109 protein-coding genes, 1 tRNA gene and 1 pseudogene (2 of these 111 running past the window's edge) are annotated in these 114681 nt (G+C 62.6%); 34 read left to right on the top strand and 77 right to left on the bottom strand.

Features of this window, described 5'->3' with window-relative positions; translation table 11 throughout:
- From IFT76_RS08250 to IFT76_RS08190, 13 genes are all read right to left on the bottom strand, one after another.
- A protein-coding gene (locus IFT76_RS08250) for a TatD family hydrolase (protein ID WP_192057867.1) crosses the window boundary here: on the bottom strand, positions 1–316 show its 5' portion. The gene continues 476 nt to the left of window position 1, outside the view; 316 of the gene's 792 nt are visible here — the first part of the coding sequence; the start codon lies at positions 314–316; the stop codon falls past the left edge of the window.
- Positions 317–329: 13 nt separating this feature from the next.
- Complete coding sequence (locus IFT76_RS08245; protein ID WP_043185228.1) at positions 330–686, bottom strand: PilZ domain-containing protein; 357 nt, start codon at positions 684–686, stop codon at positions 330–332.
- 226 nt (positions 687–912) lie between these two features.
- The gene (locus tag IFT76_RS08240) at positions 913–1899 is read right to left on the bottom strand and encodes a DNA polymerase III subunit delta' (RefSeq protein ID WP_185794290.1); all 987 of its coding nucleotides are present in this window, start codon (positions 1897–1899) and stop codon (positions 913–915) included.
- Positions 1892–2524, bottom strand: coding sequence for a dTMP kinase (gene tmk, locus IFT76_RS08235; protein ID WP_192057866.1), 633 nt, complete (start codon positions 2522–2524; stop codon positions 1892–1894). Before tmk ends, IFT76_RS08240 begins: the two co-directional genes overlap by 8 nt.
- A gap of 17 nt (positions 2525–2541) precedes the next feature.
- The gene (gene mltG, locus IFT76_RS08230) at positions 2542–3648 is read right to left on the bottom strand and encodes an endolytic transglycosylase MltG (RefSeq protein WP_192057865.1); all 1107 of its coding nucleotides are present in this window, start codon (positions 3646–3648) and stop codon (positions 2542–2544) included.
- Between the two features lie 3 nt (positions 3649–3651).
- Positions 3652–4467 (bottom strand): aminodeoxychorismate lyase, encoded by an 816-nt coding sequence (pabC, locus tag IFT76_RS08225; protein WP_192057864.1) that lies wholly within the window; start codon positions 4465–4467, stop codon positions 3652–3654.
- Positions 4467–5711, bottom strand: a complete 1245-nt coding sequence (fabF, locus tag IFT76_RS08220) for a beta-ketoacyl-ACP synthase II (protein ID WP_192057863.1) — start codon at positions 5709–5711, stop codon at positions 4467–4469. Before fabF ends, pabC begins: the two co-directional genes overlap by 1 nt.
- A 109-nt stretch (positions 5712–5820) precedes the next feature.
- Positions 5821–6057 (bottom strand): acyl carrier protein, encoded by a 237-nt coding sequence (acpP, locus tag IFT76_RS08215; protein WP_043185221.1) that lies wholly within the window; start codon positions 6055–6057, stop codon positions 5821–5823.
- 197 nt (positions 6058–6254) lie between these two features.
- Complete coding sequence (fabG, locus tag IFT76_RS08210) at positions 6255–6995, bottom strand: 3-oxoacyl-ACP reductase FabG (protein WP_122476491.1); 741 nt, start codon at positions 6993–6995, stop codon at positions 6255–6257.
- Between the two features lie 15 nt (positions 6996–7010).
- Positions 7011–7949: an ACP S-malonyltransferase gene (gene fabD, locus IFT76_RS08205; protein ID WP_192052824.1), complete on the bottom strand. Its 939-nt coding sequence runs from the start codon at positions 7947–7949 to the stop codon at positions 7011–7013.
- A 129-nt stretch (positions 7950–8078) separates the two neighbouring features.
- On the bottom strand, positions 8079–9089 hold the full coding sequence (gene plsX, locus IFT76_RS08200) for a phosphate acyltransferase PlsX (RefSeq protein ID WP_185794285.1): 1011 nt from the start codon (positions 9087–9089) through the stop codon (positions 8079–8081).
- 3 nt (positions 9090–9092) lie between these two features.
- Positions 9093–9275, bottom strand: coding sequence for a 50S ribosomal protein L32 (gene rpmF, locus IFT76_RS08195; RefSeq protein WP_003179396.1), 183 nt, complete (start codon positions 9273–9275; stop codon positions 9093–9095).
- Positions 9276–9288: 13 nt separating this feature from the next.
- On the bottom strand, positions 9289–9816 hold the full coding sequence (locus IFT76_RS08190) for a YceD family protein (protein WP_122476496.1): 528 nt from the start codon (positions 9814–9816) through the stop codon (positions 9289–9291).
- A gap of 94 nt (positions 9817–9910) precedes the next feature.
- Here IFT76_RS08190 and IFT76_RS08185 point away from each other — a divergent pair, with 94 nt between their 5' ends.
- Complete coding sequence (locus IFT76_RS08185; protein WP_122476498.1) at positions 9911–10489, top strand: Maf family protein; 579 nt, start codon at positions 9911–9913, stop codon at positions 10487–10489.
- A 120-nt stretch (positions 10490–10609) separates the two neighbouring features.
- On the opposite strand, the gene IFT76_RS08180 is transcribed toward IFT76_RS08185, so the two are convergent.
- From IFT76_RS08180 to rluC, 3 genes are read right to left on the bottom strand one after another with little or no spacing between them, the layout of a single operon-like run.
- On the bottom strand, positions 10610–11608 hold the full coding sequence (locus IFT76_RS08180; protein WP_192057862.1) for a S49 family peptidase: 999 nt from the start codon (positions 11606–11608) through the stop codon (positions 10610–10612).
- Between the two features lie 14 nt (positions 11609–11622).
- Positions 11623–12291, bottom strand: a complete 669-nt coding sequence (locus tag IFT76_RS08175) for an HAD-IA family hydrolase (RefSeq protein WP_192057861.1) — start codon at positions 12289–12291, stop codon at positions 11623–11625.
- Positions 12281–13237 carry a 23S rRNA pseudouridine(955/2504/2580) synthase RluC gene (rluC, locus tag IFT76_RS08170; protein ID WP_122476782.1) on the bottom strand — a complete coding sequence of 319 codons (957 nt, stop codon included), beginning with the start codon at positions 13235–13237 and terminating at the stop codon, positions 12281–12283. The genes IFT76_RS08175 and rluC overlap by 11 nt, the downstream gene beginning before the upstream one ends.
- Positions 13238–13971: 734 nt before the next feature.
- Between rluC and rne the strand changes: the two genes are divergently transcribed.
- The 4 genes from rne to IFT76_RS08150 all read left to right on the top strand — a co-directional run bounded on the left by rne (position 13972) and on the right by IFT76_RS08150 (position 21769).
- A complete protein-coding gene (gene rne, locus IFT76_RS08165; protein ID WP_446731095.1) occupies positions 13972–17376 on the top strand; it encodes a ribonuclease E in 3405 nt (1134 codons plus the stop codon).
- Between the two features lie 143 nt (positions 17377–17519).
- Positions 17520–17596, top strand: a tRNA-Met gene (locus tag IFT76_RS08160).
- 235 nt (positions 17597–17831) lie between these two features.
- The gene (gene mprF, locus IFT76_RS08155) at positions 17832–20489 is read left to right on the top strand and encodes a bifunctional lysylphosphatidylglycerol flippase/synthetase MprF (RefSeq protein ID WP_192057860.1); all 2658 of its coding nucleotides are present in this window, start codon (positions 17832–17834) and stop codon (positions 20487–20489) included.
- On the top strand, positions 20489–21769 hold the full coding sequence (locus IFT76_RS08150; RefSeq protein WP_192057859.1) for a virulence factor family protein: 1281 nt from the start codon (positions 20489–20491) through the stop codon (positions 21767–21769). The genes mprF and IFT76_RS08150 overlap by 1 nt, the downstream gene beginning before the upstream one ends.
- Before the next feature lie 71 nt (positions 21770–21840).
- Here IFT76_RS08150 and IFT76_RS08145 read toward each other — a convergent pair whose 3' ends face one another.
- Positions 21841–23739 (bottom strand): potassium transporter Kup, encoded by a 1899-nt coding sequence (locus IFT76_RS08145; RefSeq protein WP_192057858.1) that lies wholly within the window; start codon positions 23737–23739, stop codon positions 21841–21843.
- A 196-nt stretch (positions 23740–23935) separates the two neighbouring features.
- On the opposite strand from IFT76_RS08145, the gene rimO reads away from it, so the two are divergent.
- From rimO to tsaA, 4 genes are all read left to right on the top strand, one after another.
- Positions 23936–25273, top strand: coding sequence for a 30S ribosomal protein S12 methylthiotransferase RimO (gene rimO / locus IFT76_RS08140; protein ID WP_122476509.1), 1338 nt, complete (start codon positions 23936–23938; stop codon positions 25271–25273).
- A 152-nt stretch (positions 25274–25425) separates the two neighbouring features.
- On the top strand, positions 25426–26136 hold the full coding sequence (locus tag IFT76_RS08135; RefSeq protein ID WP_192057857.1) for an rRNA pseudouridine synthase: 711 nt from the start codon (positions 25426–25428) through the stop codon (positions 26134–26136).
- Between the two features lie 55 nt (positions 26137–26191).
- Positions 26192–26653: a DUF1456 family protein gene (locus tag IFT76_RS08130; protein WP_122476512.1), complete on the top strand. Its 462-nt coding sequence runs from the start codon at positions 26192–26194 to the stop codon at positions 26651–26653.
- Positions 26654–26658: 5 nt separating this feature from the next.
- Positions 26659–27351: a tRNA (N6-threonylcarbamoyladenosine(37)-N6)-methyltransferase TrmO gene (tsaA, locus tag IFT76_RS08125; RefSeq protein ID WP_192057856.1), complete on the top strand. Its 693-nt coding sequence runs from the start codon at positions 26659–26661 to the stop codon at positions 27349–27351.
- A 63-nt stretch (positions 27352–27414) separates the two neighbouring features.
- Here the strand turns inward: tsaA and fpr are convergent, their stop codons facing one another.
- Positions 27415–28194 carry a ferredoxin-NADP reductase gene (gene fpr, locus IFT76_RS08120; RefSeq protein ID WP_122476516.1) on the bottom strand — a complete coding sequence of 260 codons (780 nt, stop codon included), beginning with the start codon at positions 28192–28194 and terminating at the stop codon, positions 27415–27417.
- Positions 28195–28312: 118 nt separating this feature from the next.
- On the opposite strand from fpr, the gene IFT76_RS08115 reads away from it, so the two are divergent.
- Positions 28313–29239, top strand: coding sequence for a LysR family transcriptional regulator (locus tag IFT76_RS08115; RefSeq protein ID WP_122476517.1), 927 nt, complete (start codon positions 28313–28315; stop codon positions 29237–29239).
- 12 nt (positions 29240–29251) lie between these two features.
- Here the strand turns inward: IFT76_RS08115 and IFT76_RS08110 are convergent, their stop codons facing one another.
- From IFT76_RS08110 to IFT76_RS08100, 3 genes are all read right to left on the bottom strand, one after another.
- A complete protein-coding gene (locus IFT76_RS08110; RefSeq protein ID WP_122476519.1) occupies positions 29252–29614 on the bottom strand; it encodes a diacylglycerol kinase in 363 nt (120 codons plus the stop codon).
- A 71-nt stretch (positions 29615–29685) separates the two neighbouring features.
- Positions 29686–30336: a response regulator transcription factor ErdR gene (erdR, locus tag IFT76_RS08105; protein WP_122476520.1), complete on the bottom strand. Its 651-nt coding sequence runs from the start codon at positions 30334–30336 to the stop codon at positions 29686–29688.
- Positions 30337–30460: 124 nt separating this feature from the next.
- Positions 30461–31171, bottom strand: a complete 711-nt coding sequence (locus IFT76_RS08100; RefSeq protein ID WP_122476522.1) for a tRNA-uridine aminocarboxypropyltransferase — start codon at positions 31169–31171, stop codon at positions 30461–30463.
- Between the two features lie 181 nt (positions 31172–31352).
- Here IFT76_RS08100 and IFT76_RS08095 point away from each other — a divergent pair, with 181 nt between their 5' ends.
- Positions 31353–31757, top strand: a complete 405-nt coding sequence (locus IFT76_RS08095; protein WP_122476523.1) for a PA3611 family quorum-sensing-regulated virulence factor — start codon at positions 31353–31355, stop codon at positions 31755–31757.
- A 60-nt stretch (positions 31758–31817) separates the two neighbouring features.
- Here the strand turns inward: IFT76_RS08095 and recX are convergent, their stop codons facing one another.
- The 3 genes from recX to IFT76_RS08080 all read right to left on the bottom strand — a co-directional run bounded on the left by recX (position 31818) and on the right by IFT76_RS08080 (position 33947).
- The gene (gene recX, locus IFT76_RS08090; protein WP_122476525.1) at positions 31818–32285 is read right to left on the bottom strand and encodes a recombination regulator RecX; all 468 of its coding nucleotides are present in this window, start codon (positions 32283–32285) and stop codon (positions 31818–31820) included.
- 8 nt (positions 32286–32293) lie between these two features.
- On the bottom strand, positions 32294–33361 hold the full coding sequence (recA, locus tag IFT76_RS08085; protein ID WP_122476527.1) for a recombinase RecA: 1068 nt from the start codon (positions 33359–33361) through the stop codon (positions 32294–32296).
- Positions 33362–33446: 85 nt separating this feature from the next.
- The gene (locus IFT76_RS08080; protein ID WP_122476529.1) at positions 33447–33947 is read right to left on the bottom strand and encodes a CinA family protein; all 501 of its coding nucleotides are present in this window, start codon (positions 33945–33947) and stop codon (positions 33447–33449) included.
- A 204-nt stretch (positions 33948–34151) separates the two neighbouring features.
- Between IFT76_RS08080 and mutS the strand changes: the two genes are divergently transcribed.
- Both mutS and fdxA read left to right on the top strand, forming a co-directional pair.
- Positions 34152–36719 carry a DNA mismatch repair protein MutS gene (gene mutS, locus IFT76_RS08075; RefSeq protein ID WP_192057855.1) on the top strand — a complete coding sequence of 856 codons (2568 nt, stop codon included), beginning with the start codon at positions 34152–34154 and terminating at the stop codon, positions 36717–36719.
- 138 nt (positions 36720–36857) lie between these two features.
- Positions 36858–37181, top strand: a complete 324-nt coding sequence (fdxA, locus tag IFT76_RS08070) for a ferredoxin FdxA (protein ID WP_122476533.1) — start codon at positions 36858–36860, stop codon at positions 37179–37181.
- A 508-nt stretch (positions 37182–37689) separates the two neighbouring features.
- Here fdxA and rpoS read toward each other — a convergent pair.
- From rpoS to IFT76_RS08030, 8 genes are all read right to left on the bottom strand, one after another.
- The gene (gene rpoS / locus IFT76_RS08065) at positions 37690–38694 is read right to left on the bottom strand and encodes an RNA polymerase sigma factor RpoS (RefSeq protein ID WP_192057854.1); all 1005 of its coding nucleotides are present in this window, start codon (positions 38692–38694) and stop codon (positions 37690–37692) included.
- Between the two features lie 107 nt (positions 38695–38801).
- Positions 38802–39656: a peptidoglycan DD-metalloendopeptidase family protein gene (locus IFT76_RS08060; protein ID WP_122476536.1), complete on the bottom strand. Its 855-nt coding sequence runs from the start codon at positions 39654–39656 to the stop codon at positions 38802–38804.
- A gap of 150 nt (positions 39657–39806) precedes the next feature.
- Complete coding sequence (locus tag IFT76_RS08055) at positions 39807–40442, bottom strand: protein-L-isoaspartate(D-aspartate) O-methyltransferase (RefSeq protein WP_185794556.1); 636 nt, start codon at positions 40440–40442, stop codon at positions 39807–39809.
- Positions 40443–40477: 35 nt separating this feature from the next.
- Positions 40478–41227 (bottom strand): 5'/3'-nucleotidase SurE, encoded by a 750-nt coding sequence (gene surE / locus IFT76_RS08050; protein ID WP_122476538.1) that lies wholly within the window; start codon positions 41225–41227, stop codon positions 40478–40480.
- A complete protein-coding gene (gene truD / locus IFT76_RS08045) occupies positions 41215–42273 on the bottom strand; it encodes a tRNA pseudouridine(13) synthase TruD (RefSeq protein ID WP_122476540.1) in 1059 nt (352 codons plus the stop codon). The genes surE and truD overlap by 13 nt, the downstream gene beginning before the upstream one ends.
- The gene (ispF, locus tag IFT76_RS08040; RefSeq protein WP_122476541.1) at positions 42270–42743 is read right to left on the bottom strand and encodes a 2-C-methyl-D-erythritol 2,4-cyclodiphosphate synthase; all 474 of its coding nucleotides are present in this window, start codon (positions 42741–42743) and stop codon (positions 42270–42272) included. Before ispF ends, truD begins: the two co-directional genes overlap by 4 nt.
- Positions 42744–42864: 121 nt before the next feature.
- Positions 42865–43707, bottom strand: coding sequence for an S-formylglutathione hydrolase (gene fghA, locus IFT76_RS08035; RefSeq protein WP_122476543.1), 843 nt, complete (start codon positions 43705–43707; stop codon positions 42865–42867).
- Between the two features lie 8 nt (positions 43708–43715).
- Positions 43716–44828 carry an S-(hydroxymethyl)glutathione dehydrogenase/class III alcohol dehydrogenase gene (locus tag IFT76_RS08030; protein ID WP_185794273.1) on the bottom strand — a complete coding sequence of 371 codons (1113 nt, stop codon included), beginning with the start codon at positions 44826–44828 and terminating at the stop codon, positions 43716–43718.
- 107 nt (positions 44829–44935) lie between these two features.
- On the opposite strand from IFT76_RS08030, the gene IFT76_RS08025 reads away from it, so the two are divergent.
- Positions 44936–45829: a LysR family transcriptional regulator gene (locus IFT76_RS08025; RefSeq protein WP_342214299.1), complete on the top strand. Its 894-nt coding sequence runs from the start codon at positions 44936–44938 to the stop codon at positions 45827–45829.
- Between the two features lie 37 nt (positions 45830–45866).
- Here the strand turns inward: IFT76_RS08025 and ispD are convergent, their stop codons facing one another.
- The 23 genes from ispD to rpsB all read right to left on the bottom strand — a co-directional run bounded on the left by ispD (position 45867) and on the right by rpsB (position 71730).
- Positions 45867–46574, bottom strand: a complete 708-nt coding sequence (gene ispD, locus IFT76_RS08020; RefSeq protein WP_185794271.1) for a 2-C-methyl-D-erythritol 4-phosphate cytidylyltransferase — start codon at positions 46572–46574, stop codon at positions 45867–45869.
- A complete protein-coding gene (gene ftsB, locus IFT76_RS08015; protein ID WP_043185120.1) occupies positions 46571–46849 on the bottom strand; it encodes a cell division protein FtsB in 279 nt (92 codons plus the stop codon). Before ftsB ends, ispD begins: the two co-directional genes overlap by 4 nt.
- Before the next feature lie 98 nt (positions 46850–46947).
- Positions 46948–48237: a phosphopyruvate hydratase gene (eno, locus tag IFT76_RS08010; protein WP_185794270.1), complete on the bottom strand. Its 1290-nt coding sequence runs from the start codon at positions 48235–48237 to the stop codon at positions 46948–46950.
- Positions 48238–48390: 153 nt separating this feature from the next.
- A complete protein-coding gene (gene kdsA / locus IFT76_RS08005; protein ID WP_122476550.1) occupies positions 48391–49236 on the bottom strand; it encodes a 3-deoxy-8-phosphooctulonate synthase in 846 nt (281 codons plus the stop codon).
- A 5-nt stretch (positions 49237–49241) separates the two neighbouring features.
- A complete protein-coding gene (locus IFT76_RS08000; RefSeq protein WP_122476552.1) occupies positions 49242–50873 on the bottom strand; it encodes a CTP synthase in 1632 nt (543 codons plus the stop codon).
- A 169-nt stretch (positions 50874–51042) separates the two neighbouring features.
- On the bottom strand, positions 51043–52347 hold the full coding sequence (tilS, locus tag IFT76_RS07995) for a tRNA lysidine(34) synthetase TilS (RefSeq protein ID WP_192057853.1): 1305 nt from the start codon (positions 52345–52347) through the stop codon (positions 51043–51045).
- Between the two features lie 96 nt (positions 52348–52443).
- Positions 52444–53391, bottom strand: a complete 948-nt coding sequence (locus IFT76_RS07990) for an acetyl-CoA carboxylase carboxyltransferase subunit alpha (protein ID WP_122476555.1) — start codon at positions 53389–53391, stop codon at positions 52444–52446.
- Positions 53392–53518: 127 nt separating this feature from the next.
- Positions 53519–57040: a DNA polymerase III subunit alpha gene (dnaE, locus tag IFT76_RS07985; RefSeq protein ID WP_122476557.1), complete on the bottom strand. Its 3522-nt coding sequence runs from the start codon at positions 57038–57040 to the stop codon at positions 53519–53521.
- A gap of 71 nt (positions 57041–57111) precedes the next feature.
- Positions 57112–57741, bottom strand: coding sequence for a ribonuclease HII (gene rnhB, locus IFT76_RS07980; protein ID WP_163007437.1), 630 nt, complete (start codon positions 57739–57741; stop codon positions 57112–57114).
- 22 nt (positions 57742–57763) lie between these two features.
- Positions 57764–58909, bottom strand: a complete 1146-nt coding sequence (gene lpxB, locus IFT76_RS07975; RefSeq protein WP_185794265.1) for a lipid-A-disaccharide synthase — start codon at positions 58907–58909, stop codon at positions 57764–57766.
- Entirely contained in the window at positions 58909–59685 is a 777-nt protein-coding gene (gene lpxA / locus IFT76_RS07970) for an acyl-ACP--UDP-N-acetylglucosamine O-acyltransferase (protein WP_122476561.1), read from the bottom strand. Before lpxA ends, lpxB begins: the two co-directional genes overlap by 1 nt.
- Complete coding sequence (gene fabZ / locus IFT76_RS07965; protein ID WP_043185101.1) at positions 59682–60122, bottom strand: 3-hydroxyacyl-ACP dehydratase FabZ; 441 nt, start codon at positions 60120–60122, stop codon at positions 59682–59684. The genes lpxA and fabZ overlap by 4 nt, the downstream gene beginning before the upstream one ends.
- A 111-nt stretch (positions 60123–60233) precedes the next feature.
- Entirely contained in the window at positions 60234–61289 is a 1056-nt protein-coding gene (gene lpxD, locus IFT76_RS07960) for a UDP-3-O-(3-hydroxymyristoyl)glucosamine N-acyltransferase (RefSeq protein WP_192057852.1), read from the bottom strand.
- 1 nt (position 61290) lies between these two features.
- Positions 61291–61806 (bottom strand): OmpH family outer membrane protein, encoded by a 516-nt coding sequence (locus IFT76_RS07955; protein ID WP_043185097.1) that lies wholly within the window; start codon positions 61804–61806, stop codon positions 61291–61293.
- A gap of 44 nt (positions 61807–61850) precedes the next feature.
- Positions 61851–64220 carry an outer membrane protein assembly factor BamA gene (gene bamA, locus IFT76_RS07950; protein WP_192057851.1) on the bottom strand — a complete coding sequence of 790 codons (2370 nt, stop codon included), beginning with the start codon at positions 64218–64220 and terminating at the stop codon, positions 61851–61853.
- 73 nt (positions 64221–64293) lie between these two features.
- Complete coding sequence (gene rseP, locus IFT76_RS07945) at positions 64294–65643, bottom strand: sigma E protease regulator RseP (protein WP_122476566.1); 1350 nt, start codon at positions 65641–65643, stop codon at positions 64294–64296.
- A 30-nt stretch (positions 65644–65673) separates the two neighbouring features.
- On the bottom strand, positions 65674–66864 hold the full coding sequence (gene ispC / locus IFT76_RS07940) for a 1-deoxy-D-xylulose-5-phosphate reductoisomerase (RefSeq protein ID WP_192057850.1): 1191 nt from the start codon (positions 66862–66864) through the stop codon (positions 65674–65676).
- Complete coding sequence (locus tag IFT76_RS07935) at positions 66861–67676, bottom strand: phosphatidate cytidylyltransferase (protein ID WP_192052794.1); 816 nt, start codon at positions 67674–67676, stop codon at positions 66861–66863. Before IFT76_RS07935 ends, ispC begins: the two co-directional genes overlap by 4 nt.
- On the bottom strand, positions 67676–68431 hold the full coding sequence (uppS, locus tag IFT76_RS07930; RefSeq protein WP_122476571.1) for a polyprenyl diphosphate synthase: 756 nt from the start codon (positions 68429–68431) through the stop codon (positions 67676–67678). The genes IFT76_RS07935 and uppS overlap by 1 nt, the downstream gene beginning before the upstream one ends.
- 16 nt (positions 68432–68447) lie before the next feature.
- Positions 68448–69005, bottom strand: a complete 558-nt coding sequence (gene frr, locus IFT76_RS07925) for a ribosome recycling factor (RefSeq protein WP_122476572.1) — start codon at positions 69003–69005, stop codon at positions 68448–68450.
- Positions 69002–69745, bottom strand: a complete 744-nt coding sequence (gene pyrH / locus IFT76_RS07920) for a UMP kinase (RefSeq protein ID WP_049862287.1) — start codon at positions 69743–69745, stop codon at positions 69002–69004. The genes frr and pyrH overlap by 4 nt, the downstream gene beginning before the upstream one ends.
- Before the next feature lie 192 nt (positions 69746–69937).
- Positions 69938–70810, bottom strand: coding sequence for a translation elongation factor Ts (tsf, locus tag IFT76_RS07915; protein ID WP_122476588.1), 873 nt, complete (start codon positions 70808–70810; stop codon positions 69938–69940).
- Positions 70811–70989: 179 nt separating this feature from the next.
- On the bottom strand, positions 70990–71730 hold the full coding sequence (gene rpsB, locus IFT76_RS07910) for a 30S ribosomal protein S2 (protein WP_049862289.1): 741 nt from the start codon (positions 71728–71730) through the stop codon (positions 70990–70992).
- Positions 71731–72076: 346 nt separating this feature from the next.
- On the opposite strand from rpsB, the gene map reads away from it, so the two are divergent.
- From map to IFT76_RS07890, 4 genes are all read left to right on the top strand, one after another.
- Positions 72077–72859 carry a type I methionyl aminopeptidase gene (gene map / locus IFT76_RS07905; RefSeq protein WP_122476589.1) on the top strand — a complete coding sequence of 261 codons (783 nt, stop codon included), beginning with the start codon at positions 72077–72079 and terminating at the stop codon, positions 72857–72859.
- A gap of 53 nt (positions 72860–72912) precedes the next feature.
- Positions 72913–75615, top strand: coding sequence for a [protein-PII] uridylyltransferase (locus IFT76_RS07900; RefSeq protein ID WP_192057849.1), 2703 nt, complete (start codon positions 72913–72915; stop codon positions 75613–75615).
- A gap of 1 nt (position 75616) precedes the next feature.
- Positions 75617–76813 carry a succinyldiaminopimelate transaminase gene (gene dapC / locus IFT76_RS07895; protein ID WP_192057848.1) on the top strand — a complete coding sequence of 399 codons (1197 nt, stop codon included), beginning with the start codon at positions 75617–75619 and terminating at the stop codon, positions 76811–76813.
- Positions 76814–76879: 66 nt separating this feature from the next.
- A complete protein-coding gene (locus IFT76_RS07890) occupies positions 76880–77614 on the top strand; it encodes a M12 family metallopeptidase (RefSeq protein WP_192057847.1) in 735 nt (244 codons plus the stop codon).
- Here IFT76_RS07890 and IFT76_RS07885 read toward each other — a convergent pair.
- The 8 genes from IFT76_RS07885 to IFT76_RS07850 form a co-directional block, all read right to left on the bottom strand.
- A complete protein-coding gene (locus tag IFT76_RS07885) occupies positions 77611–77940 on the bottom strand; it encodes a hypothetical protein (RefSeq protein ID WP_192057846.1) in 330 nt (109 codons plus the stop codon). The two genes, IFT76_RS07890 and IFT76_RS07885, sit on opposite strands and share 4 nt — an antisense overlap.
- Positions 77941–78047: 107 nt before the next feature.
- Positions 78048–79187, bottom strand: coding sequence for a TIGR03364 family FAD-dependent oxidoreductase (locus IFT76_RS07880; protein WP_192057845.1), 1140 nt, complete (start codon positions 79185–79187; stop codon positions 78048–78050).
- 13 nt (positions 79188–79200) lie between these two features.
- Entirely contained in the window at positions 79201–80211 is a 1011-nt protein-coding gene (locus tag IFT76_RS07875) for a putative 2-aminoethylphosphonate ABC transporter substrate-binding protein (RefSeq protein ID WP_122476599.1), read from the bottom strand.
- Positions 80212–80266: 55 nt separating this feature from the next.
- On the bottom strand, positions 80267–81094 hold the full coding sequence (phnX, locus tag IFT76_RS07870) for a phosphonoacetaldehyde hydrolase (RefSeq protein WP_192057844.1): 828 nt from the start codon (positions 81092–81094) through the stop codon (positions 80267–80269).
- Positions 81095–81110: 16 nt separating this feature from the next.
- Positions 81111–82835, bottom strand: a complete 1725-nt coding sequence (locus tag IFT76_RS07865) for a putative 2-aminoethylphosphonate ABC transporter permease subunit (protein ID WP_192057843.1) — start codon at positions 82833–82835, stop codon at positions 81111–81113.
- A 1-nt stretch (position 82836) separates the two neighbouring features.
- On the bottom strand, positions 82837–83913 hold the full coding sequence (locus tag IFT76_RS07860; RefSeq protein ID WP_192057842.1) for a putative 2-aminoethylphosphonate ABC transporter ATP-binding protein: 1077 nt from the start codon (positions 83911–83913) through the stop codon (positions 82837–82839).
- A 152-nt stretch (positions 83914–84065) separates the two neighbouring features.
- A complete protein-coding gene (locus IFT76_RS07855) occupies positions 84066–84935 on the bottom strand; it encodes a LysR substrate-binding domain-containing protein (protein WP_192057841.1) in 870 nt (289 codons plus the stop codon).
- Between the two features lie 131 nt (positions 84936–85066).
- Positions 85067–86713, bottom strand: a complete 1647-nt coding sequence (locus IFT76_RS07850) for a Na+/H+ antiporter (protein WP_192057840.1) — start codon at positions 86711–86713, stop codon at positions 85067–85069.
- A 225-nt stretch (positions 86714–86938) separates the two neighbouring features.
- Between IFT76_RS07850 and IFT76_RS07845 the strand changes: the two genes are divergently transcribed.
- Positions 86939–87949, top strand: coding sequence for a GlxA family transcriptional regulator (locus IFT76_RS07845; RefSeq protein WP_192057839.1), 1011 nt, complete (start codon positions 86939–86941; stop codon positions 87947–87949).
- Positions 87950–88024: 75 nt separating this feature from the next.
- Here the strand turns inward: IFT76_RS07845 and IFT76_RS07840 are convergent, their stop codons facing one another.
- The 6 genes and pseudogenes from IFT76_RS07840 to IFT76_RS07815 form a co-directional block, all read right to left on the bottom strand.
- Positions 88025–89515, bottom strand: coding sequence for an aldehyde dehydrogenase (locus IFT76_RS07840; RefSeq protein ID WP_192057838.1), 1491 nt, complete (start codon positions 89513–89515; stop codon positions 88025–88027).
- Position 89516: 1 nt separating this feature from the next.
- Positions 89517–90419: a dihydrodipicolinate synthase family protein gene (locus tag IFT76_RS07835; RefSeq protein WP_192057837.1), complete on the bottom strand. Its 903-nt coding sequence runs from the start codon at positions 90417–90419 to the stop codon at positions 89517–89519.
- 51 nt (positions 90420–90470) lie between these two features.
- Complete coding sequence (locus IFT76_RS07830; protein WP_192058283.1) at positions 90471–91790, bottom strand: FAD-dependent oxidoreductase; 1320 nt, start codon at positions 91788–91790, stop codon at positions 90471–90473.
- A gap of 225 nt (positions 91791–92015) precedes the next feature.
- Positions 92016–93041, bottom strand: coding sequence for a glycine betaine/L-proline ABC transporter substrate-binding protein ProX (gene proX, locus IFT76_RS07825; RefSeq protein ID WP_192057836.1), 1026 nt, complete (start codon positions 93039–93041; stop codon positions 92016–92018).
- Positions 93042–93082: 41 nt separating this feature from the next.
- Positions 93083–94036: a glycine betaine/L-proline ABC transporter permease ProW gene (gene proW, locus IFT76_RS07820; RefSeq protein WP_122476616.1), complete on the bottom strand. Its 954-nt coding sequence runs from the start codon at positions 94034–94036 to the stop codon at positions 93083–93085.
- Positions 94037–94074: 38 nt separating this feature from the next.
- Positions 94075–95109, bottom strand: a pseudogene (locus IFT76_RS07815) (quaternary amine ABC transporter ATP-binding protein).
- A 362-nt stretch (positions 95110–95471) separates the two neighbouring features.
- Here IFT76_RS07815 and IFT76_RS07810 point away from each other — a divergent pair.
- The 7 genes from IFT76_RS07810 (at position 95472) to IFT76_RS07780 (ending at position 102614) form a co-directional block, all read left to right on the top strand.
- Positions 95472–96431 carry a LysR family transcriptional regulator gene (locus IFT76_RS07810; RefSeq protein WP_192052768.1) on the top strand — a complete coding sequence of 320 codons (960 nt, stop codon included), beginning with the start codon at positions 95472–95474 and terminating at the stop codon, positions 96429–96431.
- 138 nt (positions 96432–96569) lie between these two features.
- Complete coding sequence (locus tag IFT76_RS07805) at positions 96570–97931, top strand: MmgE/PrpD family protein (RefSeq protein ID WP_192052766.1); 1362 nt, start codon at positions 96570–96572, stop codon at positions 97929–97931.
- 188 nt (positions 97932–98119) lie between these two features.
- Positions 98120–99355 (top strand): aromatic ring-hydroxylating oxygenase subunit alpha, encoded by a 1236-nt coding sequence (locus tag IFT76_RS07800; RefSeq protein WP_192052764.1) that lies wholly within the window; start codon positions 98120–98122, stop codon positions 99353–99355.
- Positions 99356–99537: 182 nt separating this feature from the next.
- Positions 99538–99885, top strand: a complete 348-nt coding sequence (locus IFT76_RS07795; protein ID WP_185794249.1) for an ArsC family reductase — start codon at positions 99538–99540, stop codon at positions 99883–99885.
- A gap of 35 nt (positions 99886–99920) precedes the next feature.
- A complete protein-coding gene (gene dapD / locus IFT76_RS07790; protein ID WP_122476625.1) occupies positions 99921–100955 on the top strand; it encodes a 2,3,4,5-tetrahydropyridine-2,6-dicarboxylate N-succinyltransferase in 1035 nt (344 codons plus the stop codon).
- A 55-nt stretch (positions 100956–101010) separates the two neighbouring features.
- Positions 101011–102216, top strand: coding sequence for an aminotransferase class V-fold PLP-dependent enzyme (locus IFT76_RS07785; RefSeq protein ID WP_192057835.1), 1206 nt, complete (start codon positions 101011–101013; stop codon positions 102214–102216).
- The gene (locus tag IFT76_RS07780) at positions 102213–102614 is read left to right on the top strand and encodes a SufE family protein (RefSeq protein ID WP_192057834.1); all 402 of its coding nucleotides are present in this window, start codon (positions 102213–102215) and stop codon (positions 102612–102614) included. The genes IFT76_RS07785 and IFT76_RS07780 overlap by 4 nt, the downstream gene beginning before the upstream one ends.
- Before the next feature lie 147 nt (positions 102615–102761).
- Here the strand turns inward: IFT76_RS07780 and tcdA are convergent, their stop codons facing one another.
- Positions 102762–103574, bottom strand: coding sequence for a tRNA cyclic N6-threonylcarbamoyladenosine(37) synthase TcdA (gene tcdA / locus IFT76_RS07775; RefSeq protein WP_192057833.1), 813 nt, complete (start codon positions 103572–103574; stop codon positions 102762–102764).
- A gap of 633 nt (positions 103575–104207) precedes the next feature.
- On the opposite strand from tcdA, the gene IFT76_RS07770 reads away from it, so the two are divergent.
- The 3 genes from IFT76_RS07770 (at position 104208) to IFT76_RS07760 (ending at position 105483) form a co-directional block, all read left to right on the top strand.
- A complete protein-coding gene (locus tag IFT76_RS07770; RefSeq protein ID WP_043185061.1) occupies positions 104208–104573 on the top strand; it encodes a YajD family HNH nuclease in 366 nt (121 codons plus the stop codon).
- Between the two features lie 8 nt (positions 104574–104581).
- Positions 104582–105052, top strand: a complete 471-nt coding sequence (locus IFT76_RS07765) for an RNA methyltransferase (RefSeq protein WP_049862310.1) — start codon at positions 104582–104584, stop codon at positions 105050–105052.
- 65 nt (positions 105053–105117) lie between these two features.
- Positions 105118–105483, top strand: a complete 366-nt coding sequence (locus tag IFT76_RS07760) for a YgaP family membrane protein (protein WP_122476633.1) — start codon at positions 105118–105120, stop codon at positions 105481–105483.
- Between the two features lie 84 nt (positions 105484–105567).
- On the opposite strand, the gene IFT76_RS07755 is transcribed toward IFT76_RS07760, so the two are convergent.
- On the bottom strand, positions 105568–106017 hold the full coding sequence (locus IFT76_RS07755; protein ID WP_122476635.1) for a YcgN family cysteine cluster protein: 450 nt from the start codon (positions 106015–106017) through the stop codon (positions 105568–105570).
- Between the two features lie 187 nt (positions 106018–106204).
- Here IFT76_RS07755 and IFT76_RS07750 point away from each other — a divergent pair, with 187 nt between their 5' ends.
- A complete protein-coding gene (locus IFT76_RS07750) occupies positions 106205–106798 on the top strand; it encodes a nitroreductase family protein (protein WP_122476637.1) in 594 nt (197 codons plus the stop codon).
- A gap of 54 nt (positions 106799–106852) precedes the next feature.
- Here the strand turns inward: IFT76_RS07750 and IFT76_RS07745 are convergent, their stop codons facing one another.
- The 3 genes from IFT76_RS07745 to rnd all read right to left on the bottom strand — a co-directional run bounded on the left by IFT76_RS07745 (position 106853) and on the right by rnd (position 109290).
- A complete protein-coding gene (locus IFT76_RS07745; RefSeq protein ID WP_192057832.1) occupies positions 106853–107788 on the bottom strand; it encodes a D-2-hydroxyacid dehydrogenase in 936 nt (311 codons plus the stop codon).
- Positions 107789–107866: 78 nt separating this feature from the next.
- Positions 107867–108160, bottom strand: coding sequence for a YcgL domain-containing protein (locus tag IFT76_RS07740; protein WP_122476641.1), 294 nt, complete (start codon positions 108158–108160; stop codon positions 107867–107869).
- Positions 108157–109290, bottom strand: coding sequence for a ribonuclease D (gene rnd / locus IFT76_RS07735; RefSeq protein WP_192052755.1), 1134 nt, complete (start codon positions 109288–109290; stop codon positions 108157–108159). The genes IFT76_RS07740 and rnd overlap by 4 nt, the downstream gene beginning before the upstream one ends.
- Before the next feature lie 205 nt (positions 109291–109495).
- Here rnd and IFT76_RS07730 point away from each other — a divergent pair, with 205 nt between their 5' ends.
- Positions 109496–109720: a hypothetical protein gene (locus IFT76_RS07730; protein WP_192057831.1), complete on the top strand. Its 225-nt coding sequence runs from the start codon at positions 109496–109498 to the stop codon at positions 109718–109720.
- A 54-nt stretch (positions 109721–109774) separates the two neighbouring features.
- Here IFT76_RS07730 and IFT76_RS07725 read toward each other — a convergent pair whose 3' ends face one another.
- From IFT76_RS07725 to IFT76_RS07715, 3 genes are all read right to left on the bottom strand, one after another.
- Entirely contained in the window at positions 109775–110383 is a 609-nt protein-coding gene (locus IFT76_RS07725; protein WP_244647915.1) for a hypothetical protein, read from the bottom strand.
- A 55-nt stretch (positions 110384–110438) separates the two neighbouring features.
- Complete coding sequence (locus IFT76_RS07720) at positions 110439–111257, bottom strand: hypothetical protein (RefSeq protein WP_192057830.1); 819 nt, start codon at positions 111255–111257, stop codon at positions 110439–110441.
- Between the two features lie 219 nt (positions 111258–111476).
- On the bottom strand, positions 111477–111875 hold the full coding sequence (locus IFT76_RS07715) for a nuclear transport factor 2 family protein (protein WP_192052753.1): 399 nt from the start codon (positions 111873–111875) through the stop codon (positions 111477–111479).
- Between the two features lie 185 nt (positions 111876–112060).
- On the opposite strand from IFT76_RS07715, the gene IFT76_RS07710 reads away from it, so the two are divergent.
- The 3 genes in view from IFT76_RS07710 to IFT76_RS07700 are tightly spaced (at most 3 nt apart) and all read left to right on the top strand, a layout consistent with a single transcriptional unit that may run on beyond the window.
- Positions 112061–113254 (top strand): ABC transporter substrate-binding protein, encoded by a 1194-nt coding sequence (locus tag IFT76_RS07710; protein WP_192057829.1) that lies wholly within the window; start codon positions 112061–112063, stop codon positions 113252–113254.
- A gap of 3 nt (positions 113255–113257) precedes the next feature.
- A complete protein-coding gene (locus IFT76_RS07705; protein WP_192057828.1) occupies positions 113258–114127 on the top strand; it encodes a branched-chain amino acid ABC transporter permease in 870 nt (289 codons plus the stop codon).
- Positions 114124–114681, top strand: the beginning of a protein-coding gene (locus IFT76_RS07700; RefSeq protein ID WP_192057827.1) for a branched-chain amino acid ABC transporter ATP-binding protein/permease. 1935 nt of this gene lie beyond the right edge of the window; 558 of the gene's 2493 nt are visible here — the first part of the coding sequence; it begins with the start codon at positions 114124–114126; its stop codon lies beyond the right edge, outside the window. Before IFT76_RS07705 ends, IFT76_RS07700 begins: the two co-directional genes overlap by 4 nt.

The following is a 114681-nucleotide window of genomic DNA, read 5'->3' as shown; positions in this document are numbered from 1 at the left end:
CCTCGGGTTCGTAGTGGTAGTCCAGGCCGGTTTCACCGATCGCCACCACGCATGGCGCGTCGAGCTCGGCCATCAGCCAGTCCAGCGCGGGCGGCTTGCCGGGAGCGAGGTCGAGGGGATGAATGCCGACCGAGCAATCGACGTCGTCGTAGCGGCCGGCCAGGGCCTTGACCGTGGCGGCGTTCTCGGCGCTGACGCCGATGCACAGGAAATGCCCTACACCGCAGGTACGCGCGGCCTCCAAGGCGGTGTCCAGGCAGCCGTCGTGTTCGGCAAGGTCGAGGCGGTCGAGGTGACAGTGGGAATCTACGAGCATGGGGGTATGGGGACTACATCGTGTGAGTGGGACGGTCGGACTTCAGGGCGCCGGCCAGATAGGTTTCGATCTTGTTGCGCGCAGTATTGTCGCCGTCGTTGAACTGCACGCCCACGCCCGCAGCGCGGTTACCCTGGGCGCCCTTGGGGGTGATCCAGGCGACGCGACCGGCCACGGGAATCTTCTCCGGCTCATCCATCAGGTTGAGCAGCATGAACAGCTCATCGCCCAGCTTGTAGCTCTTGCTGGTCGGAATGAACAAGCCGCCGTTTTTGATGAACGGCATGTAAGCCGCGTACAGGACGGCTTTGTCCTTGATGGTCAGGGACAGAATACCGTTGCGCGGTCCGGGACTGACGGGTTGATTCATTCGTGCTCCGTTACTGATAGTGAATTTTCGCAGCAGTCAAACCGCGTCCGCCGCATCCGGCGTCACCGCGTCGCACCGACCCAACCACGTCCGCCGTCGACGCGGCTTGCGCCGCTGCTACAACCGGCGCATCCCTGTAGCAGCGGCGCGAGCCGCGTCCGGTATCACCACGGTACATCAGACAAACCGCAACCAACATCGGCAGCGTTCGATCACAATGCACCCATCACGTCTGCCCCGGCAAGGCCATCCAGGACACCAGCAGCGCCTCGATGAGCAATACCCGGTTCAGGTTGGCCTTGGCCAGCACTTTCTGGCGCTGCATCAACACCCAATCCTGAATGGCCAGCACCTTGCTCTGGGTACTCTTGTCAGCCAGATATTGCAGCACCTTGCGCATGTCGCTCAAGCCCAGCCCCTGCTCGTCCGTCGTCAGGCGATAGCGCAGCAACAGGTTCGACCACTCACAGAACCAGTCGAACAGCAGCAGCAATGGCACCGCGCTCCAGGCTTCGGCCAACTGGCTGGGCGTCTGCTGCCCTTTCAGCAGCTTCTTCACCCCTTCGACCACCAGCGCCCGCTGCTCGACGATACCGGCAGCCTGCAACCTCACCGCTGCCAGCGGCGAGCCTGCGGCCAATGCGAGCAGATCGGTGCGCGCAGCCCCGTCCACTTCCGGCAGCGCCGTGGCCAGCCACTGCAGGCTGACGGCCTGAGTAGGCAACGGGCACGCCTGCTGCACGCAACGGCTCTTGACCGTAGGCAGCAGTCGACTGGGCTGATGGCTGACCAACAGCAAGACGGTATTGCCCGAAGGCTCCTCGAGACTTTTCAACAATGCGTTGGCCGCATTGACGTTCATCGCTTCGGCAGGCTCGATCAGCACGACCTTGCGCCCGCCCATTTGCGCGGTCTGCACCACGAAGGCGACCAACTCGCGCACCTGGTCGACCTTGATCGCCTTGTCCGCTTCCTCAGGTTCGAGGATGAAATTGTCCGGATGGCTGCCGGCCTGCAGCAACAGACACGACTTGCAGGCCCCACAGGCGTGCTGCGCGGCCGGACGCTGGCACAGCAACAGTGCCATCAGGCGCTCGGCCAGGGCACGCTTGCCGATGCCCTGCGGCCCGTGCAGCAGGTAGGCGTGAGCATGCTGAGTGCGCCCGGCCAGCTTCTGCCAGAGGTCATCCTGCCAGGGGTAGGCGTCAGCCACGCGGCAAACCTCGCAGCTCGGGCAGCAACGCATCCAGCGCCTGCTGGACCTGCGCCAGGCTCTGCCCGGCATCGACCACCCGATAGCGCGCAGGCGCTGCAGCGGCGCGCGCCAGGTAGGCGCCACGCACGGCCTCGAAGAACGCCCGGCCTTCCTGTTCGAAACGATCGAGGCGACCCCGCGCGCTGGCCCGCGCCAAGCCGACTTCCACGGGCAGGTCGAACACCAGCGTCAGGTCCGGGCGCAACGTGCCCTGGACGAAGGTTTCGAGCTGGGCGATGCGTTCCTGGGACAACCCACGGCCGCCGCCCTGATAGGCGTAGGTGGCATCGGTGAACCGATCGCACAACACCACCGCGCCACGCGCCAGCGCCGGGCGAATCACCTGGGCCAGGTGTTGCGCGCGCGCGGCGAACATCAGCAGCAGTTCGGTATCCACGCACATGGTTTCATCGCTGGGTGCCAGCAGCAGTTCGCGGATACGTTCGGCCAGGGGCGTGCCGCCCGGCTCGCGGGTCAGCACCACGTCCAGTCCGCTGGCGCGCAGACGCTCGGCCAGGTACTCGCGATTGGTACTCTTGCCCGCGCCTTCCGGCCCTTCCAGAGTGATGAATAAACCGGTCACAGGGTGTCCTTGCAAAGTCATGGAGCAGGTGCCTCGACGGCGTCCGGCTTCTCTTGTGGCTCGCGCGTACCGGTCTCTGTCGGCGCCGCGGCAGGCGCGGGGCTCGAGCGATAATCGGCGCGGCGTTTGAGTTGGTACTCGCGCACGGCGTTGTTGTGGGCATCCAGATCGTCGGAAAAGACATGGCTGCCGTCGCCGCGCGCGACGAAATACAGGCTGCTGCCGAGGACCGGGTTGAGCGCCGCATGAATCGCCTCGCGGCCCACCATGGCAATGGGCGTGGGCGGCATTCCGGCGATCATGTAGGTGTTGTAGGCCGTCGGCTCGCGCAGGTCGGCGCGGGTCAGCTTGCCGTTGTAGCGCTCGCCCATGCCATAGATGACGGTCGGGTCGGTCTGCAACAACATGCCCGTCTTGAGACGACGTACGAAGACCCCGGCGATCTCGCCGCGCTCCTGGGGCACACCGGTTTCCTTTTCCACCAGCGAGGCCATGATCAGCGCCTGGTAAGGCTCGCTGTAGGGCGCGCTGGCGGCGCGCTCGCTCCATTCGCTGGCCAGCACTTCTTCAAGACGGGCGTAGGCCTGCTGCAGCAGCTCGACATCGCTCATGCCACGCACGTACTTGTAGGTGTCAGGGAAGAATCGACCTTCGGGGAACGCCTTGGGGTGGCCGATGCGCGCCATGACCTCACTGTCGCTGAGCCCGCCCAGGGTCTGCTCGAGCTTGTCCTGACGCGCCAGTGCCGCGCGCACCTGACGGAAATTCCAGCCTTCGACCAGGGTCAGGCTGTACTGCACCACCTCGCCGCGCTGCCAGACGTTGAACAGGTCGTTGACGGTCATGCCGGGCGTCATGCGGTATTCGCCGGTGTGCAGAGGCTGTCCGGCACGGTTGAAGCGCCAGTACAGGCGCAACCAGAATGCATCGCGCAGGGTGCCCGCCGCCTGCATGCGCAGGATCGTGCCGCCGGGGGTTGCGCGGTTGGGCACGTCGAGCAGCTGTTCTTGAGCCACGGCCAGCGGCTGGTTCAAGGCACTGTCGACTTTCCAGGCCGCCACGCCCGTCGCCAGTGCGGCAACAACGATGAGCGTTTCCAGCAACAGCAGAAATTTACGCTTCACAAATCAGGCATCCAATAGCGCGTGGGCAATGCCTTGCAGTTTACGGGTGAGCGGTCCCGGCGACCACCTCAGCGACGTGAAAGCGCGCACCGGCCACACGCCGTAGACACTGTTGCAGACGAATACTTCGTCGGCCCGTGCCAGGTCCGCTGGCCACAGGTCACCCACGGACACCTGCAGACCCAGCGTCGCGGCTTGCTCCAGCAGTTCGGCGCGCATCACTCCGGCCACGCCGCAGCGATGCAGCGCGGGCGTGTGCAACACCCCGTCGACCACCAGGAACAGATTGCTGTAGACCCCTTCGACGAGGCGCCCGGACACGTCCAGCATCAAACCTTCGGCAAAAGCCGGGTCGCTCCATTCGGCGCGGGCCAGTACCTGCTCCAGGCGATTGAGGTGCTTGAGTCCGGCCAGCAAGGGTTGCTCGGCGAGCCGCGTGCTGCACGGGTAGAGTTCCACACCCTGCGCGCGGTGCGTCTGCGGATAGGCAGGGCTGGGAGAACCTTGCAGAATGCGCCGCGCCGCGGCCTGCGGATCAGCGGCATAACCGCGCGCACTGTCACCGCGAGTGACGATCAACTTGAGCACGCCCTGACCCAGTGCCGCCGCATAGCGCACGACCTCGTCGCGCAACACCGCCAGTTCGGCCACGATCGCCAGACGCTGGCAGCCCAGCGCAACGCGCGTCAGGTGACGGTCCAGCAGCACCGCCTGGCCATTGCGTACGGCAATGGTTTCGAACACACCATCACCGTAGGCCAGGCCCCGACTCTTCAGGCCCAGCGCATCGCCTGGCTGCCCGTCGAGCCAGGCCTGCATCAACCGGGAAAGCGCCGGAACACCAGGGAACCGTTGGTTCCACCGAAACCGAACGAGTTGCTCAGCACCACGTCGATCGGCATGCTGCGCGCGGTGTGCGGCACGAAGTCCAGGTCGCAGCCCTCGTCCGGCTCGTCCAGGTTGATGGTCGGCGGCGCCATCTGGCTGTTGATGGCCAGCACACTGAAGATGGCTTCGACGGCACCGGCAGCACCCAGCAGGTGACCGGTCATCGACTTGGTCGAGCTTACCGCCAGCTTGTACGCGTGGTCGCCGAACACGGTCTTGATGGCGCTGACTTCGGCCAGATCGCCCGCCGAGGTCGAGGTGCCATGAGCATTGATGTACTGCACCTGGTCGGGCGTGATGCCGGCATCGCGCAGCGCATTGGTCATGCAGCGTGCCGCACCGGCGCCATCTTCAGGCGGCGAAGTCATGTGGAACGCATCGCCGCTGGTGCCGAAACCGATCAGCTCGGCATAGATGGTCGCACCACGCGCCTGGGCGTGCTCGAGTTCTTCGAGCACCAGCGCGCCTGCGCCATCGGACAGGACGAAACCGTCGCGGCCCCTGTCCCACGGACGGCTGGCCCGGGTCGGCTCGTCATTGCGCGTGGACAAGGCACGCGCCGCGCCGAAGCCGCCCATGCCCAGCCCGCAGGCGGCCATTTCCGCACCGCCGGCGATCATCACGTCAGCCTCGCCATAGACGATGTTGCGCGCGGCCATGCCAATGCAATGGGTGCCGGTGGTGCAGGCGGTGGCGATTGCGTAGTTGGGCCCCTGCGCACCGAGGTGAATCGACAGGAAACCGGAAATCATGTTGATGATGGAGCCAGGCACGAAGAACGGCGATATCCGCCGTGGCCCGCTGTCGTGCAGGATGCGGCAGGTTTCTTCGATATTGGTCAGGCCACCGATGCCCGAGCCCATGGCCACGCCGATACGCTCGCGATTGGCGTCGGTGACTTCAAGGCCCGCGTTGCGTACTGCCTGGAAACCCGCGGCCAAGCCATACTGAATGAACAAGTCGAGCTTGCGTGCCTCCTTGACCGAGAGGTATTGCTCGACATCGAACCCCTTCACCGAGCCGCCGAAACGGGTCGAATAGGCCGACAGATCCGTATGTTCGATGGGACCTATGCCACTGCGGCCGGCCAGGATGCCCTGCCAGCTGCTCGGCACGTCGGTGCCCAGCGGTGACAGCATGCCCATACCTGTGACCACGACGCGTCTACGCGACACAGCACTCTCCTTATTCTGGAAACATCACCGCGCGGCCGTCTAAAGAAAAAACCGCACGCCAACGAAGGCAGTGCGGTTTTCCATGACAAGCAACGGCGATTACAAAACGTTACGCCTGGTGGGCGGTGACGTAATCGATGGCAGCTTGAACAGTGGTGATTTTCTCGGCTTCTTCGTCAGGAATCTCGGTTTCGAATTCCTCTTCCAGAGCCATCACCAGCTCAACGGTGTCCAGGGAATCGGCACCCAGATCTTCAACGAAGGAAGAAGTGTTGTTGACCTCCTCCGCTTTGACGCCCAGTTGCTCGGCGACGATCTTCTTGACGCGTTCTTCGATGGTGCTCATACCTTGTTTTCACTCCTAATGGACATATGTCAGGCGGCTGGCCGGTACGTAAGTTTATAGAAGAAGCTCGGCTTTTCAAACTGAAAGCGTCACTGCGACCCCACGTAAGCCTGCCACCTAGAATTCGGATGCAGCTTTATAACGGATTTTGGATGCCGGGTAAGACATTTTTTTGAAGCAATCCGTCACATTTTCATTTACATGTACATGCCGCCGTTCACCGGGATTGTAGCCCCTGTGACGTAGGCTGCACCGTCGGAAGCCAGAAAACCGACCACTTTGGCGATTTCGTCGGCCTGACCCAGGCGACCCAGCGGAATCTGGCCCTGCAGCGCTTCGCGCTGTGCTTCGGGCAGTTCGCGGGTCATGTCGGTGTCGATGAAACCGGGCGCCACCGAGTTCACGGTGATTGCGCGCGAGCCGACTTCACGTGCCAGGGCACGACTGAAACCCTCGAGACCGGCCTTGGCCGCGGCGTAGTTTACTTGGCCGACGTTGCCCATTGCACCTACAACCGAACCAATGCTGATGATCCGGCCCCATCGCGCTTTGGTCATGCCACGCAATACGGCCTTGGACAGGCGGAACAGGCTGTTGAGGTTGGTATCGACCACATCGTGCCATTCGTCGTCTTTCATGCGCAGCATCAGGTTGTCGCGGGTGATGCCGGCGTTGTTGACCAGAATCGCCGGGGCGCCGAACTGCTCCTGGATCTTGGCCAGGGTGGCAGCCACCGACTCGTCACTGCACACGTTCAGCTCCAGGCCGGTGCCTTCGATGCCGTGCTCCTTGAGCGTGGCAGCAATGCGTGCGGCGCCGCTTTCGGAGGTAGCAGTGCCGATGACGGTGGCGCCCATGCGACCCAGTTCCAGGGCAATCGCCTGGCCAATGCCACGGCTTGCGCCAGTGACCAGTGCAACTTTACCTTGCAGGCTCATGCAAGTTCTCCTTGATCAGGCTTGCGCCGCGCGGGTGGCGGCGAAGGCTTCGGGGGTGTTCAGGTTGTCGGTGCTCACGCCCTCGGCGCAGCGCTTGTTGAGGCCGGCCAGGACCTTGCCCGGCCCGCACTCGACCAGACGCGGCGCACCTTGGGCAGCCAGGTACTGCACGGTTTCAACCCAACGTACTGGCTTGTACAACTGCTCGAGCAGGTCGCGCTTGAGGGTGTCGAGATCGGCCGGCACGGCGGCGCTGACATTCTGCACGACCGGAATTTGCGGCGACTGCCAGTCGATGGCATTGACCGACTCGGCGAAACGCTCGGCAGCCGGTTTCATCAAGGCACAGTGCGACGGCACGCTGACCGGCAACGGCATGGCGCGCTTGGCGCCCTTGGCCTTGCACAGTTCGATGGCACGGGCAACGGCTTGCGCCGAACCGGCAATCACCACCTGGCCCGGAGAGTTGAAATTGACCGCGCTGACCACGTCGCCCTGGGCCGCTTCGGCGCAGGCTGCCAGCACATCGGCGTCTTCCAGGCCAAGAATGGCCGCCATGGCCCCCTGCCCGGCGGGAACCGCTTCCTGCATCAACTGGCCGCGACGCTCCACCAGCTTGACCGCATCGGCCAGGGACAGGCAGCCTGCGGCCACCAGCGCACTGTATTCGCCCAGGCTGTGGCCGGCGACATAGGCCGGACGCTCGCCGCCCTCGGCCAACCACAGGCGCCAAAGCGCGATGGAAGCGGCAAGAATGGCGGGTTGCGTCTTGTCGGTCTGGTTGAGGCTTTCGACCGGGCCCTGTTGAACCAGCGCCCAGAGGTCATAGCCCAAGGCGTCGGACGCCTCCTTGAAGGTGTCCATGACCAAGGGGTACTGCGCACCCAGCTCGGCCAGCATGCCGAGCGACTGGGAGCCTTGCCCCGGGAAAACGAATGCGAGGGATGCAGACATTGAACAAGCCCTTGTATGATCTTGTTGCCGGAAAATTCGACGCCGGAAGCGTGTCCGGCGCACTGAACTGACAGTTGGATAACGTACACCTGCCAGTGGTCACATTTAAGCACCTCTGGCCGCGCACGCCTAAAGCAGCCTCTGCGCCAGCTGCCCATGCAGGCGTCGCGGCAGGTTTTCGCGAATCTCGTCGCGCGCCCGATCTATCGCACACTGCAGCCCTTCCACGCCAGCGGCGCCATGGCTCTTGACCACGATGCCCTGCAGGCCGAGCAGACTTGCGCCGTTGTAGCGCGCAGGGGCCAGGTCGGCCTGCAGTCGCTTGAGCAACGGCAGAGCCAGCACGCCCGCGGCGCGCGCCATCAGGCTGCTGCGAAACAGCGCCTGCACGCGCTCGGCGAACATGCCGGCCAGGCCTTCGTTGGATTTGAGCAGGATATTGCCGACGAAGCCGTCGCACACCACCACATCGGCCTCGCCTCGAAACACGCCGTCGCCTTCGATGTAGCCGGTATAGTTCAGGCCCTGCGCCTTGCGCAACAGGCTGGCGGCAAGCTTGACCTGCTGGTTGCCCTTGATGTCCTCGGTGCCCACGTTGAGCAGCGCAACCCGCGGCCGCTCGACGCCCAGTGCCTGGGCCGCGACCGAGCCCATCACGGCGAACTGATACAGGTGCTCGGCACTGCAGTCGACATTGGCGCCCAGGTCCAGCAGCTGGCAGTACCCTCCCCGTGTCGGGATGGCGGCCATCATGGCCGGGCGGTCGATGCCCGGCAGGGTCTTCAGCAAGTGCCTGGACAAGGCCATCAGGGCCCCGGTGTTGCCGGCGCTGACCACCGCCTGGACCTGCTCGTCGCGCAGCAGCTCGAGCGCCACACGCATCGACGAATCCGGCTTGCCGCGCAACGCCTGGGACGGGCGCTCGTCCATGCCGACCACTTCACCGGCGGCAGCGATGTGCAGGCGTGAGCGATCCATTGCCGGCTGGCTGGCAATCAGTTCTTCGAGGAGTTGAGGGTGACCGACGAGGGTCAGGTGCAGCGAGGGCGTAGCTGACAGGCAGGCAAGGCTGGCCTGAACAATGCTGCGGGGACCGAAGTCCCCGCCCATTGCATCAATCGCGATGGACTGAGCGGACAAGATTTACTCGTCAGCGCCCTTGTCGATCACTTTACGGCCACGGTATACGCCTTCTGGCGATACGTGGTGACGCAGGTGCACTTCACCGGTGGTCTTTTCGACCGACAGGGTGCTTGCCTCGAGTGCGTCGTGCGAACGGCGCATGTCACGGGCAGAGCGGGATTTTTTGTTCTGCTGAACAGCCATAATTGATTAACTCCTAAACGTTTGGGTCACGCTTTAACTGCGCCAATACACTGAACGGGTTGGACCGCGTTACCTCGTCCTCGCTCGGATCGGGATCATCTGCTCCCGCCGGCTGCTGGCATTCTTCCGGATGATGAGCAGGCACGATAGGCAAGGCGAGCAACAGCTCCTCCTCGACCAGCGCCTGCAGATCCAATGGATCTTCGCCCAGTTCCAGCACGTCATAACCTTTCGGTAACGACTGGGTGTTCGCACCCTCCTTCACCACGGCATAACTGCATTCGCTGTGGATCGGCAGGGTTACCAGCTCAAGACAACGCTGGCAAACCATCTTGACCTCGACGTCCAGGCAGCTGTGGATGACCACGGCCTTGCGTTCGTCTCGCTCGAAAATGAATTTGGCCTGCACCGTACCGACGGTGTCGGAAAGCGGGTCGCAGAGTCTCTCCAAATCGGCCAAGAGCAGCGAACCTTCTAGGGTTACGCCACGATCTGCCAATTTGCGCGGGTCAACGTGAGGTGGAATCGGGTCATTCAACATAGGCGCAGCATTCTAGGGACGACCCCCTCACCTGTCAAAGGAAATTCAGGCCCAAGTGCATGATAGAGTGGCCGTTCATCCACAGGAGCCTGCCATGCCCGCTTTGCTACTCGCTTCCAGCTCCCCCTACCGCCGCGAACTGCTGGCGCGGCTGCGCCTGCCGTTCACCTGCGCATCGCCCGACATCGACGAAAGTCACCTGCCAGACGAGCCGGCCTGCGCCCTGGTCAAACGCCTCGCCGAGCAGAAAGCCCGGGCGCTGGCCGCGCTGCATCCCGGGCATTTGATCATTGGTTCGGACCAGGTTGCGGTGCTCGCAGACAGGGTTCTGGGCAAGCCTGGCGGCTTCGCACAGGCGCGCGAGCAATTGCTGGCGGCCAGCGGCCGGTCCGTCACGTTTCTGACCGGGCTGGCGCTATTGAATGTCGTAAGCGGCGAGTGCCAGGTCGATGTGGTGCCGTTCACGGTGCACATGCGCCCGCTATCGGCCGCTGCCATCGAACGCTATCTGTTGGCAGAGCAGCCTTATGACTGCGCCGGCAGCTTCAAGGCCGAAGGGCTGGGTGTGACCCTGTTCCAGAGCACCGAAGGTGCGGACGCCACCAGCCTGGTGGGCCTGCCGCTGATTCGCCTGGTGGACATGCTGCTTGCAGAGGGTGTGCAACTGCCTTGAGCCTTGCGGGGGTGATTACTGCCGCTTTCGCGGGCAGAGCCCGCTCCCACAAGCGCAGGAGCGGCCTTCTGTGGGAGCGGGCTCTGCCCGCGAAAAGGCCATCGACAGCGCTGCAACGACTCAGCGCAGGCTCGGCCCCTGGAATCCCATCCACATCGCGATCTGATCGGCAACGCTGGCACCGAACTTTTTCGAGAAGCGGTCGAGCGGCGATTCCTTCACGGTGAAGTCGACCATGTCCTTGGCGCCGATCACGTCGCGGGCAACCATGCTGCTACTGCCCAGCGCGTCGACCAGACCCAGTTGCAGTGCCTGCTCGCCCGACCAGATCAGCCCGGAAAACAATTCGGGATGCTCTTTGTCTTTGAGTCGGTCACCACGGCCGGCCTTGACGCTGTCGATGAACTGCCGGTGGGTGGTCGCCAGCACGCCCTTCCAGAACTCGGTCTCATCGGCACGCTGCGGCTGGAACGGATCCAGGAATGCCTTGTGCTCGCCCGAGGTATAGGCACGGCGCTCGACGCCCAGCTTTTCCATGGTGCCGACGAAGCCGTAGCCGGCCGCCGTCACGCCAATGGAACCGACCAGGCTGGACTTGTCGGCGTAGATCTGATCCGCGGCGCTGGCGATGTAATACGCGCCGGACGCGCCCAGGTCGGCAATGACCGCGTAAACCTTGATGTCCGGGTGCTCACCGCGCAAGCGACGGATCTCGTCGAAGACGTAGCCGGACTGCACCGGACTGCCGCCAGGGCTGTTGATGCGCAAGATCACGCCCTTGACCTTGGTGTCTTCGAATGCACTGCGCAGGCTGCCGACGATATTGTCCGCGCTCGCGGCTTCCTTGTCGGCAATCACACCGCGCACGTCGATCACCGCGGTATAGCCGGACGCACTGCTGCTCGTGGCCTTTTCCATATCCAGCAGCGGCGAGAAGAGAAAGATCGCGCCGAACAGATAGATGAACGTCAGCAGCTTGAAGAAAATGCCCCAGCGGCGAGCGCGGCGCTGTTCCTGCACACTGGCCAGCAGGGTTTTTTCGAGCAGTCGCCAGCTTTTTTCGTCGCCTACAGGCGCGCTGTCTTCTTCACTGCGTGGAGCTTTCCATTGATCAGACATTCTCTACCCCTTGGTCAGGCTGATACGCGACGACTGTCGAGCCACGCGGGCAATTGATCGAACGATTCGATGCACAGCTGCGGCTCGTATTGCCGCAGCACATGCAGCGGCAGGGCGCCGTAACCGACGGCCACGCTGTGCATACCGGCATTGCGCGCCATCAATAGATCGAACGAGGCATCGCCGACCATCAACGAGCGCTCAGGCCCTGCCCCGCAATGGCTCATGATCTGCTCAAGCATCAGAGGATGGGGCTTGCCACGGGTTTCATCGGCAGCACGGGTGATGTCGAAAAAGTCTTCCCAGCCGTGCGCCTTGAGCACGCGATCCAGCCCACGGCGCGCCTTGCCGGTTGCCACGGCAAGGCGATAGCCCTGCTCGCGAAACCCGAGCAAGGCTTCGCGTACACCGGGAAACAGCGCAGACGGCGTGGCGTCCAGGGCCATGTAGGCATCGGCGTAATGCGCGCGCATGGCCAACACCTGCGCCTCGTCGAGCTGGGGATACAGCACGCCGATGGCTTCGGACAGGGCCAGGCCGATGATGCCCTTGACCGCTTCGTCACTGCACGGCGGGTAGCCGGACAGTGCTGCGGCGGCGTGCATGGCCTCGACGATCCGGCCAATGGAGTCGCACAGGGTGCCGTCCCAATCGAAGATCAACAGCGAGTAATCAGCTTGCACTCAGGCGCTCCACGGTCCGGGCCCAGACTTCGTCGACCGGCGCCTCGACTTTCAACTCACCGCCATCTGGCAGCGGCACCGTCAAGGCATAGGCGTGCAGGAACAGACGCTTGCCACCCAGCTCGCGAATCTCTTTGGAGAAGTTTTCGTCGCCGTACTTGGTGTCGCCGGCAATCTCGTGCCCGGCATGCAGGGCGTGTACGCGGATCTGATGGGTGCGCCCGGTGATCGGGCGCGCCTCGACGATGGTCGCGAAGTCGCCGAAGCGGCGCAGCACCTTGAACAGGGTCAGCGCTTCCTTGCCTTCTTCGTTGATCTCGACCATGCGCTCGCCCGAACGCAGGTTGCTCTTGAGCAGGGGCGCATTGACCTGCTTCTTGGCGGTCGCCCAATGCCCGCGCACCAACGCCATGTAGCGCTTGTCGACACCGTCGCCACGCAGCGCCGCGTGCAGGTGGCGCAGCATGGAGCGTTTCTTGGCGATCATCAGCAGCCCGGACGTGTCGCGATCCAGGCGATGCACCAGTTCGAGCTCCTTGGTGTCAGGGCGCAACTGGCGAAACGCTTCGATCACGCCGAAGCTCAGGCCGCTGCCGCCATGCACGGCAATGCCTGCCGGCTTGTTCAGCACGATCAAGGCCTTGTCTTCGTAGACAATGGCATCTTCGAGCCGCTGCAGCAGCCCTTGCGCAACCGGCACGGGCGCGTCGCGCTCGGGCAGGCGCACCGGCGGCACGCGTACGATGTCGCCGGCCTGCAGCTTGTATTCCGGCTTGATGCGCCCCTTGTTCACCCGCACTTCGCCCTTGCGCAGGATGCGATAGATCAAGGTTTTCGGAACGCCCTTGAGCGCCGTGATGAGAAAGTTGTCTATGCGTTGGCCGGCAAGTTCCGGCGCAACCTCGATCAGCTGAACGCCGGAGGTTGGGGGAGTAGTAGTCGTCATGGCCGCGATCATAACAATTTTTTATGGATTTGAAGCACTTAATGATTGCTGCTATAGTCGCGAACGCCGCCATAAGCGGCTGGGCAGCGGACAAGCGGTTATGAACCGGCCCTGACCAACGCAATTCTCGAGGACGCGAGGCCGTCCTACGGGGCTTTTACCAGTTACGGAGTGTTTGAGGGCAACGCCGCGCAGGTGCGAGAAAACCGATGAAAGCCCAGGAACCCCGGCATACCGGACACCTTCCTGCCTTTTGTTCGACGCCACTTACGCTTTGCAGTCGTCCTTACCCAGTTCAGGTACAAGCTTCGGAAACCCAATGCCTTAGTCATACAGGGCGAACTTTACGAATTGAAGTTCGCGATATTGCCAACCCGTTGCGGATTCAGCGCGCGGCAGCACCCGAATTATCAGGGATACGTGTAGGGTGGAGATGCACAACCGTCGGACCGTGTAGTACCGCGTCACGGCAGGAAGCAGCCTCAGGCACTTCTGCCATGCCGGTCTTGAACAAGACGCTCAAGGGCGTCCACGCCAGACGATTGATTCCTCCTCCTGACTGAGTGCTTTTGACACCACAGCAAGCAGGACGCGTCGTCGCGGTTCCGCCCCTGTTGGGCAGAAATCGCTGGACACTGCAGTGGCCTAGGCCCTGTTGACGCACCTGACACCGACCGTGAGAAGTCGTGTGTGCCGAACGCCGTTTCCGGCAGCCCGGAAACCGACGGTACTACATGAAAAGAATGCTGATCAACGCAACTCAACCCGAAGAGTTGCGTGTTGCCCTTGTAGACGGCCAGCGCCTCTACGACCTGGACATCGAGTCAGGCGCCCGCGAGCAGAAGAAGGCCAACATCTATAAAGGCCGCATCACTCGCATCGAACCCAGCCTTGAAGCCGCCTTCGTCGACTTCGGCTCGGAACGCCACGGCTTCCTGCCCCTCAAGGAAATCTCCCGCGAGTACTTCAAGAAAAACCCCGAAGGCCGCGTCAACATCAAGGAAGTCCTGAGCGAAGGCCAGGAAGTCATCGTCCAGGTCGAGAAGGAAGAGCGCGGCAACAAGGGCGCTGCCCTGACCACGTTCATCAGCCTTGCCGGTCGCTACCTGGTACTGATGCCCAACAATCCGCGCGCCGGTGGCATTTCCCGTCGCATCGAGGGTGAAGAGCGCAACGAACTGCGCGAAGCACTCAATGGCCTGGTCGCTCCTGCCGACATGGGCCTGATCGTTCGCACGGCCGGCCTTGGCCGCAGCAGCGAAGAAATGCAGTGGGACCTGGACTACCTGCTGCAGCTGTGGACCGCGATCAAGGAAGCCTCGCTGGACCGCTCCGCACCTTTCCTGATCTACCAGGAAAGCAACGTCATCATCCGCGCGATCCGCGACTACCTGCGCCAGGACATCGGCGAAGTGCTGATCGACAGCGTCGAAGCCCAGGACGAAGCCCTGACCTTCATCCGCCAGGTGATGCCGCAGTACGCCAGCAAGATCAAGCTGTACGAAGACAGCGTGCCGCTGTTCAACCGTTTCCAGATCGAGAGCCAGATCGAAACCGCTTTCCAGCGTGTGGTCGAGTTGCCTTCCGGCGGCTCGATCGTCATCGATCCTACCGAGGCACTGGTGTCCATCGACATCAACTCGGCGCGCGCCACCAAAGGCAGCGACATCGAAGAAACCGCCCTGCAGACCAACCTCGAAGCCGCTGAAGAGATCGCTCGCCAGTTGCGCCTGCGCGACATCGGCGGCCTGATCGTCATCGACTTCATCGACATGACGCCGGCCAAGAACCAGCGCGCCGTGGAAGACAAGGTCCGCGAGTCGCTGGAAGCCGACCGCGCTCGTGTACAAGTGGGCCGCATTTCCCGCTTCGGCCTGCTGGAAATGTCCCGTCAGCGCCTGCGTCCCTCGCTGGGCGAGAGCAGCGGCATCGTCTGCCCGCGCTGCAGCGGCACCGGCATCATTCGCGACGTCGAATCGCTGTCGCTGGCCATCCTGCGCCTGATCGAAGAAGAAGCCCTGAAGGACCGCACTGCCGAAGTCCGCGCCCAGGTGCCGATTCCGGTTGCAGCGTTCCTGCTCAACGAAAAACGCAACTCCATCACCAAGATCGAACTGCGCACTCGTGCGCGCATCGTGATCCTGCCGAACGATCACCTGGAAACGCCGCACTTCGAAGTTCAGCGTCTGCGTGACGACAGCCCGGAAGCGCAGAACAGCCAATCCAGCTACGAAATCGCCGCTGCCGAAGTGGAAGAAGTGCTGCCGGTTGCCGCCACGCGCACCCTGGTCCGCCAGGAAGCCGCAGTGAAAACCGCGCCGACCCGCGCCGCCGCGCCGGTCGTAGCCGAAGAAGCTGCCCCCGTGGCTGCGGCAGCGCCTGCCCCCACTCCTGCTCCGCAGATCGCTGAACCCAGCCTGTTCAAGGGCTTGGTCAAGTCGCTGGTAAGCCTCTTCGCCACCAAGGAAGCGCCTGCTGCACCTGTGGTCGTCGAGAAACCCGCTGCCACCACCACCGAGCGCCCGGCGCGCGAAGAGCGTCGCAACGGTCGCCAGCAGAGCCGCAACCGCAGCAGCGGTCGCCGCGACGAAGAACGCAAGCCACGCGAGGATCGCGCACCGCGTGAAGATCGCGCTGCCCGTGAAGACGCACCTGCCGCCCGTGAAGAGCGCCCTGCCCGCGCACCGCGTGAGGAACGCCAGCCGCGCGCACCACGTGAAGACCGTCGCCCACGCAATGGTGGCGACGACGCTCCACGCGTCCGTGAACTGCGTGAGCCGCTGGACGCTCCAGCCGCACGCGAAGAACGCCCGGCCCGCGAAGAGCGCGCGCCACGTGAAGAACGTGTCGTCCGCGAGGAACGTGCTCCGCGCGAAGAACGTGCGCCCCGCGAAGAGCGTCCGGCCCGCGAAGAACGTGCACCGCGCGAAGAGCGTCCGGCCCGTGAAGAACGCCAGCCCCGCGCTGCGCGCGAGGAGCGTGTCGATCATCCGGAAAACCCGGCGGAGACCGAAGTCGACAATGCCGAAGAGGCACTGACCAACGAGGAACTGCTGCAGGACGACAACCAGGACAGCAACGACGGCGATCGTCCGCGTCGCCGCTCCCGTGGTCAGCGTCGTCGCAGCAACCGCCGCGAACGTCAACGCGATGCCAACGGCGACGTGATCGAGGGCTCGGAAGAGTCGAACGAATCGACCATCGAAGGCGAGTCGAACGGTGCAGCCCTGGCCGCCGGCGTTGCCGTCACCGCAGCGGTTGCGGAAAGCGCCATCAGTGCTTCCGCCGAAGCCCAGGCCCACGAGCAGGCCGAACAGGCCAATCGCAGCGTGCAGCCTGCCACCGTCGAAGACACCGCCGTCGAAAGCGAAACCCTGGCTGCACCGGAGATCGTCGCCACCGCGCCGACCGCCGAAGCGGCTGTTGAAGTGCCGGTAGACACTGCAGCAATTGCTCCGGCCCAGGCCCACAGCGAGCCCGAAGTCGAACGGCCCGCCACGGTCTCGGCGCCCGACAGCTGGGCTGCGCCTGCCAACGAAAGCGCCGCACCGGTGGTCGAGCAGCAGCCCGTCACCGAAGCAGCCAAGCCTGCCGAGGCCGTCGAAGCCGTCGAGCCTGCGCAGGAGCACGTCGCCGAGCCGGTGGAACTGACGCCTCCGTTCGACGCCACGCCAACGCCGATCAGCCAACCTGGCGCCGACGTCGAAGTGGACGCACCGGTGGTGGTCGATCCGGCACAGGTCAGCGAGCCGACGCCTCAGCCTCGCGCTGCCGAGCTTGCCGCAGACGCACCGTGGTTGCCTGCCGAGCCTGCCTTGCACCACATCAGCGAACCGGCTGGCGCGGAACCAGTAGCCGCCGAGCCTGTAGTGGTCGAACCGGCTGCCGCCCTGCCGGTCGTCGAGCCGGTGCAGGCAAGCGAGCCTGCAGCGTTCGTGGAGCCCGAGCCTGCTCAGGAAGTCGAACCGGCGCCGGCCCTGCCAAGCAATGGTCGTGCACCCAACGACCCACGTGAAGTGCGTCGTCGCAAGCGCGAAGCCGAGGAAGCAGCGAAAGTCGCTGCCTCGAAGCCCGACACTGAGGTATCCAGCGCCGCTGTCGCGCAAGATACCCAGGACGAGCCCAAGCCACTGGTGTAATCAGCCCGTGTGAATCAGCCCCCGTCGCGCAAGCGCCGGGGGCTTTTTCTTGCCGTTGGTGCAGGAATTCGGCCTGATTCGAACCTTAATGCATTTTAAGCGTTGACAGCCTTTCAACTATCTGTAGAATGCGCCTCCACAGACGCGGGATGGAGCAGTCTGGTAGCTCGTCGGGCTCATAACCCGAAGGTCGTCGGTTCAAATCCGGCTCCCGCAACCAAACATCGGAAGGGCCACTCTATAAACGGGTGGCCTTTTTCGTATGCGCTCGATAAAGCCCTCCGCCACGGCAACACGCCCTGCAACCCAGCAATGTGAAAGTTGCTTTACAGTTCGCCACGCGTCGGTCACCGGTCGTGCGCAGGCGCTAGAATGGCGCGAATTATTTTTTCCACAGGGATTGGTACTTTGACGGGATCCCGGCATCCTGTTGCGCACAATCCAAGAGGTGATTGATGCGCTCTGACTTGCCCGATTCAACCGCTGTGGAACTCCCCCCCGCCGCTGCCGCTGCCAGTCCGATCAAGCCTGCGCGTGCCCGCTGGCTCGATCTGCTGAGCCGCTACCGGCAACCGGTGGGGCTGGCCGTTACCTTGTTGCTGTTCGCCATCGCGCTATTGGCCTGTCGGCACCTGCTCAGCGAGCTGGACATCTACGCCTTGCACGACTCGGTCCTGGCCACTCCGCCTGCCGCTTTGGGCGGGGCGCTGCTGGCCATGGTCTGCGGGTTCATCATCCTGCTGGGCTACGAATGGTCGGCCAGCCGCTATGCCAACGTCACCCTCCCCGCACGCACCCTGGCCCTGGGGGGGTTCACCTCGTTCGCCATCGGCAATGCCATTGGCCTGTCGATGCTGTCCGGCGGTTCGGTGCGTTATCGGCTGTACTCGCGATTGGGCGTGGGCGCCGGCGAAGTTGCGCGCATGACCCTGTTCGCCAGCCTTTCGCTGGGTTGCGCCCTGCCGCCGCTCGCTGCGGTGGCCACCCTCAGCAGCCTGCCCGCCGCTTCCATGGCCCTGGGGCTGTCACAGGGGCTGCTGGGGATGATTGCCGCAGTCGTGCTGGTACTGACCGCGCTGCTGGTACTGGGCGTCTATCGACGGCGCCTGGCCGAGCAGCCGCTGCCTCACAATCTGTTGGTGCGAGCGGGACGTCGCACGCTGCGACTGCCCAGCGCACGCCTGACACTGCTGCAACTGGTCATCACCGCGCTGGACGTGGTGGCCGCAGCCACCGTGCTGTATCTGTTGCTGCCCGAAGCGCCGCCGTTCGGCGCTTTCGTGCTGATCTACCTGCTGGCGCTTGCCGCAGGCGTACTCAGCCACGTGCCTGGCGGAGTCGGCGTGTTCGAAGCGATCCTGCTGGCGGCGTTCGCCGATACCCTGGGCGCCGCGCCGCTCGCCGCGGCCCTGCTGCTGTACCGCCTGATCTATGTGGTGTTGCCGATGCTGGTGGCGTGCGTGGTGCTGCTGGCCAACGAAGCACGCCGCCTGTTTTTCGCTCAGCAGGCGATTCGCGTGGCTTCCGGGCTGGCCGCGCCGATATTGGCGGTGCTGGTGTTCCTCTCCGGCGTGGTGCTGCTGTTTTCCGGTGCCACGCCTGAGATCGACACCCGCCTGCAGGACCTGGGCTTCCTCATTCCCCATCGCCTCATCGATGCCTCGCACCTGGGCGCAAGCCTGGTGGGTGTGCTGTGCCTGCTGCTGGCCCAAGGGTTGCGCCGACGCCTGTCGGCGGCCTGGGTATTGACCATGGTGCTGCTGCTGGCGGGCGCCGTGCTATCGCTGCTCAAGGGCTTCGACTGGGAAGAAGCGTCGTTGCTGTGCATGACCGCACTGCTGCTCGCCGTGTTCAAGCGCTCGTTCTACCGACCCAGTCGCCTGCTCGAGCTGCCGTTTTCGCCGCTGTACCTGATCGCCAGCGTGTGCGTGGTGGGCGCCTCGATCTGGTTGCTGTTCTTTGCTTACCAGGATGTGCCCTACAGCACCAAGCTGTGGTGGCAGTTCGCGCTGGATGCCGATGCTCCCCGCGGCCTTCGCTCGGCCCTGGGCAGCGCGGTACTGTTGATCGTGGTCGCCCTGACCTGGCTGCTGCGCACCGCCCGCCCGGTGATCCACCTGCCCACACCCGATGAACTGCAGCGCGCTGCAACCATCCTCAAGGCGTCGCACCAGCCCGATGGTGGCCTGGCCCTGACCGGCGACAAGGCGCTGCTGTTCCACCCCAAGGACAAGGCGTTTCTGATGTACGCCCGCCGCGGGCGCAGCCTGGTGGCGCTGTACGACCCCATCGGCCCGACCCAGCCGCGTGCCGAAATGATCTGGCAGTTTCGCGACCTGTGCGACTTTCACCACGCCCGCCCGGTGTTCTATCAGGTCAGGGCAGAAAACCTGCCGTTCTACATGGACATCGGCCTGACCGCGATCAAGCTGGGTGAAGAGGCTCGGGTCGACTTGCACGCTTTCGATCTGGAAGCCAAGGGCAAGGAGATGAAGGATCTGCGCTACACCTGGAACCGCGGCGGCCGCGACGGCCTGTCCCTGGAGATCTACGAGCCCGGCCAGGCACCGCTGGACGAGCTCAAGGTCATTTCCGACGCCTGGCTCAGTGGCAAGAACGTGCGCGAGAAGGGGTTTTCCCTGGGTCGCTTCAGCCCGGAATACCTGAACCATTTTCGTATCGCGATCGTCCATTTCGAGGGCAAGCCGGTGGCGTTCGCCAACCTGCTGGAAACCGACAGCAGGGAGCTGGCCAGCCTGGACCTGATGCGCGCGCATCCCCAGGCGCCCAAATTGACCATGGAATTCATGATGGTAGGCTTGATCCAGCACTACAAGAAACACGGTTACGCTCGCTTCAGCCTGGGCATGGTGCCGCTGTCGGGCCTGCAGCCTCGGCGCGGCGCACCCCTGACCCAGCGCCTGGGTTCGATGGTCTTCAACCGTGGCGAGCAGCTGTACAACTTCCAGGGCTTGCGTCGCTTCAAGGACAAGTTCCAACCGACCTGGGAGCCTCGTTACATGGCCGTGCCGGCAGGCCTTGACCCGCTGGTCGCACTGGCCGATACCGCCGCCCTCATTGCAGGTGGCCTGACAGGATTGGTGAAACGCTGATGATTCGACGTAACTGGCGCAAGTTGTTCGCCTTGATCGTGGTACTGCTGCTGGCGGTAGCCGGTTATTACTGGTGGGCCACCCGCCCTGTTCCTGCAGCGCAGCTCAGCGCCCAACGCCTGAACAACGGCAGCGATGCCCGCGAAGTCGTCCCCGGCACTCGGACCAAGTCGCGAGTGGCGATTGCACTGCCTGCTGCCGAAGCCTTGACCGACAAGCAACTGCTGGACCTGAGCCGGGATGCCTCGGCGCACATCGTCCAGGTGATCCTGCCGGAAAACGACTGCGGCCTGCAGCAGGCCGCCCTGGACGCTGCCATCAAGCGTCTCGACGGCGCACCGGACCTGGTGGCTGGCATAGGTCCGGGTGCGTCGCTGGCCTGGCGCTGGTTGGCCACCCAGGACAATGACAAGGCTCAGGCAGTGTCGGTGGACCTGAGCGTGGAGAAACCGGACGGCTGTCTGCCGGAACTGCCGAAGAAGGCCGAGCATGGCCAGTGGATGGTTGCCTGGAATGACAACCCCGACGATGCCAGTGCGGCGTTCGTGCGTGACCAGCCCAATGCGCAGACTGTCATCAGCGACTACGACGTGAAGCTGCCGCAGGTGCTGAAGAACCAGATCACCGCCATCCTGGTCGGCACCGAGGGCACCCATCTGGCCATCCCGGTAGTCGAGGTGCCCGCCGCGCAGAGCAACGAGACCGTCAGCCTGTTCCTGTCGGGCGACGGCGGCTGGCGCGACCTCGACAAGGCGGTTGCCGGCGACATGGCGACGATGGGCTACCCGACCGTGGGTATCGACACCCTGCGCTACTACTGGGAACACAAGACGCCCGAGCAGAGTGCCGACGACCTGGTCGAGCTGATGCACTTCTACCGGCAGAAGTGGGGCGCAAAACGCTTCGTGCTGACCGGTTATTCGTTCGGTGCCGACGTGCTTCCGGCCATCTATAACCGCCTGCCCGCCGAGGCACAGGACAGCGTCAGCGCTATCATCCTGTTGGCGTTCGCCCGCAGTGGCAGCTTCGAGATCGAAGTCGAGGGTTGGCTCGGCAACGCTGGCAAGGAGGCCCCCACCGGGCCAGAAATGGCCAAGCTGCCGGCCGCCAAGGTGGTGTGCGTGTATGGCGAAGAAGAGGCCGACGAAAGCGGCTGTACCGAGGCGACTGCAGTGGGCGAGAAGCTCAAGCTGCCGGGGGGCCACCATTTCGACGAGAATTACCCGGCGCTGGCCAAGCGCCTGGTGCTGCAGATCGACAAGCGTACCGGCTCGAACTGACCGGACTGCAAAAGCAAAGCCCCGGACCTGCGCAGGTACCGGGGCTTTTTTTTGTGCGGCCTACACCGAACCTACATCTCCACCTGCGTACCGAGTTCGATCACCCGGTTCACCGGCAGCTTGAAGAAGCGCAGGTTGCCATTGGCATTCTTCAGCATGAAGGCGAACAACTGCTCGCGCCAGCGCGCCATGCCGGCCAGCTTAGAGGCGATCACTGTCTCGCGGCTGAGGAAATAGGTGGTGCGCATCGGGCTGAAGTCCAGCTCCGGCAGATCGCACAGGGCCAGGGCGCCGGGCACGTCCGGTTCGTCCATGAAGCCGTAATGCAGAATGACCCGGAAGAACCCTTCGCCATAGCTCTGCACCTCGAACCGCCGTGCAATGGGCACCCTCGGTGTGTCTTCGTTGACCACCGTCAACAGCACCACCTGCTCATGCAACACCTGGTTGTGCAGCAGGTTGTGCAACAACGCATGGGGCACGGCATCGGAACGTGCAGTAAGGAACACCGCCGTGCCCTGGACGCGATGCGGCGGCTGTACGCTGATGCTGCCGATGAAGATCGGCAGCGGCAACCCGCCCTCGTCGATCCGTTCGACCAGCAGTTGCTTGCCGCGCTTCCAGGTGGTCATGAGGATGAACAACACGGTTCCCGCCAGCACCGGGAACGCACCGCCCTGAATGATCTTCGGCACGTTGGCGGCGAAGAACAGGCCATCGACCAGAAGGCAACCCAGCAGGACCGGCACCGCCAGCACCGGCGGCCACTTCCACAGCAGCAGCATCACGGCAGACACCAGGATGGTGGTCATCAACATGGTTCCGGTGACCGCCACGCCATAGGCCGACGCCAGCGCACCGGAGGATTCGAAACCGATCACCAGCAGCACCACGCCAACCATCAACGCCCAGTTCACCGCGCCGATATAGATCTGCCCCTGCTCGCTGCTCGACGTGTGCTGGATGTGCATGCGCGGGATGTAGCCCAGCTGGATGGCCTGCTGGGTCAGGGAGAACGCGCCGGAGATCACCGCCTGCGATGCGATCACGGTGGCCAGGGTGGACAGTGCCACCAGCGGCACCAGGGCCCAGCCTGGCGCCAGCAGGAAGAACGGATTGCGCGCCGCCTCGGGGTTTTCCAGCAGCAGGCCACCCTGGCCGAAGTAGTTCAGCACCAGGGCTGGCAGCACCAGAATGAACCAGGCACGGGCAATCGGTTTGCGGCCAAAATGCCCCATGTCGGCATACAACGCCTCGGCACCGGTCAGCGCGAGCACCACGGCGCCGAGGATCGCCACACCCATGCCGGGGTGAACAATGAAGAAGCGCACTGCCCAGACCGGATTGAACGCCTTGAGCACTTCGGGGTGCTGGTATACCCCGTAGGCACCCAGCAGCCCCAGCACCAGGAACCACACCACCATCACCGGCCCGAACAGCTTGCCGATGCGTTGTGTACCGTGCTTCTGGATCAGGAACAGCGCCACCAGTACCACCAGCGCCATCGGCACCACCCAACGTTCCAGGCCATCGAACGCCAGTTCCATGCCCTCGATGGCCGAAAGCACCGACACCGCCGGGGTGATCATGCTGTCGCCGTAGAACAGCGCGGCACCGGCCAGCCCGCACACCACCATCAAGGCACGCAGCCTGGGCAGCGAGGCGGTGGCACGGGTTGCCAACGCCGTCAGGGCCATGATGCCGCCCTCGCCCTGGTTGTCGGCGCGCAACACGAACAGCATGTACTTGATCGAGACGACCCAGATCAGCGACCAGAAAATCAGCGAGAGGATGCCCAGCACCCCGTCGTGGGAAATGGGCACGCCATAGACCCCGGAAAAGACTTCCTTGAGCGTGTACAACGGGCTGGTGCCGATGTCGCCATAAACGACACCGACCGCTGCCACCAGCATGCCGATCGGTCGGGCTGCCGAATGTCCGCCATTGCCGTTACTGCTTGCCTGAACCATCGACCACTCCCGCACCCGTGATTTGTAACGCCATGTGGCGAGATGCGGCGAAGCATAGCGCAGCACTCGTCGCAATTCCTCGCATAATGCTGGTCAAGCGACCCGGCCATCGCTAGAATTGCGCACTTTTTGATCAGAGGCGTACCCAGCGCCCACCTGTGCGGCCCACGAGGCCCTATCGATACCGAGGTTAGCCATGTCCACCACTCCTTCGTCGGCCGCTCCAAAGGTCGGCTTCGTCTCGCTGGGTTGCCCCAAGGCCCTGGTCGATTCCGAGCGAATCCTGACTCAGTTGCGCATGGAAGGTTACCAGGTGGTGTCCACCTACGAGGACGCCGACGTGGTGGTCGTCAACACCTGTGGTTTCATCGACACCGCCAAGGCCGAGTCCCTGGAAGTGATCGGCGAAGCGCTCAAGGAGAACGGCAAGGTCATCGTCACCGGCTGCATGGGCGTGGAAGAGAATGCCATTCGCAAGGTGCACCCCAGCGTGCTGTCGGTCACCGGCCCGCAGCAGTACGAGCAGGTGGTCAACGCGGTGCACCAGGTGGTGCCGCCTCGGCATGACCACAACCCGCTGATCGACCTGGTACCGCCCCAGGGCATCAAGCTGACGCCGCGTCACTACGCCTACCTGAAAATCTCCGAAGGCTGCAACCACAGCTGCAGCTTCTGCATCATCCCCTCGATGCGCGGCAAGCTGGTCAGCCGTCCGGTGGGCGATGTGCTGAGCGAGGCCGAGCGCCTGGTCAAGGCCGGGGTCAAGGAAGTGCTGGTCATCTCCCAGGACACCAGTGCCTATGGGGTAGACGTCAAGTACAAGACCGACTTCTGGAACGGTCGCCCGGTCAAGACACGCATGCTCGAATTGTGCGAAGCCCTGAGCACCCTGGGCGTCTGGGTGCGCCTGCACTACGTGTACCCCTACCCCAACGTCGACGACATCATCCCGCTGATGGCCGCCGGCAAGATCCTCCCGTACCTGGACATCCCCTTCCAGCACGCCAGCCCGAAAGTGCTCAAGGCCATGAAACGCCCGGCCTTCGAAGACAAGACCCTGGCGCGGATCAAGAAGTGGCGCGAGCAGTGCCCGGACCTGATCATCCGTTCGACCTTCATCGTCGGCTTCCCCGGCGAGACCGAGGAAGATTTCCAGTACCTGCTGGACTGGCTGAGCGAGGCGCAACTGGACCGCGTTGGCTGCTTCCAGTATTCGCCGGTCGAGGGCGCGCCTGCCAACCTGCTGGACGCTGCCATCGTCCCCGACGACGTGAAACAGGACCGTTGGGACCGCTTCATGGCGCACCAGCAGGCCATCAGTGCCGCACGCCTGCAGATGCGCATCGGCAAGCGCGTGGAAGTGCTGATCGATGAGGTCGAGGAACAGGGTGCGGTGGGCCGTTGCTTCTTCGACGCCCCGGAAATCGACGGCAACGTGTTCATCGACGATGCCACCCACCTCAAGCCGGGCGACAAGGTCTGGTGCACCATCGTCGATGCCGACGAATACGATCTGTGGGCCGAACTGGCCTGATTCGAGCTGCCCTGGCTCGACAGGCAAGACGGCGGCGACCGGCCCGGTTCGCCGCCACGCCAGCCGCAGGCGCCAGACGCCGGGCAATCTGCGCGGGCTTAACCGCCTCCAGGCAGTTACACTAGCGCCCTTTCCTTGCTACGGCCGCAGTCATGTCTGAACCCACTCGTCTCTCCAAACGCCTCATCGAACTGGTCGGGTGTTCCCGCCGCGAGGCCGAACTCTTCATCGAAGGCGGCTGGGTGTCCGTTGACGGCGTGGTGGTCGACGAACCGCAGTTTAAGGTGGACGCACAGAAGGTCGAGCTCGATCCCCAGGCCAAGGCCGAAGCACCGGAGCCGGTGACCCTGTTGCTGCACCAGGCGCCGGGACAGAGCGCCGAAGAGGCGCTGGCTACGCTCAACGCCCAGACTCTGTCCAGCGAGCACGGCTTTGGCAAGCGTCCGCTCAAGGGCCACTTCCTGCGCCTGAGCTGCGCGGCCGAGCTGCCTGCCAATGCCAGCGGTCTGCAGATCTTTACCCAGGACTGGAAGACCCTGCGCAAGCTGACCGCCGATGCGGCCAAGATCGAACAGGAATACGTGGTGGAAATCACCGGCGAGATGAGCCCCCACGGCCTCAACCGCCTCAATCATGGCGCGATGTACAAGGGCAAGGCGCTGCCGGCGGTGAAAGCCAGCTGGCAGAACGAGACACGCCTGCGCTTCGCCTTGAAGAACCCGGCACCCGGGGTGCTGCAGCAACTGTGCGCCAGTGTCGGTCTGACGATCGTCTCGATCCGCCGCATTCGCGTGGGCGGTGTGTCGATGGGCAAGCTGCCCCTGGGCCAGTGGCGCTACCTGACGACCAAGGAAAAATTCTGAACCCTCTCTTTTTCCGGCGCTGCCTGGGCAGCGTCGTTCAACCAGGATACACACCATGATCCACAACGATGTACTGCGCAGCGTGCGCTACATGCTCGACATCAGCGACGGCAAGGTTGCCGACATCACCGCTTTGGGCGGACTGGAAATCAGCAAGGCCGACGTCATCAGCTACACCAAGAAGGACGAAGAAGAAGGCTTCGTGCATTGTCCGGATGCTGTCCTGGCGCATTTTCTCGATGGCCTGGTGATCTATCGCCGCGGTCGCGACGAGAGCCGCCCCGCCCAGGCGGTCGAGCTGCCGGTCACCAACAACATTGTCCTGAAGAAACTGCGCGTGGCCTTCGAACTCAAGGAAGACGACATGCACGCCGTGCTCAAGTCGGTCGACTTTCCGGTGTCCAAACCTGAACTGAGCGCCTTGTTTCGCAAGTTTGGCCACAACAACTACCGTGCGTGCGGCGACCAGTTGCTGCGCAACTTCCTCAAGGGCCTGACCCTGCGAGTCCGCGGCTGAGCCCCATGGTCTATAGCGTCGAACCGATCGGTTTTATCCGCTCCTGCTTCAAGGAAAAATTCGCCATTCCGCGCCAGCCGCAACTGGCGCCGGCCGCGCGCGGCGTGCTGGAGCTGCTGCCACCGTTCGATCAGGGCGAGGCCGTGCAGGGCCTGGAACAGGTCAGCCATGTATGGCTGCTGTTCCTGTTCCATGAGGCCCTGGAAGACAAGCCGCGTTTGAAGGTCCGTCCGCCGCGCCTGGGCGGCAACAAGTCGATCGGCGTTTTCGCCACGCGGGCCACCCATCGGCCCAATGGCATCGGTCAATCGGTGGTCCGCCTGGACAAGGTCGAAGGCGCGCGCCTGCACCTCTCCGGCATCGATTTGCTCGACGGCACGCCGGTGCTGGACATCAAACCCTACGTGCCCTATGCCGACAACGTGCCTGCTGCCGTCAACGCCATCGCCAGCGCCGCGCCCGAGCCCATTGCCGTGCAGTGGCTGGACGCGGGACTGGCGCAAGCCAGGACGCATGCCATGCGCCTGGGTGAGCCGTTGGTGGCGTTGATCGAGCAATGCCTGGCCCAGGATCCGCGCCCGGCCTACCAGAAGCCTGCCCCCGAGCGCGAATACGGCGCCCGGTTCTGGGATGTGGACGTGCGCTGGCACTACCCGAGCCCAGACCGCATTTGCGTGCTGGAAGTGGTGCTCTCCTGAGCCTGCGCGTCGCCCACAAAAAAACCGCCCGAGGGCGGTTTTTTCATGGTGCCGGCTAGCCGCTTACTTCTCGACGAAGGCGCGCTCGATCAGGTAGTCACCCGGCTCGCGCATGCGCGGCGAGACGGTCAGGCCGAAGCTGTTGAGCACTTCGCTGGTTTCGTCGAGCATGCTCGGGCTGCCGCACAGCATGGCACGGTCGTCCTGCGGGTTGATCGGCGGCAGGCCGATGTCGCTGAACAGCTTGCCACTGCGCATCAGATCGGTCAGGCGGCCTTCGTTCTCGAACGGCTCACGCGTCACGGTGGGGTAGTAGATCAGCTTGTCGCGCAGTGCCTCGCCGAAGAATTCGTTCTGCGGCAGGTGCTCGGTGATGAACTCGCGGTAGGCGACCTCGTTCACGTAGCGCACGCCATGGCAAAGAATGACCTTTTCGAAACGCTCGTAGGTTTCCGGATCCTGGATGACGCTCATGAACGGCGCCAGGCCGGTGCCGGTGCTCAGCAGGTACAGGTGCTTGCCCGGCTTGAGGTCATCGAGAACCAGCGTGCCGGTGGGCTTCTTGCTGATGATGATCTCGTCGCCTTCCTTCAGGTGCTGCAGCTGCGAGGTCAGCGGGCCATCGGGCACCTTGATGCTGAAGAACTCCAGATGCTCTTCCCAGTTCGGGCTGGCGATCGAATAGGCGCGCATAAGCGGGCGGCCGGTGGGTTGTTGCAGGCCGATCATCACGAACTGCCCGTTCTCGAAGCGCAGGCCCGGATCGCGGGTGCACTTGAAGCTGAACAGGGTGTCATTCCAGTGATGAACACTGAGTACACGTTCGTGGTTCATGTTGCTCATGTACGGGGCTCCTAGAAAAAGCGTACGCCTGACAGGGGCGCGATTGCGCAATAGTTTACGGGGCTCAACAATATCTGTTAAATGGATTATTAAGATATGGGTAATCGGTTATATAGATATGCGATTCACACTTCGTCAATTGCAGGTATTCGTCGCCGTGGCCCAGCAGGAAAGCGTGTCACGCGCCGCCAACCTGCTGTCGCTGTCGCAGTCGGCGACCAGCACCTCGATCACCGAGCTCGAACGGCAATCGAGCTGTCAGTTGTTCGATCGCGCCGGCAAGCGCCTGAGTCTCAACGCCCTGGGTCATCAACTGCTGCCCCAGGCCGTGGCCCTGCTCGACCAGGCCAAGGAAATCGAAGACCTGCTCAACGGCAAGTCAGGATTCGGTTCATTGGCAGTAGGCGCGACTTTGACCATCGGCAACTATCTGGCCACTCTGCTGATCGGCCGTTTCATGCAGGTGCACCCGGAAAGCCAGGTCAAGCTGCATGTCCAGAACACTGCGAACATCGTTCAGCAGGTGGCGCACTATGAAATCGACCTGGGGCTGATCGAGGGCGACTGCAGCCATCCAGACATCGAGGTGCAACCCTGGGTAGAAGACGAGTTGGTGGTGTTCTGTGCGCCACGGCATCCATTGGCTTCGGTGCCCAGTGCCAGCCTGGCCTTGCTGACCCAGGAAGCGTGGATTCTGCGCGAACAGGGCTCGGGCACGCGCCTGACATTCGACCAGGCCATGCGTCACCATCGCCTGGCACTCAACATCCGTCTGGAACTGGAACACACCGAAGCGATCAAGCGCGCCGTGGAGTCCGGGCTGGGCATTGGGTGCATTTCCCGGCTGGCACTGCGCGATGCCTTTCGGCGCGGCAGCCTGGTGCCGGTGCACACGCCCGAGCTGGATCTGGCGCGGCAGTTCTATTTCATTTGGCACAAACGCAAGTACCAGACCTCGGCCATGCGCGAGTTCCTCGACCTGTGCCGCGCATTCACCGCCGGCGCGCAACGCAGTGACGAGATCGTCCTGCCCGACATCGCCTGAGCCAGGCATCGGTCAAAGCAGAATCACCGCCCACACCAGCACGATCATGCTCAAGGCAACGAACTGAGCTGCGCTGCCCATGTCCTTGGCATTCTTCGACAATGGGTGACGCTCCAGCGAGATGCGATCGATAGCCGCCTCGATCGCCGAGTTGAGCAATTCAACGATCAACGCCAGCAGGCACACCGCGATGAGCACCGCGCGCTCCACGCGGCTGACCTGCAACAAAAAGCTCAGCGGCACCAGCACGACGTTGAGCAGCACCAACTGGCGAAACGCCGCTTCGCCGGTGAAGGCTGCACGCAGACCATCGAAGGAGTAACCCGTAGCATTGAGAATACGTTTGAGGCCGGTCTGGCCCTTGAAAGGTGACATGCGCGACGATCCAGGAAAGGAAGACGGCCGACGATGAAACGTTCGGCGTGAAAAAGGCGTGACGGTGCAGGTCAGTTGGCGGAGGTTGACTCCAGTTGTTGCAACAGCAAGGCAGCCTGGGTGCGAGTGCGCACGCCGAGCTTGCGAAAGATCGCTGTTACATGGGCCTTGATGGTGGCTTCCGACACGCTCAACTCATAGGCGATCTGCTTGTTCAACAAACCTTCGCACACCATGGTCAGTACCCTGAACTGTTGGGGCGTCAGGCTGGCAAGCCCTTCGCTGGCGGCCTTGGCTTCCGCCGAAACGCTGACCGCCTCGAATGCCTGCGGCGGCCACCAGACTTCCCCGTCCAGCACCTCGCGTACGGCCGCTTGAATGGTTTCGAGCGAACTGGACTTTGGAATGAAGCCACTGGCGCCGAATTCACGCGAGCGCACCATGACCCAGGCGTCTTCCTGAGCCGAAACCATCACCACGGGTATGTGCGGATACTGGCCGCGCAGCAATACCAATCCGGAAAAACCGTAGGCGCCGGGCATATTCAGGTCCAGCAGCACCAGGTCCCAGTCGGCCTTTTCGTCGAGGCGCCCTTCGAGCTCGGCAATACTCGCCACCTCTACCAGACGCACTTCTGCGCCCAGACCCATGGTCAAGGCTTGATGCAGCGCGCTGCGAAACAGCGGATGGTCGTCGGCGATCAGGATTTCGTAAGTGGCCATCGATCACAGGATTCCAGGAAATGAAGCCGTTCGGACAGTATCCGCCCGATTCGGCGCCAAGAATGCCGACCCCGGCCATGGTGGTCAAGCGACTCCATGGCCAGAGCCCGCGTCGCCGCCAGGATTATAGATAGTCGGCCAGAAACCGATGCGCCGCATCGGTCTCGTCCACTGGCTCCTGGAATTTCGCTGCCAGGTAATGCGCACTGAACACATCGAGGTAGGCATCCAGTACGCGCGCCGCCTGCTCGTCGCCGGCCAGCTCCAGACACAGCGCCGCCACCTCGGCGGTGCAGAAGTGATCGTCGCGCTTGGAGCGGCGCAAGGTGTAGCGCGACAGTTGTTCGGGCGCCAGGCTCAACACCGGCAGCGAGGCCAGGTACGGACTCTTGCGGAACATCTTTCGCGCTTCGGTCCAGGTAGCGTCCAACAGTATGAACAAAGGCCGTCGACCGAGCTGCGGCGCCACGCTGCTGGTTACCCGCTGCGGCTCGACGAACTCTCCGGGAAAGACCAGATAGGGCTGCCACTGCGGATCCGCCAAAAGTGCAAGCAACCGCGGGTCGACGGCTACGCGCGACCACATGAAGGCGTGGGTGTCGGCGATCACGTCGGCAATCAGCCAGCCGGTGTTGCTCGGCTTCATGGGTTCCACGTCATGCATCAGCAGGCACATGGCCGACCGTGCGTCGACGTTGGGACGCCACGCGCACAGGCAGTACTGCGGAATGACTCGGCAACGCGGGCATCGAGGCGCGCGTGAACCCCGTGCGGTAAATGGCTGGGTACTGCGCGCCAGGCGCTCGGCGCGCAGACGGGAAACGGCATGGCTCATTGCGGATCACGGTAGAGTCTGGGGGCGCGGATTCTAACAGAGCTGGCTCCGGAACGATGTCGATGGTGAGCCGACGTGCCGCGCCGTATAATCGGCTACCCTCAGAGGTGGGTGAACGCCTGCGCCATTGGCGGGTCTTACGCCCACTTGTCTTGCCCGGCTTTTTGCCCAGGAGTGTTTCATGCTGCGCTTTATCGCCCCGTCCCTCGCCTTGCTGCTTGCCTTGCCGCTGGCCGCCCACGCTGCATCGCTGAAGGAACTGGAGCTGTCGAAAAACCTGCAGAAAGTGGCTCAGCAAAGCAGTGTGGGTACACCGCGCGCAATCAATGAAGACATCCTTGATCAGGGTTTCACCGTCGAAGGCAACCAACTGGTCAATCACCTGAGCGTTCGCGAAAGCCAGGCCTACGAGATGCGCCGCGACCCCAAAACCGTTTACCTGCAACTGGGCGCAAGCGTATGTCGCAACAAGGGTTTTCGTGATCTGATGGCACAGGGCGCCGTGATGCGCTATGACTTCACCGAATACAAGACCAATCGCGCCATCGGCAGCCAGTCCTACACTGCCAAGGACTGCGGCAAGTAATACTCCAGGAAATGTGGCGGTGCTACTCGACGAACACCGCTGCCTCATCGGCAGAAGGGATCAGTCCAGATCCTTGCCGTTGAGCAGGCGAGAAATCAGCTCCATCGGGTAGCCCCGATAGGCCAGAAAACGCGTCTGCTGGGCGCGCTCCTTGAGTTCAACGGGAAGCCTGGCAGCGAATTTGCGCTCCCAGAGCTCGCGTAGCTGCACCGCCCAATCGAATCCGCTTTGACGAAGTGCCTGCTCGACATCGGCGCGCTGCAAACCGCGTTGGGTCAGGTCTTCGCGTATTCGTGCGGGCCCGTAGCCGGAGTTGGCCCGATAGCGAATGAAGCTTTCCAGGTAGCGTGCTTCCGACAACAAGCCTTCGTCGGTCAGACGATCAAGCTCGGTATCGATCATTTCGGGAGGAGCGCCGCGCTGACGCAATTTGCGCGTCAGCTCGACTCGACCATGCTCGCGACGTGCGAGCAGGTCCATGGCAGACCGTCGCACGGCGACGGGTGTATCCAATACGACAGGTGGCATGAGGCTGATCAGAAATCGGCTTCAGCTTCAGCCGTATCGGCTGCCGGTGCAGTCGCGGAAGCCTTGTCGGCTGCAGCCTTGTCGGTACCGCCGGTCAGCAGCTTGTCGCGGATCTGCTTTTCCAGGGTGGCCTTGATCTCGGGGTTGTCTTGCAGGAACTTGGCCGAGTTGGCCTTGCCCTGACCGATCTTGCTGCCTTGATAGCTGTACCAGGCGCCCGATTTCTCCAACAGGCCGTTGGCCACACCCAGGTCGACGATTTCACCGTTGAGGTAGATGCCCTTGCCGTACAGGATCTGGAATTCAGCCTGACGGAATGGCGGTGCCACCTTGTTCTTGACGACCTTGACGCGGGTTTCGCTGCCCACCACTTCGTCGCCTTCCTTGACCGCGCCGGTCCGGCGAATGTCCAGACGAACCGATGCGTAGAACTTCAGCGCGTTACCACCGGTGGTGGTTTCCGGGCTGCCGAACATCACACCGATCTTCATGCGGATCTGGTTGATGAAGATGACCAGGCAGTTGGCGTTCTTGATGTTACCGGTGATCTTGCGCAGTGCCTGCGACATCAGGCGTGCCTGCAGACCCACGTGCATGTCGCCCATCTCGCCTTCGATCTCGGCCTTGGGCACCAGTGCAGCGACGGAGTCGACGATGATGACGTCAACCGCATTGGAGCGCACCAGCATGTCGGTGATTTCCAGCGCCTGCTCACCGGTGTCCGGCTGGGATACCAGCAGGTCATCGACATTGACGCCCAGCTTGCCGGCGTACTCGGGATCCAGCGCGTGCTCGGCGTCGACGAAGGCGCAGGTTGCACCGGCCTTCTGGGCCTGGGCGATGACCGACAGCGTCAACGTGGTTTTACCCGACGATTCCGGACCATAGATCTCGACGATCCGGCCTTTTGGCAGACCACCGATACCCAGCGCGATATCCAGGCCGAGCGAACCGGTAGAGATGGCCGGGATCGCTTGGCGCTCGTGGTCACCCATGCGCATGACAGCGCCTTTACCGAATTGACGTTCGATCTGACCCAGGGCCGCAGCCAAGGCACGCTTCTTGTTGTCGTCCATTGAAGTCCTCACGTAATCAATAAGGCCTGACGGCCATAACACCTGTATAAGTAGCCAGTATTATTCCACACACCATGCCACTCGCCTACCCCTGAAATGGTTTTTCTCCAGTGGCAAGGTGTAACAAACCCTGCAGGGCTGCCACGACGGTTTGCCGGCGCACGGCCTCGCGGTCGCCGGCAAACTGCTCGCGTCGACAAAACGTCTGCGCACCGTCGGCCCAGGCCAGCCATACCGTGCCGACAGGCTTTTCAGCGGAGCCGCCGCCGGGGCCGGCAACGCCGCTGACCGCCACCGCAAAGCGCGCTTTGCTGTGCCCCTGAGCACCGCGCACCATGGCTTCGACCACCTCGCGGCTGACCGCACCGACCTGTTCGAACAGCTCGCTCGGAACCTGCAGCTGAGCGGTTTTCTGCGCATTGGAATAAGTGACGTAGCCGGCCTCGAACCAGGCCGAACTGCCGGCGATGCGAGTGATCGCCTCGGCGATACCGCCTCCCGTGCAGGACTCCGCCGTGGTGGCTTGGGCGCCCAGGGCGAGCAGGCGCTGGCCGAGTTCGGCAGAGAGTGAGGTCGAGGCGTCCATAACAGCTCCTTGATCAGGCGGCCGATGAGGCTACGCCCTCCTGCCATGCAGGTCAAAGTCGCCATGGCATGCCTGGGTATGACCGGCCCGAAGGGCAATCGTGCCACCGCGTAACCGGTGCCAACGTCCTACATGGTGAAAAAAATCCCTGTACTATTGGCGCCTGCCTTACGTCCCCAAGACACCCGCGAGCTAAGTCCTTGAATGTCCGATTTTTCTAACCACACCCCGATGATGCAGCAGTACTGGAAGCTGAAGAATCAGCATCCCGACCAGTTGATGTTCTACCGCATGGGCGACTTCTACGAAATCTTCTACGAGGATGCGAAGAAGGCTGCCAAATTGCTCGACATCACCCTGACCGCCCGTGGACAGTCGGCGGGGCAGTCGATCCCCATGTGCGGTATTCCTTACCATGCAGCCGAGGGCTACCTGGCCAAACTGGTCAAGCTGGGCGAGTCGGTGGTGATCTGCGAGCAGATCGGCGACCCGGCCACCAGCAAGGGGCCGGTCGATCGGCAAGTGGTACGGATCATCACGCCCGGCACGGTCAGTGACGAAGCACTGCTCGACGAGCGCCGCGACAACCTGATCGCGGCCGTGCTGGGCGACGAGCGCCTGTTTGGCCTGGCGGTGCTGGACATCACCAGCGGCAACTTCATGGTCATGGAGTTGGCGGGATGGGAAAACCTGCTGGCGGAGCTCGAGCGGATCAACCCGGTCGAACTGCTGATTCCCGATGACTGGCCGCAAGGGTTGCCGGCGGAAAAGCGCAAGGGCTCGCGCCGCCGGGCGCCTTGGGACTTCGAACGGGACACTGCGCACAAGAGCCTGTGCCAGCAGTTCGCAACCCAGGACCTCAAGGGCTTCGGCTGCGAGAAGCTGACGCTGGCCATCGGCGCCGCGGGCTGCCTGCTCGGCTACGCCAAGGAAACCCAGCGCACCGCCCTGCCCCATCTGCGCAGCCTGCGTCACGAACGGTTGGACGACACGGTGGTGCTGGACGGCGCCAGTCGCCGCAACCTGGAGCTGGACACCAACCTTGCCGGCGGACGCGACAACACCCTGCAATCGGTCATCGACCGCTGCCAGACCGCCATGGGCAGCCGCCTGCTGACCCGCTGGCTCAATCGACCACTGCGTGACCTCAAGGTGTTGGAGGCGCGTCAGGGCTCCATCGGCTGCCTGCTCGAGGGCTACCGCTTCGAAAGCCTGCAACCGCAGCTCAAGGAAATCGGTGACATCGAGCGGATTCTCGCAAGGATCGGGCTGCGCAATGCCCGACCGCGGGACCTGGCGCGACTGCGCGATGCGCTGGCCGCCCTGCCCGAACTGCAGGTGGCAATGGCCGAACTCGAAGCGCCGCACCTGGCGCAGCTGGCGGCCATTGCCGGGACCTACCCGGAACTGGCCGATCTGCTGGCCAAGGCCATCGTCGACAATCCGCCCGCCGTCATCCGCGACGGCGGCGTACTGAAAACCGGCTACGACAGCGAGCTGGACGAATTGCTGTCGCTGAGCGAGAACGCCGGCCAGTTCCTGATCGACCTGGAAGCCCGGGAAAAAGCCCGTACGGGCCTGTCCCACTTGAAAGTGGGTTACAACCGCGTCCACGGCTACTTCATCGAACTGCCCAGCAAACAGGCCGAACAAGCCCCCGCGGACTACATCCGGCGGCAGACGCTCAAAGGTGCCGAGCGCTTCATCACCCCTGAACTCAAGGCCTTCGAAGACAAGGCGCTGTCGGCCAAGAGCCGTGCCCTGGCCCGTGAGAAATCGCTGTACGAAGCGTTGCTGGAAAACCTCATCGGTCATCTGCCGCCCCTGCAGGACACCGCCGCAGCACTGGCCGAACTGGACGTGCTGAGCAACCTCGCCGAGCGAGCGCTGAACCTGGACCTCAATTGCCCCCGCTTCGTCGACGAGCCGTGCCTGCGTATCGACCAGGGTCGCCATCCGGTCGTGGAACAAGTGCTCACCACACCTTTCGTGGCCAACGACCTGAGCCTGGACGACAGCACCCGCATGCTGGTGATCACCGGTCCGAACATGGGCGGTAAATCCACCTACATGCGCCAGACTGCCTTGATCGTGTTGCTGGCGCACATCGGCAGTTTTGTGCCGGCGGCCAGTTGCGAGTTGTCGCTGGTGGACCGCATTTTCACCCGAATCGGCTCCAGTGATGACCTGGCTGGCGGCCGCTCGACGTTCATGGTGGAGATGAGCGAAACCGCGAACATCCTGCACAATGCCACCGAGCGCAGCCTGGTGCTGATGGACGAAGTGGGCCGCGGCACCAGCACGTTCGATGGCTTGTCGCTGGCCTGGGCTGCCGCCGAATGCCTGGCCGGACTGCGCGCCTACACCTTGTTCGCCACTCACTACTTCGAGCTGACCGTGTTGCCGGAAAGCCAGCCACTGGTGGCCAACGTGCACCTGAGCGCCACCGAACACAACGAACGCATCGTTTTTCTGCACCATGTGCTGGCCGGCCCTGCCAGCCAGAGCTACGGGTTGGCGGTCGCGCAATTGGCCGGGGTACCGGCCGCAGTCATCCTGCGCGCCAAGGAACACCTGAGCCGTCTGGAAACCACCAGCCTGCCCCATGAGGCGCCAACGCCCATGCCCGGCAAGACAGCGAAGCCCCATCAGGCTGACCTGTTTGCCAGCCTGCCGCACCCGGTGCTGGAACAGATTGCCAAGACCGACATCGATGGACTGACCCCGCGGCAAGCGATCGAATTGCTCTATGCACTGAAGAACCGGGTCTAACGCTTATTCCTACAAGCTGATAGAATCCCGCGCGGTTTGGGAATGCCAATGGCTTTTAGCCTGGTCTGCGGCTGACCTGCCCAAACCAAGCGGCCCTGTGAAGGGCTTCGCTGCCGCCGCCTGAGGAGAGAAATAGAAATGACCTTCGTCGTCACCGACAACTGCATCAAGTGCAAATACACCGACTGCGTGGAAGTCTGTCCGGTGGACTGCTTCTACGAAGGCCCGAACTTCCTGGTGATTCACCCGGATGAGTGCATCGACTGCGCACTGTGCGAGCCTGAATGCCCGGCCCAAGCCATCTTCTCCGAAGATGAAGTGCCCGAGGACATGCAGGAATTCATCCAGCTGAACGTGGACTTGGCCGAAGTCTGGCCGAACATTACCGAGAAGAAGGATGCGCTGCCCGAGGCTGAAGCGTTCGACGGCGTGAAAGGCAAGATCAAGGACCTGGAGCGCTAGGGCACGCTCGTTGCCTCGTGCCAGCTGATAGCGACCGTCACGCCTGCCGCGCAGGCGTGCGTGACACCGGACGGCGCTGCTGGCCACTCGCTCTCGACTTCAAAAAAAAGTCAAAAAAAAGGGGCGGTAATGAGCCGCCCACCTTTCCCTGTCCCTTTTATCCCTGTCATCGTCCTGATGAATCGCGTCACTGCGATATCCCTTTTGGGCGCTCGATCCTGAGCACCTGTGCCGTCCCTGAACACGCCTTGATATTAACGCATTCTGTGCGCAGGACAACCGCGAATAATTCCCATCATAAACTGACTTGGGTGTCAGCTTATTCGATAATGTGTTCAAGAACGTGCAGTTAGATAGACAAGAGTTCCAACTTACAAAACTTTGACTGGATAAATAGCCAAAGGCTTACACAAGGTCACAGTGAACACTGACAACATCGCACCGCGACTAGGCCAACAATAAAAACGCCCCTTGAAAAAGGGGCGTTCAAGTCGTGCGGTAACGGCGGCTATTGAAACAATGACTCGCTGGACAGCCCATTCTTTTCGAGTATCTCGCGTAGTCGCTTGAGGCCTTCCACCTGGATCTGTCGCACGCGCTCGCGGGTCAAGCCGATTTCCAGGCCAACGTCTTCCAGCGTGCTGCTCTCGTGGCCCCGCAGGCCAAAACGGCGTACCACCACCTCGCGCTGCTTGTCGGTCAGCTCGGACAGCCACTGGTCTATGCTCTGCGAGAGGTCGTCGTCCTGCAGCAGCTGCAAGGGGTCGGTGGGCCGGTCATCGGTCAGAGTGTCGAGCAAGGTCTTGTCCGAATCCGGCCCGAGCGAGACATCCACCGAGGATACCCGCTCGTTGAGCCCAAGCATGCGCTTGACCTCGCCCACGGGCTTCTCGAGCAGGTTGGCGATTTCTTCTGGGGACGGTTCGTGATCGAGCTTTTGGGTCAGTTCGCGCGCGGCGCGCAGGTAGACGTTGAGCTCCTTGACCACGTGAATGGGCAGGCGAATGGTCCGGGTCTGATTCATGATCGCCCGTTCGATGGTCTGTCGGATCCACCAGGTGGCATAGGTTGAGAACCGGAAACCGCGCTCGGGATCGAATTTCTCGACCGCACGAATCAGCCCCAGGTTGCCCTCCTCAATGAGGTCGAGCAAGGACAGGCCGCGATTGACATACCGGCGGGCGATCTTCACCACCAGGCGCAGGTTGCTCTCGATCATGCGTTTGCGACCGGCCGGGCAGCCGCTCTGGGAAAGTCGTGCGAAGTGCACCTCTTCTTCGGGAGAAAGCAGAGGCGAAAAACCGATTTCATTCAAATACAGCTGGGTCGCATCGAGCGCCCGCGTGTAGTCGATGTATTTGTGCTGTTTGAGCGATGTGGAATTGCGTGCCTTGGTGCGAACCGCAGGTGCAGCAGGTTCTTCGTTCGACATCACATCCAATACGACGTCGGGTTCCATAAGGAGCACCTCATCGTCGATGTCAAACTCCGGCGCTTCTTTGCTGAGAGCCATTGTTATAGTCCTTTGCTGAGTTCGACCTCAAGCTCCAGCGGCGCCAATCTCCATGGCAGCGCGTGAGCCCGTCCCCACTACGTGGAGGAACAGGCTGGTAGTGCAAATCAACGACGTGGCAGGAATTGCAGCGGATCTACGGGCTTGCCTTGACGGCGAATCTCGAAGTGCAGCTTCACCCGGTCCGTCCCCGTTGAACCCATTTCGGCAATTGTCTGACCGACCTTGACCTGCTGACCCTCCCGAACCAACAACCTGCGGTTATGACCGTAGGCACTGACGTAGGTATCGCTGTGTTTGATGATGACCAATTCGCCGTAGCCCCTCAAACCACTCCCGGCGTAGACCACCGCACCATCAGACGCAGCAAAAACAGGCTGTCCCAAATCACCGGCGATATCAATTCCTTTATTCAAACTGCCGTTTGAAGCGAATTTCCCGATCAAAACACCGTTTGCCGGCCATGCCCAGCCGCCTTGGGTGCGCTCGCCCGCGGGTACCGGGGTAGGCGAAGGGACGGGAATGGCGACGCTGCTGGTGGCGGTCGGTGCCGGGGTGAGCGGACGGCGGGTGACTGTGGTGCGGCTCGAGGAAGACGCAGAGGCGCCGCTCTGGGTGGTCACCACGGTGGTGGCTGGCGCGCCCGAGTTGCCGTCGAAGCGGATCACCTGGCCTGGGCGGATGGTATAGGGCACGGGAATATTGTTGCGCGCAGCCAGGGCCTTGTAGTCCCAACCGTAGCGAAAGGCGATGGAGAACAGCGTGTCGCCTCGCCTGACTGCGTATTGGCCTGTGGTCACCGGCTGGCGCTGCGCCGCTTTGGCCGCGTTGTTGCGATCGACCACGCTGACCTGGCTGGAGGTGCTGGAACAGCCGGACAGAAAGGCTGCGATCGCAACCCCGAGCATCAGGAGCTTGACGCTCGAACTACCTGCACGCTGCCCAATGATTGTGAGGCTCACCCGCCGCTCCTTTGTTGTGGTGACAAGAAAATATCCAACTTCACTACTCGACTTCAAGGCGCATGGGTGCAAGCTGCGGCCGTACCTGCGCCACGACCCGCTGTCAGACAGACGGCGCCGCGCAGAATTCACTCTGCGAACTCACGCCGGTCAAGCCAACGGACCATTGAGCAACGGCACGAAGCGCACGGCTTCCAGAACATGCCGGGAGAACCCGTGCTCTTCGCGCACGATCAACATCAGTTGCTGGACGTCGCCGGAGCCCACCGGAATCACCAGTCGCCCACCGGGCGCGAGCTGATCGAGCAGGGCCTGGGGCACATCGGTCGCCACTGCGGTAACGATGATGCCGTTGTAGGGTGCCAGGGCCGGCCAGCCTTCCCAGCCATCGCCCCAGCGAAAGACCACGTTGCGCCGCTCGAGCGTCTGCAGGCGTTCCTTGGCGCGATCCTGCAGGACCTTGATCCGCTCGACCGAGAACACCCGCTCGACCAGCTGCGACAGCACGGCGGTCTGGTAGCCCGAGCCGGTGCCGATCTCCATGACCTTGTCCAGTGGCCCCGCCGCCAGCAGCAGCTCGCTCATGCGTGCAACCATGTAGGGCTGGGAAATGGTCTGGTTGTGGCCGATCGGCAGTGCGGTGTCTTCGTAGGCGCGGTGCGCCAGTGCTTCGTCGACGAACAGATGGCGCGGTGTGCGACGCAGTACCTCGAGCACCTGGGTATTGGCCAGGCCTTCGTCGCACAGGCGCTGAATCAAGCGTTCGCGCGTGCGCTGCGAAGTCATGCCGATGCCATGGTGCTGATTGTCTCTCTGGCGCATCAGCCAAGCTCCTCCAGCCAACCTTGAACGTGGCCGAAGGCCTCGTTGAAGGTGCGATCCAGTTGCAGTGGCGTGACCGACACGTAGCCCTGCATGACGGCATGGAAATCGGTGCCCGGGCCGCCATCTTCGGCGTCGCCGGCCACGGCGATCCAGTAGCCCGGCTTGCCCCGCGGGTCGACCATGCGGATCGGCGCCGCAGCCCGTGCCCGATGGCCCAGGCGAGTCAGCACCATGCCGCGGATACGCTCGATCGGCAGGTTGGGGATGTTCACGTTGAGCACGGTACGAGGCGGCAGGTTCAACCGGTCTCGGGCCTCGATCAACTTGCGCGCGTAGTAGGCTGCCGTCGGCAGGTGCTCGGGCTGGCGAGACAACAACGAGAACGCAAACGAGGTATGCCCCAGAAAACGCCCCTCGAGGGCAGCAGCCACCGTGCCCGAATACAGCACGTCGTCGCCCAGGTTGGCCCCCAGGTTTATACCTGAAACCACCAGGTCGGGCTCGAAAGGCAGCAGGCCGTTCAGGCCCAGGTGCACGCAGTCGGTGGGTGTGCCGTTGACGCTGATGAAGCCGTTGGGCAAGGTCTGCGGATGCAGCGGCCGGTCCAGCGTGAGCGAACTGCTGGCGCCGCTACGGTCCTGATCGGGGGCGATCACCGTGCACTGGGCATAGTCCTGCAACACGTCGTGAAGCGCGGCCAGGCCGGGGGCGGTGACCCCATCATCGTTGGAAATCAGAATACGCATGGACTTTCCGTCTGCCCTGTCGGCACCAGATCGACGAGTTCGCGCACCACGACAGTGGCGAAGCAACCGGCCGGCAGGACGAAGTGCAACTGCAGGATGTCAGGCTCGGGATAATGCCACGTCAGCTCGCCGATGGGCAGCCGCAGGATGCGTCGCTCCTGTGCCAGGCCCGCTTTTGCAAGCCAGGCACACAGCGCCGGGTGCTGGTCGCCGATGGCATTTTCCAGCTCGGCGCAGCGACCGGCGGCGACCGATGCGCCCTCGCCCCACAGCGCTCCGGTAGGGTGCAGGTCGAGGATGTCCAGGCGTGGATCACTGCATTCGGCTTCACCGGCGGGAAAGAAGCTGCGGCTGTCGGTGAACGCCAGCAGATCACCGATCCGGGCGCGGTTCCAGGTACCGTCGGCGACGCGCGCGGCAAGTATCTGGTTGAACAGGAAACTGCGCGCCGTGGAGAGCAGCCGCGAACGCACATTGCGCTGCTCGGGCAGCGCCTGGCGTTCGGCATACTGCTGAGCGTCGAACACATTGCCGCCCTGGAAACCGAAGCGCTGGGTGCCGAAATAATTCGGTACGCCGGTCTGCTGGATTTCTCCAAGGCGCGCATCGAGCGCGGCCCGGTCGGCCTTGAGCGCAGTCAGGCGCACGGTGAAGCCGTTGGCCGAGTGCGCACCGCGTTGCAGTTTGCGCGAGTGCCGGGCCTGCTTGAGGATGGCCAGGGTGTCGCCCTGCGCCGCGCTCAGGTCCGGATCGGCCTTGCCTGGCAGATGCAGGCTGAACCACTGCCGGGTCAGCGCCTGGCGGTCCTTGAGGCCTGCATAGCTGACCGTGCGCAACGGCACGCCAGCGGCCTTGGCCAGGCGGCGGGCTGCCTCTTCGGTATTGAGGTTGCGTTTCTCGACCCAGAGCCAGAGGTGCTCGCCCTGGCCGGCCAAGGGAATGTCCAGCACTTCGTCGACCTGGAAGTCTTCGGCGCTGGCCTTGAGTACGGCGCTGCCCAGGCTGTCGCCCGTGGCCCGCGGACCCAGCAATTCGAATTCGGTCATGCGCGCAGCAACAAGGCGACCGCATGCACGGCGATACCTTCCTCGCGCCCGGCGAACCCGAGCTTTTCGGTAGTGGTCGCCTTGACGTTGACTTGATCCAGCTCCACGCCCAGGTCGGCGGCGATCCGTTCACGCATAGTTTCTATGTGGGGCGCCATTTTCGGCGCCTGGGCGACGATGGTGGCGTCGACATTGCCGACTTTCCAGCCTTTGCTCGCCACGACCGCGAGCACGTGGCGCAACAGCACGCGGCTGTCCGCGCCCTTGAACTGCGGATCGGTGTCGGGAAAATGCTTGCCGATGTCGCCCAAGGCAGCTGCGCCGAGCAAGGCATCGCTCAAGGCATGCAGTACGACGTCGCCGTCGGAATGGGCCAGCAGGCCGAACTTGTGTGGGATTCGCACGCCACCCAGGGTAATGAAGTCACCCTCGGCGAAACGGTGCACGTCGTAGCCGTGGCCAATACGCATAGAAAAAAACGCCCCGATTGAGTCAGGGCGTGATTCTACCTGCTTTGGCGCAGGTTGGGCGGATCAAAACATCTGCAGGTGACTGTGCTGGCGCCTTCGCGGGCAGAGGGCGCCAGCGCAGTCACTTCAAGGCCTTGGCATGATGGCGCAAATGGTCATCGATGAAGCTGGCGATGAAGTAATAGCTGTGGTCATAGCCCGGTTGCATGCGCAGGGTCAGTTCATAGCCGGCCGACTTGGCCGCCTGACTCAGAGCCTGGGGCTTGAGCTGGCTCTCGAGGAAATCATCACGATCGCCTTGATCCACCAGCAGCGGCAGATGTTCCGCCGCATCGGCGATCAGCACGCTGGCATCCCATTCGCGCCAACGCGAGCGCTCCTCGCCCAGGTAATGGGAAAACGCTTTCTGGCCCCAGGGGCAATCCATCGGATTGCTGATGGGCGAGAACGCCGAGATCGACCGATACCGCCCCGGATTGCGCAGCGCGCAGACCAGCGCTCCGTGGCCACCCATGGAATGGCCACTGATGGAGCGCTTGTCCGACGCGGGGAAATGCGCTTCCACGATGGCTGGCAATTCATGCACCACATAGTCATGCATGCGGTAATGCTGCGCCCACGGCTGCTCGGTGGCGTTCAGATAAAACCCGGCACCCAGACCGAAATCCCATGCCTGGTCCGGATCATCCGGCACTCCCGCCCCGCGTGGGCTGGTGTCGGGCGCAACGATGATCAAGCCCAACTCGGCGGCCAGCTCCAGGCCGCCGGCCTTCTGCATGAAGTTCTCGTCGGTACAGGTCAGCCCCGACAGCCAGTACAGCACCGGCAACTTGCCGCCCTGCTCCGCTTGCGGCGGCAGGTACACGGCGAAGGTCATGTCGCAACCCAGCTCCTTGGAGCGGTGCTTGTAGCGTTTGTGCCAGCCGCCGAAGCTCTTCTGGCAGGACAGGTTTTCCAGGCTCATGGCAGACCTCAGAAGTGGATGACCGAACGAATGCTCTTGCCTTCATGCATCAGGTCGAACGCTTTGTTGATGTCTTCCAGGCCCATGGTGTGGGTGATGAAGGTATCCAGCGGGATCTCGCCGGTCTCGGCCATTTCGACGTAGCTGGGCAACTCGGTACGCCCGCGCACGCCACCGAATGCCGAACCGCGCCAGACCCGTCCGGTGACCAGCTGGAACGGGCGCGTGGCGATTTCCTGGCCAGCGCCGGCCACGCCGATGATCACCGACTCACCCCAACCCTTGTGGCAGCATTCGAGGGCTGCACGCATCAGTTGCACGTTGCCGATGCACTCGAACGAGAAGTCCACGCCGCCATCGGTAAGGTCGACGATGACTTCCTGGATCGGCCGGTCATATTCCTTGGGATTGATGCAGTCGGTTGCACCCAGCTGGCGGGCGATCTCGAATTTGCTTGGGTTGATGTCGACGGCGATGATGCGACCGGCCTTGGCCTTGACCGCACCGATGATGGCCGACAGACCGATACCGCCCAGGCCGAACACGGCCACGGTATCGCCCGGCTTGACCTTGGCCGTGTTGAGCACGGCGCCGATACCGGTGGTGACGCCACAACCCAACAGGCAGACCTTTTCCAGCGGCGCCTGCTTGTCGATCTTCGCTACCGAGATCTCCGGCAACACGGTGTACTCGGAGAACGTCGAGGTGCCCATGTAATGGAACAGTTCCTTGCCGTTGTACGAGAACCGCGTAGTGCCGTCCGGCATCAAGCCCTTGCCTTGGGTGGCGCGAATGGCCTGGCACAGGTTGGTCTTGCCCGATTTGCAGAACTTGCACTGGCGGCATTCGGGCGTGTACAGCGGAATGACGTGATCGCCCACCGCAACCGAAGTGACCCCCTCACCCACCGCTTCGACGATGGCGCCGCCTTCGTGGCCCAGTACCGACGGGAAGATGCCTTCAGGATCCGCACCCGACAGGGTGTAGGCATCGGTATGGCAGACCCCGGAAGCGACCACGCGCAACAGGACTTCGCCTGCCTTGGGCATGGCCACGTCGATCTCGACGATTTCCAATGGCTTGTTGGCTTCGAATGCAACCGCGGCGCGGGACTTGATCATCAATGCTTGCTCCTGAAATGAACGGGACTGCCAACAGTGTAATTCATGGGCGGATGCGGAATAATCGCCCCTTGCGCAAAACATTGATGCCGTACAGGGATAATCGAGTGAATGATAACCGCTGGGAGGGTATCGACGAGTTCGTCGCAGTGGCCGAGTGCGCGCACTTCACCGCCGCAGCGCAGCGGCTGGGCGTGTCGTCGTCCCACGTCAGTCGCCAGATCGCCCGATTGGAAGAACGCCTGCAGACCCGCCTGCTCTATCGCAGCACGCGACGGGTAGCGCTGACCGAGGCAGGGCAGACATTCCTCCAGCATTGCCAACGCCTGCAGGACGGTCGCGACGAAGCCTGGCGAGCCATGAGCGACCTGACCGGTGAACCCAAGGGGCTGCTGCGTCTGACCTGCGCCGTGGCCTATGGCGAGCGCTTCATCGTGCCGCTGGTCACGCGCTTCATGGGGCTGTACCCGCAACTGCGCGTGGAGATCGAGCTGAGCAACCGCACCCTCGACCTGCTTCACGAAGGCCTGGACCTGGCCATCCGCCTGGGACGCTTGCAGGACTCGCGACTGGTGGCAACCAGGCTGGCGCCGCGGCGGATGTTCCTGTGCGCTTCACCGCACTACCTGGCGCGCTATGGCCGGCCCCACAGTGTGTCGGAATTGACGCGGCACAACTGCCTGGTGGGCAGTTCGGATATCTGGCCGCTGCAGGTCGATGGCAAGGAACAGGCGCAACGCGTGCAGGGCAACTGGCGCTGCAACAGTGGCCAGGCGGTCCTCGACGCGGCGTTGCAGGGCGTCGGGCTGTGTCAGCTGCCTGATTACTACGTGCTGGAACACTTGCGCAGCGGCGCACTGGTGTCGCTGCTGGAGGCCCACCAGCCGCCCAACACGGCGGTGTGGGGGCTTTATCCGCAACAACGGCACTTGTCGCCGAAGATCAGGAAGCTGGTCGATTATCTCAGAGAAGGGTTGGCCGAGAGGCCCGAGTATCTGTAGGAGCGGTCATCGGCCGCGAACGACGCCACCGCCCCCCTCAGCCACGCATCGCCCAACGCTGGCGCAGCCACTCCAGATCTTCAGGCCGGGTCACCTTGAGGTTGTCCGCCCGGCCCTCCACCAGCTTCGGCGCGAAACCGGCCCACTCGATGGCCGAGGCCTCGTCGGTAATCGCCACTCCGGCCACAAGGCTATCGGCCAGAGCCCGATGCAGGGCGCCCAGACGAAACATCTGTGGCGTGAACGCCTGCCAGATCGTGCTGCGATCCACCGTATGCTGAACCCGCCCAGTCGCATCGGCACGCTTGAGCGTGTCGCGCGCGGGCACGGCCAACAGACCGCCGACGCTGTCATCAGCCAGCTCGGCAAGCAGTTTGTCGAGGTCGGTGCGAGAAAGGTTGGGCCGCGCCGCATCGTGCACCAGCACCCAATCACTGCCGTCGGCGCCCTGGGCGTGTAAATGCAGCAAGGCGTTGAGCACCGAGTCGGCACGCTCGCGACCACCGGCAACGCGCTGGATCAGCTCGTTGCTGGCACTGGGCAGGTCGGGCCAGAACGGGTCATCGGCGGCGATGCTGACGAGCACGCCCTTGAGCTGTGGATGGCCGAGGAAACAGTCGATGCTGTGTTCCAGGATCGTGCGACCGCCCAAGGTCAGGTACTGCTTGGGGCGGTCCGCTGCCATGCGCGCACCTACGCCCGCAGCGGGAATCACTGCCCAGAAGGCTGGCAGCGAGGTATTCATTGGGCCAACTGGTAGAGGGTTTCACCCTCCTTGACCATGCCCAGTTCATGGCGAGCGCGTTCTTCGACGGTCTCCATGCCCTTTTTCAATTCGAGTACTTCGGCGTCCATCACGCGATTGCGCTCCAGCAGCCGTTCGTTCTCGGCATGCTGTTCGGCGATCTGCTGTTTCAGCTCGGCTACCTGCTTGAGACTTCCGTTTCCGACCCACAGGCGATACTGCAAACCACCCAGGAGCAGAAGCAAGACAAGAAACAACCAATAAGGACTGCGCATCACGTTACCCAGTGGTAAAAAACTTCAACTCTGCGACCAGATAGCACGAAGCCTGGCATCCGCCAGGCTCCGCATGTCGTCTTTCTACCATCTATTGCTTAGCCGCGAAACTCGTCGCGACCACGATAGATCGCCTTGGAACCCAACTGCTCTTCGATACGCAGCAGTTGGTTGTACTTGGAAACACGGTCCGAGCGGCACAGCGAGCCGGTCTTGATCTGGCCTGCAGCGGTGCCCACGGCCAGGTCGGCAATGGTCGAATCTTCGGTTTCACCGGAACGGTGCGAGATCACCGCGGTGTAGCCGGCAGCCTTGGCCATCTGGATGGCTTCCAGGGTTTCGGTCAAGGTACCGATCTGGTTGAACTTGATCAGGATGGAGTTGGCGATCTTCTTGTCGATGCCTTCCTTGAGGATCTTGGTATTGGTCACGAACAGGTCGTCACCCACCAGCTGGACTTTTTCGCCGATCTTGTCGGTGAGAATCTTCCAGCCAGCCCAGTCGGATTCGTCCAGGCCGTCTTCGATCGAGATGATCGGGTAGCGCTCGGTCAGGCCCTTGAGGTATTCGGCGAAACCTTCGGCGTCGAACTTGTGGCCTTCACCGGCCAGGTCGTAGGTACCGTTTTCGAAGAACTCGCTGGCGGCGCAGTCCAGGGCCAGGGTCACGTCGGTGCCCAGTTTGTAGCCGGCTTTCTCGACGGCTTCGGCAATGGCGCTCAAGGCATCTTCGTTGGACGCCAGGTCCGGCGCGAAACCACCTTCGTCACCTACGGCAGTGCTCAGACCGCGAGCCTTCAATACCGCCTTGAGGTGGTGGAAGATCTCGGTGCCCATGCGCAGGGCGTCGGAAAAGGTCTTGGCGCCAACCGGCTGGACCATGAATTCCTGAATGTCGACGTTGTTGTCGGCGTGCTCGCCACCGTTGATGATGTTCATCATCGGCACGGGCATGGAGTAGACGCCCGGCGTGCCGTTGAGGTTGGCGATGTGCGCGTACAGCGGCAGGTCCTGATCCTGCGCGGCGGCCTTGGCAGCGGCCAGGGACACGGCGAGGATGGCGTTGGCGCCCAGCGAAGCCTTGTTCTCGGTACCGTCCAGGGCAATCATGGCGTGATCCAGACCCTTCTGGTCGACCGGATCCTTGCCCAGCAGCGCATCGCGAATGGGGCCATTGATGTTGGCCACCGCCTTCAGAACACCCTTGCCCATATAGCGGCTCTTGTCGCCGTCACGCAGCTCCAGCGCTTCGCGCGAGCCGGTGGAAGCGCCCGACGGTGCACAGGCGCTGCCGATGATGCCGTTTTCCAGAAGCACGTCGGCTTCTACGGTAGGGTTGCCACGGGAGTCGAGAACTTCACGACCTTTGATGTCGACGATTTTTGCCATTGTTATGAACACTCCAAAGTAGACGAGACGACGCAGCTTGGGCTTTAGCAACCCCCTCGCGGGCAGAGACCCGCTCCCACTGGGCTCGATGTGGGAGCGGGTCTCTGCCCGCGAAAGAGTCACCGCAACAAATCGGGCACTACTTTACCGCAATCAGGCCGTTTCGATCGCCGGGAAACCTTTGACCAATTCATCCAGCGCCTTGAGCTGGGCAAGAAACGGTTCCAGCTTGTCCAGGCGCAGCGCGCAGGGGCCATCGCACTTGGCGTTGTCCGGGTCCGGGTGGGCTTCCAGGAACAGACCGGCCAGGCCCTGGCTCAGGCCAGCCTTGGCCAGGTCGGTGACCTGGGCGCGACGGCCACCGGCCGAGTCGCTGCGACCGCCCGGCATCTGCAAGGCGTGGGTCACGTCGAAGAACACCGGGTACTCGAACGACTTCATGATGCCGAAGCCGAGCATGTCCACTACCAGGTTGTTGTAGCCGAAGCTCGAACCGCGCTCGCAGAGGATCAACTGGTCGTTACCGGCTTCCTCGCACTTGGTCAGGATGTGTTTCATTTCCTGCGGCGCAAGGAACTGGGCTTTCTTGATGTTGATGACCGCGCCGGTCTTGGCCATGGCCACCACCAGGTCGGTCTGGCGCGACAAGAAGGCGGGCAGCTGAATGATGTCGCAGACTTCGGCGACCACGGCAGCTTGTTCAGGCTCGTGCACGTCGGTGATCAGCGGCACGTTGAAGGTCTTCTTGATCTCTTCGAAGATGCGCATGCCCTCCTCCAGGCCGGGGCCGCGGTAGGAGGTCACCGAAGAACGGTTGGCCTTGTCGAAGCTGGCCTTGAACACGTAGGGGATGCCGAGCTTGTCGGTCACACGCACGTATTCTTCACAGACCTTGAGGGCCATGTCGCGTGATTCCAGCACGTTCATGCCACCGAACAACACGAACGGCTTGTCGTTGGCGATCTCTATATCGCCAACGCGGATGATCTTCTGCGCCATGGTGATCAGGCCTTCTTCTGATGTTGAGCCAATGCGGCCTTGACGAAGCCGGTGAACAACGGATGACCGTCACGCGGCGTCGAGGTGAACTCGGGGTGGAACTGGCAGGCCACGAACCATGGATGGTCCTTGGACTCGACCACTTCGACCAGCGCGCCGTCACCCGAGCGCCCGGAGACGACCAGCCCGGCTTCGACCAGTTGCGGCAGCAGGTTGTTGTTCACTTCGTAGCGATGACGATGACGCTCGACGATCACGTCGCGGGCGTAGCAGTCGTGGACCTTGGAGCCGCCGACCAGCTGGCAGTCCTGCGCGCCCAGACGCATGGTGCCGCCCAGGTCGGAAGCTTCGGTGCGGGTTTCCACGGCGCCGGTGGCGTCTTCCCACTCGGTGATCAGACCGACGACCGGATGGCCGCTGGCGCGATCGAATTCGGTGGAGTTGGCGTCTTTCCAGCCCATGACGTTACGGGCGAACTCGATGACCGCCACCTGCATGCCCAGGCAGATACCCAAGTACGGCACCTTGTTCTCGCGAGCGTACTGCACGGCGGTGATCTTGCCTTCCACGCCACGCAGGCCAAAGCCGCCGGGGACCAGAATGGCGTCGACGCCTTCGAGCAGGGCGGTGCCCTGGTTCTCGATGTCTTCGGAATCGATGTAGCGCAGGTTGACCTTGGTGCGGTTGCTGATGCCGGCATGGCTCATCGCTTCGATCAGCGACTTGTAGGCATCGAGCAGCTCCATGTACTTGCCGACCATGGCGATGGTCACTTCGTGTTCGGGGTTCAGCTTGGCATCGACCACCGCTTCCCATTCGGACAGGTCGGCGCCGCCGCACTGCAGGCCGAAGCGCTCGACGACGAAGTCATCCAGGCCCTGGGAGTGCAGGATGCCAGGGATCTTGTAGATGGTGTCGGCGTCTTCCAGGGCAATCACCGCACGCTCTTCGACGTTGGTGAACTGAGCGATCTTGCGGCGCGACGACGTGTCGATCGGGTGATCGGAACGGCACACCAGCACGTCAGGCTGCAAGCCGATGGAGCGCAGTTCCTTGACCGAATGCTGGGTCGGCTTGGTCTTGGTCTCACCCGCGGTGGCGATGTAGGGGACCAGCGTCAGGTGCATCAGCATGGCGCGCTTGGCACCGACCTCGAAACGCAGCTGGCGGATCGCTTCCAGGAACGGCTGGGATTCGATGTCGCCAACGGTGCCGCCGATTTCGACCATGGCCACGTCGGCATCGCCGGCGCCCTTGATGATGCGCCGCTTGATCTCGTCGGTGATGTGCGGGATGACCTGGATGGTCGCGCCCAGGTAATCACCACGGCGCTCCTTGCGCAGCACGTGCTCGTACACCCGGCCGGTGGTGAAGTTGTTGTTCTGGGTCATGGTCGTGCGGATGAACCGCTCGTAGTGCCCCAGGTCCAGGTCGGTTTCGGCGCCGTCGTGGGTGACGAACACTTCACCGTGCTGGAACGGGCTCATGGTGCCCGGGTCGACGTTGATGTACGGGTCCAGCTTGAGCATGGTGACTTTGAGCCCCCGCGCCTCCAGGATGGCCGCCAATGAAGCCGAGGCAATGCCTTTCCCCAATGAAGAAACAACACCGCCCGTGACGAAGATGTAGCGCGTCATGAAAAACCCTAGAAGTCTGCGTTAAAGCGGCAGAAGCCGCCGGGGAAAGCGAAGGAAGGCCGAAGCCCCCGACGGCCAAAAACGGTTTGGCAATCGGCAACGTCCGTGAATCCGGTGGGTTCACAGAAGTTGTATCAAGAAGGGAGCGTAGTCTACCGGATTCCCCCTTTCATCTCAAACTCTGCTCGCCGGTTGTCGGCGACCAGAGCAGTCGTCCTTCGATGGCAGACAGCGGCAGGTTGGCCACGGCAACCAAGCGGTCGTGGATGAACAGCAGCGGCAAACGATCGCGCACGAACCCTGGCAGCCGGCTTTCATTGAGCAAGCGCTTGAGGTCACGCTCGCCGCGAACGGGCAGGCGCAGGCGCTCGCCGCCCTGGCGGTAGCGGATCTGCGCGTGCCCCGGCAACGGGCCGCCCTGCCAATGCACCTCGCCGTTGCCGACCAACTGCAAGGCTTGTCGGGTGTCTGGCCAATCCTGAGACGCGGGCTGGGCCTGCGACCATTGGCCACTGACCCACCAGATCCGCCCGTGGGCCCTGTGCAGCTCGCCGTCGGCCAGGCGCCAGACGGGCGTAGCGGCGGGATCCGCGTCGCGCAGGGACGTCCAGCCAACCCAGTGCTGGGTATCGGGCAAGCGCGTCAGGGGCGCAAGCCAGTATTGCAGGGCATTGCGCTGACGGCTTTCGGACAGGGTACGAAGCGGCGCCAGGGTCAGGCTGGGCAATGCCAGCCAGCAAGGTTCGCCAGCCGTGTGCGCAGGCGCAAGGTCCGCAGCGGCCAGTTCATCCAGCAGCTGCGCCGCCTCGCTCAGGTGCGCGGCGGCCCTGGCGATACTGCCGGCAGCCTGGGGCCAGCGCGCCGTGATCACGGGCAGGACCTCGCCACGCAGATAGTTGCGAGAGAAACGCGTGTCGGTGTTCGAGGGGTCTTCGATCCACTGCAGGCCATGGTTGCGAGCGTAGGCCAGCAAATCGGCGCGAGGCTCGTCGAGCAACGGCCTCACCAGTATCCCCTGCCCTTGCGGTCGCTGCCTGGGCATTGCCGCAAGCCCTCGCACACCGGCGCCGCGCAGCAGACGAAACAGTACGGTTTCGGCCTGATCGTCCTGATGCTGGGCTGCGAACAGCACATCAGCGGCGCCGAGCAGCGCATCGAAAGCGCGATAGCGCGCCTGGCGTGCGGCTTGCTCCAGGCTGGCACCGTCCTGCACTCGAACCTTGATCACCTGCAAGGGCACATCGAGCTGATCGCAGAGTGCCTGGCAATGGGCAGGCCAGGTGTCGGCAACCGCTTGCAGGCCGTGATGGATATGAATGGCGGTCAGCGCTGGACGGTTGGGCACGCTGGCCAACAGGTGCAGCAGGACGGTGGAATCGAGGCCACCGGAGAGGGCGAGGTGCCAGGCGGGGGCTTGCAGATAAGGCTGCAGCCTGTTGCTCAGGCGCTGGGCCAGGGCAGAGGGTTCACGCATGGGGCGACCCCTTTTCAGTCCATGGTTCGGGATCGGCGGTGCGCTCTTCGCGGGCAGAGGGCTCAGCCCGCGAAGGGCGCGCTGCGGTCTGAACCCTTACAACCCGTAGCTCATCAACCGGTCATAGCGGCGGCCGAGCAAGGTCTCGGTGTCGAAACCCTTGAGCATGTCCAGCTGGCTGGTCAGCTCGGCGCGAATAAGGGCCGAGGCAGCGGCCGGATCGCGATGGGCGCCACCCAGGGGCTCATCGATCACCTTGTCGACGATGCCCAGGTGATTCAAGCGTTCGGCGGTGATGCCCATGGCTTCCGCAGCGTCCGGCGCCTTCTCGGCAGTCTTCCACAGAATCGACGCGCAGCCTTCGGGCGAAATCACCGCATAGGTCGAATACTGCAACATGTTCAGCTGGTCGCAGACGCCGATGGCCAGCGCACCACCGGAACCCCCTTCGCCGATGACGGTGGCGATGATCGGCGTCTTCAGCCGCGCCATCACCCGCAGGTTCCAGGCGATCGCTTCGCTCTGGTTGCGCTCTTCGGCATCGATGCCCGGATAGGCGCCCGGTGTGTCGATGAAGGTGAGGATCGGCATCTTGAAGCGCTCGGCCATTTCCATCAGGCGGCAGGCCTTGCGATAGCCTTCAGGGCGCGGCATGCCGAAGTTGCGACGGACCTTCTCGCGCACTTCACGGCCTTTCTGGTGGCCAATGATCATCACCGGCTGGTCGTCGAGGCGGGCGACACCACCGACGATGGCGGCGTCGTCGGAGAAATGCCGATCACCGTGCAGTTCATCGAATTCGGTAAAGATGTGCTGGATGTAGTCCAGGGTGTACGGGCGGCGCGGGTGACGCGCCAGCCGGGCAATCTGCCAACTGGTCAGGTTGCCGAAGATGCTTTCGGTCAGCGTGCGGCTTTTGTCTTGCAGACGAGAGATCTCGTCGCCGATGTTCAACGAATTGTCGTTGCCTACCAGGCGCAGCTCTTCGATCTTGGCTTGCAGGTCAGCGATCGGCTGTTCGAAATCAAGAAAATTCGGGTTCATAGGCATCCGTCTTGGGTCGACGGCCAAGCGGCCGGCCGGTTGATCCGTTTGGCGCCATACCTTAAAGGAAACGGCGCGTTCAGGTCGAGTTTATTAATTGTGGTCGAACCCGCCCCGCAGGGCCAGTTCAACGATATTGCAGAAAGACGTTCTCGCGGCCGAACTGGTCACGCAGCGCTTGAATCAAGCTGTCGGCCGGGTCGATCCGCCAGCCTTCGCCAAACTGCAGCGTGGCCTTGGCATCGCTGCTGGTGTATTCCATGGTGATCGGGCAGGCGCCACGGTGCTGGCGACACAATTCGCCGAGCCAGCCCAGCCGGTCGCCGCCCAGCCCGTCGGCGTGCACTTTGAGGCGCAGGCTTTCGGCCAGGTTGGTGCGCGCATCCTCCATGCTCATCACGCGCTTGACGCGCAGGCGCAGCCCCCCGGAGAAATCGTCGTTGCTGACCTCCCCTTCCACCACCACCATCGCATCGGTCTGCAGCAGCGACTGAGCGGACATGAAGGCATCGGCGAACAACGACGCCTCGATACGTGCCGAACGGTCGTCGAGGGTAATGAAACCCATCTTGTCGCCCTTCTTGTTCTTCATCACCCGCAGGGCGATGACCATGCCCGCCACCGTCTGGGTTTCGCGCGAAGGCTTGAGGTCGATGATGCGCTGGCGTGCGAAGCGGCGGATCTCGCCTTCGTATTCGTCGATCGGGTGCCCGGTCAGGTACAACCCGAGGGTTTCCTTCTCGCCGCGCAGCCGCTCCTTGAGCGTGAGTTCCTTGGCCTTGCGGTGGCTGGCATAGACATCGGCGTCGGCTTCGACGAACACCCCGCCAAACAGGTCGTCGTGGCCGCTGTCGTGGGTGCGTGCGGTCTGTTCCGCCGCCTTGATCGCCCCTTCCATGGCTGACAGCAAGACTGCGCGGTTGCGATCGATGTTGGCCTGGTAGGCCTTGGTTTCATCATGGAAATGCGGGCCCAGCCGGTCGATCGCGCCACTGCGGATCAGGCCGTCGAGGGTGCGCTTGTTGATGCGCTTGAGGTCGACGCGCTCGCAGAAGTCGAACAGGTCCTTGAACGGGCCGGCCTGACGCGCCTCGATGATCGCCTCCACCGGGCCTTCGCCGACACCCTTGATCGCGCCCAGCCCATAGACGATGCGACCGTCGTCGTTGACCGTGAACTTGAACTCGGAATTGTTCACGTCCGGCGCGTCCAGGCGCAGCTTCATGGTGCGCACTTCTTCGATCAGGGTCACGACCTTGTCGGTGTTGTGCATGTCTGCCGAGAGCACCGCAGCCATGAACGGCGCCGGGTAGTGGGTCTTGAGCCAGGCGGTCTGGTAAGACACCAACCCATAGGCGGCAGAGTGGGACTTGTTGAAACCGTAGCCGGCGAATTTTTCCACCAGGTCAAAAATGTTCCCGGCCAGGTCCGGGTCGATATTGTTGCTCGCGCAGCCTTCGATGAAGCCACCGCGCTGCTTGGCCATCTCCTCGGGCTTCTTCTTGCCCATGGCGCGGCGCAGCATGTCGGCGCCACCCAAGGTGTAGCCCGCCATGACCTGGGCGATCTGCATCACCTGCTCTTGATACAGGATGATGCCGTAGGTCGGCGCCAGCACCGGCTTCAGGCCTTCGTACTGGTAATCCGAATGCGGATAGGCCAGTTCGGCGCGGCCGTGCTTGCGGTTGATGAAGTCGTCCACCATGCCCGACTGCAGCGGCCCCGGTCGAAACAGGGCCACCAGGGCGATGAGGTCTTCCAGGCAGTCGGGCTTGAGCTTCTTGATCAGCTCTTTCATGCCGCGCGACTCGAGCTGGAACACCGCCGTGGTCTCGGCCTTCTGCAGCAGCTGGTAGGTCGGTTTGTCGTCGAGCGGAATGAACGCGATGTCCAGCGGCGCTTCGTTGACCTTGGCACGGTCGCGGTTGATGGTCTTCAACGCCCAGTCGATGATGGTCAGGGTGCGCAGGCCGAGGAAGTCGAACTTGACCAGGCCGGCGGCTTCCACGTCATCCTTGTCGAACTGGGTCACCAGGCCGTCGCCGGCCTCGTCGCAGTAGATCGGCGCGAAGTCGGTCAGTTTGGTCGGCGCGATCACCACACCACCGGCGTGCTTGCCGACGTTACGCACCACGCCCTCGAGCTTGCGCGCCATGTCCCAGATTTCCGCGGCTTCTTCGTCGACCTTGATGAAATCGCGGAGAATTTCTTCCTGTTCGTAGGCTTTTTCCAAGGTCATGCCGACTTCGAACGGAATCATCTTGGACAGCCGGTCGGCCAGGCCATAGGACTTGCCCTGCACCCGCGCCACGTCGCGCACCACCGCCTTGGCCGCCATGGAACCGAAGGTGATGATCTGGCTCACCGCATTGCGGCCATATTTGTCGGCCACGTAGTCGATGACCCGGTCGCGGCCATCCATGCAGAAGTCGACGTCGAAGTCGGGCATGGAGACCCGCTCGGGGTTGAGAAAGCGCTCGAACAGCAGGTCGTATTCCAGCGGATCGAGGTCGGTGATCTTCTGCACGTAGGCCACCAGCGAACCTGCGCCCGAACCGCGGCCCGGACCGACCGGCACGCCGTTGCTCTTGGCCCACTGGATGAAGTCCATCACGATCAGGAAGTAGCCGGGAAAGCCCATCTGGATGATGATGTCGAGCTCGAAATTCAGCCGGTCGACATAGACCTGGCGGCGCGCCTCGTAATCCTCGGTGGTGTCCCTGGGCAACAGCACGGCAAGGCGTTCTTCCAGGCCGTCGAACGAGACCTTGCGGAAATATTCGTCAATGGTCATGCCATCGGGAATCGGATAGTCGGGCAGGAAGTGCTTGCCCAGCTTGACGTCGATGTTGCAACGCCTGGCGATCTCGACCGTGTTTTCCAGCGCCTCGGGCAAGTCGCTGAACAGCTCGGCCATTTCCTCGGCGCTCTTGAGGTACTGCTGGTCGCTGTAGTTCTTGTTGCGGCGCGGGTCGTCCAGCGCCCGGCCTTCACCGATGCACACGCGGGTTTCGTGGGCTTCGAAGTCTTCCTGCTTGATGAAGCGCACGTCGTTGGTGGCCACCAGTGGCGCGCCCAGACGGTCGGCCAGGGCCACAGCCGCGTGCAGGTATTCTTCGTCGTTGGTGCGATTGGTCCGCTGCACCTCGACATAGAACCGCTCGGGGAAAATCGCCATCCATTCGCGCAACAGGTTGTCGGCATCGCCCGGGTAACCGCCCAGCAGCGCCATGCCGATCTCGCCCTCCTTGCCCGCCGACAGGCAGATCACCCCTTCACTGGCTTCGGCCACCCACTGCCGTTCGACGATCACCTGGCCATTGCGCTGGCCCTCGATGAAGCCACGGGAAATCAGTTCGGTAATGTTGCGATAGCCGACTGCGTTCATCGCCAGCAGGCTGATGCGGCTCAACTGTCCATCGGGGTCGCGGTTGGCCAGCCACAGGTCGGCACCGCAGATCGGCTTGATGCCGGCGCCCATGGCCGCCTTGTAGAACTTCACCAGCGAACACATGTTGTTCTGGTCGGTCACCGCCACCGCCGGCATGTTCATGCCGGCCAGCGCCTTGACCAGCGGCTTGATCCGCACCAGGCCGTCGACCAGCGAGTATTCGGTGTGCAGGCGAAGATGAACGAAGGAAACCGACATGTTGATCCTATGGGTTGCGGTAGAACGACAAGGCCCGGATTGTACCGGGCCTTGATCAAAACATCAGCCTGCTAGACCCAGGCGGGCGCTTGATCGCTGCTTTCACGCGCCTGCCATGCGGCACGAACCGGTGCGAACGATCGCCGGTGAATAGGCGTCGGGCCCAGTCGGGCCAAGGCTTCCAGGTGCACCGGTGTAGGGTAGCCCTTGTGCCCGCCCATGCCATAGCCGGGGTAGATCAATTCGAACGCGGACATTTCCCGGTCGCGGCTGACCTTGGCCAGGATCGAAGCGGCGGCGATCGCCGGGACCTTGGCATCACCCTGGATCACCGGAGCGCTGGGCACGTCCAGCTGCGGGCAGCGATTGCCGTCGATCAGTGCAAGCCTTGGCGTGATGCTCAGGCCCTGCACCGCCCGCTGCATGGCGAGCATGGTTGCGTGCAGAATGTTCAGGCGGTCGATCTCTTCGACTTCGGCGCGCGCGATGCACCAGGCCAGGGCTTTCTCGCAGATCTCTTCGTAAAGCAGTTCACGACGCGCTTCGGTGAGCTTTTTCGAATCGTTGAGCCCGAGGATCGGCCGTCGCGGATCGAGAATCACCGCTGCCGTCACCACCGCGCCGCACAGCGGCCCGCGGCCGACTTCGTCGACACCGGCAACCAGCTCTTCGACCAGATCGAAATCCAGCCCCATCTGCAGTTGCCTGCCTGTCTGTGGAGGCTTAGCCATCGTTCCTGCCTATCAGTTGCAACACGGCCTCGGCCGCCTGGTTGGACGCATCACGGCGCAGCGTGCGGTGAATAGCATCGAAGCCGCTGGTCTGTTCTTCACCGCTCGCCAGCAGGGGCAGCAGCCGGTCGGCCAGGGCCTGGGGCGTGGCCTCATCCTGCAGCAGCTCGGGGACCAGCATGCGCTGGGCCAGCAGGTTGGGCAACGACACGTAGGGGCTTTTGACCATGCGCTTGAGAATCCAGTACGTCAGGGGCGCCAGCCGGTAGGCGACCACCATCGGGCGCTTGTACAACAAGGCTTCGAGGGTGGCCGTGCCGGAGGCGATGAGTACCGCATCACAGGCGGCCAGCGCGGTGTGCGAGTCACCGTCGAGCAAGGTCACCGGCAACGTCCGCCCGACGAGCATCTGCTCCAGTTGCGCGCGGCGCTGTGGGTTGGCGCAGGGAATGACGAAACGCATCTGCGGGTGCGCCTGCAACAGCAACTGGGCGCTGTCGAGGAACAACTCGCCCAGGCGCCCGACTTCGCCGCCGCGGCTGCCCGGCATCAGCGCCACGACCGGAAAATCACCCGCCAGGCCCAGCTGTGCGCGGGCCTGACCGCGATCGGCGTGCAGCGCAATGGTGTCGGCCAAGGGATGGCCAACGAAGCGCACCGGCACGCCCTGCTCTTCGTAGAACCTGGCCTCGAAGGGCAGTAGCGTCAGCATCAGGTCGCAGCCCTGGCGAATCTTCAGCACCCGCTTCTGCCGCCACGCCCACACCGAAGGGCTGACGTAGTGCACGGTCTTGATCCCGGCCTGGCGCAGCTTGAGCTCGATGTTGAGGGTAAAGTCAGGAGCGTCGATACCGATGAACACGTCCGGCTTGCACGCGATCAGCTCGGCAACCAGCTGCTTGCGCCGGGCCAGCAGTTCGCGCAGGCGACCCAGCACCTCGACCAGGCCCATGACCGACAGACGCTCCATGGGGAAGCGACTGACCAGCCCTTGGGCTTCCATCAGCGGACCACCGACGCCGATGAACTGGATATGCGGATGGCGTGCCTTGAGCGCGCGCATCAGCCCCGAACCCAGGATATCGCCGCTGGCTTCACCTGCCACCAATGCCACGGTCAGCGCTGCGGGGTGAGACATCAGCGGGTGATGCCGCGGGTCGAGGACTGGATCGACTTGAGGAAGACGTCGACCTCGGGGTACAGACGCGCTGGCTCGGCCAGATCGAGCAATGCCTGCTCGACGGTCAAGCCTCGGCGATAGACCGTCTTGTAGGCACGGCGCAGGGCGTGGATGGCGTCGTCGCTGAAGCCGCGGCGGCGCATGCCTTCGAAATTCATGCTGCGGGCTTCGGCCGGGTTGCCGAACACCGTGACATAGGCCGGCACGTCCTTGCCGATGGCCGTGCCCATGCCTGAAAAGCTGTGGGCACCGATGTGGCAATACTGGTGCACCAGGGTAAAGCCGGAAAGGATCGCCCAGTCGTGCACGTGCACATGGCCGGCCAGTGCCGTGTTGTTGACCAGGATGCAGTGGTTGCCGATCACGCTGTCGTGCCCGATGTGGGCGTACGCCATGATCAGGTTGTGATCGCCCAGCGTGGTTTCGGCGCGGTCCTGCACGGTGCCACGGTGAATGGTCACACCTTCACGGATGACGTTGTGGTCACCGATGACCAGGCGGGTTTCTTCGCCCTTGTACTTGAGGTCCGGCGTGTCTTCCCCAATGGAGGAAAACTGGTAGATGCGGTTGTGCCTGCCGATGCGGGTCGGCCCCTTGAGGATGACATGGGGACCGATCACGGTGCCCTCGCCGATTTCCACGCCCGCACCAACGATCGACCAAGGGCCGACTTCGACGCCATCTGCCAGAACGGCGGACGGGTCGATGATGGCGCGAGGGTCAATCAAACTCATAGCTTGCGTTCCGCACAGATGATCTCGGCCGAGCAGACCGGCTTGCCGTCGACCGAAGCCTTGCAGTCGAACTTCCAGATCTGCCGCTTGCAGCTGATGAACTTGGCTTCCAGGATCAGTTGGTCGCCGGGCAGCACGGGCTGGCGGAAACGCAGCTTGTCCGAACCCACGAAGTAGTAGAGCGTACCGTCGGCCGGTTTGACATCGAGCATCTTGAAACCCAGGATGCCGGCGGCCTGGGCCATGGCTTCGATGATCAACACGCCCGGCATGATCGGGTGCGCGGGAAAGTGACCATTGAAGAACGGCTCGTTGATGCTGACATTCTTGTAGGCGCGAATGCTCTGGCTTTCGACGTCCAGCTCCACTACGCGATCCACCAGCAGAAAGGGATAGCGGTGCGGCAGGTATTCGCGAATCTCGTTGATGTCCATCATTTCGGGGGGAAGCCTGTAGTAAAGATAGGGAGCGCGCGGCTGACGCGCGACACTCCTATTGCAAATCAAGGGGCAGTCTAGCGGCTGGGCACACTTGATATGGAAAGGGTATCAGCCATCAGATGACGCTTTACCGCCTTGGGTCACTGCCTCGACACGCTTTTCCACCTGCTTGAGGCGGCGCGCCATGTCGTCCAACTGCCGCAGTCGCGCGGCGCTCTTGCGCCACTCGGCCGCTGGCTGCATCGCCGTACCCGAGGAATAGGCACCGGGTTCGGTGATCGAATGGGTCACCATGGTCATGCCGGTGATGAATACCCCATCGCAGATCTCGATGTGCCCGACCAGGCCTACACCGCCTGCGAGCATGCAATTCTTGCCGATCTTGCTGCTTCCCGAAATGCCGACACAGGCGGCCATGGCGGTGTTGTCGCCAATCTGCACGTTGTGGGCAATCTGGATCTGATTGTCGAGCTTCACACCGTTGCCGATCAGGGTATCGGCCAACGCGCCGCGGTCCACGGCAGTGTTCACGCCGATCTCGCAGTCGTCACCGATGCTGACCCCGCCGATCTGGGCGATCTTCTGCCAGACGCCCTTCTCGTTGGCGAAACCAAAGCCCTCGCCACCCAGCACCGCACCGGACTGTATGACCACGCGCTTGCCGATGCGCACGTCGTGATAGAGGGTCACGCGCGGCGCCAACCAGCCACCTTCACCGATCTCGCAGCGCGCACCGATGAAGCAATGCGCGCCGACGGTCACCCCGGCAGCGATCCTGGCACCGCTTTCGATCACGGCGAACGGCCCGACACTGGCGGCGGCATCGACCTGGGCGTCGTCTGCAATGACGGCCGTCGGATGAACACCGGCGCTGGCGTGGGGCTTGGGATCGAACAGGTGGGAGATGCGCGCATAGGCAAGGTAGGGATCGGGAACGATCAGTGCATCGCCCTGAAAACCTTCGGCATCGGCGGCCTTGAGCAGTACGGCGCCGGCATGGCTGTCGGGGAGAAACTTGCGGTACTGCGGGTTGGCTAGAAAGCTCAGCTGAGCTGGGCCGGCCTCCTGCAAGGTGGCCAGCCCAGTGATGATCTTCTCCGGGTCGCCACTGACCGTGGCCCCCAGGAACTCGGCCAACTGGCCGAGCTTCATGGTCGCTGTCATATCAGCGCGACTGATTCATGCGCTCGATGACCTGGCGAGTGATGTCGAACTGAGGTTTGACATCAATCACCGCACCGCGCTCCAGCACCAGGTCGAAGGCACCTTTCTTGATGACTTCTTCAACGGCGCCGTCGAGCTTGGGCTTGAGCTGCTTGAGCATTTCGCGGTCGGCAACGGCCTTGGCTTCGTTCAGCTCCTTGGACTGGAACTGGAAGTCGCGCGCTTTCTGCTTGAATTCAAGCTCCAGACGTTCGCGCTCGGGCTGGGCCATCTTGTCGCCACCGGCAACCAGACGGTCCTGAATGCTCTTGGCGCTGCTTTCCAGGGTTTTCAGCTTGCTCAACTGCGGGCCGAATTTCTTCTCGGCGTCTACCGCGTATTTCTTGGCGGCGTCGGACTCGAGCAAGGCCATCTGATAGTTCAGAACGGCGATTTTCATGTCGGCGAAGGCCGGAGCAGCACCCAACGAGGCGGCGAGCGTCGCTGCCAGAACAACCATTTGAGTCAACTTGCGCACGATAAACTCCTACAAAATCCGTTGTTGTTGCCAAGGAACAGACCTTAGAAGGTCTGGCCCAGAGAGAATTGGAAGACTTGGGTTTCGGCATTGTCAGGCTTCTTGACCGGCATCGCCAGGCTGAAGCTCAGTGGGCCCAGGGCGGTGATCCAGGTCACGCCCAAGCCGGCGGAGACGGCCATGTTGGCGATGTCGATGTCGTTGCAACGAACCTTTTCACCAGCTTCCGTGGTCGTGTCATTACAGTTGGTGTCGAACACGTTACCTACGTCAACGAACAAGGAAGTCCGCAGCGAGCGCTGGTCCTTAACGAACGGCAGCGGAAACAGAACTTCTGCACCACCAGTAATCTGCACGTTGCCACCGAATGCCAAAGGATCTTGATCCGGATCCTCAAGAGTGCCTGGACGCTTGCCTCTGCTCGGTGTACTACGCGGACCTAGCGTACTGTCTTTGAAACCGCGTACCGAGTTGAAGCCACCGGCGTAGTAATTCTCGTAGAACGGCAAGCCGTCGGTAGAGCCATAGCCGTCACCGTAACCCAGCTCGGTGTGGAAGCGCATGGTGTAGTTTTCAGTGATCGGCACGAATGCCTGGTTGCGGTAGTCGACCTTGAAGAACGATAGATCGCTGCCCGGAATGGTCACTTCGCCGGTCAAGCTTTGCGAAGCGCCACGGGTTGGCAGCACGCCCTTGTTCAAGGTAGACGAAGACCAACCTGCCGAAGCCTTGAAGTTGGTGAAGTTCTCGCCTTCCTTCTCGATGAAATCGAAGATCTCTTCAACGGTGTATTTACCAGTCTTGATCTTGTCATTCTGCACGCTCAAGCCGAAGGTCAAACGCGAGGTTTCGCTGATCGGGTAGCCGAAGTTCATACCGGCACCCAGACTGTCCACGGCATAGCTGGCTACGTCGACGTCGAGGTCGTCGTAGTCGGTGGAGCGGTAGAAAGCGTTGTAGCCCAGGCTGACGCCGTCCGGCGTGTAGTAAGGGTCGGTGTAGCTGAAGTTGTAGCGGCTCTGGTACTCGCTGCGGGTCAGGCCGATGGACACACGGTTACCGGTACCCAGGAAGTTGTTCTGGCTGATCGAACCACCGAGGATCAGGCCCGCGCTCTGGGCGAAGCCGACGCTGGCGGTGATCGAACCGGAGGCTTGCTCTTCCACGGCGTAGTTGACGTCGACCTGGTCGTCGGTGCCCGGTACGGCCGGCGTCTCGACGTTCACTTCCTTGAAGAAGCCAAGGCGCTCGAGGCGGGTCTTGGATTGGTCGATCAGGTAGGTCGAGGCCCAGCCGCCTTCCATCTGGCGCATTTCGCGACGCAGCACTTCGTCTTCCGACTTGGTGTTGCCACGGAAGTTGATGCGGTTGACGTAGGCACGCTTGCCCGGATCGACCACGAAGGTGATATCGACCGTGTGGTCCTCGTCGTGCGGCTGAGGCACGCCGTTGACGTTGGCAAAGGTGTAGCCGTCGTTACCCAGGCGGCGGGTGATCAGCTCGGACGTGGAGGTCATGACCTTGCGCGAGAACACCTGGCCCTTCTTCACCAGCATCAGTTGCTGGACCTGATCTTCGGGGACCTTGAGGTCGCCGCTGAGCTTGACGTCGCGAACCGTGTACTTTTCGCCTTCGTTGACGTTGACGGTGATGTAGACGTGCTTCTTGTCCGGGGTGATCGACACCTGGGTGGAGGCGATGTCCATGTTGATGTAGCCGCGGTCCAGGTAGTAGGAACGCAGACGCTCCAGGTCACCGGACAGCTTTTCCCGTGCGTACTTGTCATCGTTGCGGAAGAACGACAGCCAGTTGGACGTCTTGAGTTCAAACAGGTCGGTCAGGTCTTCTTCGGGGAATACCGAGTTGCCCACCACGTTGATGTGCTGGATGGCCGCAACCGTACCTTCGTTGATGTTGATCTTCAGGGCCACGCGGTTGCGTGGCTGGGTGACCACTTCGGTATCGACCGACGCCGAATAGCGACCCTGAGCCACGTACTGCCGCTGCAGCTCGTTGCGCACGCCTTCGAGGGTGGCACGCTGGAAGATCTCGCCTTCGGCCAGGCCGGACTGCTTGAGGCCCTTCATCAGGTCTTCGGTGGAGATGGCCTTGTTGCCTTCGATGTCGATACTGGCCACCGAGGGTCGTTCGACCACGGTGATCACCAGGACGTTACCGTCCCGGCCCAGCTGGATATCCTGGAAGAACCCGGTTTTAAAGAGTGCACGGGTCGATTCCACCAGGCGACCGTCGTCGGCCTGGTCACCTACGTTCAACGGCAACGCGCCAAACACGCTGCCGGCGGAAACCCGCTGCAGCCCGTTGACACGGATATCGGAGATGGTGAAGGACGCGGCGTGAACTTCAGCGATCATCAGTACGGCAAGAACCGCAGTTAGCAGCAGACGTTTCATGAAGTCCTTTCTTATTCCAACTGGCAATAAACAAACTGCCGCAGAAGCGGCAGGTTCGCAAACGAGCGAAGCGTTACAGTCGACCCAGATCGTTTATCAGGGCAAGCAGCATGACCCCAACCACCAGACTGATGCCGATCTGGATTCCCCAACCCTGTACCCGATCGGAGACTGGGCGACCACGCACCCACTCGATCAGGTAGAACAACAGATGCCCCCCATCCAGTACTGGAATGGGCAGCAAATTGAGAACTCCGAGGCTTATGCTCAGGTAGGCGAGGAAATTCAGGAAATCCCCAAAACCCGACTGGGCCGAAGCGCCCGCCACTTTAGCAATGGTTATCGGTCCACTCAAGTTTTTTACCGAGAGCTCGCCGAACAGCATTTTCTTCAGGGAATCAAGGGTCAGCACGCTCATGGTCCAGGTACGCCTGGCGCCCTCGACCACGGCATCGAGCGGCCCGTAGCTGACTTCGCGCAGCATCTGCGGTGGCCACTCGACCGGTTTCACCCCGGCGCCGAGGTACCCGGCGGCCTTGCCTTCACCTTTGGAAACCAGGTTGACCGGGACATCCAGTGGCGCGTTGTCGCGCTCCACGCGCAGCACGATTCGGCTGTCCGGACGTTCGCGGACCAGGTCCACGACCTGCTGCCAATCGCCCAGGGGCTGGCCGTCCAGCGCCAGCAGACGGTCCCCGGTACGCAAACCGGCGGCCTGCGCCGGACCGTTGGGATCCAGCTCGGCGAGTATCGGCGCCAGCGCCGGACGCCACGGCCGAATGCCCAGCGAGCGAATCGGATCAGGCTCGTCGGAACCTTGCAACCACTGGTTAAGGGCCAGCGAGCGAGTGGCTTCATTGCTGGAGCCAGGTTCGCGCACGGTCAACTGCAAGGCACCGGTTTCGCCCAGGCGCCGTACCATTTGCAGGTTCACCGCAGCCCAACCGGCGGTGCTTTCGCCATCCACCGCAACGATTTCCTCACCTGCCATCAGACCGGCGGTTGCCGCAATGCTGCCCGGCTCGACCGAACCGACCACTGGCTTGAGCTGCTGGGTGCCCAGCATCGCCAGCAGCCAGAAGAACACCAGGGCCAGCAGAAAGTTGGCCGCAGGCCCGGCGGCGACGATGGCGATGCGCTGACGCACGCTCTTGCGATTGAACGACTGCTCGACCTGATCGGCCGGCACGTCGCCCTCGCGCTCGTCGAGCATCTTGACGTAGCCACCCAGCGGAATTGCCGCTACCACGAACTCCGTGCCCTGGCGGTCATGCCAGCGCAACAGAGGCGTGCCGAAGCCCACGGAAAAACGCAGCACCTTGACGCCACAACGCCGTGCGACCCAGAAATGGCCGAACTCGTGAAAGGTAACCAGCACACCCAATGCCACCAGGGTGCCGATAATCATGTAGAGCGCACTCATAACTCTCTCCGAACTACGGCCATGCAGGGGTCAGCACCCGTGCTGGTTCAACCATTGCTGGGCCAGGTACCGCGCGCGAGCATCCGCGGCGAAGACGGTGTCGAGCGTATCCAGCGCCACCACCGGTTCCCGATTGAGGACGTCCTCGATCATACGCGGGATCTGCGGGTAGCGTATGCGACGCTCGAGGAACGCCGCTACCGCGATTTCGTTCGCCGCGTTGAGCATGGCCGGGGCGCTGTCGCCCGCCTCCGCTGCCTGCCGAGCCAGGCGCAGGCAAGGAAAGCGTTGTTCATCGGGCGCTTCGAAATCGAGCCGCGCAATGGCAAACAGGTCCAGGGGTGCCACACCCGAATCGACACGCTGCGGCCAGGCCATGGCATGGGCGATCGGCGTGCGCATATCGGGGTTGCCCAGTTGAGCCAGCACCGAGCCGTCGACATAGTCGACCAGGGAATGGATCACGCTCTGCGGATGCACGACCACTTCGATCTGCGCGGGTCGCGCGTCGAACAGCCAGCACGCCTCGATCAGCTCCAGGCCCTTGTTCATCATGCTGGCCGAGTCGACGGAAATCTTGCGTCCCATCGACCAGTTGGGATGAGCGCACGCCTGCTCCGGCGTGACCTGTTCCAACGCTTCCAGCGGCGTCTGCCGAAACGGACCACCCGATGCAGTCAGCAATATGCGCCGCACGCCGACATTGCCCAGGCCGCGCTCGAAATCACCGGGCATGCACTGGAAAATCGCGTTGTGTTCGCTGTCGATAGGCAGCACCACGGCACCGCTGTCGCGCACGGCCTGCATGAACAGTGCCCCGGACATGACCAGCGCTTCCTTGTTGGCGAGCAGCACTTTCTTGCCGGCATGGACCGCGGCCAGGGTCGGGCGCAGCCCGGCTGCGCCGACGATGGCCGCCATCACCGCATCCACTTCCGGCGCAGCGGCCACCTGGCACAGCCCTTCTTCACCCACCAGCACTTCGGTGCGCGAGCCGGCCTGGCGCAATGCCTGCTGCAAGGCGGTGGCACGCTCCTGGCTGGGCACCACGGCAAACACCGGGCGATGCACAAGGCACAGTGCCAACAGTTCTTCCATGCGCGAGAAGCCGCTCAGGGCAAATGCGCTGTAGCGGTCCGGATGCCGGGCGATGACGTCGAGCGTGCTCAGGCCGATGGAGCCGGTCGCGCCCAGCACGGTAATGCGCTGCACGCCGCTCACATCACGCCCCAGCCGGCAGCCCACAGCAGCACGGCAAACACCGGTACCGCCGCGGTCAGACTGTCGATGCGATCGAGCACACCGCCATGGCCCGGCAACAGGTTGCTGCTGTCCTTGATGCCGGAGCGACGCTTGAACATGCTTTCGGTCAGGTCACCGACGACCGAGAGGGCCACCACGATCGCCGCGCCGATCAGGCCCGCGAGCATCTGGCCGATTCCCCAGTCGCGCACCAGGCCGATCGCCAGGGTGATCAGCAGGCTGGTCACCAGCCCGCCGTAGAAACCTTCCCAGCTCTTGCCGGGGCTGACCTGGGGCGCCAGCTTGCGCTTGCCCAGGGCCTTGCCGGTGAAGTAGGCGCCGATGTCGGCACCCCATACCAGCACCATGACGGTCATGATCAGCCAGTTGCCCAGCGGCCAGCCCTTGAGCAGCACCAGCCCTTGCCAGGCCGGCAGCAGGATCAGCAGGCCAATGAGCAGCTTGCAGGCAAGGCTGGCCCAATGTTCGCTGGTGCGCGGGTAGGTCAGCACCAGGAACGTGGCCAGGCACCACCACAGCACCGCCGCGCCGAGCACGAACGGCGCCAGGCCCGGCGTCAGGTAGAGGAAGAACAACAGACCCGCTACCACGGCGGCGAAGGCAATGCGCGCCGACTGTTTTTCGAACCCGGCCAGCCGCGCCCACTCCCACGCGCCCAAGGTAACCACCAGGCCGATGAACAGGGCGAACCCTGCGCCTTCGAGCAGGAAGAAACCGCACAGGGCAATCGGCAGGAGAATCAGCGCAGTGATGATGCGTTGTTTAAGCATTAAGCACGGGCTCCGGCTTCGACCTGCTCGCTCGTTTTACCGAACCGGCGCTGGCGCGAAGCGAAATCGGCCAGCGCCGTGCGCATGGCCTCGTGTTTGAAATCCGGCCAGAACAGGTCGGAAAAATACAGCTCGGCGTAGGCCAGTTGCCACAGCAGGAAGTTGCTGATGCGATGCTCGCCGCCGGTTCGGATGCACAGATCCGGCAAGGGCAGGTCACCGGTGGCCAGGCAGGTCTGCAACAGATCGGGAGTGATCTCCTCCGGCTTGAGGTGACCGGCCTGGACTTCCCGGGCAAGACGCTGCGCCGCCTGGGCAATGTCCCACTGGCCACCGTAGTTGGCGGCGATTTGCAGCACAAAACGGTCGTTACCGGCGGTGGCCGCTTCGGCTTCGCGCATGGCGGCCTGCAGGTCGGGGTGGAACCGCGAGCGATCACCGATGATCCGCAGGCTGATGCGGTTGTCGTTCAGCCGCCGCGCCTCGCGGCGCAGTGCACTGAAGAACAGCTCCATCAACGCCCCGACCTCGTCGGCCGGGCGCTGCCAGTTCTCGCTGGAAAAGGCGAACAAGGTCAGTACCTCGACCTTGGCCTCGGCACACACCTCGATGACCGCGCGCACAGCATCCACACCGGCCTTGTGCCCAGCGACACCGGGCAGCAAACGTTTCTTGGCCCAGCGATTGTTGCCATCCATGATGATCGCAACATGCCGCGGTACCGTGGAAGGTACAGCCAACTTGGTCTTTTCCATGAGACGGACTAATTCCTTAAACGGCCATCAGGTCCGCTTCTTTCTGCTTCACGGCCGTTTCGATGTCCGCGACGAACTTGTCGGTCAGCTTCTGGATGTCATCGGCGGCGCGACGTTCTTCGTCTTCGCTGATTTCCTTTTCCTTGACCAGATCCTTGTACTGGCTCAGTGCGTCACGGCGAATGTTGCGCACGGCCACGCGGGCGTCTTCGGCAGCGTCACGCGCCTGCTTGGTGAAGCCCTTGCGGGTTTCTTCGGTCAGCGCAGGCATGGAGATCAGCAGCAGCTCGCCCAGGTTGGTCGGGTTGAGGTTGAGACCGGCGGCACCGATGGCCTTGTCGACCGCGCCGAGCATGTTGCGCTCGAACGCGACAACCTGCAGGGTGCGCGAATCTTTCACGCTGATGCTGGCGACCTGGTTGATAGGGGTGTCGGCACCGTAGTAAGGGACCTGAACGCCTTCCAGAATGCTGGGGTGCGCCTTGCCGGTACGGATACGACCGAACGCGTGCTGCAGCGACTCCAGGGATTTCTGCATGCGCGCCTGCGCATCTTTCTTGATTTCGTTGATCATACTTCGCCTTCCTCGATCAGAGTTCCTTCGGCGCCGCCCACTACGATGTTCAGCAGAGCGCCAGGCTTGTTCATGTTGAATACCCGCAACGGCATCTTGTGATCGCGGCACAGGCAGATGGCGGTCAGGTCCATCACGCCCAGCTTGCGATCCAGTACTTCATCGTACGTCAGGCGGTCGAATTTCTCAGCATGGGGATCCTTGAACGGATCGGCCGTGTAGACACCGTCGACCTTGGTCGCCTTTAGCACCACGTCGGCATCGATCTCGATGGCGCGCAGGCAGGCTGCGGAGTCGGTGGTGAAGAACGGGTTGCCGGTGCCGGCGGCGAAAATTACCACATCGCCGGAATTGAGGTGACGAATACCCTTGCGGCGATCGTAATGATCGGTCACGCCGACCATCGAGATGGCCGACATGACGATGGCGGCGATGTTGGAGCGTTCCAGCGCATCGCGCATGGCCAGGGCGTTCATCACGGTCGCCAGCATGCCCATGTGGTCGCCGGTGACACGGTCCATGCCGGCTGCGCTCAGGGCGGCACCGCGGAACAGATTGCCACCGCCGATGACCAGACCCACCTGGACGCCGATGCCTACCAACTGGCCCACTTCGAGGGCCATGCGGTCCAGCACTTTCGGGTCGATCCCGAAATCTTCGGACCCCATCAGGGCCTCGCCGCTAAGTTTGAGCAAAATGCGTTTATAGCGAGGTTGACGACCACTCACCTGCTGAGCCATTGCGTGTCTCTCCTGCGGCGTTTAATAAATTCTGGACGGGCCGGTGTACGGCGCGCCTAACTCTAGCTTGCGGCACTGCGACAGTACCACCGGACCTGCGCCTTGTAAGCGGCTAAATCCGGGTGCCAACTTTGAAAAAGAGGCTGCGCGCGTAAGCGGGCAGCCTCTTTGGGGCAACAGGACGAATCCGTCTTATTGCTTGCTGGCAGCGGCCACTTGTGCGGCAACTTCGTCAGCGAAGTTGTCGACAGGCTTCTCGATGCCTTCGCCTACCTTGAAGTAGGTGAACGAAACGATTTCGGCACCGGCTTTCTTGGCCAGGTCACCGACCTTGACTTCAGGGTTCTTGACGAACGCCTGCTCGACCAGGCTGGCTTCGGCAAGGAACTTGCTGATGCGACCGGCAACCATCTTCTCGACGATCTCGGCTGGCTTGCCCTTGATCTTGTCTTCGTTGAGGCTCATGAAGACGCCCTTCTCGCGCTCGATGGCCTCGGCCGAAACTTGCGATGGCAGCAGGAATTCCGGGTTGCTGGCTGCAACGTGCATGGCGATGTCGCGAGCCAGTTCGGCGTTGCCGCCGTTCAGGGCAACGATGACACCGATCTTGTTGCCGTGCAGGTAGGCATCGACAACGTCGCCTTCCACGCGCACCAGGCGGCGGATGTTGACGTTTTCGCCAACCTTGCCGACCAGGGCTTCACGCGCTGGCTCTTGAGCGGCGATCAGCGGAGCGGCGTCGGTCAGCTGGTCGGCGAAAGCCTTTTCCACGCTGGCGGCGACGAAGTTCTTGAAGTCGTCCTGCAGAGCCAGGAAGTCGGTCTGCGAGTTGACTTCCAGGATGACTGCGGACTTGTTGTCGGCAGCAACCTTGACGGCGATGGCGCCTTCGGCAGCAACGTTGCCTGCTTTCTTGGCGGCCTTGATGGCGCCGGAAGCACGCATGTCGTCGATGGCTTTTTCGATGTCGCCGCCGGCCTTGGTCAAGGCCTTTTTGCAATCCATCATGCCTTCGCCGGTACGCTCGCGCAGTTCTTTGACCAACGCTGCAGTAATCTCTGCCATTTCAAATTCCTCTTGGATAGGTGTCTAACCATTCCACCCGTTAACGGGCGCTCAATTCTTGACCTTGCCAGCGGCTCTTTACAATTGGAGCGATGACGATGCCGGCAATGGTTCTCGAGGTGGCAAAAAGGGGGCCTAGCCCCCTTTTTGCGTACCGAGTAAACGCTGGGCGTCTAGACTCAGCCTTCTACCGCTGCGGCAGGTGCGTCCTGAACGTATTCTTCAGTACCGCCAGCCACGTGGTTGCGACCACGGATGACCGCGTCGGCCATCGAACCCATGTACAGCTGGATGGCGCGAATGGCGTCATCGTTGCCTGGGATGATGTAGTCGACGCCTTCAGGGCTGCTGTTGGTGTCGACGACGCCGATGACCGGGATACCCAGCTTGTTGGCTTCGGTGATCGCGATGCGCTCGTGGTCGACGTCGATGACGAACAGTGCGTCAGGCAGGCCGCCCATGTCCTTGATACCACCCAGGCTGCGATCCAGTTTTTCCAGATCACGGGTGCGCATCAGCGCTTCTTTCTTGGTCAGCTTGGTGAACGTGCCATCTTCGGCCTGGGTTTCCAGGTCACGCAGACGCTTGATCGAAGCGCGGATGGTCTTGAAGTTGGTCAGCATGCCGCCCAACCAGCGATGGTCGACGTACGGCGAGCCGCAGCGTGCTGCTTCCTCGGCCACGATCTTGCCGGCGGAACGCTTGGTGCCGACGAACAGGATCTTGTTCTTGCCCTGGGCCAGGCGCTCTACGAAGGTCAGTGCTTCGTTGAACATCGGCAGGGTTTTTTCGAGGTTGATGATGTGGATCTTGTTACGCGCGCCGAAAATGTACTTACCCATTTTCGGATTCCAGTAACGGGTTTGGTGACCGAAGTGCACACCGGCCTTCAGCATATCGCGCATGTTGACTTGGGACATGATAGTTCCTTGATAAGTCGGGTTAAGCCTCCACGTATCCCAATGACCAACCGGCGGCATAACCTCCGGCACCCAGGTCATCGTGTCGACACGTGTGTGGGTTTGGTTGCTTCCAGGGCATCCCCGGAAAGCGGCGCATTTTATACCATAGCCGCCCCGATATAGAAACCTGAAATAGCGTCGATGCACAACGGCTTTTGCGCCGCTGCCTGATTCGCGCGACAATGCACGCCATCACCTCTTATATAGAGGCGCCGCCAGCGCCGCGCGGCAGTCTGCGGCGGCTCTGGTAGAATCGCCTCGATTTCCAGCCTGCGAACGCGCGCAAGCGCTCAGAGAGCCCCGAATGACCGTTACCATCAAGACCCCCGAAGACATCGAGAAGATGCGAATTGCCGGCCGCCTGGCGGCCGATGTGCTGGAGATGATCGCGCCTCACGTCAAGCCCGGTGTCACTACCGAAGAGCTCGACCGCCTGTGCCACGACTACATCGTCAACGAGCAACAGGCCATCCCTGCCCCGCTCAACTACAAGGGTTACCCCAAGTCGATCTGCACCTCGATCAACCATGTGGTCTGCCACGGCATTCCCAACGACAAGCCGCTGAAGAATGGCGACGTGCTGAACATCGACGTCACCGTGATCAAGGACGGCTACCACGGCGACACCAGCCGCATGTTCCACGTCGGCAGCGTGCCGGTGTGGGCCGAGCGCCTGTCGCAGGTGACCCAGGAATGCCTGTACAAGGCCATCGAGCTGGTCAAGCCCGGATGCCGCCTGGGCGACATCGGCGAAGTCATCCAGAAGCACGCCGAGAAGAACGGTTTTTCCGTGGTACGCGAATTCTGCGGCCACGGCATCGGCAAGGTGTTTCACGAAGAACCGCAGGTGCTGCACTACGGGCGTGCCGGCACTGGCATGGAGCTCAAGGAAGGCATGACCTTCACCATCGAGCCGATGATCAACCAGGGCAAGGCCGACACCAAGGTGCTGGGCGATGGCTGGACGGCCATTACCAAGGACCGCAAGCTGTCCGCGCAGTGGGAGCACACCCTGGTGGTGACCGCCAGCGGCTACGAAATCTTCACCTTGCGCAGCGACGACACCATCCCCCGCGTCTCGGCGTGAAGCCACGCGTGCGGGCAACCCGTTCAGGCCACTAATCTCTTCAGGAATACGACATGCCGCAGGTGGATCCGGAGTTGTTCGATCGCGGCCAGTTCCAGGCCGAACTGGCGCTCAAGGCCAGCCCTATCGCAGCCTTCAAGAAGGCGATTCGCCAGGCGCACGATGTGCTCGACGAGCGTTTTCGCAACGGCCGTGACATTCGCCGGCTGATCGAAGACCGTGCCTGGTTCGTCGACAACATTCTGGAGCGCGCGTGGAGCCAGTTCGACTGGGACGAGGATGCCGACATCGCCCTGGTCGCCGTGGGCGGCTATGGCCGCGGCGAGCTGCACCCCTACTCCGACATCGACCTGATGATCCTGCTCGAGAGCGCCGACTACGAGGTGTTCCGCGATTCGATCGAGCGCTTTCTCACGCTGCTGTGGGACATCGGCCTGGAAGTGGGCCAGAGCGTGCGCTCCATAGATGAATGCGCCGAGCAGGCGCGCGCCGACATCACGGTCATCACCAACCTGATGGAAAGCCGCACCATCGCCGGCCCGGAACGGCTGCGCAAGCGCATGCTCGAGGTCACCAGCACCGAGCGGATGTGGCCCAGCCGCGAGTTCTTCCTGGCCAAGCGCGCCGAGCAGAACGCCCGCCACCACAAGTACAACGACACCGAGTACAACCTGGAACCCAACGTCAAGGGCTCGCCCGGTGGCCTGCGCGATATCCAGACCCTGCTGTGGGTGGCGCGCCGCCAGTTCGGCACGCTGAACCTGCACGCGCTGGCCGGGGAAGGCTTTCTGGTAGAGAGCGAGAACAACCTGCTGGCCTCTTCCCAGGAATTCCTCTGGAAGGTGCGCTATGCCCTGCACATGCTTGCCGGGCGTGCGGAAGATCGCCTGCTGTTCGATCACCAACGCTCCATTGCCGGCTTGCTGGGCTACAAGGACAGCGATGCGAAACTGGCCATCGAGCGGTTCATGCAGAAGTACTACCGCGTGGTGATGAGCATCGCCGAACTCAGCGACCTGATCATCCAGCATTTCGAGGAAGTGATTCTCGGCGACCCCGAAGCCGGCTCCACGGTGCCGATCAATTCGCGCTTCCAGCTGCACGATGGCTACATCGAGGCCACCCACACCCAGGTCTTCAAGCGCACACCGTTCGCCATGCTGGAAATCTTCGTGCTGATGGCGCAGAACCCGGAGATCAAGGGCGTGCGCGCGGACACCATCCGCCTGCTGCGCGAGCATCGCCACCTGATCGACGACAGCTTCCGCAACGATATCCGCAACACCAGCCTGTTCATCGAGCTGTTCAAGTGCGAAGTCGGCATTCACCGCAACCTGCGCCGCATGAATCGTTACGGCATCCTGGGCCGCTACCTGCCCGAGTTCGGCGATATCATCGGCCAGATGCAACACGACCTGTTCCACATCTATACAGTGGATGCGCACACGCTCAACCTGATCAAGCACCTGCGCAAGCTGCAGTACACCCAGGTTTCGGAGAAATTCCCGCTGGCCAGCAAGGTCATGGAGCGCCTGCCCAAGCCGGAGCTGATCTACCTCGCCGGGCTGTACCATGACATCGGCAAAGGTCGCAACGGCGACCATTCCGAGCTTGGCGCAGTGGATGCCGCGCGGTTCTGCCAGCGCCACCAGTTGCCCGCCTGGGACAGCCGCCTGATCGTCTGGCTGGTGCAGAACCATCTGGTGATGTCGACCACCGCGCAGCGCAAGGACCTGTCCGACCCGCAGGTCATCCATGACTTCGCCCAGCAGGTGGGCGACGAGGTGCACCTGGACTACCTCTACGTGCTCACCGTGGCCGACATCAACGCGACCAATCCCAGCCTGTGGAACTCCTGGCGTGCCAGCTTGCTGCGCCAGTTGTACACCGAAACCAAGCGCGCCTTGCGTCGCGGCCTGGAGAACCCGCTGGATCGCGAAGAACAGATCCGCCGCACGCAGAGCGCGGCGCTGGAGATACTGGTACGCGGCGGCACCGATCAGGACGACATCGAGCAGCTCTGGTCGCAGCTGGGCGACGACTATTTTCTGCGCCACAACGCCGGCGACGTGGCCTGGCATACCGATGCCATCCTGCAGCAGCCCGCCAATGGCGATCCGCTGGTGCTGATCAAGGAAACCACCCAGCGCGACTTCGAGGGCGGCACGCAGATCTTCATCTACGCGCCCGACCAGCACGATTTCTTCGCGGTGACGGTGGCGGCCATGGACCAGCTCAACCTGAACATCCACGACGCCCGCATCATCACCTCCAGCAGCCAGTTCACGCTCGATACCTACATCGTGCTGGACAACGACGGCGGCTCGATCGGCAACGACCCGCGCCGCATCGCGCAGATTCGCCAGGGCCTCAGCGATGCGCTGCGCAACCCCGATGACTACCCCAACATCATTCATCGCCGCGTGCCGCGTCAGCTCAAGCATTTCGCGTTCCCCCCGCAGGTCACCATCCAGAACGATGCCCAGCGTCCGGTCACCATCCTGGAGCTGAGCGCGCCCGACAGGCCCGGCCTGCTGGCACGCATCGGCAAGATCTTCCTGGAGTTCGACCTGTCGTTGCAGAACGCCAAGGTTTCCACGCTGGGCGAACGCGTGGAAGACGTGTTCTTCATTACCGATGCGAACAATCTGCCCCTGTCCGACCCGCAACTGTGCAGTCGGCTGCAGGCCACCATCATCGACCAACTCAGTGTCAGCCAGGCGCCCGGCGTCGAGCTGTCCCGTTTGAGCATTTGATATGAACCACGCGTTGAACCAGCTGCAGCCCTACCCTTTCGAGAAATTGCGCGCCTTGCTGGCGGGCGTCACGGCCGCTGCGGACAAACGTCCGATCGCCCTGTCCATTGGCGAACCCAAGCACGCCTCGCCAGCCTTCGTGAAGCAGGCACTGGCCGACAACCTCGACCAGATGGCGGTGTACCCGACCACCCAGGGCATTCCAGCACTGCGCGAAGCCATCGCCGCGTGGTGCGAACGACGCTTCCAGGTCCCGGCGGGCTGGCTGGATCCGGCGCGCCACGTATTGCCGGTCAACGGCACCCGCGAAGCGCTGTTTGCCTTCACCCAGACCGTTGCACAGCGTGACGTCGACGGGCTGGTGGTCAGCCCCAACCCGTTCTACCAGATCTACGAAGGCGCCGCCCTGCTCGCCGGTACCACACCGCACTACCTGCCTTGCCTGGACCAGAACGGCTTCAACCCGGATTTCGACGCGGTACCGGCCGAGGTCTGGCAGCGCTGCCAGATCCTGTTCCTGTGCTCGCCCGGCAATCCAACCGGTGCCCTGGTGCCGATGCCGACCTTGAAGAAACTCATCGCCCTGGCCGACGAGCATGACTTCGTGATCGCTGCGGACGAGTGCTACAGCGAGCTGTACTTCGACGAAGACGCGCCACCGCCCGGCCTGCTGACCGCCTGTGCCGAGCTGGGGCGCAGCGATTTCAAGCGGTGCGTGGTGTTCCACAGCCTGTCCAAGCGCTCCAACCTGCCGGGTTTGCGCTCGGGCTTCGTGGCCGGCGACGCCGACATTCTCAAGGCCTTCCTGCTGTACCGCACCTATCACGGCTGTGCGATGCCCGTGCAGACCCAACTGGCCAGCATCGCCGCCTGGGAAGACGAAGCCCACGTACTGGCCAACCGCGACCTGTACCGGGAGAAATTCGATGCCGTGCTGGATATCCTCACGCCGGTAATGGACGTCAAGCGCCCCGACGGCAGCTTCTACCTGTGGGCCAAGGTGCCCATGGACGACGCGCAGTTCTGCCGCGAGCTGTTCGAGCAGGAGCACGTCACCGTGGTGCCCGGCTCCTACCTGTCGCGCGACGTCGATGGGCTCAACCCAGGCGCCGGCCGCGTGCGCATGGCGCTGGTCGCACCACTGAGCGAGTGTGTCGAAGCCGCCCAGCGCATCCGGCGCTTTCTCGAGCGTCGATAACACATAGCTACGCTTTTGCATGGCGTTTGAACGACATCATCGGTGGCTCTTTTCAAGGAGTCATCGATGATGTGCAATCCCCTGTTCTGCAAGACCCTTCCTGAACTGGATGTCGAGGCATCACGCCGCGTCGCCATGGCCGAACGCCCGACCAATGCGCTGAGTGCCTCGGCGAACGGACGCTCAAAGCGCGCCCTGGGCCAGTTCTCGAAATTCTGGGCGCCCGGCCGCACGCTGACCATTGGTTTCTTCAACGACACCCCTATTGCGCACAAGGCGGCCATCGAGAAAGTGGCGCGGCAGTGGCTGCGGTCGGCCAACCTGAAATTCGATTTCGTCGACGGCATGCTTGCCGATATCCGTATCTATACCGACGGCGACGACAACTACAGTCAGGTCGGCACCGATGCGCTGCTGGCCAGCCCAATGGATGCAACCATGGCCCTGGGCGTCAAACCGGACGATCCGTTGTTCGGGCGTACCGTGTTGCACGAGTTCGGCCACGTGCTGGGGCTGCTGCACGAGCATCAGCACCCCAAGGCAAACATCCCATGGGACATCCCCAAGCTGTATGCGTACTTCGCCGCCAAGGGCGTTGATCAACAGACCGTCGACATCAACCTGCTGGACAAGACCGACAAGGCGCTGGCCAAGGGCACGGCCTATGATCGCGCGTCGATCATGCATTACTCGGTGCTGCAGGAGCAGACGGTGGGCGACTGGGAAGTGGGGATCAACCATACCTTGAGCCGCCGCGACCGGATATTCGCTCGGCGCATCTACCCCAAGGTCATGGCCTAGCGTGCGTGGCCGAGGCTGGCTTGGTTGATGTCGAACTCGGCCAGCGCCTCATTCATGGCCGCACTGTCCATCAGCCGATGTCGACGCACTACCGGGCGCACCGTATAACGCGGTAGATGCGCGAACTCCTCTTGCGCCCACGCCTGCTGGTGGCCGGTGCGCTGGAAATCGGGCCACTCGCCAATCACCAGAAAAACCACCTGCGGTACCAGCGCGATAGCCAGCACGGTATTGAAGTCAACCAGGCCCAGCCCGCCCAGCGCCGAGCCAACGACCACGGGTACAGCGCTACCAACGGCAGTCCACAGTTTGGATAATCGGCGCATGGGATGTGACCTCGCATGAGTTACTGTATGCATATACAGTACACAGAACCGGCCGGGTGTTCAATCCCTGAAAGCGCATCGACAACCTGTCCAACGGCTGCATCAGATCAGGCGAACGCCCCAAACATGTCCGCCACCGCCTGCTCGCCCAGGGCCGGTCCGACGCTCATGCCCACTCCGCTGTGCATCAGCGTCGCACTCAAGCCTGGCGCGATGTTCAAGCGGGAAAACGGCTGGGGCCCCTTGGCACCATAGACACCTTGCCAGCGCTCCATTACCTGAATGTTGCAGCCCAGGGTGTCCTGTGCCAGCTCCAGCATCCACTGGTCGACCTGCTCGGCATTGAACGGCGAAGCGTCCACACCGTATTCATGGGAATCGCCGATGATCAGGTCACCGTAGGGTGTCGGACTGATCAGCAAGTGAATGCCGTGCGTTTCGAGGTGCGGACTGTCGCGCTCGATTTCGTGGCGGATGGCAGCCGCTTCGGGCAGATCGGCGAAAGCCCCGTAGTGAACGCAACTCAAACCGGTAAGTACCGAGTGCTGCAGGTTCAGGTTCGACACAGGGCGAGCGCGGAGCATCTGTAGACGGCACACCTGGGGCTTCAGCGCAGCCATGGCTTCGGCGAGCAGCGTCAGGTAATCGTGACCGGAGCACACCACGACCTGCTGGCCGCGAAAGGGGCCAGCAGTGCTCTGCAGCTTTCCGGGCTCGACGCCATTGACCAACGTCGAGAAGTGAAACTCCACGCCCAGCTCGCGCTGCAGATAGTCAACCAGCTTGGGTATGGCTTCGCGCGAATACAGTTGCTGGTCGTCGATGCCGTGCAAGGCCGCTCGGTGGTGGCTGAATCGGCCGCCGTACAAGTCGTCCAGCGGCTTGCCGCGCAACAGCTCGATCCGGTAGCCGTGCTCCGTGGCGCGTCCTGTACTGAAGGCGGCCAACAGGTTCTCCTCAGCTTCGGTACGGGCGAACAACAGCGAGCCGTTACGCTTGAGCTCGAAGCCCGCTCGAGCGCTCCAGTTCGCCCAGATACCGCGGCTGGCTTTGGCCAGGTCGAGCATGATGCCCGGTGGCTGACCGGTCACCAGGGCTTGACCGAAGTTGCGCACCGACGCGCCGATCGGACTCGCCGAACGCTCGAACACCCGCACTTTCAAGCCACGCCTGGCCGCCGCATAGGCGTGGGAAAGCCCGAGAATACCCGCACCCACCACCAGCAAATCACTTTCATACCGATTCATTTCAACCCACTCCCTACGGCTTGGCCGATTTGCCGTCATAGCGTTTGCGCCATTCGGCCAGAATGTTGTCGCGCTCTTTCGAGGCCCAGGCGAAGTCATTCTTGATCAGGCGCTGCTCGTAGTCGGCAGGCAGCTCGGTGGGAGGCTTGGCCAAGCCTTCCTGGGCCAGCACCGCGAAGTTTTGCTTGTACAGTTCCATGCCCGCCGCGCTGGCGGAGAAATCAGCCAGGCGCTTGGCGGCCTCGGGATGGGCGGTGCCTTTGATCACGGCAGTGGCCTCGATCTCCCAGCCAAGGCCTTCCTTTGGCAGGATGATGTCCAGTGGCGCACCCTGACGTTTGAGCTGTACCGCCGGGTATTCGAATGAAATGCCGATAGGGAACTCACCGGCTGCGGCCATCTTGCAGGGCTTCGAACCGGAGTGGACGTACTGCCCGATGTTCTGGTGCAACGCGTCCATGTAGGTCCAGCCTTGTGCCTCGCCAAAGGTTTGCAGCCAGGCGCTGACGTCCAGGAAGCCCGTACCGGACGAGGCTGGGTTTGGCATCACGATCTTGCCGCGATAGACCGGGTTGGTCAGATCTTGCCAGCTCACGGGGCGCGGCAGGTTCTGCTTCTCGGCTTCGATGGTGTTGAAGCAGATGGTGGCGGCCCAGACATCCATGCCAACCCAAGCCGGCGGATTGGCCGGGTCGCGGTACTTGGCGCCGATCTTGGGCAGATCCTTGGGGGCATAGGCTTCGAGCATGCCTTGCTGATCGAGGATTGCCAGGCTCGAGGCGGCCAGACCCCACACTGCGTCGGCTTGCGGGCGAGCTTTTTCGGCCAGCAGTTTGGCCGTGATGATGCCGGTCGAATCCCTCACCCATTTGATGTCGATATCCGGGTTGGCTTTCTCGAACGCTTTTTCATAGGTCTGCAGCTGCTCGGCTTCCAGTGCGGTGTACACAGTGAGCTCGGTGGCGGCACTGGCGTGAAGGCTGAAGCCTGCGAACACTGCAGCGAAGGCAAGGGGCTTGAACATGGTTTGATCCTGAGTGAAGTGGACAAGGCGGTATCGGTTGGCCGAACAGGTTCTATCAATGGCTGCCGGGGGTTTCACCACGAGCCATGCGTGCGTTGATCCGATCGATGATCGCTGGCAGATCGGCAATGGTGTCGGCCAGGTAATCGGGCCGTACCGGGGCGAACAGGCCATCGATGCGCAGCCTGTGCCGATCGAGCTCGGAGGGCGTGAGCGCCTGGAAGGCCGGGTGGTCCAGGCCGAGAAAATTGCCGGAAAAGCGCAGCCCGACCGTCCACATCCCTGCGCTGCGGCCTTCGAGAATGCCCGGCAAGGTGTCGTCGACCTTCACGCAGGCAGCGACGTCACCGATGGTCAGGGCGATGACGTTGGCCAACGCCTGGGCGGGGCCGGGGCGGCCGGTTGGCAGATCGTCGGCAGCCACCACATGATCGGGCTGATAGCCCGCCACTGCGGCCAGTGCCACGACGTGGTCCATGACCTGCCGAGGGTATCCGGAGGTGGTGCCGATCTTGAGCCCGGCTTGACGCATGTGCGCGATGGCCGGCAGCGCACCGGGGATGAGCGCGCTGTGCTTGCCGACATTGGCAATCTGCAGCGGCATGAAGCGCTCGTAGATGGCCGTCACGTCCGCGTCGCTCGGTGGCCTGGCAAAACGCTGCTCGAAGCGCGCCGCGATCTGCGGCTGGTCGCACAGGCTGCGAATGTGGTCCCACTTGCCCATGCCCATGGGGCCACGAGCCTCATCCAGGCTCAGTTCGATATCGAACGTGGCGAAGGCTTCCACAAAAATTCGGGTGGGCGCGAAAGAGCCGAAATCGACGACGGTGCCGGCCCAGTCGAGAATGGCCGCTTGCAGTTGGGCAGGGGCTTGATAGTGCATGGTGTTCTCCGAAAAATCAGCAGGTAGGCGTGCTCTGGCGCCAGGCTTGTGAACGTCGCAGCAAGCCGCGTGAAACCCAGGCGAGCAAAAGGGAAACGGCTGCCGAGGTGAACAGGATCAGTGTCGACATGGCGGCGGCCCCGCCGACATTGCCCGCGTCGTCCATGTTCAGTACGGCCACCGCCGCGAGGATGCTGTCTGGCGAGTACAAAAAGATGGCAGCGGAAACGGTGGTCATTGCCGAGACGAACAAGTAGCGAATGATGTCCAGCAGCGCGGGCAGGCAAATCGGCAATGTGACGCGCAGGTAGTGCCGATACAGGGGAGCCTTGAGCGATCGCGCGGCCGCCTCGAATTCGCTGTCCAATTGGCGCAGAGCGGTAGTTGCCGTCATGTGCGCGGTGGTCAGGTAATGAGCGATGGTGCAGATCACCAGCAGCGCCATGCTTCCATAGAGGCTGTGCAATGGGTTGTCAGGCAGGTTGAAAAAGAAGACGTAGCCCAGGCCTAGCACCAGGCCCGGCACGGCCATGGGTATGAAGGTGAGTATGCGCAGGGCCAGGTTGAGGGCGGGTTGCCCATGGGTTTTCTCCATCAGATAGGCCCCGGTGAAGATCAGCGCGCTCCCCACAACCGCGCTGCAGCTCGCCAGTACCAGGCTGTTGCGATAGGCCAGCCATCCCCCGCCTGCGGTTTCACTGAACAGGTAGTGCTTGAACGACAACGAAAGGTTGTAGGGCCAGAACTTCACCAGGGAAGAAAACACCGCCATGCCCAGCACCGCCAGCAGGCAGCCGCAGATGAGCACCACGATCAACAGGTAGCAACCGTCCCGCCCTCGCGAGGGCTGGGGCGTGAGTACCTGCGCCCGGCCACTCATGGACGAACGTTGGCGGCGGCGCAACCAGGCATCCATCGAAAAGCTGATCAGTGCGGGCACCAGGAGCACCATGCCGATCAGCGCCCCACGGCCGAACTGTTGCTGACCGACCACTGCCTTGTAGGCTTCGATGGCCAGGACCTGATAGTCACCGCCGACGATCACGGGCACGCCGAAGTCAGTGATGGTCAGGGTGAACACCAGGCAGAACGCGGCGAACACGGCTTGTCGCGTCGCGGGCCAGGTGATGCTGTGGAATGACCGCCAGGTGCTGGCGCCCATGCTCGAGGCCGCGTCGAACAGGCGTGCATCGCTCATCGAGAGCGCTGAGAGCAGAATCATCAGGGCGTGGGGAAACGTGTAGATCACCTCGCCGATGACGATGCCCCAGAACCCGTAGATGTTGTCGGTGAACAGGCCGCGCAGCAGCCCCTGGTTACCGAAAAGGTAGATCAGCGCGATGGCGGGCAGCATCGATGGCGCCAGCAGTGGCAGCAGGGATATTCCGCGCCACAGGCCCTTGGCAGGAATCAGGGTGCGTTGCAGCGCGTAGGCAAACAGGTAGGCCAGGGGGACGACGATGAGCGCAACGCTGACCGAAACGCGCAGGCTGTTACCCAGCAACCAGTGAAAGTTGTCGCTGCCCAGCAGCTCCCGCGCTGCGATCAGCCCACCGCCCTGCCCTGCATCGTCGCTGAAACCGCGCCAGAAGATCGCCAGCAACGGCAACAGCAGCGCCATCACCAGGAGCAGCAAGAACAGCACTTTGCCACCGACGACGAATACCTGGTCGTCCCGGTCGGCGCGCTGAGCCCGGCGTGCATGACCTTTGCCGCTCACTGATAGCTTGGCGGTAAGCATCTCAGGCAAACACCTGCAAGCTGTGTGGCGGCAAGGCCACCTGGATATGCCGTGTGCCCGAAGGGGGCAGCTGACGCGCGCTGATTTCGGCGGTCAGCGATTGGCCCGGCAGTTCGTCGAATTCGAAGCTCATTCGGCACCGGTTGCCGAGAAAGGTCACGTCCTGCATCTGCGCCGCGAACAGGTTTTCCTCCGAGTGCCGAGGGTTCACGCAGATCGACTCGGGACGGCAGAACAGGCGCCCGACGCAGCGGGGCGCGACGGCATCGGCCAGTCGCAACTGAAGTGGGCCCACTTGTGCATGACCATTGCCATTGCCTTCGAAAGCCAACCAGTTGCCCTGCCCCACGAAGTTGGCCACAAACGGCGTCTCGGGACTTTCATAGATCGATTGCGGGCTGGCGTATTGCTCGATGCGCCCCTGGTTCATCACCGCAATCCGATCGGCCATCAGCATGGCTTCTTCCTGATTATGCGTAACCATCAAGGTGGTAATGCCAAGCCGCTGCTGCAGCGTGCGCAGCTCGGTGCACAGGTGTTCGCGCACCTGGGCGTCGAGCGCAGACATCGGTTCGTCCAGCAACAGCAAGGACGGCGCGGGAGCCAGCGCACGGGCCAGGGCGACGCGCTGTTGCTGACCACCGGAGAGCTGGCCCGGATACTTTTTCTCGCTGCCGGTCAGCCCTACCAGCTCGAGCATGGCAGCGACCCGCTGACGAACGATATCGCGCGCGCTGCCGGCGAGGCCGTAGCCGATGTTTTGCTCGACGGTGAGATTGGGGAACAACGCGTACGACTGGAACACGATGCCATAGTCCCTGGCCTGGGGCGGCAGGTTGGAGACATCCCTGGACCCCATGTAGATGGCCCCGCGATTCTGCTGTTCCAGCCCTGCGATGCATCGCAACAACGTGGTCTTGCCGCACCCCGACGGGCCGAGCAGGCACACCAGTTCGCCCGGCGAGATCTCCAGGGATACGTCGTCCAGCGCCTTGAACGCGCCGAAGTTCTTGCGCAGACCGGCGATCCGTATCGTCACGCCTGGAGAGGCTTCATCAGTAGGGCTGGAACGCAGCATGGGGCACCTCATCAAGTGGAGCACGCGCCGCCTGTGGAGTGCGGCATGCGTGTCGATGAGGCAATGCTAGGGCGTTATTGCGACGACGATGTGGCAGATAGCCAAAAGCTGGCGATAGTCCTATTGGTGAATTTGCCCAGTCTTCAGGACGGCTACAGCTGACGCGCGATGCTGTCGCGAGCGACGTCGAGAAAAGCCGCTGGCAAACGGGCCTGCCTGCGGTCCTTGAGGCAATACAGATACTCGGCGATCTGCGGCGCGCCTTCTATCGCAATGATCCGCAGATCCGGGTTGACGGGCACTTCCTGGCGAGCGATCAGGCTCACGCCGATATTGCGCAGAACGGCTTCGCGGATGGATTCCCGGCTGCCGATTTCCAGCTCGATGCCTGGGCGAACCTGATGGGTGTTCAAAAACTGCTCGGTCAAGGTTCTGGTGGTCGAGCCATGTTCGCGCATCAACAGGCATTGGCCCGCCAACGCACTGGGCGGTACACACTCTTGCACGGCCAGCGGGTGCTGCTTGTGAACGGCCAGTACCAAAGGATCGGTGCCCAGCACCAGGTGCATCAAGCGAGGGTCGTCGAGCCATTGCGAGGAGGCCGCCAGGTCGACCCGGTAGTCTTCGAGCGCCTCGAGTACATCCTGGGAGTTGCCGATCTGCACCGACACATCGATGTGTGGCAGCCGCTCGCGAAATGACTTGATGAGATCGAGGATATAGTAAGGCGCCGTCGCTCCGATCCTCAGTGCGCCAAGGGCCTGGCCGCAGTTTCGCAAATGAAACTCGATATCTGCCTCATGCTGCAACAGCGCCTTGACCTTGGGCAACAGTCGGGCGCCCTCGTCGCTGACAGTCAAACGACGCCCTCCCCGATAGAACAATTCCACGGCGTAGCGGCTCTCCAGTTGCCGAATCTGCGTGGTGACCGTCGGCTGGCTCAAGCCAAGCTTCTTGGCGGCCTGGGTGACGCTGCCCAAAAGCGCGACGGTGTAGAAAGCCTTGAGTTCTGCACTGAGCATGGTCGGGCGGGTTCCTTGCAATACAGCGAGATTGTATTGTCCGCTGGGTGACATGGCGCCGGGTTCTGTCGATGGCCAGGCCCGGGCTTCGAGGTTACACCGCAGCAGTGGCTCGACTCTGCGGCCAACGCTCAGCGTCCACGGCCCAGATTCGCCTCGTTCATGTCCAGTTCGGCCAGCACTTCACGCACGACGTCGTCGCCGATCTTGCGTTGCCGACGCATTTCATACAACGCCAGGCGTTGCGCACGCAGGGCCTTGATGCGCAGGTGGCGTTCCAGTTGGTCCATCTGCCGGGCCAGCGCCTGGGCTTCGGCGGAGTCTTCGAACACCGCCAACTGCTGCCGGTACTCGGACATGATGCGCGCCTTGAGTTCGGTTGCCAGTGCGGCCTGGCTGGCGTCCTGTTCGGTGGCCTTCTGCGCCTGGTCTTCCTCTTCCAGCGAACGGATGGCCGATTCGGCGGTGTAGCGCCAGGCATCGCGCACTTCCTGGCGCGCACTCTGGTCATCGCTGGCGGCGACTCCGCGCAACAACAGCGGCAAAGCGATGCAGGCCACCACCAGCGAGAGCAGGATGACACCGGCGGCGATGAAGATCAGCAGGTCACGCTGGGGAAAGGTCTGGCCGGGCGACATCAGCAAGGGCACCGACATGACACCGGCCAAGGTCACCGCACCACGCACGCCGCCCAGGGTCAGCAAGGCGCAGGAGCGTGCGTCGGGCAGGCGGGTGATGGTGGTCTTGCCGCGCAGGCGGCGTACCCACGATATCGCCCGCCAGGTGCTCTGGACCCAGACGAAGCGCAGCAACAACAGGATGCCGAAGATTGCCAGCACTTCCAGGCAGCGCCACGACAAGGCTGGCCACAGGGTGGGCTCGTGGCTGATCACCGCCTTGACGATGTCTGGCAACTGCAGACCCAGCAGCAAGAAGATCAGACCGTTGAAGGCGAACTCCAGCAAGGCCCAGACGCTGCGGTTGAGGATGCGCGTGCGGGTCTGGCGGGGCAGCAAGTCGAGCCAGCTCTGCATCATGCCGGCGGCCACTGCGCTGAGGATACCCGAAGCTCCCAGGCGCTCGGCCAGCACATAGGCGGCGAACGGCAGCAGCAGCATGAACACCACGTGCGTGGCTGGATCGTCCCAGCCACGGGCGATCATCCACACGCGCAGGCGCCCTACCACCCAGCTGAGCAGCACGCCCAATGCCAGGCCGCCGACCGCGACCAGAACGAACGTCACGCTGGCATCGGCCAGGGAGAACACCCCGGTGATCGCCGCGGCCAGGGCGAACTTGAAGGTCACCAGGCCCGATGCATCGTTCATCAATGCCTCGCCTTGCAGGATACGCATCAGGGGCGTCGGCAAACGGTCCTGGGCGATCGCCGATACTGCCACCGCATCGGTGGGTGACAGCACGGCGGCCAGGGCGAAGGCCACCGGCAGGGGGATATCGGGCAGCAGCCAATGAATGAAATACCCCGCGCCCAGCACTGTGAACAGCACCAGCCCCACGGCCAGCATCAGCACGGGGCCGCGGTAATGCCACAGGTCACGCTTGGGGATGCGCCAACCATCGGAGAACAGCAGCGGCGGCAGGAACAGAAACAGGAACAGCTCGGGCTCCAGCGCCACGTGCAGGCCCAGGGTCGGCCAGGCGAGAATCGCCCCGGCTGCAATCTGCAAAAGTGGCAATGGCAAGGGAATGACGCGGGCGACCAACCGCAAAACGCCGACCAGCATGAGCAGGATCAGCACGGTGTAGGCGGTTTGCATGGGGCAGGATTTCCTTTGAATCGACAGACAATGGCCATGGTACCGGCTTACGCACGGTTGGCGCATGACATGACACAACGCGACTTGTCGGTAGAGCGGGTCGGCAACGTCAGTCGAGTGGCCCGGCGCTGATAACCCTGGATCATCCTAAGCCCGGCGAAAATGTAGATTCTTGCGCCATGGGCTTGCCCGTAGACTGGATACACCCGTCAGGATCAAGCAGCCATGTTGCCAGACACCGTACACTCATCGACGGCAACGTTTCCCGATCCGCACGCCCCAGTGCTGCAATGGGCGAATCACAAGGTCTGCGTGATTGGCTTTCTGTTGCTCGATGGCTTCTCCCTGCCCTGCTTCACCCAGGCACTGGCAGTTCTGTCGACCGCCAACATGATCAGGCCGGGCGCGGTGAAAACGCGGACGTTCTCGGGCAACGGCACCGAGGTGGTCAGCGACCTGGGCATACCGATCCGACCGGACACACCCCTTACCGACGTGCGAATGGCGGAACTGGATGTGTTGATCGTGTGTGGCGGTCTGCGCACCACCCGAGTCGCTCCACCCTGGCTGACGGTGTTGTTGAAGAAACTGGCGAGGACGCCGGTGGCGCTCGGCGGGCTCTGGAACGGCGCCTGGTACCTGGGAAAAGCCGGCCTGCTGGATGGGTATCGCTGTGCCATTCACCCAGAGCAACGCACTGCGCTGTCCGAACGCTCGCCTTACGCCAGCGTGACTACGGAGGTGGCCGTCATCGATCGTGACAGGCTCACGGCCGCCACGCCCACTGGCGCCTATCACGTCATGGTGAACTGGCTCAAGAAACAGTGCGGGCAGGCATTGGCCGAGGCGATCGCCGACCTGCTCAACTACGACCAGCCCCGCTCACGCAAGGTGGATCTGGGTCGGCAGCAGCCTCTGAGCCGGCCGCTGCGCGAGATCATCCAGTTGATGCAGACGAACCTGGAAGAATCGTTGGATCCGGAACAACTGGCCGCTTGTGTCCACCTGTCCAGGCGACAGGTGCAGCGCCTGTTCCGCGAGCAACTGTCCACCACACCGCAGCGCTACTACTTGCGCCTGCGCATCACCGAAGCACGCCGGCTCATTCAGAACTCAAGCATGCCGATCACCGAAGTGGCGATCGCGTGCGGCTTCGTTTCCGGCCCTCACTTCAGCAAGTGCTATCGAAGCTTCTTCGGCTACCCGCCTTCCAGGGAACAGCGCTATGAAGTGTGACGCCGTCTGTAGCCTGCCCCGGTGCGGGCTACCCCCGACCCTGGGATAGGGTGGAGGGGGCGCTCACTGGCAGGGTTACGACGCGTCGATCCAGATGGTCTTGATCTCGGTGTATTGATCATGAGCCCAGATCGATTTATCACGCCCGCCGAAACCGGATTCCTTGTACCCGCCGAATGGCGTCGAGGCATCACCCTCGCCGAAGCAGTTCACGGTGACGATGCCGGCGCGGATGCCTCGAGAGAGTTTCAGCGCATTGCGCAGATTACCGGTGTAGGCCGACGCGGCCAGGCCGTAGGCGGTGTCGTTGGCCAACTCGATCGCCTGCTCGACGGTGTCGAAGGTGGTCACGGTCAACACCGGGCCGAAGATTTCTTCCTGAAAGAGACGACTGTCGCGCCCGACGCCATCGATGATCGTCGGTTCGACGAACATGGGCGCGCCTTCACCTCCGCCGACCAGAAACTCGAGCTTCTCGTCAGAGGCCTGGTCGATGTAGGAGCGTACCTTGTCGAAGTGAGCCTTGCTGATCATCGACCCCAAACGGTTCTCTGGGTCGAGTGGGTCGCCCATCTGCCAGTCGCGCAGGTGCACGACCACGCGTTTGATGAGTGCTTCCTTGATGTCCTTGTGCACGATCAGCCGCGAAGACGCCGAGCAGTTTTCGCCCATGTTCCAGAAGGCGCCGTTGACCACGTGCTGGGCGACCTGATCCACGTCTTCCACATCGTCCATCACCACCGCTGGATTCTTGCCACCGCATTCCAGCACGACCCGCTTCAGGTTGGATTCGCTGGAGTACTTGAGGAAACGACGACCCGTATCCGTCGAACCGGTGAAGCTGATCATGGCCACGTCCGGATGGCGGCCAATCGGTTCGCCTGCCTCCTGGCCACTGCCCGGAACGACGTTGAAGACGCCAGCAGGAATGCCGGCCCGATACGCAAGCTCAGCCACTCGCAGCGCGCTCAGCGTGGTTTCCTCGGCCGGCTTGACCACCACCGAGCAGCCCGCAGCCAGTGCAGGACCGATTTTCCATGCCAGCATGAGCAGCGGGAAATTCCACGGCAGGACCAGGCCGACGACACCTATGGGCTCGCGCACGACCATGGTCACGGCGCCGGAACCGACGGGCGCAGTGGCGTCGTAGATCTTGTCGGCCAGCTCGGCGTGCCAGCGAATGGTGTTGATGGTTTCGGGAATGTCGATGCCTTGGCATTCACGGACAGGCTTGCCGCTGTCCAGGCTTTCCAGAACGGCCAATTCGTGGGCGTTGTCTTCCAGCAACTGGGCGAAACCGAGCAGTACGGCCTTACGCGCGGCGGGAGACAGCGCGCTCCAGCGGCCATCTTCGAAGGCGGCCTTGGCGCTGGCGACTGCCAGGTCGACATCCTGGCTATCGCAGGCAGCCACATTGGCAAGATGCGCACCGGTTGCCGGGTTGCGGGTGGCGAATGTCCTGCCCGACCGTGCGGGGTGGAATGTGCCATCCACGAACGCCTGGGTACGGTATTCAAGCCGGCCGGCCAGTTCCAGATAGCCTTCTTTGCTCAGCAACTCGGTCATTTCATGCCTCCCCAGTGATGTGGGCAACGTTCTGCTTGAGGGTGCTCACGACGGCGGCAAGCTCGGCCTTTTCGGCTTCTTCCAGGCCCTTGAGGGGCGCGCGCACACCGCCTGCGCGAAGGCCGCTGAGCTCGCTGCCGTACTTGATGGACTGGACGAACTTGCCGGTTTCCAGAAAGTCCATCAGCGGCAACATCGCGGCCATGATGCGCCGTCCCTTGTCGAAGTCCTTGTCGATCACACAGGCTTCATAGAGCGCAACGTGTTCGCGGGGAATGAAGTTGGAACCGGCGCAGACCCAGCTGCGCGCGCCCCAGGCGAAGAACTCGAGCGCCTGGTCGTCCCAGCCGCAGGAAATCTGGATGGCAGGGTGAGCGGTAGCCAGCCGGTGCAACCGCGCCATTTCCCCGGAGCTCTCCTTGATCGCGACGATATTCGGGCAGTGCGCCACGGCCTCGAAGAACTCGTTGCCCATTGCCACACCCATCCGTGCGGGATAGTTGTAGAGCATGATGGGTAGCCCGGCGGCCTGGTCGACGGCCAGCACATGGGCGGCGATTTCATGCTGGGTCGGCAGTGCATAGGGCGGCGACCCCACCAGGATGGCATCGGCCTTGATCTGCCGAGCCTGTTCGGCGAACTGCACCGAGTCTTCGGTGCGGATCGCACCGGTGCCGATCACCAGGGGCAAGCGCGTGCCGATGACGTCCCTGGCCTTTTTGGCCAACTCGATGCGCTCTTGCGGCGAATGCGCGTAGTACTCGCCGGTGGAGCCGCCGATGATCACGCCATGCACTTTCGAATCGATCAGGTATTCGAGCACTTCGGCAAACGCGACAGGGTCGATACTGCCGTCCGCCTTCAGTGGCGTGATGGCGGGCGTGAAGATGCCGTCAAAGTTCATGGTGTAGCCTCCAGTAGTTGAATGTCTGAATCTCGAACACTTCGAAACACGTCAGCTCTCGCGTCCGGCGCGGTACTGTCCCCACCTCAAATTCATGTTCACCCCCGCTGACAGAAACGGTTGCGGCGGGTTGGTATTGGGCCGCGGCGCACTGAGCAGGTAGTCGATCAGGGGGTCGTGTTCGCCGGCCAGCCAGTCGGCGAGAAGCTTCCCGGTGATGGTGCCCCGCGTGACGCCCAGGCCATTGCAACCCAGGGCACCGTAGACGTTGCGGGCCAGCTCACCGAAGAAGCCGTTGTGGTTGCGCGACATCGCCAGGGCGCCGCCCCAGGTGTATTCGAAGTTCACGTGCGGCAACATGGGAAAGCGCACATCGAATGACGCCTTGTGACGACGCACGAAGCGGTCGTTGAATTTCTGATTGCTGCGTCCATCGGGATTGAAGCTGAAGCTGTTGCGAATGAGCAGCCGGTTGTCCGGGGTGCGCCTGACCGTGGTGCCGAAGGGATCCGCCGGAATGGCGCCCCAGAACGGCTTGCCACCCAGCGCCGCTTGTTCTTCCTCGGTCAGCTGACGGGTAATGCTGCCGTAGGTGTAGATCGGCAACATTCGCCCCTGGAGAAAACCGAAACGCATGCCGAACGAGTTGTTGGCCAATACCAGCTTGTCGGCGGTGATGCTGCCATGGGCATGCCTGAGGACCGTCTTGGCGCCATACTCGACATCGGTGATCGGCGTGCGCTCGTAGAGCGTAACGTTCGCAGGCAGGCTGTCAGCCAGGCCTTTGACTAAGGCAGACGGTTGGATCAGCACCGCGCCTGGGGTGTACAGGGCCTTTCGGTAGAAACGCGTCCCGAGGTGATCGGGCAGTTCATCGGCGCCGATCATCTGGTAGGGCTGGTCGAGCTTGTCCAGTCCCCGGCGATACGCTTCAAGTACGGCGATGCCGCGCTCCTCGACTGCCGCCTGATACTTGCCGCAGGCCTTGAGCTGGCAATCGATCGCGTGCTGGCTGACCAACTCCTTCAACGACAATTGCCCAGCCAGGTTCAACCTGAGGCTGATCTTGGCCAGTTCGATATCGCCGATGTAATCTTCAGCGGCAATATCGTGGGGCAGGTCGATGGCGAAACCGGCATTCCTGCCCGAGGGGCCGAGCCCGACTTCCTGGGCCTCCACCAACACGATCTCTTCGTCGGGAAAGCGCAGCGCCAGCTGCCGTGCAGCCGCCAGACCGGTGAATCCTGCGCCTACCACGACCCAACGCGCAGTCCTGTGCCCCGAGTGAGTGGGCATCGGCGTGCGTGGGTAGCTCAGATGAAACCAACCACAGGTCTTGTCGTCCGCAGGCAGCGAAGTAACTTTCATGATCGTGACCATCGATAGTTGAGTTTGCCTGCCGCCAGCATGAGTTCACGGACAGGTAACAGCGCCAATGAGAAGTACGCGCGCAGCCGGACGCGGTCCGTTGATACGTACGTATCGGCAAGGCAGTGCGGTGACAGGGTGTAGCGGCCCTGACGCAATCATCGTCAGGCGTCGCCGGATACAAGCAGGCACAGGGCCCGGCGGGCAGTCGGCCCCTGTGTCATGCGTCTATTTCTTCGCCGCGGCGCGAGCGTCCGCCAGCCAGCCGTCGTATTCGGCCTGGTGCGCCTTGATCCATTCGGCGGCATGCCGCTTGATATCGGCCAAGGACTTTTCACCTTTCTGCATGCGCAAGTTCTGCGCACTTTCATCGGCCGTGGTAATACGCACTTCGGACAGGAACTTGGTGGCCACCGGATTCTCTTCCGAGAACTCCTTGTTCATCACCGCGTAGACGGTGTCTACCGGGAAGCCCAGGTTTTTCCCGTTATAGAAAGTGTCCTTGGATTCCTTGCCATCGGGCAGCGAGGTGAAGGGCACCGGCAGCCAGACCACGTCGCGGCCCTCCACCAGTACGCCGGCGATCCACTGCGGCACCCAGGTGAAGAACAGGATGGGCTTGCCTTGTTCGAAGCGCGCAATGGTGTCGGCCATGAGGGCGAAGTACGAGCCGCGGTTGTCAACCACCGTAGGCTCCAGACCATAGGCTTTCATGTGGTACTCGACCATGACTTCGCACCCCCACCCCGGGTTGCATCCGGTCAGGTCGGCCTTGCCATCGCCATTGCTGTCGAACAGCTTGGCGATTTCCGGCTTCTTCAGATCCGACAGGTCCTTGATGTTGTAGGCGTCTGCAGTTTTCTTGTCGATCATGTACCCCTGCAGTACTCCCTTCATCACTTCGCCGACCTTGACCATCGACTCATCGCCGCCAGCCTTGTTGTAGAAGCCTTCATGCAAGGCGCCCCACTCATGCACGGTGAAGTCCGCGTCACCGTACGACAGTGCCAGGAACATCGCCGGGTAATCGACCTCCTTGGGTGGCTTGACGTTGTAGCCCAGGTCTTTCAGGCCGGCTATGGCCACCTCCCCCCTGAAACGCTCTTCGGCGATGGATGGAAAGATGGGGGTGATCGACTTGCCGTCCCCAGGCTTGTTGGCATCGGCGGCGAACGCCCCGAAGCTCAGAACGGTGCCAAGGACTGCCGCGGCGAGGCTGGCAAGCGCGGATTTCTGGAGGGTTGCAGGGTTCATGAGTCACCACGTTCAAGGGTTAGATAGGGTGAGCAGGCACATCAATGAGTGATCGCAGTTTCGACTGGCTTCTTCTTTTTCAACTTCATCAGCAGACCTACAGGGCCGGTTTCGTACCAGCGCTGACCCGTTGCTAGATCCTTGCTGCGCTCGCCCATGGCCTGGGTGAGTCGATCGAGGAACACGGCAAGCAGCACCAGCCCGGCGCCACCGACACTGGCCAGGCCCATGTCCAGCCTGCCGATACCGCTGAGCACCATCAGGCCCAGGCCACCTACGGAAATCATGGACGCCACCACCACCATCGAAAGCGACAGCATGAGCGTTTGATTGAGGCCGGCCATCATGGTCGGCGCGGCCAGCGGCAGTTGGACCTTCAAGAGCATTTGCGTCGCCGTGCAACCGAACGCCCTGGCGGCCTCGACCTTGTCTTCGGGCACCTGGCGGATGCCCAGATTGGTCAGGCGTACCAACGGCGCCACCGAGAAGATGATGGTGACGATCACTCCGGGCACGTTGCCGATGCCGAACAGCATGACCACCGGCACCAGGTAAACGAATGCCGGCAGCGTTTGCATGGCGTCCAGTACCGGACGAATGATCATCTCGAGCCGATCGCTGCGCGCGCTCAATATCCCCAGTGGAATGCCGATGACGGCACAGAAGACCAGCGATGTGAGCACCAGCGCGAGGGTGACCATGGCGTCCTCCCACACACCGATCAGTCCCAGTGCGGTGAGGGTGGCCAGGGTGAACAAGGCGATTCGCTTGCCGCCGATCTGCCAGCTGATCAGCGCGGCAATGATGATGAACACGGTAGGCGGCGCCGAAAGCAAGCCTGCCTGGATGCCATCGAGTACCTGATCCACCGGCCAGCGAATCGAACGGAATACATCGCGGAAGTTATGAACGAGATACTTGAGAACGCCCTCGACCCATGTCCCGAGCGGTACGTTTATGGTTTTGAAAGGATCCAGAAGATTAAAGTCGGACATAGCCCACCTCAGAGACGACCCGAAAGCTGATCGTGGATTTATCGGCTGCTCAAGCAGTTCAGCAGGTGACCTTGCGAGATGGTCCCCTTGTACAAACCCCCACGGTCCACGACAGGCATGGGCGTGTGCGAGGCGGCAACGAGCGGAACGATTTCGCGCAGCAGCGCATCCGCATCGATAGGCGTGTGTCGACCGGGCTCGTAGACGATGCGGGCGTCCAACTGGGCGATATCGCCCGCGCGCAGGATGCGGCTGGTATCGAACCCTTCGAAGAAGTCCTTGACGTACGTGTTGGCTGGATTGCAGAGCAGTTCGCGCGGGGTTCCGATCTGTACCACCCGGCCGCCCTCCATGATCGCAATGCGATGCCCGATCCGAACGGCTTCTTCAATGTCGTGGGAAATGAAGATGATGGTGCGGTTCTGCTCGGCCTGTAGCTTGAGCAGTTCGCCCTGCATTTCGCTGCGAATCATCGGGTCGAGTGCCGAGAACGCTTCGTCCATCAGCAGGATGGCCGGGTCGTTGGCCAGCGCCCGTGCCAGCCCGACGCGCTGCTGCATGCCGCCGGACAATTGATGCGGGTAGCTGTGTTCTTGCCCGGCCAGCCCCACCTGCCGCAAGGCCACCACTGAACGGCTGTAGCGTTCCTTTTCGCTGACGCCGCTGATCTCGAGGCCGAAGCTCACGTTATCGATCACGCTCATGTGGGGCATTAGGGCAAACGACTGGAAGACCATGCCCATGTCCTTGCGGCGCACTTGCAGCAGATCTTAGTCGGCCAGGCCGGTGATTTCCTTGCCATTGAGGAATATCGAGCCGGAAGTGGGCTCTATCAGCCGGTTGAAGAGGCGCACCATGGTGGATTTGCCCGAACCGGAAAGCCCCATGATCACGAAGATTTCGCCACGCTTCACGGAAAAGTTCGCATCGAACACGCCGATGACCTGGCCCGTCTTCTCGAACACTTCGGCTTTGGAAGCGCCCTCGCGCAACATATTCATGGCCACTTTGGGTTGTGCCCCGAAGACCTTGTATACATTGTGTACGGATATTATATCGTCGGCGTTATTCATACCTTGCCTCCTTCGCGGCAGCACTCATTGCAGTAGGCAAATCATGGCAACGCGAAACATGTTGTAAGGGGCAGTGGTACGGGTAATTGTTCATCGCAACGATTTCCTTGTTTTTTATTCTTACCCCCAGGAATTAGGGTGTTTTTTCAATCTATGCCCAATGTGTATTCAGATCCAACAACATTTACAGCCCTTATTCGATAACGTTGGGTTATAGGTTCTGCATGGGTTGTGCAGCAGGCCTCGGGCATGCCAGCAAGCGACCGAGGCGCATCGAAAACGACACCGAACCGACACGGCGAAGCCAGGGTGCTATACCCTCGCCGCCGACCGAGCACAGCGGTACTGACAGGAGGTTGAGCATGTCGAAGCACGTTGACCCGGATACGATTCTGCTCAAGATGCCTTCGCTGCGTGCAGTCAAGGCCTTCGTGGCCGCCGCCAAGTACGAAAGCTTCACACGGGCTGCAGAGGCGCTGTGTGTATCCCAGGCGGCGATCAGTCGCCAGATCAAGGAACTCGAAGTTCACCTGGGCGCGGCACTGTTCACCCGTGTAGGTCGCGCGGTGGAACTGACCCCGGCAGGGACGCTGTTTTTCGACGCGGCCCATCTGTCGTTCGTCAACATCGCCCAGGCCGCCGAGCGTATTCGTAGCGCGCAATCCGAAAAGCGGGTGCTGACCATCTGTTGCTCACCGGCGTTTTCCGCGCTATGGCTGTCGAGCAACCTGCCGGAATTCTTTGCCCAGAGCGAAGGCATCGAGCTCAACCTGATTACCACGCAGAATTTCCTGACCATGGAGCCCGGCGTCCAGCCGGACGCGTTCATCACCAAGATTGCGCGCATACGCGACGGCTACAAGAACTACCACCTGTGCCACGACCTGATCTATCCGGTGTGCACGCCGGCGTATCTGCAGCAGCATCCGGAGATCACCTCCCTGGACGGTATTCGCGACTCGGCGTTGCTCAACCTGAGTCCCTATGGCCGTTCCCAGGTCGCGGAGCATGTCGACTGGGGGGTATGGTTCGCCTTCCAGGCCATTGACCTGGACGATCGCCCCGCCGCCAGCCCGGCCATTTTCAATGCCAATGACTACAACTTGATCATCAGTATGGTGCTCACCCATCAGGGCATCGCATTGGGCTGGAACCATCTGGTCAGTGGACTCATCGGCAAAGGCCTGCTGGTCAGGCCGATTGCGGATCAAGTGCAGTTGCGCAATAGCTGCCACTACCTGGCGTGCAAGGAAAACTCGGACAACGAAGATGCGTTGCGCAGATTTCGTGAATGGATGCTCGGCAAATTTCCCAGACGGTGACATTCAAGCGCCGTTCAGCATTACTGGACGTTATGCATAGCCCTGCGAAAAAGTTGCTCGCGCCTTGGCGGCGATGCGCTCATCGTTGAATCACGTCGGTCAGCACTGACCTGCAGGATCATTCGAAGGAGCCGCTGGATGTCGCTTTTCCTGTTCTGCCGAGATTTCGATTTTCAACAGGCACCTGCCAAGACCCGACAGATCCTCATGAACAGCCTGCTCGATATTCTCGGGGTCATGGCGGGAGCGACGGGCAACGACACCAGCAAAGCTGTCCGGCGATACGCCCGAGCGCATTACCCTGGGGGCGAGTTCACCAGCCGCATGATCTTCGACGGCCAGCGGGTCAATGTGCTCGGTGCCGGCTGGGCGGGTGGATTCACTGCCGACAGCCTCGACGCTCACGAGGGTCACTTCACCTCCAAGGGCCACGCAGGCGCCACTGTGGTGCCCGCCCTGCTCGCCCTGGCAGATGCGCTGGCCCACCAAGGCAAGCCAGTGAGCGGTCGTGAACTGTTGACGGCGCTGTGTATCGGCTACGAAACCGCCCTGCGCGCAGGCGTCGCATTGATGGCCACCTCGCCGACCTACCATGCCTCTGGCGGCTTCTCGGGCATTGGTGTGGTGTGTGCCGGGGCGAGGATGCTGGGCTTCGACGAATCGACATTCCGGCACGCGCTGGGCATCGCCGAATACTTCAGTGCACGCTGCCCGATGATGCGCGTGGTGCAGTCACCGACCATGCTGCGCGACGGTCACGGTGCCGGCGCATTCGCGGGGCTGAACGCATTGCTGATGGCACGCGAAGGCATGACGGGGGCACCGGCGGAAACCATAGAGGACGAATCCGTCGCGGCGTTCTGGCAGGATCTGGGCCATCGCTGGGAAATCGACAGCCAATATTTCAAGCCATGGCCCGTCTGCCGTTGGGCGCAGCCTGCGCTTACGGCAATGGTGGCACTGCAGCAGGTATCGGGCGGCATCGAGGTCAATCGGATCGAGAAGATTCGCGTCGAGACGTTCTTCGAATCGGTCTGCCTGCAGGGGCACACCCCTGCCAACGCCGACGAGGCGCAATACGCCCTTGCATTCCCTCTGGCCGCGCTTATCGTCCGGGGTAAGGTCGGGCCCGAAGAAGTCACGGGCGCATCGATCTGCGCCCCGGACATTCTCGCCATGAGCGCCAGGATCGAGATCGTGGAAGCGCCGGATCTTTCGGCGCGCTTCCCCGAAGAGATCCTGTCGCGGGTCATCGTTACCCTGGACAACGGTGACGTGCTGCGTAGCCAGACCACCGCTGCCAAAGGTGACCCGGAAACCGCGATGACCATCGCGGAACTCGAGAGCAAGTACGACATGTTCGCTTCGGTATCGCTGGATGAAAAAACCCGTGAAGCGATCAAGGCAGCGGTCAAGAATCTGGCTTCATCGTCATCGGCGGTGGAGGCACTCTCGGGGATCTTTCAGCCGCCGCCCGAACACCTGGGCCAACCCGCCTGAAGTGCGTTGCAGACGGCTCGAAGAAGGGCACGAGGACGCGATCCATTCATAACCTGCCCGCATTGATTGCACGCCTTAAATGTCGTTTGATCCGCCTCGATTGGCGGGTATAGGCTGCGATCAATAGCCAGTCGGCAATGCCGAGCTGCATCTAACCTGGCCCCCAAGGTCTGCATCCTGGAGGAAATATGGATTTCAAGAAAACCGTTTTTGATCTGGTTTCCCAACGCAAGCCCAACCACTCGCTACCGGGCGCGCTCTATAGCAGTGATGAAGTCTATCGCCAGGACCTCGAGCAGATCTGGCACAAGGACTGGATCTTTGCAGGCCATACTTTCGAAGTCGCCAAACCCGGTCAGTACATGACGCTTCAAGTAGGCGATTACCCCGTGGTCATCGTGCGCAGCAAGGACGGCGAAGTCAGAGCGTTCCACAACGCCTGCCGCCACCGTGGGGCCAAGGTGTGCGAAGCCGCGCAGGGCAAGGTCGCCAAGCTGGTCTGCCCGTACCACAAGTGGACGTTCGAGCTCGATGGCAAGCTGCTGTTCGCCGGCAACATGGGCCAGGACTTCGACAAGAGCCAATACAACCTCAAACCGGTGCACTGCGAAGTGGTGAACACTTACATCTACGTGTGCGTAGGTGTAGTCAAACCTGACTTCGAATCGTTCCGAAAGGCTGTGGATCCGTTCGTGGCACCGCACAACCTTGAAGAATGCAAAGTTGCCTTCGAGTCGAACATCATCGAGAAAGGCAACTGGAAACTGGTGTTCGAGAACAATCGCGAGTGCTACCACTGCGACGGCTCGCACCCTGAACTCTTGAACTCGTTCGTGGATAATCTTTCAGTGGGTGGCACCAGCGGGGAAGACGATCCGGAACTGGCGGCATACTGGAACAAGTGTGAAAAGGCCGGCCTGCCCAGTCGCCTGGTCATGGATATCCATGGCCGTTTCCGCATGACCCGGATACCGCTGTCGGCGGGCGCTGTCAGCTACACCATGGACGGCAAGCCTGCCGTCAACGGTCGCCTGGACAAGTCCGGCGAGCCCGACATCGGCGCCTTGCTGTACTTCAACTATCCGTCGACCTGGAACCACTTTCTGGGCGACCACGCGTTGAGCTTCCGCGTGCTGCCCATCAGTGCCACGGAAACCCTGGTGACCACCAAGTGGCTGGTGCACAACACCGCCATGGAAGGTGTGGACTACGATCTGGATCGCCTCACCAAAGTCTGGATTGCCACCAACGACCAGGACAGGACGCTGGTGGAGGGCACCCAGCGTGGGGTCACTTCCCCATCGTTCGAACCGGGCCCGTTTTCCGAAACGGCTGAAACCGGCGTTTGCCAGTTCGATGACTGGTACTGCAATACCCTGCTCGATCGCCTTCAGGGGCCGATCCCTTTGAAGTCGGTTGGCTAGGTTCGAAGCCGGGGGGCATTTGCACCCCCGCGCCCTGTCTGCACAGCGACCGCGTGGCCGAATCACGCGCACCGCCTTCCCTCCTCGCCACGCAAGCATGGCGCTGTCACAGTCGATGCCGCATAATTCCCGGATTCGTTTTCGGGAGGCAGTGGGGCGCATTCGTAGCCCCTCCTAGATCAATGGCTCATATTCTCTACGGCATCAAAGCCTGCGACACCATGAAAAAGGCCCGTACCTGGCTCGACGAGCACCAGGTGGAGTACGCCTTTCATGACTACAAGAGCGCCGGTATCGACCGCGAGCACCTGTCCCGCTGGTGCGACGAGCACGGCTGGCAAATGGTGCTCAACAGGGCCGGCACCACCTTCCGCAAGCTCGGCGACGAACAGAAGGCCGATATCGACCAGGCCAGGGCCATCGAGCTGATGCTCGCCCAGCCGTCGATGATCAAGCGCCCGGTGTTGCAGCTTGGCGACAAGACCGTGATCGGCTTCAAGCCTGATATCTACGCAGCGGCCCTTGCCTGACGCGGGCCCGCACTTATTCTGCACGAGGTAATTCCATGTCCAATTCCCTGTTCAGCCTGGCCTTCGGTGTCGGCACGCAAAACCGTCAAGGCACCTGGCTGGAAGTGTTCTATGCACAGCCGTTGACCAACCCGTCCACTGCACTGGTCGATGCCATCGCTCCGCTGCTGGGTTACACCGGTGGCAACCAGGCCGTTGCCTTCAGCAACACCCAGGCCTCGCAGCTGGCCGAGGCGCTCAAGCACGTCGACCCGGCGCAAGCCGCCCTGTTGACCCGCCTGGCCGAAAGCCACAAGCCGCTGGTCGCGACGCTGCTGGCCGAAGACGCCGCGCTGACCTCCACGCCCGAGGCGTACCTGAAGCTGCATCTGCTGTCCCATCGCCTGGCGCAGCCACACGGCCTGAACCTGGCCGGCATCTTCCCGCTGCTGCCCAATGTCGCCTGGACCAGCCAGGGCGCAGTCGACCTGGCCGAACTGGGTGAGCGTCAGCTGGAAGCACGCCTGAAGGGCGAACTGCTGGAAGTGTTCTCGGTGGACAAGTTCCCCAAGATGACCGACTACGTGGTACCGGCCGGCGTGCGTATCGCCGACAGCGCGCGCGTGCGCCTGGGCGCCTACATCGGCGAAGGCACCACCGTCATGCACGAGGGCTTCGTCAACTTCAACGCCGGCACCCAAGGCCCAGGCATGATCGAAGGCCGTGTCTCGGCGGGCGTGTTCGTCGGCAAGGGCTCGGACCTGGGCGGCGGCTGCTCGACCATGGGCACCCTGTCCGGTGGCGGCAACATCGTCATCAAAGTAGGCGAAGGCTGCCTGATCGGCGCCAATGCCGGTATCGGCATTCCATTGGGCGACCGCAACACCGTCGAAGCCGGTCTGTACATCACGGCAGGCACCAAGGTGGCGCTGCTCGATGAACAGAACCAGCTGGTCAAGACCTTGAAGGCACGGGACCTGGCCGGTCAGCCCGACCTGCTGTTCCGTCGCAATTCGGTCACCGGCGCCGTGGAGTGCAAGAGCCACAAGTCGGCCATCGAACTCAACGAAGCGCTGCACGCTCACAACTAAGTGGCGATATCGGGCCCGGCATCCCTGCCGGGCCTTTTGCCTGGTGTCCTCGACCATGTTCCACGCCTCCCCCTGGCGCTCTGACTTTCCAGCCATCGCCGCCTTGCACCAGCAGCAGCAGACCTACCTGGACAGCGCTGCAACCACCCAGAAACCGCAAGCCCTGATCGACGCCATCGGCCACTACTATGGCTACGGCGCGGCCAACGTACATCGCGCCCAGCATCTGCCGGGATCCTTGGCGACCCGTGCGTTCGAAGCCAGCCGCGAGAAGGTCGCGCGATGGCTGAATGCAGGCAGTTCCGAGCAGATCATCTTCACCCACGGCGCGACCAGTGCGCTGAATCTGCTCGCCTATGGCCTGGCCGAGCAACTGCAGCCCGGCGACGAACTGGTGATCAGCGCCGCCGAACACCATGCCAACCTGCTGCCCTGGCAACAGCTGGCCAAACGTCGTGGCCTGCCACTGCGGGTGCTGCCGCTGGATGCCAGTGGCGTGGTCGACCTGCAGGCGGCTGCGCAGATCATCGGGCCACGCACCCGGCTGCTGGCAGTGACCCAACTGTCCAACGTCTTCGGCGCGTGGCAACCGCTGCCGGAACTGCTGGCGCTGGCGCGTGCACAAGGGGCGATCACGGTGGTGGATGGCGCCCAGGGCGTCGTCCATGGACGCCATGATGTCGAGCGCCTGCAGTGCGATTTCTATGTATTTTCCAGCCACAAGCTGTATGGCCCGGACGGTGTCGGTGTGCTGTATGGCCGGCGCGAGGCCTTGCAGAAGCTTGCGCACTGGCAGTTCGGCGGCGAAATGGTGCACCAGGCCGATTACCAGAGTGCGAGCTTTCATCCGGCGCCCTTGGGCCATGAAGCGGGCACTCCGGCCATTGCCGGAGTGATCGGACTGGGCGCGACCCTGGATTACCTCAGCGGCCTGGACGCCCAGGCCGTGGCCGCACACGAAGCGTGCCTGCATGCACAATTGCTGGCGGGGCTGCACGCGCGCAGCGGTGTGCGCTTGCTCGGCACGCCGCAGATTGCGCTGGCCAGTTTCGTCGTGGACGGCGTACACAACGCCGATCTGGCGCACTTGCTGACCGATCAGGGCATCGCCGTGCGCGCCGGGCATCACTGCGCCATGCCCTTGATGAAGCACCTTGGCCTGTCCGGCGCCATTCGTGTGTCCTTGGGCCTGTACAACGACTCTGGCGACCTGCGCCGGTTTTTCGAGGCACTGGACAAGGCGTTGGAGATACTCACATGACCTTGAACCCACAGGCTGAAGACGCACTTCAGGCTTTCAAGCAGGCCGCCGGTTGGGAACAACGGGCGCGGCTGTTGATGCAGTGGGGCGAACGCCTGGAGCCGCTGGGCGAAGGGCAGAAAGTGGACGCCAATCGTGTGCACGGGTGTGAAAGCGTGGTGTGGTTGGTGGCTGAGCGGAAGGATGAGCGCTGGCACTTCAAGGCCGCCAGTGATGCACGAATGATCCGTGGCTTGCTGGCGCTGCTGCTGGTGCGGGTCGAGGGCCTGGATTCGCAGGCGCTGCGCGAGCTGAACCTGGCCGACTGGTTCGAACAACTGGGCTTGGGCCGCCAGCTGTCGCCTTCGCGCAGCAATGGGCTGAATGCGGTGTTGAAGCGGATGGCCGAGCTGGTGTGAACCTTGTAGGTCCGGTGGGCGAGCCCTTCGCGGGCAGAGGGCTCGCCGCCCGCCCCGCTCCCACAAAAGGCGCATGCATCATACTACCCCTGTGGGAGCGGGCTCTGCCCGCGAAGAAGCCGCCGCGGCGTTATGGCTACCTCTCCCTCAGACTCCCGCCTTGACCCTATCCGCCGGACGCCGCACCCCGGCCACGATCTTGTCGACCGCCTTGGTCGCCGCCACCATGCCAAAGGTCGCCGTCACCATCATCACTGCCCCGAACCCCCCGGCGCAGTCCAGCTTCACCCCGTCACCGACGAAACTCTTCTGCAGGCAAATGCTGCCATCGGGCTTGGGGTACCGCAGCTGTTCGGTGGAGAACACGCAGGGCACGCTGTAGTGGCGCGTGACCGTGCGTGAAAACCCATAGTCGCGACGCAAGGTCGAGCGCACCTTGGAGGCCAGTGGATCGTTGAACGTACGGTTCAGGTCGCAGACCTGGATCAAGGTCGGGTCGATCTGCCCGCCGGCGCCCCCGGTGGTGATGATCTGGATCTTGCGCCGCTTGCACCAGGCGATCAGCGCGGCCTTGGCATTCACGCTGTCGATGCAGTCGATCACGCAGTCGATGTTCGGCATGATGTATTCGGCCATGGTGTCGCGAGTGACGAAGTCCGCCATCGCGTGCACCGTGCAGTCGGGATTGATACCGCGCAGCCGCTCGGCCATCACCTCGACCTTGGGCTTGCCCACGGTGCTGTCCAGCGCATGCAACTGCCGGTTGGCATTGCTGACGCAGACGTCGTCCAGGTCGAACAGCGAAATCTCCCCCACCCCGGTGCGAGCGATCGCTTCCGCCGCCCACGAGCCGACGCCACCCACACCGACGATGGCCACGTGGGCGTCACGCAGGCGCTGCATGCCCTCCAGGCCATAAAGGCGGGCAATGCCGGCGAAACGGGGATCTTCTGTACTCATCACACGGCACCTCAAAAAACCGGCGCGCAGTATACACCACCGCCCAATGTAGGAGCGGTCATCGGCCGCGAAGGGCGCACCGCGGTTCGCCTGATACACCGCACCGCCCTTTTCGCGGCCACGGACCGCTCCTACGGACGAACGCTGCACCATTCCCACCGTAGGAGCGGTCATCGGCCGCGAAAGGCGCACCGCGGTCTGCCTGAAGCACCGCAGCGCCTTTTCGCGGCCACGGACCGCTCCTACGGACGAACGCTGCACCATGCCCACCGTAGGAGCGGTCATCGGCCGCGAAAGGCGCACCTCGGTCTGCCTGAAGCACCGCAGCGCCTTTTCGCGGCCACGGACCGCTCCTACGGACGAACGCTGCACCACGCCCACCGTAGGAGCGGTCATCGGCCGCGAAGGGCGTACCGCGGTCTGCCTGAAACACCGCAGCGCCTTTTCGCGGCCACGGACCGCTCCTACGGACGAACGCTGCACCATGCCCACCGTAGGAGCGGTCATCGGCCGCGAAAGGCGCGCCGCAGTCTGCCTGAGGCACCGCAGCGCCCTTTTCGCGGCCACGGACCGCTCCTACGCGAGGGAAAACGTTAATATAGCGCCTGACCGTCATTATCCGAGGTGAACCCCATGAGTTCGTCCACACCCCATACCGCCAAGCTCGATCGCATTCTCGCCGATGCCCAGCGCGAGCGCGAAAGCGGCTACCGCGACAAGGCCCTGCGCATGTACCCGCACGTGTGCGGCCGCTGCGCCCGCGAGTTCGCCGGCAAGCGCCTGAGCGAGTTGACCGTGCACCACCGCGACCACAACCACGACAACAACCCCCAGGACGGTTCCAACTGGGAACTGCTGTGCCTGTACTGCCACGACAACGAGCACTCGCGCTACACCGACCAGCAGTACTACGCCGAAGGCTCCACCAGCAGCCCGACCATCGCCAAGGCGACCCACAACCCCTTCGCGGCCCTGGCCGGATTGATGAAAAAAGACTGAGCGAGCACGTGGCCAACAAACGGTACAGCTGCATCGGGTTGTTCAACCCCAAATCCCCGGAAAACGTCGGCTCGGTCATGCGCGCCGCCGGTTGCTACGGGGTCAACTCGGTGTTCTATACGGGCAAGCGCTACGAGCGTGCACGTGATTTCGTCACCGACACCAAGCGGGTTCACTACGACATACCACTGATCGGCATCGACGATTTGCAGAAAATCATTCCGCTGGGCTGCACCCCCGTGGCCGTCGAGCTGGTCGATGGCGCACGTCCGCTGCCCGAATACACCCATCCGGATCGCGCCATCTACATCTTCGGCCCCGAGGACGGCAGCCTCGACCAAAGCGTGCGCGACTGGTGCGAAGACACCATCTACATCCCCACCACCGGCTGCATGAACCTGGCCGCCACGGTCAACGTCGTGCTTTACGACCGCTTGGCCAAAGGCAACAACACGCGCTCCGGGCCCAAATTCAAATAAGCCGATGGAACAGCGTGAAGATTTGGCAGTCAGCTTGTTATCACTGCCCTATCAGGAGATTCACCATGAGCGACAGCAAAACCGTGGACGTCATCAAATCCGTTACCCAGCCCGACTACCATAACGTCAAGGGTTGGGAACGCGCCGGCTCGTTGCTGGTAGGCGTCGTCTCGATCGGCAAGGGTCTGCGCCGCGGCGGGATCTTCGGTCTGATCCAGGTGGCCATTGGTGGCGCAGCCCTGGCCCGCGGCTGGAGCGGTCACTGTGCAGCCAAGTCGCTGGCCGAGAAAGGCCGCAGCGATCTGGAAGAGATCCGCAACAAGATCGAACGCGCTGGCGAAGATCTGCTGAACCTGAAGAAAAATGCCGATTCGGCGACCGACACCGCTACCGTGACTGGCGAAGACCCGGCGGTAACGCCAAAGATCTGAGTGCCTCGAGCGTCAACCGCGCCCCTCTGCATGTCATGCTGCAGCGGGGCGCAGCTTTATCTGCCGAGCGACCAGCGCGACGAATCAACCCGCGCGAAAGATCAAATAGTCTTCCCAATCGTCTTCGTCGACATCCTTCTCGCTGACCATTTTGCCGGACTGCGAAATACGCTGTTTGTGCACCTGTTCGCGGTCACCGCAGACCAGATGATGCCAAAGCGGCAGGTCCTGGCCCTGGCTGACCAGGCGATAACCGCAGGTCGGTGGTAGCCATTTGAATTGGTCGGCCTGGCCCGGCGTCAGCTGGATGCAGTCCGGCACGAAAGACTTGCGCCGCGGATAGTCGCTGCACTGACAGGTCTTGAGGTCGAGCATCTTGCAGGCCACACGCGTGTAGTAGACGCTCTCGTCGTCTTCGTCCTCGAGCTTCTGCAGGCAGCACAGGCCACAACCGTCGCACAGGGATTCCCACTCGAGCGGATCAAGTTGCTCGAGCGTCTTGCGCATCCAGAAGGGTTCGACGATGGCAGCCATGTGACCGAGAGTCCTGTACGAAATTGACGGCTCAGGCGCGGGCAGTACCTGAAAGGGCCGCCAGTCTAGTGCGCCCTGCAGCGCGGGCCAAGCTCTGGCGACTGCCGGTAAGCTTCACTTGTCAGGCGCGATCGATTCGCAGTAGTTTTTACCCCCTGCCCTCCATCACCCTTCAATCAGGAATGCCATGAGCGCCAATCCCCGCATCGCCGACTATGCCATCCACGAGCAATTCATCAATCGCTGGTCGCCGCGCGCGTTCGAGCCGGTCGAAATCGAACAGGATACCCTGCTCAGCTTCTTCGAAGCCGCCCGCTGGGCCGCCTCGGCCTACAACTCGCAACCCTGGCGCTTTCTCTACGCGCGCCGCGGTACGCCGAACTGGGAGCGCTACCTGGGCCTGCTCAATGAATTCAACCGTTCCTGGGCGCAGCACTCGTCGGCCATCGTGATCATCGCCTCGAAGACCACCTTCACCGCCCCCGGCGCCACCGAAGAATCGCCGGCGTTGTGGCACACCTTCGACACCGGCTCGGCCTGGGCGCACCTTGCGCTGCAAGCCAGCATCAGCGGCTGGCACACCCATGGCATGGCCGGCTTCGATCAGGATAAAACCCGTGAAGAGCTGAAGATCCCGGCTGAATATGCCGTGCATGCGGCCGTGGCCATCGGCAAGCTGGGTGACAAGGCCACCCTGGCCGAGTACCTGCAAGGTCGCGAACTGCCCAGCCCACGCCTGCCGTTGAGCCAGCTGGTGGCCGAAGGCGATTTCACGCTGTAAGCCAACCCGTAGACCGATGGGGCGGCAGACTCTGCGCCGCCGCCCCTGACCCACTCAATACCCGCGAGCGAAATCCACTTCGCCGCGCAGCGCCTTGCCGTCCTGCCACGCCTGCAGGTTCTCGACGAACAGCTCGACCATGGCCGATGGCGAGGTTGGCGCTGCGCTGTGGCCGGTGAGCAGCAAGCCCCAGGCCGTCCAGAACGGGTGCTTGACCGGCAGCGGCTCCTGACGACAGACGTCGATCACAGCCCCAGCCAGGTGCCCTTCCTTGAGCGCTTCCACCAGATCGGCATCCACCACCGCCACGCCGCGCCCGGCATTGATGAACAGCGCCTGCGGCTTGAAGCGCTTGAACAGCGCGGCGTCGAACAGATCGTGAGTCTGCACGGTGTCGGGCAGCAAGTTGATGACGTAGTCGGCTTCTTCCACCAGACGCCCGAGCTCATCGAGCGGCGCCACCTCGATGAACGGTGACAATTCTCTCGCTGTGCTGGCTACCCCCAGCAGCGTGACGCCGAAGGGTTGCAGGAACCTCGCCACGGCCTGGCCGATCTCGCCGACGCCGACAATCAGCACGCGACGCCCGGCCAGACTGCAACCGGGGCGCGGATCCCACTTGCGCTCGACCTGGCTGACCAGCCGCGCCAGCACTTCGCGCTCATGGCCCAGCATGTAGGTCAGCATGTACTCGGCCATGACCTGGCCAAAGATGCCCACGGCGCGGGTCAGGCGATAGGCACGCGGCAGGCCTTCGCCCAATAGCGGGGTGATGCCCGCCCACGTCGACTGCGCCCATTGCGGGGTCGCGCCGGTGCGCAGCAGGTTGACGAACAGGTCCGGCTGGCCGAGCCAGACCGGGCAGTCCGCCGCCAGCCGCGCCAGCTCGGCAGGGTCGCCGCTGGTGTGTATATTCAAATGGGGAGCAGCTGCGCCGAGCAACTTGGCGTAAACGGCATAATCGTGTTCGGCGATCAGAACGCGGGTCATTGCGAGGCCTTGGTCAAGACAGCTGCGCGACCCCGTATCGGCAGGGCGGCAGCAGGCAGGTTGGTCAGATAAGGAAAGTCAGATGGGGTCGTTGCGGCGCAGCAGCTCTTCGGGAAGATGCTCGATGTACTCGTCTTCGGCAGGCGGCATCTGCAGGTGGTAACCCTGTGTTTCCAAGTGTTCGAGCACCAGGTTGATGTCTTCGCGCGCCAGGGCACGTTCCGGGCTGAGCACCAGATCGAAGGCGTGCACCGGTTTGCCGAACACGCTCAACAGGCCTTCGGGAACGCGCTCGAGCGCATCGCTCTTGAGCACATAGAGGTACATTCCGTTCTTGCACGGGCTACGGTAGATCGAACAGATACGTTTCATGGCTGGTCTCCAGCGGTGGCCAGGCTATCGAGCAGGGCCTGCCCCATGCGCTCGCGTCGCCATCCACGCAGCGAATCGGGCAAGTGATAGGGGCCGTCGGGGTAGCCTGTCTTGAGCAACGCCTCGAGGGTCTTCTTGCGCAGCATCAGCTCGGGCGCCATGTTCAGACGCTCGGCTTCACGCTGGCCAATCGCACGCAACTGCTTGAGCACGGCCGACGCTTCGATCGGCAGCGGCTCGGGCAGCACCGATGGCCACTGCTCGGGTGCAACGCTGGCCGCAGCCTTGATCAACGCCAGAATCTGCTCGCCATCCTGGCGGACGGTGCGCGGATGCATGTCTTCGATCTTGGCCAGCGTCTGCAGGTTATCCGGTTGCAGCTTGGCCAGCGGCCACAGCGACTGCTCGCGCACGATGCGGTTGCGCGGCAGGTCGCGCGCACGGGCTTCCCGTTCGCGCCACGCGCACAGTTCGCGCAGTACCGCCAGTTGCGCGCGTGACAGTTTCCAGGCCAGCTTGGCGTCACGGTACAACTCGTCGGGGTTCACTTCGCGGCGCAGCTGTGCCACCAATTCGGCGCCGTCTTCGAGGACCCAGGCGTACTTGTCCTCGGACAGCTGCGGGCGCAGCTTCTCGAACACTTCGGCCAAGTGCACGGCATCCTCGGCAGCGTAGCTGACCTGGGTGTCGGACAACGGCCGCTGCAGCCAATCCGAACGCGTCTCGCCCTTGGGCAACTCGATGCCCAGCACTTCCTGGACCAGGCGCGAATAGCCCATGGAGAAACCAAGATTGAGGTAGGCAGCGGCCAGCTGCGTGTCGAACAGCGGCGCCGGCAGGCTGCCGGTCAGGCGCAGCAGCACTTCCAGGTCTTCGCTGCAGGCGTGCAGCACCTTGATCACCGCCGGATTTTCCAGCAGTTGGGTCAGTGGCTGCCACTGGGTAATCGACAACGGATCGATGAGGAAGGCGCTGGCGCCATCGCCGATCTGCAACAGCCCTGCGATGGGGTAGAAGGTGTCGACCCGCATGAATTCGGTGTCGAGGGCAACGTACGGCAAGCTCTGCCAGTGGGCGCAATGCTCAGCCAGGCTGGCATCGTCGCGAATCCAGTGAATATCGATGGCCACAAGGCTCTCCCACGAATAATGGCGCGCAGTATATATCGGCCCTGCTTCCACGGGGACATCCATGCGTGCCTGCGGTCGTTAATCCGGCGAGCGCCCGTTGCGGGCACATGCATTGAACGATCTGCCCCCAACGGGGGGTCGAACCTAGGCATCGGGTCATTTTCCATGGCCCACCATTCTGTCCACCCCACCCAGAGGTGTCGAGATGCCGGTAAAACACAACCTGTTCGCTGATCTGAAACAGAGCAAGGAAGAAGTCGAAACCCGCGCCAAGACCGACGATCGGCTTAGCCAGCTACTGACCCAATACCATGTCAGCGATGCCGACGTGGTCAAGGCCGAAGACCGCGCCGCGCCGGACGACGAGGTCAAGAAGCTCAAGGAAAAACGCCTGCTGATCAAGGACAAGATTGTCCAGCATCTGGGCTGACCCTACCCATCGCAGCGGCGCATGCGCGCCGCCTCCCGCTGCACCGACCCTGCTTCACAGCGTTGACGATTCGCGCTTCAGGTCTGCATGACGAAAGGGCTTTGTGGCCCCGGACAGCGATGTGGCCACTTGATCGAGCCAGTGCTCGGCAGTGAATTTTGGCGCAGCCCCGGCGAGCGTGATCAGCATCAGGCCAGGCAGCAGCGTAGCCGGCCCCAGGCGCTGCAGGCTCCAACGCTCCAGTACCAGCAAGAATCCAAAGGCGGCACTCCCCCCAATCAGCGCGCCCATGATGGCCTCCGCCATCGGGTGGATCACATTGCCCACCAGCGTCGCGGCGAACCATACCCCGAAGCCGATACCCGCCAAGGCCGCCGGCCATCGCAGGTACGGGTGAACCTGCCGCGCCAGAACGCTCGCCAGCACCGGCACCATCAGGCAGGCATTCATCGCATGACCGCTGAACACGGCAATGTTCAACGACGGCAGGCCGATACCCCAGCCCTTGAACAGGATCTTGCTGGCACCCACCAGGCCATAGGCGCACAGCACCGTCAGCAACCACACCGTACAAGCCGCGCGTGAACCGGCCAACCACAACCAACCGGCAATCACCAGCGCAATTGGAAACATCACGGTGATAGCACCGTATTCCAACAACATGCATCACTCCTTCAAAATCGAACAGGCGGCGCCAGGCGTGAAGCCCGGCGCGACGTCAAAGCGTCTTGTTGAGCGTTATACGCGAGATATCATTCACCGCGATGTACTTCTTGGCATTCTTCGACACACGCATGCAACCAAACACCAGCACGTAGGCACCGGCCAGGTCTTCCAGCTCATGGATGGGGAAACGCTGGGTGAAATCGTCGACCAGCGAACCGTCGACCACCACGCTCAAGTCCTGCCGCCCGCCGGTGTTGAGCCACAAGCTCGGCGGCTGATCGCCCGACTGCGCCGCGTCGGACACCAAGCCCCAGTAACCGCGCATGCGTTCCAGCTCATCGAACTCGGCGCGGGCGAACGGCACGAAGAAATCGCGCACCTTGAACAGCCCGCTTTCCACCGAAATCAACTGCTCGGAGCGACGAAAGTCCTCACTCAGGATCAAGTTCTTCAACAGCGTGCTCAACCGACGCTGACGCGTCTGCGCCCCCTGGGCGGCATGCCCGGCACTGTGCCGGCCGACCCCGTAGACCGGCTCGGCACCCTCCTCTACCCCGTGGTGACGCAGCGGCGCACCGAAGGCAAAGTCCACCTCGATGCGCTCGCCACGATTGACCACATCATCCTGCTCCAGCGTATCACCCCGATACGACTCACTTTGCGGGCCGCCCATGTCGCAGAAGTCGGCATGCGGCCGCGCACCGAAACACGACGCCTGGCCACTGCGCGCCGCCTTGCGATAGAACCCCGGCCCCAGGCAACGCGGGCACAACAGATTGCGCCGCATGACAGCCACGCAATTGGGGCTCAGCGCCTCGAATCCGGCGATGTCGTAAACGGTGTTGTTGATGGTGCACAAGGCGACGTCCATGCAGCTCTCCGGCTCAAGCGTTTGGTAAGGGAAAGCCGAAGGTTGGCAGGGGGTGGGGTGGGACGATAGGCAAAGGGGGGATTTTCAGATTTGTCCTACAGGGTTTCTTCAGCGCAGCCTATGTATGCAAGAGACCAGGGAGCGAGCCGGTAACCGGCTCACCCTGGACGCAGGTAGGGGCTGCTGGCCCCATGGAAAAAAATTTCGCGAGACCGCTTTTCAGGCCTTGGCAATCTCTGGCGCCAGCAGCCATTCGGCACTGTCATTCCAGACGTCCATGCGCACTATCTTGCCATTGCGTACCTCGAACCGATCCAGATAACGATTACCCGAGAAACTGCGGCCATCAGCCCACTCGCCGAACAGCGTGCCGTTCGAATACACCACGGTGTGATCGCCACGATCCATCCAGTCGAAGTTACCCAAGGCCTTTTTGACCCAAGCGTAACGTGAACCGTTGAACGCAGTGATTGCCTGGGGATCGGGCATCACCCGCCCGCCGGTAAAGGTGATCTGCACATCCTCACTCATGAACGTCGCAGCGCGGACCGGATCCGGCGCCATCGAAGCTTCGAGGAAACTGCTAACAATCTGTACGTCTTCGTTCATATCGATCATTGCCATAACTCCTGAATCAAGGGAAACCCGGCAACCAAGGATGCCTCTGCCTGGTGCGGAACGCTTTATTTTGGCGCGTAAACAGGCGCTCGGATGGCTAGTTAAGCCGTTTTCAAGGATGTAACGACTGGCACCCTACTTGCTAGCAATAAATATGCAAATGCTAGCAATCAGGAGAGTAAACCATGGCCACCTGGCTTCCAAACCTGCAACGTCTGCTGTTCCCCGTGGCTGCGGCAGCCACTCTCAACCTGGCAATGGTTCTGGGCGCGCACGCGGCCGAACCGCCGATCAAAGTCGGTCTGGTAGCCGCCCTCTCGGGTCAGTCGGCCAAGTCGGGCGAAGCCTTGACCCGCGGCCTGAGCATGGCCATCAATGAGGTCAACGCCCGTGGCGGCGTGCTTGGCCGGCAGTTGGAGTTGGTGCGCCGTGACGACGAAAGCAACCCGTCCAAAGGTATGCTCGCCGCCCGCGAACTGGTCCAGCGCGAGAAAGTCACCGTGCTGTTCGGCGGCTTGGACACGCCGGTTTCTCTGGCAATCGTACCGCTGGCCAATCAGCTGAAAGTACCGTTCATGGGCATCTGGGCGGCAGGTACGAAGATCACCGAGAACGGCGCGGCAGATAACTATGTGTTCCGCGTCTCTGCCGTCGACGAGCTGGTGGACGAGGCGCTGGTGCAATACGGCGTCGCCAACGGCATGAAAAAGCCGGGAATGATCCTTATCAATAACCCATGGGGCGAATCCAACGAGGCAGGTTTCAAACGTGCCCTGGAAAAACGCAGCCTGGCTAATGCCGGTGTCGAGCGCATCCAGGACAGCGATCTGGATGTAGTTCCGCAGTTGACGCGCCTGAAAAACGCCGGTGCGGACACATTGCTGATGGTCGGCAATGTGGGTCCATCGGCGCAGGTCGTGAAGTCTCTGGACCGCATGGGCTGGGACGTCCCGGTGGTTTCCCACTGGGGGCCGGCCGGTGGTCGCTTCGGCGAACTGGCAGGCCCCAATGCGTCCAAGGTGCATTTCATCCAGACCTACGTGTTCACCGAACACAACGGCGCCAAGGGCGATGCATTGCTGGCCGCATTGAAAACAGCCTACCCGCAGATCAAGACCGTGGCCGACGTGACCCCGGCAGTCGGCATTGCCAATGCGTACGACGCGCTGCATCTCGCTGCTCAAGCCATCGAAAAGGCCGGCAAAACGGACGGCCCGGCCGTGCGCGATGGTTTCTACGCCATCACCGACTATGACGGCTTGATCAAGCACTACAAGCAGCCGTTCAGCCCATCCAAGCATGACGCCCTGGGGCCTGACGACTATATCTTCAGCCACTTCGTCAACGACCAGATCGTACCGCTCAAGCCGCAGGAGTAAGCGATGTTCACCGCCGCCATTGTTACCGGGCTTGGCCTGGGCAGCATGTATGCGTTGCTGGCGTTGGGTTTTCACCTGACCTACGTCGTATCGCGCACCGTCAACTTTGCCCAGGGCAGCGCCATGATGGTCGGTGCGGTGCTCGGCTACACGTTTTGCATCAACTGGGGCTGGCCACTGTGGGCGGGCGTGCCGCTGACACTGATCCTCTGTGCGCTGTATGGCCTGGCGATCGAGCGCTACCTGGTGCGACCTTTCCACAGCCGCGGCTCGCAGGCCTGGCTGATGGCAACGGTGGCGGGCGGAATCCTGGTGGACAACCTTGCGCTGTTTACCTTCGGCAAGGAGCCTCGACAGTTCGAAAGCGCCTTGGTGAACCTGAATGTCGAGCTGTTCGGCAGCCACATCAGTGCCCTGCAATTGCTGATTCCGCTAGCAGGCGCTGCCGTCGCCTTGGCGCTGCATCTGGTGCGGCGTTACACCCGGCTGGGCAAGGTACTCGAAGCCTGCGTGCAGAATCCGCGCGCCGCGATGTTGATGGGCATCAACGTCAATCGTGTGGTGGCCATCGCCTTTGCGTTGTCGACCGTCTTCGCGGGGGTGGCGGGCCTGCTGATTGCGCCGCTGTTCAGCGTCAACGCGGAAATGGGCATGTTGTTCGGCCTGAAAGCCTTTGCGGTAGCGATTCTGGGCGGCATCGGCAGCGCCGGCGGGGTCTTTGCCGCCGGATTGCTGTTCGGCCTGACCGAAGCATTGATCACCTTGTACTTCGGCTCGGCATTCACCCAGATATTTACCTTCGCGCTGGTCATTCTGGCGCTGGCGATTCGTCCCAACGGTCTGTTTGGCAGCCGGGCATTGGTGAAAGTATGAACAACCTCAAAACCCTGGTCGCTCCGGCGTTCATCGCCTTGCTCGCTGTGCTGTCTGGCGTCCTGGCATTCACCCTCGACAGCTACTCGCTGTTGGTTTTCACCCTCTGTGCGCTGGCGGCAGTGGTCGGTGTGGGCCTGAACATCCTGATTGGCCTGAGCGGGCAAATTTCCTTCGGACATATCGCGTTCTACGCGATTGGCGCTTATGTATCGGCCCTGCTGAGCATGGCGGGATGGTCGTTGTGGCTGGCCCTGCCGATGGCCGGTGCCGTGGCGGGTCTGATCGGCGCGCTGTTGGCGATCCCCGCGCTTCGGGTCAGCGGCCCGTATCTGGCGATGATCACCATCGCCTTCTCGTTCGTGGTGCACCACGGCTTGATCGAATGGCGGGATGTAACAGGAGGCTCAAATGGCCTGATGGGTATCCCGTTGCCGGAGTTCGCCGGCCTCGATCCGGCGATCCTGCTCGCGCTGCTGGCCGCCGCGCTGATGATCGGCGCGCTATTGTTCTATCGGCGCCTGAGCCAGAGCGGCTGGGGCAAGGCCATGCTG

It is taken from the genome of Pseudomonas sp. CFBP 13727, assembly GCF_014841915.1.
GTDB lineage: Bacteria > Pseudomonadota > Gammaproteobacteria > Pseudomonadales > Pseudomonadaceae > Aquipseudomonas > Aquipseudomonas baltica.
The sequence above is the reverse complement of the archived record's forward strand: the minus strand, read 5'-3'. Positions and strand labels throughout refer to the sequence as shown.

Coding starts and splice junctions, on each gene's coding strand:
- IFT76_RS08245 (WP_043185228.1), bottom strand. CDS start 686: ATGAATCAACCCGTCAGTCCCGGACCGCGCAACGGTATTCTGTCCCTG.
- pabC (WP_192057864.1), bottom strand. CDS start 4,467: ATGCAGGCCTGGCTCGACGGGCAGCCAGGCGATGCGCTGGGCCTGAAG.
- acpP (WP_043185221.1), bottom strand. CDS start 6,057: ATGAGCACCATCGAAGAACGCGTCAAGAAGATCGTCGCCGAGCAACTG.
- fabG (WP_122476491.1), bottom strand. CDS start 6,995: ATGAGCCTGCAAGGTAAAGTTGCACTGGTCACTGGCGCAAGCCGTGGC.
- fabD (WP_192052824.1), bottom strand. CDS start 7,949: ATGTCTGCATCCCTCGCATTCGTTTTCCCGGGGCAAGGCTCCCAGTCG.
- rpmF (WP_003179396.1), bottom strand. CDS start 9,275: ATGGCTGTTCAGCAGAACAAAAAATCCCGCTCTGCCCGTGACATGCGC.
- IFT76_RS08190 (WP_122476496.1), bottom strand. CDS start 9,816: ATGTTGAATGACCCGATTCCACCTCACGTTGACCCGCGCAAATTGGCA.
- IFT76_RS08185 (WP_122476498.1), top strand. CDS start 9,911: ATGCCCGCTTTGCTACTCGCTTCCAGCTCCCCCTACCGCCGCGAACTG.
- IFT76_RS08180 (WP_192057862.1), bottom strand. CDS start 11,608: ATGTCTGATCAATGGAAAGCTCCACGCAGTGAAGAAGACAGCGCGCCT.
- rluC (WP_122476782.1), bottom strand. CDS start 13,237: ATGACGACTACTACTCCCCCAACCTCCGGCGTTCAGCTGATCGAGGTT.
- rne (WP_446731095.1), top strand. CDS start 13,972: ATGAAAAGAATGCTGATCAACGCAACTCAACCCGAAGAGTTGCGTGTT.
- mprF (WP_192057860.1), top strand. CDS start 17,832: ATGCGCTCTGACTTGCCCGATTCAACCGCTGTGGAACTCCCCCCCGCC.
- IFT76_RS08150 (WP_192057859.1), top strand. CDS start 20,489: ATGATTCGACGTAACTGGCGCAAGTTGTTCGCCTTGATCGTGGTACTG.
- IFT76_RS08145 (WP_192057858.1), bottom strand. CDS start 23,739: ATGGTTCAGGCAAGCAGTAACGGCAATGGCGGACATTCGGCAGCCCGA.
- rimO (WP_122476509.1), top strand. CDS start 23,936: ATGTCCACCACTCCTTCGTCGGCCGCTCCAAAGGTCGGCTTCGTCTCG.
- IFT76_RS08135 (WP_192057857.1), top strand. CDS start 25,426: ATGTCTGAACCCACTCGTCTCTCCAAACGCCTCATCGAACTGGTCGGG.
- IFT76_RS08130 (WP_122476512.1), top strand. CDS start 26,192: ATGATCCACAACGATGTACTGCGCAGCGTGCGCTACATGCTCGACATC.
- tsaA (WP_192057856.1), top strand. CDS start 26,659: ATGGTCTATAGCGTCGAACCGATCGGTTTTATCCGCTCCTGCTTCAAG.
- fpr (WP_122476516.1), bottom strand. CDS start 28,194: ATGAGCAACATGAACCACGAACGTGTACTCAGTGTTCATCACTGGAAT.
- IFT76_RS08115 (WP_122476517.1), top strand. CDS start 28,313: ATGCGATTCACACTTCGTCAATTGCAGGTATTCGTCGCCGTGGCCCAG.
- IFT76_RS08110 (WP_122476519.1), bottom strand. CDS start 29,614: ATGTCACCTTTCAAGGGCCAGACCGGCCTCAAACGTATTCTCAATGCT.
- erdR (WP_122476520.1), bottom strand. CDS start 30,336: ATGGCCACTTACGAAATCCTGATCGCCGACGACCATCCGCTGTTTCGC.
- IFT76_RS08100 (WP_122476522.1), bottom strand. CDS start 31,171: ATGAGCCATGCCGTTTCCCGTCTGCGCGCCGAGCGCCTGGCGCGCAGT.
- IFT76_RS08095 (WP_122476523.1), top strand. CDS start 31,353: ATGCTGCGCTTTATCGCCCCGTCCCTCGCCTTGCTGCTTGCCTTGCCG.
- recX (WP_122476525.1), bottom strand. CDS start 32,285: ATGCCACCTGTCGTATTGGATACACCCGTCGCCGTGCGACGGTCTGCC.
- recA (WP_122476527.1), bottom strand. CDS start 33,361: ATGGACGACAACAAGAAGCGTGCCTTGGCTGCGGCCCTGGGTCAGATC.
- IFT76_RS08080 (WP_122476529.1), bottom strand. CDS start 33,947: ATGGACGCCTCGACCTCACTCTCTGCCGAACTCGGCCAGCGCCTGCTC.
- mutS (WP_192057855.1), top strand. CDS start 34,152: ATGTCCGATTTTTCTAACCACACCCCGATGATGCAGCAGTACTGGAAG.
- fdxA (WP_122476533.1), top strand. CDS start 36,858: ATGACCTTCGTCGTCACCGACAACTGCATCAAGTGCAAATACACCGAC.
- rpoS (WP_192057854.1), bottom strand. CDS start 38,694: ATGGCTCTCAGCAAAGAAGCGCCGGAGTTTGACATCGACGATGAGGTG.
- IFT76_RS08055 (WP_185794556.1), bottom strand. CDS start 40,442: ATGACTTCGCAGCGCACGCGCGAACGCTTGATTCAGCGCCTGTGCGAC.
- surE (WP_122476538.1), bottom strand. CDS start 41,227: ATGCGTATTCTGATTTCCAACGATGATGGGGTCACCGCCCCCGGCCTG.
- truD (WP_122476540.1), bottom strand. CDS start 42,273: ATGACCGAATTCGAATTGCTGGGTCCGCGGGCCACGGGCGACAGCCTG.
- ispF (WP_122476541.1), bottom strand. CDS start 42,743: ATGCGTATTGGCCACGGCTACGACGTGCACCGTTTCGCCGAGGGTGAC.
- fghA (WP_122476543.1), bottom strand. CDS start 43,707: ATGAGCCTGGAAAACCTGTCCTGCCAGAAGAGCTTCGGCGGCTGGCAC.
- IFT76_RS08030 (WP_185794273.1), bottom strand. CDS start 44,828: ATGATCAAGTCCCGCGCCGCGGTTGCATTCGAAGCCAACAAGCCATTG.
- ispD (WP_185794271.1), bottom strand. CDS start 46,574: ATGAATACCTCGCTGCCAGCCTTCTGGGCAGTGATTCCCGCTGCGGGC.
- ftsB (WP_043185120.1), bottom strand. CDS start 46,849: ATGCGCAGTCCTTATTGGTTGTTTCTTGTCTTGCTTCTGCTCCTGGGT.
- eno (WP_185794270.1), bottom strand. CDS start 48,237: ATGGCAAAAATCGTCGACATCAAAGGTCGTGAAGTTCTCGACTCCCGT.
- kdsA (WP_122476550.1), bottom strand. CDS start 49,236: ATGGCGCAGAAGATCATCCGCGTTGGCGATATAGAGATCGCCAACGAC.
- IFT76_RS08000 (WP_122476552.1), bottom strand. CDS start 50,873: ATGACGCGCTACATCTTCGTCACGGGCGGTGTTGTTTCTTCATTGGGG.
- tilS (WP_192057853.1), bottom strand. CDS start 52,347: ATGCGTGAACCCTCTGCCCTGGCCCAGCGCCTGAGCAACAGGCTGCAG.
- IFT76_RS07990 (WP_122476555.1), bottom strand. CDS start 53,391: ATGAACCCGAATTTTCTTGATTTCGAACAGCCGATCGCTGACCTGCAA.
- dnaE (WP_122476557.1), bottom strand. CDS start 57,040: ATGTCGGTTTCCTTCGTTCATCTTCGCCTGCACACCGAATACTCGCTG.
- lpxB (WP_185794265.1), bottom strand. CDS start 58,909: ATGTCTCACCCCGCAGCGCTGACCGTGGCATTGGTGGCAGGTGAAGCC.
- lpxA (WP_122476561.1), bottom strand. CDS start 59,685: ATGAGTTTGATTGACCCTCGCGCCATCATCGACCCGTCCGCCGTTCTG.
- fabZ (WP_043185101.1), bottom strand. CDS start 60,122: ATGATGGACATCAACGAGATTCGCGAATACCTGCCGCACCGCTATCCC.
- lpxD (WP_192057852.1), bottom strand. CDS start 61,289: ATGACAGCGACCATGAAGCTCGGCCAGTTGGCCGAGTTCCTGGGGGCC.
- bamA (WP_192057851.1), bottom strand. CDS start 64,220: ATGAAACGTCTGCTGCTAACTGCGGTTCTTGCCGTACTGATGATCGCT.
- rseP (WP_122476566.1), bottom strand. CDS start 65,643: ATGAGTGCGCTCTACATGATTATCGGCACCCTGGTGGCATTGGGTGTG.
- IFT76_RS07935 (WP_192052794.1), bottom strand. CDS start 67,676: ATGCTTAAACAACGCATCATCACTGCGCTGATTCTCCTGCCGATTGCC.
- uppS (WP_122476571.1), bottom strand. CDS start 68,431: ATGGAAAAGACCAAGTTGGCTGTACCTTCCACGGTACCGCGGCATGTT.
- frr (WP_122476572.1), bottom strand. CDS start 69,005: ATGATCAACGAAATCAAGAAAGATGCGCAGGCGCGCATGCAGAAATCC.
- pyrH (WP_049862287.1), bottom strand. CDS start 69,745: ATGGCTCAGCAGGTGAGTGGTCGTCAACCTCGCTATAAACGCATTTTG.
- tsf (WP_122476588.1), bottom strand. CDS start 70,810: ATGGCAGAGATTACTGCAGCGTTGGTCAAAGAACTGCGCGAGCGTACC.
- rpsB (WP_049862289.1), bottom strand. CDS start 71,730: ATGTCCCAAGTCAACATGCGCGATATGCTGAAGGCCGGTGTGCACTTC.
- map (WP_122476589.1), top strand. CDS start 72,077: ATGACCGTTACCATCAAGACCCCCGAAGACATCGAGAAGATGCGAATT.
- IFT76_RS07900 (WP_192057849.1), top strand. CDS start 72,913: ATGCCGCAGGTGGATCCGGAGTTGTTCGATCGCGGCCAGTTCCAGGCC.
- dapC (WP_192057848.1), top strand. CDS start 75,617: ATGAACCACGCGTTGAACCAGCTGCAGCCCTACCCTTTCGAGAAATTG.
- IFT76_RS07890 (WP_192057847.1), top strand. CDS start 76,880: ATGATGTGCAATCCCCTGTTCTGCAAGACCCTTCCTGAACTGGATGTC.
- IFT76_RS07885 (WP_192057846.1), bottom strand. CDS start 77,940: ATGCGCCGATTATCCAAACTGTGGACTGCCGTTGGTAGCGCTGTACCC.
- IFT76_RS07880 (WP_192057845.1), bottom strand. CDS start 79,187: ATGAATCGGTATGAAAGTGATTTGCTGGTGGTGGGTGCGGGTATTCTC.
- IFT76_RS07875 (WP_122476599.1), bottom strand. CDS start 80,211: ATGTTCAAGCCCCTTGCCTTCGCTGCAGTGTTCGCAGGCTTCAGCCTT.
- phnX (WP_192057844.1), bottom strand. CDS start 81,094: ATGCACTATCAAGCCCCTGCCCAACTGCAAGCGGCCATTCTCGACTGG.
- IFT76_RS07865 (WP_192057843.1), bottom strand. CDS start 82,835: ATGCTTACCGCCAAGCTATCAGTGAGCGGCAAAGGTCATGCACGCCGG.
- IFT76_RS07860 (WP_192057842.1), bottom strand. CDS start 83,913: ATGCTGCGTTCCAGCCCTACTGATGAAGCCTCTCCAGGCGTGACGATA.
- IFT76_RS07855 (WP_192057841.1), bottom strand. CDS start 84,935: ATGCTCAGTGCAGAACTCAAGGCTTTCTACACCGTCGCGCTTTTGGGC.
- IFT76_RS07850 (WP_192057840.1), bottom strand. CDS start 86,713: ATGCAAACCGCCTACACCGTGCTGATCCTGCTCATGCTGGTCGGCGTT.
- IFT76_RS07845 (WP_192057839.1), top strand. CDS start 86,939: ATGTTGCCAGACACCGTACACTCATCGACGGCAACGTTTCCCGATCCG.
- IFT76_RS07840 (WP_192057838.1), bottom strand. CDS start 89,515: ATGACCGAGTTGCTGAGCAAAGAAGGCTATCTGGAACTGGCCGGCCGG.
- IFT76_RS07835 (WP_192057837.1), bottom strand. CDS start 90,419: ATGAACTTTGACGGCATCTTCACGCCCGCCATCACGCCACTGAAGGCG.
- proX (WP_192057836.1), bottom strand. CDS start 93,041: ATGAACCCTGCAACCCTCCAGAAATCCGCGCTTGCCAGCCTCGCCGCG.
- proW (WP_122476616.1), bottom strand. CDS start 94,036: ATGTCCGACTTTAATCTTCTGGATCCTTTCAAAACCATAAACGTACCG.
- IFT76_RS07810 (WP_192052768.1), top strand. CDS start 95,472: ATGTCGAAGCACGTTGACCCGGATACGATTCTGCTCAAGATGCCTTCG.
- IFT76_RS07805 (WP_192052766.1), top strand. CDS start 96,570: ATGTCGCTTTTCCTGTTCTGCCGAGATTTCGATTTTCAACAGGCACCT.
- IFT76_RS07800 (WP_192052764.1), top strand. CDS start 98,120: ATGGATTTCAAGAAAACCGTTTTTGATCTGGTTTCCCAACGCAAGCCC.
- IFT76_RS07795 (WP_185794249.1), top strand. CDS start 99,538: ATGGCTCATATTCTCTACGGCATCAAAGCCTGCGACACCATGAAAAAG.
- dapD (WP_122476625.1), top strand. CDS start 99,921: ATGTCCAATTCCCTGTTCAGCCTGGCCTTCGGTGTCGGCACGCAAAAC.
- IFT76_RS07785 (WP_192057835.1), top strand. CDS start 101,011: ATGTTCCACGCCTCCCCCTGGCGCTCTGACTTTCCAGCCATCGCCGCC.
- IFT76_RS07780 (WP_192057834.1), top strand. CDS start 102,213: ATGACCTTGAACCCACAGGCTGAAGACGCACTTCAGGCTTTCAAGCAG.
- tcdA (WP_192057833.1), bottom strand. CDS start 103,574: ATGAGTACAGAAGATCCCCGTTTCGCCGGCATTGCCCGCCTTTATGGC.
- IFT76_RS07770 (WP_043185061.1), top strand. CDS start 104,208: ATGAGTTCGTCCACACCCCATACCGCCAAGCTCGATCGCATTCTCGCC.
- IFT76_RS07760 (WP_122476633.1), top strand. CDS start 105,118: ATGAGCGACAGCAAAACCGTGGACGTCATCAAATCCGTTACCCAGCCC.
- IFT76_RS07755 (WP_122476635.1), bottom strand. CDS start 106,017: ATGGCTGCCATCGTCGAACCCTTCTGGATGCGCAAGACGCTCGAGCAA.
- IFT76_RS07750 (WP_122476637.1), top strand. CDS start 106,205: ATGAGCGCCAATCCCCGCATCGCCGACTATGCCATCCACGAGCAATTC.
- IFT76_RS07745 (WP_192057832.1), bottom strand. CDS start 107,788: ATGACCCGCGTTCTGATCGCCGAACACGATTATGCCGTTTACGCCAAG.
- IFT76_RS07740 (WP_122476641.1), bottom strand. CDS start 108,160: ATGAAACGTATCTGTTCGATCTACCGTAGCCCGTGCAAGAACGGAATG.
- IFT76_RS07730 (WP_192057831.1), top strand. CDS start 109,496: ATGCCGGTAAAACACAACCTGTTCGCTGATCTGAAACAGAGCAAGGAA.
- IFT76_RS07725 (WP_244647915.1), bottom strand. CDS start 110,383: ATGTTGTTGGAATACGGTGCTATCACCGTGATGTTTCCAATTGCGCTG.
- IFT76_RS07720 (WP_192057830.1), bottom strand. CDS start 111,257: ATGGACGTCGCCTTGTGCACCATCAACAACACCGTTTACGACATCGCC.
- IFT76_RS07715 (WP_192052753.1), bottom strand. CDS start 111,875: ATGATCGATATGAACGAAGACGTACAGATTGTTAGCAGTTTCCTCGAA.
- IFT76_RS07710 (WP_192057829.1), top strand. CDS start 112,061: ATGGCCACCTGGCTTCCAAACCTGCAACGTCTGCTGTTCCCCGTGGCT.
- IFT76_RS07705 (WP_192057828.1), top strand. CDS start 113,258: ATGTTCACCGCCGCCATTGTTACCGGGCTTGGCCTGGGCAGCATGTAT.